The organism is Algoriphagus sp. AK58 (assembly GCF_014324365.1).
GTDB lineage: Bacteria > Bacteroidota > Bacteroidia > Cytophagales > Cyclobacteriaceae > Algoriphagus.
Genome location: NZ_QEIG01000028.1, coordinates 1 through 94242, shown reverse-complemented (window position 1 = coordinate 94242; position 94242 = coordinate 1). Strand labels below are relative to the sequence as shown.

Sequence of the window (94242 nt, the reverse complement as noted above, 5' to 3'; positions counted from 1 at the left end):
TCGAGTCCCGTCCATTCCGCATTAAAGTCCCGAAGAAATTTGGGACTTTTTTGTTTTTAGGCTGCAAAGGATTATTGCCACGAAGGCAGAAAGACACTAAGTTTAAAAATTTCCGTATTCGACTGATTCAAGGTTTTCGTATTCCTTTCTCCGAAAAAAATAATCATTACCGTTAAAGATATCTTTGATCAAAAAACCATTTGTGCATTTGCGTCTCCGTCGGCATAATTCAAAGTAGTTTTTTGTAGCCAAAGAATCTCTGCCTTTTTGCGTCGCCTTCAAAAAAACTTTTGCTCCTTAGCGTCTTAGTGGCAAAAATCAAACCGCCCTTTCATCCACCAACACATCCACATTGGGATGAAGCCAAAGCAAGGAAGCGGGAAACTGCGTACTTACCTCTGGCTTTAGCATGCGTTCAAAAGCCTCTTTTTTACCTGAACCTGCGATAAAAATCAAGATCTTTTTGGATTGAAGAATATTCCCCACGCCCATCGTCATTCCAAAAGTCGGAGGCTGTTTTAAAGTTTTGATCATGCCATTGTTTAGCGTAGACTCGGCCAATTGACAAACATGAAATCCCGGTCTTAGCACCTCTCCGGGTTCATTTAGCGCAATATGACCATTCACCCCAATACCCAAAATGCAGATATCCAAAGGACCTTCTCTCTGAATCACCTCTTCCATTTTGCTGCAATCCCCTTCCGGATCTGCCGTAAAAGGATCAATCGTCCAATAGCGTTCAGAAGAAATCCCCATAGGCTGAACAAACTTGGTCTGCACATCGAGCTCTGAAGTAAAAGTTGACCCTTCCTCTAACCCACCCCATTCATCCAATTTGATCACACGTAGCTGATTGCAAAAGCTTGAATTTTTAGCCTTTTCAGCCACCATTTGCGCATAAAGACCCGATGGCGATCCCCCACTCGCGACACAAAACAACAAATTTGGCTTTCGGTCAATTTCGGGTTTCACCAATTCAAAGCCCTTTCGGCTCATGGTTTCAAAATCAGGTAGGTAATGGAAATTCATGTTGAGGCCAGTTGGAAATAGATAATCGATTTGACCATTAAATATCAGGTAAATTTTTGAGACCGTTTTTTTTAAACCACAGTAGACACATAGAAAACATTTCGCTGTCCTTTTCTTCTTTCTATTAACAGAATCATTTTTTTTGCGCCTTAGTGTCTTCGTGGCAAATGAACCGCTAGAAGCAAAATCTTGGTAGAAAAATTTGTCAATGGTATCACAAGCGCTGGACTCGAATAGCCGCTCAGTAATCGAAAGCCTTTTCCAGCGCAAGGAATAAAAAGACTACCCAAAAGCAGTTTCAAAACCACAGTAGACACATAGAAAACACATAGGTGTATCCTTGATTTTCAAAGAATCCAAATCTTTTGTGACTTAGCGTCTTCGTGGCAATTGCTCCGTTAGGAGCATAATCTTGGTAGAAGAAAAAGTCAAAGCTACCCCTAGCGCTGGACACCAAAAGCTGGTTTGGAAACGAAAGCTTGTGCCAGCGAAATGGAAAAAGACATTTTAAAACCACAATAGACACATAGAAAACACATAGTGGTCTCTTTGATTCTCATAGAATCCAAATCTTTTGTGACTTAGCGTCTTCGTGGCAATTCCCCATTTTTCCAGACCTATACGGTTGAACCTTAGAGCCCTCTGAATTATCCTTGGTGACCTTGGCGGTTAAGCTTTGTGAACTCTTATTTCCCCTTTGAGTCCTTTGCGGCTAATCTCTTTGTGTACTCTTATTTCACCTTCGAGCCCTTTGCGGCTAAAAAATCACTTCTTCCTTCTTAACTTATACCCATCTTAGTTTACCAAACACCAACCAACACCTTATGAGAAAAATTTACCTCAGTGCTTTGGGCTTGATGCTAGTTGCAAGTCCCCTATTGGCACAGAAAAAAGCCGCCCCCAAACCCGATCCACTCAAGCAATCCGTACAGCAAGCCATTGATTCCCGATTTGCCGACATGACGGAGCTAAGCGACAAGATCTGGGCTTTCGAAGAAATCGCCTTTCAGGAAACCCAATCCTCGGCGGCTCTATCTGCTTATGCGGAAAAACTCGGATTCAAAGTCACACGAGGGGTGGGCGAAATCCCCACTGCTTTCGTAGCGGAATATGGATCCGGCACTCCCATCATCGGAATTATGGGTGAGTTTGACGGCTTACCTGGCTTGTCTCAAAACAAAGTTCCTTTCAAAAGTCCACTCCATGCCGGAGCACCGGGACATGGTTGCGGTCACAATCTTTTTGGCGTTGCATCCCTTGGCGCGGCATCAGCGATCAAAGACTTGATTGCTGAAGGCAAACTGAAAGGCACGATACGCTTTTATGGTACTCCAGCCGAGGAAAAATACTTCGGCAAGCTGTGGATGATCCGTGCCGGACTGATGGACGATGTGGATATCATGATGGACTGGCACCCTGCCGACGAAACCAAAACCGAAGTCCAAAAAGGACTGGCCTTGGTAGATTTTATCGTCGAGTTTAAAGGACAGGCGGCCCATGCCTCCGGTGATCCTTGGAACGGCCGCTCTGCCTCGGATGCCCTCGAACTCTACACCACTGGCATCAACTACTACCGCGAGCACATCAAGCCTACCGTACGTATTCATTACCATATCCAAGACGGTGGACAAGTTGTCAACGTAGTACCTGACTACAGCCGACTTTGGGTCAGAGTCCGTGATACCAGCCGTGAGGGACTTGTGCCTGTCTGGAAGCAGGTAGAAAAAATGGCCGAAGGCGCCGCCATCATGGCCAATGTCTCCCACGAAGTGAAGCTCGTTTCCGGCGTGCATGAGATCCTGGTCAACCGAACCGGTTCGGTGGTGATGCAAAAGAACATTGAAAGCCTAGGAGCGATCACCTATACTGCAGAAGAACAGGAATTCGCCAAAAAGATACAGGAAGCCAATGGCAAACCGCAGGTGGGTGTGATCTCTGAGATCAAGCCAATGGAAGAAACCCTAGAACACAGTATGGGCGGCAGTACTGACGTAGGTGATGTAAGCTGGGTGGTACCCACCATCCGAATGGGAGCCACTGTGGCACCGACTGGTACTCCTTGGCATTCCTGGGCGGTAGTCGCCTCCGTAGGAATGTCCATCGGACACAAGGGAATGGGCTATGCAGCCAAGGCCTTGGCCATGACCATGGTGGATCTGTACCAAAATGAAGCCCTGAGAAACGAGATCAAAGCTGAATTCAAGCAGAAAAAAGGAGACTATGTCTACAAGGGCATTATCCCTGACGGCCCTCCGCCTTTGAAGGCTGGGTATTGATTTGAGGCAAGTAATTCAGAAATACCCGAAACCAGTTTCGTAAGGCATCCAAATAGGCATGCTTTACGAAACTGGTTTCGTAAATACAGACGTTACCACCCATTATAAAACGACACAGTAATAAAAACAGATAATGAAAAAAACGACATTAACACTTTTAGCAACCTGCCTGACATTTTTGACATTCGGACAGGTAGCAGAAAATCAAAAATTGATTGAGCTTGGCAAGACCTACAAAGACTTTATGTTCCGTAATGAGCCGACAAAAGAAGCTTTGAAAGAAGTAAAGACTGATGTTCCGGCTAACTTAAAGACAGCAACAGACTTTATCGTTCAGACAATATCTACAAATAATCAGCTTCTGACTAAAACATATTTATCACGACCAGACGATAAAGTGTTAAGACAGATTTACATAATAAGAGCTATCAATCTAAATCTTAGAGAAGAAAACCAAATTGACAATAATAAGCTCATAGATAGTTTATCAAATAAGGACATTCCGACTTATGAATTGGTTGACAATTACTATGGAATGGTATTTACAGCAGTTGGAAATAAAAACCAACCGTTTGACCTTTCAAAGACCGACTTTAAAATGAAAGAATATAACTTTAAAGACGACACAGAAAAAGGCATTATGTTTTTACGTTGTATGGACTATTGCGGAAAGACAATTTGGGGCTTTATGAACGTAGTGAAACCACCAAACACAAGCAAAGCAATTGACAACATTAAGAAGTTTCCTAAATTCAATGGACAAGCATATTACCAATACACCGACTTTTATTTTACGGACTTTGAAATGAATATCGTTAAGGACAAAGGAATTCAAAGCTACAAAAGCTACTACCTTGACAAATTCTACGAGACACTTTTATCACATTTAATTTGCTTAAACAATGAAGGTGGTTCAGAAAAGGAGAAAAACGACTTATTATTGGGTTCAATTTTAAAGGAGCGAAACCTTTACAAATACACCAAATACAAAGAGACATTAGAAGACATTTTCAAAGAACAGAAAAGAGAATAACGGGTGGTAACAGCCGTTTGCCGCAATGGGGGCTGACGTGGTTAAATCAAGTGCAGTGCTTCTATCAACATTTGTGCTTGGTTGACAGTGAAGTGCTCCGAAATCCCCCACTGCGGCAAGCGGCAAAACGTTAGTTCTCAACAAAAAATAAGTTCCAAATCAAAGGAAAGAGAACTACCATTAATGTGGTAAAAAAAATCCCAGTCCATGAGCCAAGGAACAATCCTTCTACCATGAGAACAAAATACGCCATTTGCCTCCTCTTCCTTATCCTCGGCCTCGGGACCTCCCAAAAAGATCCCCGAACCGAGTTTTTTCCAAAGCTGGAAGAGAAGCCGGAGGTAATTCCTGCCAAAGAAAACCTGTGGGTCTTTATTCTGGCAGGTCAATCCAACATGGCAGGACGGGGAAAAGTCGAACCTATGGACACGATCCCCGACCCACGGATTTTGACCATCAACAAAACCGGAGAGGTAATTCTTGCCAAAGAACCGCTTCACTTCTACGAACCCACCCTGACCGGATTGGATTGCGGACTTTCCTTTGGCAAAGAATTGCTGAAGTACATTCCCGACAGCGTTTCGATTTTGCTCATTCCCACAGCAGTTGGGGGAAGTGGCATCAATCAATGGATCAGCGATGAAACGTATCGGAATGTGCCTCTATTCACCAATTTCAAAGAAAAAACAGCAATTGGGAAACATTACGGAACCGTAAAGGCCATCCTTTGGCATCAGGGAGAGAGTGATGCAGCCTCAGTGGAGACTATCAAAATCTATGACAAGCAATTGGCTGTCTTATTCGGGAAGTTTAGGGCTGAAGTCGGCTATCCCAACCTGCCCATTTTCATGGGTCGATTAGGGTCCTATTCCAAGACGGATGAATCCTGGCAGGCTATTAATTCCAAAATGGAGGACTACCAAAAAACGGATCCTTATGCCCATCTGATCCAAACCAAGGATCTGAACCATAAAGGGGATTTTGTTCATTTTGACTCGGAAGGACAGCGGGAAATGGGAAAAAGATATGCCAACGAATTTATCCAAAGGCGCACCGTTGTCATCGAGTAGTTGGCTAGGCGGCAAAACATGTAGTTTCGCTTTTGACCAAGTATAGGATGTCCAGAGCTTTCCTGAAGGCATAAAACGAGTAGCCTTCTATTTTTTAAATCTTGGCAAGCAACCCATACTAAGCTTTATCCATCTTCATCCACATGATGAAGATTTTAAGATTTACCATTTTCCTGTTTTTTGTTTCTCTTACACACCTGAGTTTTGCACAGGAAGACACGCCCCATTTTTGGTTGGCAAAGGCGAGAACCACCATCTTAGCCGGCGATACCCTTCAAGGGATTACCGATCTCCATCAGGCCATTCACTTGGGTTTGTTTGATCCACTGGCGATTACGAACAGCAAAACACTTTCCTTTCTGGCCCAAGAGATCAGAGGCAAGGACTTGATGGAAGGAATCTCGCAAAACAGGTTGCGACTATCAGATCCTTCCCAGCTAAGGATCGAAACGGGGGATATTGATCGGTTTTGGGAGAATTTTGATGCGCTTCATGAGCCAAATGCAGAAAGCATTTTCTTGAAAAACTACATCCAAGAAGGAAGCCAGGGCCTAAAGACCTTCTACAGTGTACGGATGAACCGGGACTTGGAAAAGTATCTGGATAGAGTTCGCTCTCTGGAATCTTATTACCAAAGTATTCGGCCTACCACACTGAAGTTTGAAAGTCTAAAACCGGACTTTATCCGTGCCGCACAAAAATTAAAAGAGCTCTATCCTGAAGCCATTTTCCCTCCCATCTACTTTTTGATGGGAAGTCTATCCAATGTCGGCACTCCCGATGGCTGGGCTGGCATGTTGATCGGTGCCGAGCACTTGAGCAAGGACTCGAATAGTAATTTGGATTCGCTTTCTGAATGGGAGCAGAAGATCATTTTCGATTTTGATCAGACGGTACCCATTATCGTGCATGAGTATGTGCACTTACAGCAAAAAAACACACCGGAATCTACCTTATTGGATTTGGCTATCATGGAAGGGGCAGCGGATTTCATCACCTATCTGATCCTTGGGCAACCTACCGACCCACGAGTTTTCGATTTTGGAGTTGCCCATGAAGAAAAACTTTGGGCACAATTCAAAACCCAGATGAGAGGGGAAAATACCGATGATTGGCTTTTCAATACCGACAATCCGGAAACCGGTTACCCCGGAAATCTTGGATATTTTATCGGTTACCGAATATGCGAAAGCTATTATCATCAAGCGGTTGATAAAAAATCCGCTATCAAAGAAATGCTGGAAATCAGGGATTTTGAGAAGTTTTTGAAGGATAGTGCTTACGAGTTCAAGCATTAAAAAAAACTGATTAGCCGCTTTCTTATGGGAATGGGAATTATTTGGTCTTTTCTGGATAGCGATTTTATTGAAATTCAACCCATTTTAAAATTAGGAATATAAGATTTTACTCAATCCTAATTGCCCTTTCTCCTCCTCTCTCCTATCTTTCCATTCTATGGAAAAACTGAAAATCGCCAGTGCCCAGTTTGAAAACCGAAGCGGAGATAAAGAATACAACCTCTCTGTCATCGACCGGCTTTCCGCCAAGGCAGCGGCTCAAGGCGCGCAGGTCATTGCCTTCCACGAATGTTCCGTCACGGGATACACCTTTGCCAGAAAGCTGTCCAAGGAACAGATGCTCGAAGTGGCCGAGCGTATTCCCGAGGGGCCAAGCATCCAAAAACTCATCGAAATCGCCCGCAAGAATCAAATCGTCATCTTGGCCGGCCTCTTTGAAAAAGACGAGCAAGACCAACTTTTCAAAGCTTATGTCTGTGTAGATCAAAACGGACTCCTGGCTAAATACCGCAAACTCCACCCCTTTATCAATCCAAATATTTTACCCGGAAATGAGTACGTGGTCTTTGACTTACTAGGCTGGAAATGCGGGATTCTAATCTGCTACGATAACAACATCATTGAAAACGTCCGAGCGACAAAACTCCTTGGGGCGGATGTTATTTTCATGCCGCATGTGACCATGTGTACCCCTTCTACCCGTCCGGGAGCCGGATTTGTGGATCCCAAGCTTTGGGAAAACCGGGAAACTGATCCCACTTCCCTTCGCATCGAATTTGACAGCCTGAAGGGTCGTGCTTGGTTGATGAAATGGCTGCCTGCACGAGCCTATGACAATGGGGTCTATGTGGTTTTTTCCAACCCGATCGGCATAGACGATGACCAGTTGAAAAACGGTTGCTCGATGATTCTCGATCCGTTTGGGGATATTTTGGCCGAGTGTCGGGACTTTGAAGACAGCTTTGTAATCGCTACTATCACTCCCGAAAAACTAACCCAAGCAGGCGGTTCACGCTACCTCCAGGCGAGACGCCCCGATCTCTACCGGGACATTATCGGTCAAGCCCACAAACCTGAGCAAAAAGTCGTTTGGCTTCAACCCAAGTCAAGTTGATTACTAATGCTTCAGGGCTGATTTAGCTCCCTTCAAGAGGGATTTGGCATTTTTCCAATACCTTATTTGTAAGGATGTTTAGCAGGAAAAGAATGCATAATTGCTACCTACCTCTTTGAGGATAGGAAGGTTCATGTTATTGATTTATATTCACTTCAAGTGAAAATAAGGAGATATGGAACTGATCAACAACATCCTAAGTATCGATCCAAACTATATTCTGATTGGCTTATTGAGCCTTTTTTTCTTTTTGGAACAGGTGACTGTCAATCCCTATCCCTTCAAAAACCGTGGGAAGCACCTTTTCCAAAATATCCTATTCCAGATTTCGCTGACCCTTTTGAATCTTGTTTTTCTGGGTATTCAACTGCAATGGATCGAATGGCTTTCTATGCACCAAATCGGGCTTTTACATTGGACCGAATGGCCTTATTGGGTCAAACTTGCCTTAGGAGTGGCCTTGTATGATCTGACCACCTATTGGATTCATCGTGCTTCACACAAAGTTCCCCTGCTTTGGAGATTACATCGGGTTCACCACAGTGATACCCACATGGACTCCTCCACCACCTTGCGCTTTCATCCTTTGGAAATCATATTTATTTATCAGACAGGAAATGTCATCACCGCTGCTCTCTTCGGCACAGATATGACTGCTTTGGCTCTGTATTATTTCATTGTATATATCTTTTTTTTCCTCGAACATTCCAATTTGAATTACCCCAAATGGTTGAATCACACGCTTGGACTGGTGCTGGTCATGCCGGACCATCACCGGGTGCACCACCACAAAGATCAGCAGTACACCGACTCCAATTTTGCAGACATCTTTATCCTTTGGGATAGGATTTTCAAAACCTTTAAATGGATCCCTGTAAAAAAGACAGACTTTGGCTTGGAAGAATTTGACTCCGAAGACAAGCAAACCTTTCTTTACCTGATGAAAAGCCCTTTTCTATCCATCAAAAATGAATCACGAAAAAAATCGAATGGCTCTTAGTCAGAGTATCTAACTAAACCTCTTTTTCCATCCTTTTCCTAAATAATTCACCCTCATGAAAACCATTTTATTCTTACTCGCTTTCCTTTTTTCCTCAACCGCCTTTTCACAAACCTCCGATCAGCTTCAGGTAGAACAATTGATTCAGAATTCTTTTGATGAGATTTTCTCCAACTATCAAGCTGAAAAGCTCACAGACTTTTACACTGAGGATTTTTTACTTCTGGAGCAAGGAGAAGTATGGGACATGGCGATCATTCGCGACTACCTCGCCAAAGCCAAAAGCAACCCAAACCCTCCTACCCGAATCAACCGCTTCGAGTTTATCAAGACCGTAGTCGAAGGAGACCGGGCCTGGGTAGCCTATCACAATTATGCCACGATCTCCCGGGACGGACAAGTCCTACGTGAACTCTATTGGTTGGAAAGTGCTACTGCCATTCGAACTGAAAGAGGCTGGAGACTGGATATGCTTCATTCAACTCGGGTAGAGAAATAAAAGCACTCCAATAATCGAGCCGGCCGATTTTTTCCGAAATCTCATTCCTTCTATTTTGGGGAATCCTGTAGAGGATTTCCACAATCCGAGAAATTGCTTTTTCGATTCCTTGGTCTAGGTGTCGACTCTTCATTTACCTGATCAGTCCTTTGGTTTCCGAGAGAGTTCCCGGCTAATGTATTTTGCTTTAATTGCTTGTTGAATTCACTTCTGGATTTAGGAATCCTTCAGCTATTGGCAATCGAATTGTCTTTTAGGATTAGATCAAAAGTTGAAAAAATGAATCCCGACAAAAATATTGAACTCATGACCTCCTCCACCAACCGCCTTTTGAAAAACATGGAGGCTTTGACTTCTTCGGGGACCTGGGAACTGAATTTCCAGACAAATACCTTGACTTGGTCCGAGGGCGTATTTTTAATGCTTGGGTACGAACCCAATGAGTTTCAGGTAAATTTTGAGACCGGGGTTTCTGTCATTCATCCCGAGGATAGAGAAAGGGCCCTAGCCCATATGAATGAGGTCCTGGTAAATAACATCGACTATTATATCAAAAAACGGCTGATCAAAAAAGATGGACGCATCATCCATGTGGTGTCCAAGGCCAATCTGGAGCGGGATGAGTATGGAAAACCCATTTACATGATTGGAGTTTTTCAGGACATCACGGAGTTCATCAAGACTAAAAAGAAGCTAAAAAAATCAAAAAAAGTCACTGAAATCCTGATCGAAAACATCGACGGAATATTCTGGGAGGCTGATGCGGAGACCTTTCAGTTTACCTATGTCAGCCCACAGGTAAAGAAAATCACAGGATATTCACAGAAGGAATGGATGAGTTCCCCTTCTTTTTGGATGGATCACATTCACCCTGAGGATCGGGATTTTTCGGTGAACTATTTCCACTCGGAAACCAAAGGATTGAAGGATCACAAATTCGATTACCGATTTAAAAAGAAGGACGGAACCTACATCTGGCTCAATAACCGGGTAAATGTCATGCACCAAGAGGGTGTACCCCTTAAGCTGGCAGGCCTGATGGTGGATATTTCCAATGAAAAAGAACTTTCTGCCACTCTGAATGATGAACTTAGACTGAAGCAAAACTTCCTTAAAACTCTTCCAAGTGTTTTTTATCTCTTTGATGAATCCGGTAAATTTTTGATCTGGAATAATCAGCTGGAGACTGTATCCGAATATTCTGGGGAGGAAATAGGGCAAATGCATCCACTCGATTTTTTTCTGGGAAAAGAAAAAGAGACGGTACATCATCATATCCAAAAGGTATTAGAACATGGCCACTCGGAACTAGAAACCAAACTGGCCTCCAAATCGGGAAAAGTGACTCCCTTTATTTTTACTGCTTCGAAGATTAATTACCAGGGAAAAACCTGTGTCTTTGGTACAGGCGTGGATATTTCAGAAATCACAGCGAGTAAAAATCTTCTTTCTGAGAGCTACGAGCGCTTTGAATTCCTGGCCAAAGCAACCAATGATGCCATCTGGGATTTTGACGTGGTCAACAACTCATTATTCTGGGCTGACGGATTCCATTCTCTTTTTGGGTACGATCTCTCTCAGACCCAACCCAGTCTGGACCTTTTGATTTCCCTGATTCATCCCGAAGACAGGGAGCGAATTGTGTCTATGATCACAGCTTATTTCAATCCCAAATGCGAACAAAACAAATGGTTGGAGGAATATCGGTTTAAAAAAGCCGATGGCACTTATGCTTATGTCATGGACAAAGCACTATTTATCAGAGATATAAATGGACAGGTGACACGAGTGGTGGGGTCAATGCAGGACATCAGTCCCAGGAAAGAGTATGAAAAATCCCTCCAAAAACTCAATGAGGAATTGGAAGCCAAAGTGAAAGCCCTTGCGATTTCCAATTTGGAATTGGAACAATTTGCATTTGTTGCCTCTCATGATTTGCAGGAACCGCTTCGGATGATCTCCAGTTTTATGGGATTGCTGAAAAGAAAATACGGGGATAAGCTTGACGAAAAAGCTGACCAATACATTCAGTTTGCCATCGGCGGAGCCAAACGAATGCAGCGGATCATTCTAGAACTTTTGGAGCTTTCCCGTATTGGAAGAAACGAAACGGATCTTGAAGTAGTCCAAACCGAAGCCTTTGTCAACGAAATCATTGAGGGGCTCGCCCTGAAAAACCGAAAGGGGAAATTCATTTTGGATGCGCTCCCGGAGATAAAAACCAACAAGGCCTTACTTCAGCACATCTTTCTCAATCTGATTTCCAATGCAGTGAAATACGCCAAAAAAGACCTGCCGCTGGAGGTGAAAATTTCTGCGGAAGAACTCAAAGACCATTGGAAATTTTCAGTTAAAGACAATGGAATCGGTATCGACAAGGAGTACTTTGAAAAAATATTTGTGATTTTTCAACGGATACACAAAGACTCAGAATATGATGGAACAGGAATTGGGCTGAGTATTGTCAAAAAAGCCGTAGAAAAGCTCGAAGGAGAAATATGGGTGGAATCAGAGATTGACCAAGGGAGTACTTTTTTCTTTACAATTAAAAAAATAGCCTAATCAACTCTAAGTACTAAAAGACAAAAGTCCTAGCCTGAAATCAGGCCAGGACTTTTTTGTTAGGCTTATTGGAATAACTTCTCCAGAATCTTATAAGTAATCAGGTAAGTCGGCCTTACACCTTCCATACCCAAGGCTCCGGAAGCAAGCGTACTGCCTGTTTCCAAGGGATTATCAGAGGCATAGTAGGCATATAACACCTTCACATTTGATCGGATGCTTCCACGGATTTTGGAGGCGGATTGGATGGCTTTTTGATAATGCGCCCCTTCCATTTCCAGACCTACAGCCTTCCAAGAAGACTCCATGAAATAAGTAAGGATATCCCGGTTTTGAAGAGAAGTACCGAGTACGGTGATCATGGAACCCTGATAAACTCCCAGTCCATAACCTTCAAAATCAGATTTTTTCAACTCATTTCGGAACGGATAATTATCCGCAGTGCCTTCAAACACATGGGAAGTAGGCACCATCAGGTCACCCTTGCCTCCATGGAGGATTCCCGCTTTTCCCATAATGGAGGTAGAGACTACGTTTAGCGGATATTTTTTGCCGTTTTTGGAATAAGGCTTCAACAATTCGTCAAAACATTCATACGCTTGCTCTCCAAAGGCATAATCCATCACCACCAAGACCGGACGCTTTTCTTTGTCTTCAGGAAGAAGGGTTCCCGGAATCAAAGAGAGTTTTTCCAGATAAGCTGTGTCGATGATTTGCGCTCCGATATTGGTACCGGATTCGTCAGGCAAATCCATGAAGCCGTGCTTTTCAGCATATTCCTGAATCTTCTTTCCTTGATTGTTTTTCGCTTTTACGGAGATATCCGTGGCTATTTGCTCAATTTCCTCAAAACTAGTTGCACCTAATGCCTGATGGGCATAGACGGTATTCAATACACTGTGTAGGTTGGCTGAGATGATGTGAATCGGGCGGTGGATAAGATCCTTTTCCAGAAGCTTTTCCTTGATTCGATCTGCCCATAATTCCCCATACACGTGATGCCCAATGCGCTCTCTGAGCGTGGCTGAGAAGCTGATTTCCCGGTCCAATCCTTGGGTGGCTTCTTCCATGGCCAATTTACCGAGGTGGTACACGATAGAAAAAAGACTATTTGAGTTGGAGCTTTTGGAAAATTTCTTTACTGCTCCAATCGTTTCTTCGAAGGTTCTTCCAATAATATGGCTCAGATAGGCAGAGGCACATTCGATATCTAATTCTTCTCCGGCTTGTTCTTTTCGTACAAACTCTTCCAGCATTTCCCAGTTAGGCGAAATCTTCCCCTTCGGATCAGTACTGTTACGAAGGATTTTTTTGGATTCGATGTAGAGAAAAGTCAAATGCGTGAGGATATCATAGATATCAGACCTGCCTCGGGTCATCTCCACATACATGATTTGCTCATCCAATCGGTAGCAATTACGCTTACGACGCGGAGGCACTAAAGGAATCAAATGAGACGTTTCATAACCTTCTCTACTGATCAGACGGACGTATCGGCACTCTTCAATTCCTTTTGGCAGGCGCTCCATTACGTACAGTAATCCGTCCAATTCGATTTTCTCGGGATCCGAGAGCGTACCGTAAATCTCAGGGCTAAGGGTCATCAAAGCCTGAATTAATCCTTCCCCAGACACGCCCATGGGTTTGTAACTTCCCCGATTAAAAAGGTGACGCATCGTGATGTACAAGCGCTCGATGGCTGCTCTCGACTCTTGAGCTCTGGTTCTCTTCATTTGCATAACAAACAGTTTAATTCGGCGAAATTAGGCTTTTTAGGTCGATTTCCGGTTAGTCATCGAAAAAATGGACAAGGAAAGCCAACTATTTCACTTTCGACTTCACTAGTATTCACCAATAGGAAAAATCACTTTTTAAGTTTTTCCGCAAAATATTTCCTCAGCTTTTCCACTTTTGGACGTACCACAAACTGGCAATAGGGCTGCATGCCGTTTTGATTGTAATAATCCTGATGGTAATTCTCGGCAGGATAAAAATTGGTGAAGGCGGTAATTTCTGTGACAATCGGTGAATCAAAAATCCCCGATTGATTCAATTCAGCTTTCATCTTTTCGGCCACCTCTTTTTGACTTTCCTTCCAATAGAAAATGGCAGACCGATATTGAGGCCCTACATCGGCACCTTGTCTGTTGAGCGTAGTGGGATCATGGGTTGCCCAAAAGATCTCAAGAAGAGTTTCAAGGTTGATTTTTCCCGGATCAAAAAAAACCTGAATCACTTCTGCATGACCTGTGGTACCGGTGCAAATCTGCCGATAGGTAGGATTTTCTACCATTCCTCCAGCATACCCGGAAACCACCTGACGGACACCTTCCAATCTTTGAAAAACAGCCTCCGTACACCAAAAACAGCCGCCTCCGAGGAGGATTACCTCTTGGCCTTCTGGGATTTCGAGCTTAGTCATCGGGAGCTGTGGAATTTGATTCATGGTATTTAAATTTCAAGAGAGAACCGCAAAATGCTTATTGAAGTTTTTGAAGAGCCGAAATTCTTACTGGTCCAGAGGGAATTTGTTTGGGATCAACCGGCACGCCTTTTTGAGTAACCTGAATTATCCCCTCCCGATACATCTCCATCATGACCTCTTGGATGTCCGGCATGAACATCCTCCAATCTTCCGGGTACATCTGCCTGAGCACTTCAGAGGGACAAAAGGAATTCTCTTTTCTTCTCCTGCAAAAATCCAGAATAGCCACCCTAAGCACTTCCATCCCAGTCGCTTATTGACAGATCATAACAAAGGCGGGAGGAAGGTTTTTGAGGGTAAACTTGGCCTCTACCTTGGAGAAATACTTCAGAAAAAGCTTTTTTAACAGGTAAGAATAGCAGATCTGGATAAACTTACCTCGGGGAGTCAGGGCATTTTTCGAATGCCTCAAAATCTGATCGGTTGCTTCTTTGGAAATCAGACTGAAAGGCAAAGAAGAAAGGACATAATCCGCTTTTCTTCCATGAAGATAGGCATCCAGATTTTCTGCCGAATCACAGATAATCTTTACATTTTTCTGGGGAAACTGCTTTTTCATGGCCTCACAAAATGAAGGGTTGATTTCGAAAACCAACAATTCTGCATCCAACGCTAAGCGGTCAATGATTCCCTGTGTAATGCTACCGTCTCCTCCTCCCAATTCTACTACCAACTGGGCCTGACTCAAATCTGTGTAAGAAAGCATTTTATTAACCAAGGCCTTTGAACTAAATGTCAAGGCTCCAGTAGTGTTTATATTGGAGTACAACTCCACCAACAAATCGGATTTACCCATACAGTTAAAATGACCGTTGAAGATACCTGATTTTGCCTTATCTTTTCAGATTGACAGCTAAAACTTAACCTACAATATGGCCCAAAAGGCTGAAATCCGATCCTCTTTCCTAGACCAACTTCACTTAGTTTTAAAGAACTTCTGGGGCATGGCTCTGATTTTCTTGATCTTAATGTTTCTGGCAAGAGTGGCAGAATTCATTCTAGTTTTCAATACTCACATTCTTGATTTCTCGATCACGGAGGTTTGGAGCTTTGCATTACTTCAGGATTTGGAATGGACCCTGTATTTCCTTGGACTTCTCTTCATTGTTTTTCTATTTCTAAGCCTGCTCTCCAAGTCCTTTTCCAAGATTTTTCTTCAGGTAATACTGACCATTTCGCTGCTAATACACCTCGCATTGATCTTTTACTTCCTTAAGACACTTCTTCCGCTTGGAAAAGATCTTTTTGCGTACAATTGGAACGATCTTGTACTCACGGTCTCCTCTTCCGGGCAACTGAATTTCCTGAATTTATTCCTGGGCATCTTGGTATTGATCGTTTTCTTCATGGCGTTCCAGCTCGGAATAAAACATTTTCCATTTAAGCTTAAAACCTCCCTCTTCTTCACGGGTATTCTATATGGTTTATTGCTCATTTTCACAATTCTTCCGGATTTGATCAGCGCAGGAGCAAGCGAAACCAAAAGAAATGTAGAACTCAATAAGTCCCGTTTTCTCACCGAACAGGCCTTTGATTATTGGCTGTATGGTGGAGAGTATTACTTTGATTTTTACCTGCGTGGAAGCAGCGATGACCTTTTGGTCAAAAAAGAATTTACCAACGATGAATACCCCTTTGTTCACAAAAATGGATACCCCGATGTACTGAGTCCGTTTTTCGACAGCCTCAGCCAAAAGCCTGATCTGGTATTCATTTTTATAGAAAGTTTGGGAAAAGCCTATTCCGGAAAGGATGCGTATCTGGGATCTTTTACTCCTTTCCTTGATTCACTTGAACAGCATTCTTTGGTATGGACCAACGCGCTTTCTTCCACAGGCCGAACTTTTGGACTGCTGCCGGGAGTCTTTGGGGGACTTCCCTTTGGTGAAAAAGGCTTCCTCGAACTCTTCGATGAGTTTCCGTATCATCACTCCCTGTTGAGTGTGCTGAGAGAAAACAGCTACGAAATCAGGTATTTTATAGGTGCTGATCGCAAATTTGACCATGTTTCTGATTTTTTGGAGTACCAACAAGTCACTCAATTGGAGGATGAATCCACTTTTTTGCCCGGTTATCAAAAATCCCCTTCTCAAAATGGATTTTCATGGGGTTATGCGGATAAAGAGCTTTTCCTAAACGGACTTAGAAAACTCCCTTCCGAAACCACAGCTCCCCAACTGAGGATCTTTCAAACGCAAACCTCTCACGATCCTTACTTGGTACCAGAACGGGAATTTTACCAACAAAAACTTCAAAGCCACCTCAGGAACTATCTGGGTTTGAGTGAATCCAAAATCACCGAATATATGGCCTATCAGGACATTTACATGACAGTTCTATATGCGGATGATGCAGTCAAACTATTCATAGAGGAATACAAAAAACGCCCGGAATTTGAAAACACCATCTTCATAATCACCGGTGACCATCGCCTACCGGAAATACCCATGGCTTCCAGACTGGATCGGTTTCATGTCCCCATGATGATCTATTCCCCACTACTCAAGCGTGGAGCGTATTTCAAAGGAATCAGCAGCCACTATGAGATCACTCCTACCCTATTGTCGTTTTTAGAGAAAAATGCAGGGATACAGCTCCCCGAAGAAGTCATTTGGCAGGGACAAGTATTGGATACCGCGAGGACTTTCCGGTCCATGATCGCCATGCCCTTGATGAGAAATAAGAATCAATTGGTTGACTACATCCACGGGGAGTTTTTCCTTTCTGACGGTCAGGTTTTTCTGGTCAGTGACGGACTGAATATCGATCCTATCGAAGACGGAGATGTCCTGACTAGGCTCACAGGAGAATTTGAGGAATTCAAAAACAAAAACAGCTACATGGTCCAGACACGTAGGCTGCTTCCTACTCCCAATAATAAATCTGATTAATTGGTCGATTTTCGAGCCTCCTCCAAAATCTGCTCCAGTAAAGGCTGATAATAATTCCAAAAAAAGCTTCTTCGGTCTGTAAAGTCACCAGTCACATAAAGTGAGCGCCACAAAAAAGGAAGCCCTGAAAACCGGGGAGAGCCCAAATCCCCTTTGACTTCCGAAAAATCCCCTGCAAAATAATATTGTCGGCCTTTTCCCAATTGCCTATAGACTACCGCAGGAAAGAAACGGGGCAGCCCCATGCTTCTCAGCCTTTGCACTCCCTCGGGTGTAGGATTGATGTCGTAATAGGATATCACCTGGTAATCCCGCTCGATCAATACCACATCAAACCAGTCTGGATAAGGAACTACCTGAGGAAGCTTAAATCCATGTTTATTTACTTTTTGGGTACGAATCAGAGGTGTTTTATTTTGGAAATCCTTGTTAAAAAGAAAGGCCTCCATCTCGCCGCTTTCCTTTATAAAAATCAAACCGGGCCCTGAAAGATCCCAAGCTCCATGCTGTTTCCGGTAGATAATCCTCATCCATCCGGGAATATCACCGTTTTGAATGGTATCCAATTCGTCAAAATACCTTCCAATCCATCCGGTCCATTTGATTCCCATCAGATTTTCAAATTCGGTTCGAATGGGTTTTGGAGTTGGAGAGGCCATGGCATTATACTCAGCCACTACGGTTTTCCCTTGTTGCTTAGCACTGTTGATGAGATGGATTTCTGAAATATCCATCCCTCCATAGATCTTTTTACTTGGATTTTCGAGTGGAGGTCTGCTAAAATCATTTTCGAAAACCCCGTAGGTGTCTGCTATGAATACCAAGTCTTTCTGGGACACGAGCGAATCAATAGATGCCCTTGTCCGACCTGCCAGATCCTTTTTAGTCCCATAAGCCGGAGAATCATCAGGAAAAAATCCCAAATAGTCAGCTGATTTATCATAAAACTCCTTTTGTGAGTTTTGATATTTACTGTGATCCAAAACCCAAAATACCCCCTGATGCTCCTGATAACTCTTATCTCTCACGGTCTTATCCAGCACCAAGATGTCCAAAGTCTTTACTGGAGTAAAAAACCAAATCAGGTAGCTGATCAAAGGAATACCGAACAGAATCAGTACAATAGGCAACAAGCGGGACAAAAAAAGCTTAAATTCTTCTTTCATAAATAGGAATGGGCTTAAAACCTATATTCGAAACCTAAGGACAAATTCAGGTTGTTTCGGAAATTATCCGCAGAAAGCTCATCTCGAGAGTATCCGGTAAACCCATATATCATAAACTTGGGTGAAAGCAACTGCTGGTAACCCAGTCTGGCTCTATAAGAATTGAGGAGCTGGGTTTGATCTCTTGTTTCCTCATCCGGAGAAACACCTGTTCCCAATTGAAGACTGAAAAAGTCCTCTGCGGTCTTGAAATAATACCTTGCTGTAAATTGACCTGAGGTACCGGTTGAATTTTCATCCGGAATCACATTTGCCCGGAAGTTTAGCCACCAGTTTCCTACGTATTTACCTACTGAACCAGTAAGGATGTGGGTAGCTTCTGTAAATCCCAAATATCTGTAGCCTCCTTCTAGCTCCCAAGCTTTGGGAAGATTATGGTAGTAAGAAGCTCCAAATCTAAACTTTGGGAAAAAACTTGCTCCGGAACCACCTAGATTCAAATAAGCATATCCGTTTTTACCAATGGATGGATAGGCATCCAATTCATAGAGGGTTCCAAAATCATCAAATCGAACCGACTGCGTGACCCTTGCTATCAACGCCCCGGTTAATTTAGTTCGGGTTCTCCCATAGACAGACCAGGTTTGCCATGGCGAAATATCTCCGTAAAAAGTGTCGTAGTCATAAGTAGCACCTACAGCGTTGGTTATTCTAAGCCTTTGCAGGTTTTGCATGTATCCCAATAGTCCCTCTTGAGTAAATCCTTTATCGAACAAGGGCTTGGACAACTCAAAGGCTTTTTCGTAATCCCCGTTGTAGTAAAAAAGTCTGGACTCTCTGTATAGGATCTCGTCTGGCAAAGGCGCCGAAAGATTAGACTTGGCTTTTGATAGGACTTCAGAGGCCTTCTGCAGATCGTCTGACCAAAACAAATTATCCAAATACCCTACATAGCCATCTGAATAAGTCGGGGAAGCGATGATCGCCCGCTCAAAGTAGATGTTTGCCGAATCGTTTTTACCCTCCCAGGCATAGCTTCTTCCAACCAAAATCAGAATATCTGCATAATCAGGATACTTAGCCAAGGCACGAAACGCAATTTTCCTGCCCTCCAAATACTTACCATCCAGAATAAGGGACCGGGATTGGCTTAGTAATTCATCCGGATCAAAGGTTTCCTGAGCCTGGGCATAATTCCCAAGAGCGAAGAGCAAAAAAAGCAGAAAGGAAAACTTCTTCATTAGTTAACGGCTTGAGTTTGAATAGTTTTTTTTTCTTCGGCCTTCTTGAAGCCCGTACGGATCATACCTCCCCAACCTCCTTTACCCTTGATAAAGTCTATATGGCCTTTTAGTCCCCACCATACTATTTTCGGATGTACTGTAAACGGCTCAAGGACAATCATCCAAATCAATTTTCGAAGGTCTTTTTTGTCTTTGTAATTATTGAACGCCACTTGCTCATAAAGCACACTGAATGCAGATACGAGAAGAGACAGAAAATACATCAGAGCCAAAAGGGCAAAGAAGTAAACCGCACTGAAGTCTCCTGTCACCAATAAAATAAGGGTATACAGCAAGCCTGTTATTTCTAAAATTGGCGCGGACTTTTCATAAATGGACCAAAACGGATAGGAAATCATGCCTAGAATTCCATATTTGGGATTCAGTCGCAAAGCTTGATGAAGCTGTAAAGTTTCGATCGTGCCTCTCATCCATCGGTTACGCTGTCTGGATAATATCTCCTCGTTTTCAGGTACTTCTGTCCAACACAACGGATCGGGAACAAAGCCTAGTTTGTAAGGAATTTTATGTTCCTCCATGTATCGTCTCATCCTTACGACCAGCTCCATGTCTTCTCCCACCGTTTTGGGAAAATACCCTCCAACTTTTCTGACCAAATCCGTTTTGAAAAAACCAAAGGCCCCCGAAATTAGCATCAATCCGTTGATTCGGGACCAAGCCATTCTTCCCATCAGAAAGGCTCTGAAGTATTCAATCACCTGAAATTTCCCTAAGGTTGTTTCGGGCACCCGATAGTGAGTCACCGTGCCGTCCAAAACATCGCAGTTGTTGGCAATCCCAATGACACCTCCCACTGCGATCACCTTGCGATTGGTTTCCTCCATAAATGGCCTTACCATCCGGGTAATTGAATCACTGGAAAGGATACAATCTACATCAATGCAGGCCAGAAGTTCCATATTGGCGATATTTATCCCGGTATTCAAAGCATCCGCCTTGCCCCCGTTTTCTTTGTCAATCACAATCAGCCTTCTGTAAGAAATATTTTTGGAGCGATAAATTCCTCTGACCGGTTTTGTTTCGATTTCGGGGTAATAGGCAAAGCTGGTTTTTTCCAACTCAAAAGACTCTATAAGTTTTTCAAGTGTATCGTCTTTGGAACCGTCATTGATAATGATTACCTCAAACTTACCGTAATGAAGGGAAAGCAAGCTCTGAGCATTTTGAACAATGGTCTTGCCTTCGTTAAAAGCAGGAGCAAGGATGGAAACCCCAGGGGCGATAGGCGAAGTGATGATGTCTCCATAGTCTGCAAATCTGTTTTTCCTCAGGTAGTCCCTCATTTCCAAGGCACTCAGAATCATGAGAATGATGTAAATAGAAATCACAGAAAAGCTCATGATCAAAAACAACCATCCAAAAACTTCCAGAAGAAAGTAGAAGAGGAAACTATACATGGCGGAGCATTGGGTCTAGAATATGAGCACGAATCTGTTTGGTAATAGGATCAGAAGTACCCAGGGTAGCCTGGTCAAACCGTGAATGATCCAGCGCGCTTAAAGTTTTTAAGAATTGCTTTCTAAGTCTGAATGAAAGATGTTCCGATTCCAGTCTATTGTAAATTAGGGTAACCGATCGGGTATCTCCCAAGGAATGCGCGGCCTTTGCTGCAGCAAAAGCCAAATCTTCATACTCAGACTTCAGGCAATTGTTGATAAAATCGATCTCCATATGGGCTCCCAAAGTCTCATAGGTTTCCAAGATCTCGATCTGCTCCTCTTTTCCAACTTCCTGACTGATCATAGCCAGCTTTTCTATAAGATCTATTCGGCCCAACATTCTGACCAGCTTGATCCCAAAAATCCGAATAGACTGATTTTTTGAATCAAAGAGAACTTCCAGTTTCAATGGCTTCACATTGCTGACAAACTTGATGATTCTCAGGTAGTTCATCTGTTGCCAATCAGACAAAGGAAAAGTTTGGTCCTTTAAAAAATTCAGATCTACTTTCTCGGATAAGTTCAGCAAGGTCGCTACTGCTTGTGATCTGACATGAAAATTATCCGAATTGGTATGTTTTTTTACTTCGGGTAGCGCGTCTACCAAGTCCATCTCGTTGATTTCCACCAGTCCTTCGGCGACTTTATGCCACTTTTTACTTTTCAGTGACTGTATGGACATTTTGTCCAATTCCAATCGCTGATAAATGAGTTTAAGTTTACCCTTAAACTCTCCTTTCATCTTTTTATTCAGACCGATGATCTTTTCGATCAAGACTTCCTTAAACAATAATTTCTTAAGAAGATCAGAAGGAAAATAGGAATAGAAATCATCCGGTTTCATTGCATTTATTTCCTCCAAATCCTTTTCAAAAAGCAAATTGGTCAATGGCTCGATAACTAGTTGTTCATACTCTTTTATAAGGTTTTCTTTATTGCTTTTTCTAACTTTTAGAATGATCATAAATATGATCATGATGGTAGAAATAGTAAAAAAGAAAATGATTACAGCAGTAACTATAAATAGTTTAAAATCAGAAACAAACAGCAGTTTAAACTTTAAAAAAGGTGAATAAGGAGTCTTTTTCGCCAATACAACTAAATCTTCTGAAGTATCTCTTTCTTCAAAAACCGGCATATAGTCCCCATTCCTCACAAGATTTGCCAGGTATTCTCTGGCCCCCTCCCATTTGAATTCATCAGCAAAAACAAACAAGCGCAGGGTATAATCCAAGCTATCAGCGGCAAGTTTGGACTCCATTTCCTTCAATTTCCCAAAATCTTCAATGGGTCTCGAAAAATATCCTGAATCAGTTTTGGCAAAAAGAAAAAGAGTGTCCGAAAGAATAACTTCAGGCAAGAGTTTATCCCGGATCTGCCACCGATAATTTAAACCGGGTACCTCTTCCTGCAAAATCAAAAATTCCCCAAATCCAACGCTGTCTTGGGGAATAATACCTTCTTGGGCCTCAAGGCGAGTCCAACCAAAAGAAAGTGAAATAATGAGGAAAATGCGTAAATCTAACCTCATAGGCACTACTGCAAAGCCCGTTTTACCCTGATTGCCAATTCATTAGGATTGAAAGGCTTTGGTATAAAATCCGAAACTCCCAAGTTGAAAGCTTCCAATACTACTTGCTCTTCCTCTCCCAAGGAACTCAGTACAATAATCGGTGTGTTGGGCTGGGATTTTTTGGCATGATGAATGATCTCAATCCCGCTGCGAAATGGCATCATGACATCGGTGATAATCAAATCGGGATTTATGGTATCGATTGCTTTGACACCTTCATTGCCATCTTGTACCAAATGAGTGTCATAGCCATCCTTTTTCAGCCTAAACTGAACCAGGCTCGAAATCAACAAATCATCCTCAATAATCAGGATCTTTTTCATAACAAAGGGATAAACTCACTTTAAAGATAACATCAATATCCTATTTCAAAGCAATTCCTACCGTCCAAGTAAGGCTTTATCTAAAGCTATGTAAATAAAATGCACTTTATCGCAGTTTAGTCCCTGATCCCTGCCATTGGTCAAAAAAAAAGTTTGAAAAAATAATTCTATCTGAATAGTCCGAGGGCATTTATTAGCTTGCTGATTGAAGAATAACCATCAATCGAATGAAAAAACAATTTCTGAAAGCAGGTCTGCTTGGGTTGCTGGTAGCTGGTTTTTTAACGCAAACCACTTGGGCTCAAAGTGATCCCACAGGCAAGCGCCGAGTAACCAGTACCTATGCCATTACCAATGCAACTGTATTCACATCGCCCGGACAAGCAGGCACCAAAGCCACTGTCGTTTTTAAAGATGGGGTGATTTCGGGTATCGGGTCTGGTGTCCAAATACCTAAAGAAGCCAAAATAATCACCGGAGATTCCTTGTTTGTTTATCCCGGGTTTATCGATGGAGCAGGAAACATGGGAGTCACTAAACCCAAAGATCCAGAGCGTCCAAAAGACTTTGTCTCTTCCAATCCTCCTGATGAAATCGCAGGCATCACTCCTTGGAGATCTGCCACAGAGCAATTCTCCGTTTCAGGCAGTCAAGTGGATGATTGGAGAAAAACTGGATTTACTATCAGTCAAATCATACCTGATGGGGGAATGATTCCAGGAAAGGCCGCTATTATGGTGTTGGGTGACGGTAATTCTACCAATCTTATTCAGACCAATTCTGCCCTGGCTGCAAATTTCAGAGGTTCAAGAGGGATGTATCCTGCCACCGCTGCTGGAGTCATGGCAAAATTCAGAGATGTCTATCTCAATAGCTCTTTGGCTCTGGAGCATGAAAAATTGTTTGCCTCCACTTCTGGGGTAAAAAGACCTCAGATCACCCCTACCCAGTCTGGGATGGCTGCAGTAGTTCAAAAGCAAATACCTGTCCTATTTACCGCATCTTCAGACTTGGAAATCCGAAGAGCGATTGCTCTTCAAAAAGAGCTGGGATTTAAGCTGGTTTTGAGCGGATTGGAAAATTATGAAACCGTGATTGATCTTCTCAAGGCTTCAGGAACACCTGTTTTAATCAAACTTCAGGTTACTGACGACAAAGCCATCAAAGCTCAAAAGGCTGAAGGCGTAACAGAGGACACCAAGGCTCAATATGCAAGAGTAAAAGAAGCCTACGAAACGGCACTCAAGCAGGCGGCCATGCTGGAGAAAGCAGGAATTCCTTTTGCATTTTCCACAGTGGATGCCAAACCAGGTGATGCGTTAAAAACCGTTCAAACCCTGATTAAGAACGGTTTAAGCGAAAAAGCAGCTCTGGCTGCACTGACCACCAATCCTGCATCCATTATGGGAATCAGCAGGGTAGCAGGTACTATCGAAAAAGGCAAAATGGCTAATCTGGTCATCAGTACAGACACTATATTTAAAGAAGATGCTCAAATCAAACATGTGGTCGCTGACGGATATGTGTTTGATTACGAAGTGAAGAAGAAAGCTGCCAATGGAAACGGTAAAACGGAAGGTAATCTCAATGGCTCGGTAGAAGGGGTCTGGGAATATACCTCTGAGACTCCGGCAGGAAGCTCCGGTGGGCAAATAGTACTGAAAAGAGATAATGGGGTTTTGAGTGGCACGATCAGCTATGACGACCCTGCCGGTTCTGGAAAAGTAACCTCTCCTATCAAAAATGCCTCTGTAAATGGAAAAACGCTCAGCTTTGACTTTGACGTTGCTGCGGGAGGTATGAACCTCACCGTGACTATCACCGGGGAAATCAACGGAACCTCTATGGAAGGTTCACTTTCTGTTCCTCAAATGGGATCTTTCCCAGTCAAAGCCACTCTTTCTTCACCTAGCCTAAGCAACTAACGACATGAAAAAGCTCCATTTTATTCTTGCTGCTTTCTTGGGCCTGGGATTAAATACTGTCCAGGCACAAGCCCCAAAAGGCAGTGTCTTAATTAAAAATGCTACCGTTTTGACAGTGACCAAAGGAAATCTGGAAAACTCAGATGTATTGGTACAAGACGGTGTTATCAAGCAGATCGGGAAAAATATCACAGCTCCTTCGGGAGTACAAACCATCGATGCTACAGGTAAGTATCTGATGCCCGGCATTATCGACGCACACTCGCACGTCGCATTGGATGTGGTCAACGAAGCCTCCTCCCCTATCACTTCAGAGGTGAGAATGAAGGACGTGGTCAATCCTTTCGAGATTGGAATCTACCGTGCCTTAGCAGGCGGGGTGACTGTATCCCATGCCATGCATGGATCGGCCAACGTAGTGGGCGGACAAAACGCCACGTTGAAACACCGATGGGGTGCCAAAGATCCGGCTGATATCATCATGCATGACGCGCCTCGAACCATCAAGTTTGCTTTGGGTGAAAACCCTACACGAGTTCATGGTCGTGGAAACGGCATACAGCCTCGCACCAGAATGGGCGTGGAAGCGGTTTTGAGAAACGGTTTCAGTGAGGCAATGCAGTACAAGAAAGCTTGGGAAACCTACAATGCCGCCAAAGCGCAGAAGGGAAATACGATAACGCCTCCTTCTTACAATGAGCGCCTGCAGACATTGGCTGATATATTGGATGGTAAAATCATCATCCACTGCCACTCTTACCGTGCGGATGAAATCTATATGCTCATCAACGTAGCCAAGGATTTCAACATCAAAAAACTGGTATTCCAGCACACCAACGAAGGATTCAAAGTGGCGCCAGAAATTGCCGAATACACCATGGGTGCTTCTGTCTTCGCGGATTGGTGGGCTTACAAAATGGAGGTTTATTACTCCACAGCCTACAATGCCGCCATTCTTCAAAGAAACGGTGCCATCACTTCCATCAATTCGGACTCTGCCGAATTGATCCGTCACTTATACCATGAAGCTGCCAAAACTCAGCGATATGGTGGATTGACCGATGATGAGGCCTTGGCCATGATCACCATCAATCCTGCCAAGCAATTGGGAATTGATGACAAGGTGGGATCCATCGAAGTGGGCAAACAAGCTGATTTAGTCATTTTCGATACCCATCCGCTTTCTTCCTATGCAGTACCTCAGATGACATTCGTGGACGGTGTCAAGTATTTTGACATCAAGACAGACAAGGACGATCAGCGGTTGATGGTCTCTGCTACCGAAATGGTCGAGCCGATCTTCCTAAGAGCCAATGAGGAGGCCCATCGCTGCATGCAGGACGTGGACGCTTACTTTGAAGCATTCCAGGGAGCATTTCTAGAAGAAAAACACTAATCACCCCGAAAATTCAAGAATCACATGAAACGAATTTTAAAAACCTTTTGTGCCTCTTTACTTGCCCTGCTTCCGGTGGTGGCAATGGCCCAGATCGACGGGGAATTTGTAAAACCTCGATCAGGAAAATTCCTCCTTAAAAATGCTACCGTGGTTACTGTGACCAAAGGAACCCTTACCAACGCTTCGGTCCTGTTGGAAAACGGAAAAATATCCCAAGTAGGCCCGAATATCACCGCAGCAGACGCAGAAGTGATTGACTGTACCGGCATGTTTATCTACCCGGGAATGATCGACGGCGGAACACGCCTGGGCTTGGTGGAAGTAAGCTCTGTGCCCGAAACAGTCGATTATGCGGAAATCGGAAATGTAACTCCCAATATGCAGGCATTGACCACCGTCAATCCAAATTCTGAAGCGATCGGGGTAACCCGAGTTTCAGGGGTGACTACGGTGTTGACAGTTCCATCAGGAGGTCTATTCCCTGGTACAGCAGCTTTGATCAACCTCAATGGCTATACACCCGATCAGATGTACGGGGGATTCAAAGCAGTAGCGATGACCTTCCCGAGTTCTGGACGACGCGGTAGATTTGATCGACGATCTGAGGAAGACATCAAGAAGGATGCAGAGAAAGCCCTGAAAGAGGCTAATGACATTTGGGAAAACGCAAAAAGCTATCTCGAACTTAAAAAGTCCGGTGCTGAACTGTCCTACTATCCCGAAATGGAGCAGCTTTCCAAAGTAATCGCTGGAGAGCTTCCTCTTTTGATCGAGGTTAATGCCGCCTCTGACATTCAAAATGCGATCAAATGGGTTCAGGGAAAGAATATTAAAGTCATCTTTACGGGAGTTGCCGAGGGCTGGAGAGTGGCAGATGAAATTGCCAAATCCGGAATCCCTGTAGTCACCGGGCCTGTACAGGAGCTTCCTACCCGTCAGTCAGACCGGTACGACGCAGCCTATTCCAATGCAGGAAAAATGGCCAAAGCAGGTGTAAAAATTGCCTTAAGAACAGATGAAGAGGAAAATGTCAGAAATCTCCCCTTCCATGCCGCTTTTGCAGCAGCCTATGGCCTTGGAAAAGAGGAAGCCCTGAAGGCAGTAACTATCAACCCGGCTGAAATTTTCGGAATTGCGGATCAATATGGATCTGTTGAAGCAGGAAAAAGAGCCAACCTGATCGTTTCGACAGGAGATCCGTTTGAGACCAGAAGTCAAATCCTTCACGTCTTCATCGATGGATATCGAATTCCGATGTCCAACAGACATATCCGATTGTATCAGGAGTTTTTGGAAAGATCTCCAGGCTTGAAATCCAATTAAACATCGAAAAAAGCCATGGGATTTGTTCTCGTGGCTTTTTTACTATTTATTATGGAAGATTTGGAAGAATTAAACATTGAAAAATTGATTTTCACAGTTGATTCAAATTCCTACTTTTCAGTACTCCTATCCGCCACGGCGGACAAGTAATTAAAATAGTTCAATCCACACAATGAAACACCAATTACTTACTCTTACCGCAGCGTCTCTCTTTTCCTTCCAAGCTTTTGCCCAGCAGGACGGCTTTCTTCCTTCCCAGTTTGCCGAGCAGAAAAAGTTTGAATTGGACTTTTTAAATGCGGTCAATTATGACCGGTTCAAAGTTCATCTTACCGAACTCACTAAAAACCCTCATATCGCCGGTACTCCAGAAAACGAGCTGGTCAAAGATTACATGGTCAAAACCATGTCAGATGCAGGGATGGAGGTCAAGGTTTGGCCTTATGATGTCTACCTTCCCAATCATCCGGGGAAATCTGAATTGCAGATCATTTCCCCAGTCCAAATGACACTTTCCCAGAAGGAAGGAGCTTTGCCTGAAGATCCTTTTTCTGCAGATCCCAGACTTCATTTGGGGTTCAATGCTTTTTCAGGTTCCGGGGACGTCACTGGGGAGGTGGTCTATGTGAATTACGGCACAAGGGAAGACTTCATGAAGCTTGCCGAAATGGGAGTTCCCTTGGCAGGAAAAATTGCCGTAGCCCGCTATGGGGGCAATTTCCGGGGGTACAAGGCAAAATATGCCGAACAATATGGAATGATTGGCTTGGTGGTGTATACCGACCCAAAAGACTCAGGGTTTACCCGGGGAGAGGTTTATCCTAAAGGTCCTTTTTTCAACGAAACCACCATTCAGAGAGGATCGATGTTGACTTTAGACTTCACTGGAGATCCTTTGACACCCAACCGACCGGCTCTTCCTTTAGATGGACCAAAGAAAATCAAGCGTGACGATCCTGCGGAGGTAGACTTTCATACCATCCCCGTCACACCCATTGGATATGGTGCTGCCAAAGAAATCCTGAGTAGAATGACCGGTTCGGAAGCTCCTGAAGCTTGGCAGGGAGGATTGCCCTTTAAATATAGAATCACAGGAGGCGAGGACCTGAAAGTACGTGTGATGGTGGATCAAAAGCCAGATTTTATCAGAGCAAACAACGTGATCGGAACCTTTGTCGGAAAAGATCATCCGGATGAATGGATCATCATGGGAAGCCACTACGATGCCTGGTCTTTTGGCGCCACTGACCCCAACTCAGGTACTGCCATGCTGCTGACCTTTGCCGAGGCATTGGGAGATTTATACAAAAAAGGTCAAAAGCCTTCCCGATCCATTCTGATCGGCCACTGGGATGCCGAAGAGCAGGGAGTGATCGGCTCCACCGAATGGGTCGAGCACCTGAAAAAAGAACTGGGTGCGAAGACGGTTTCCTACATGAACTTTGACGGAGGCGTATCGGGCAGGAACTTTGGAGCCTCTGCCGCTCCTACTTTGAAAAAACTGATCATCGATGCATCCAAAGAGGTAACGTATCCTGATTCAGCTAAAACGGTTTTTGAAGTTTGGGCGGGTAAGAACTCTGAGCCGGGAATAGGTAATCTTGGGGGAGGATCGGATCACATCGCGTTCTACATGCATGTGGGCATTCCTTCCTTAAGTGGAGGATCGGGAGGTCCGACTGCCTACCACTCTAATTATGACAATTTGTACTATTACTCCAAGTTCTCTGATCCAAGCTTCAAAATGGGTGGAGCTGTTGCTCAACTTTTTGGATTGGTAGCCATCCGCCAGGCAAACGCGGCAATAATTCCTTATGATGTGCCCCGCTACGCCAAGGATCTGAAAGGACACTTTGAGCAAGCTGTGAAAAATGTCAAAACCATCGATCCCAACTTTACCGGTTTTGATCAAGTGGAAGCCGCTTTGAAGAAACTGGAAGCGAGTTCGGTAGCCTATCAAAAAAATCTTCATCAATCCATATCGGAGGAAACCGTTCATTCCAGCCATTTGAAGAAAATCAATACCGGATTGATCGGACTGGAAAAAAGCTGGATTGACCCCAAGGGCATGTATTATGGAGAGTGGTACAAGTCACTCTACGTATGCAACGATCCTTTCTCCGGCTATGCATCGTGGATTCTTCCTGGAATTCAGTATGAGGTGGCCATCAAAAACACCGCCCGACTGGAAGAGTGGGATACCCGATATGCCAAGGCCATTTTGGATCTGAGCAAAAAGATCGACAAGCTGACCAAGCTGTTGGAACCGAAGAGGGTCCGATAAAACCGAAACCGCTAAGTGTGAACTTGGCGGTTTTTTTTCTGATCTGTGAAATGGAAACATCAAGTATTTAACTCAAATAGGAATTGAAATCCATTGAACTAATCACTTGATAAAAAATCTTTACGGAATTCCAGATCCAAATATAGATCCTGAAAGGGTCAAACTTCTCAATAGCCGCTGGTGAAACCCGTGGATAAGAGCAGATTGGAAATCCCCCTCGACCCCAGGGGGTGTCGAACAAGTAATTTTTTTTGAAAACAGGTTCAGCCCTTTCAGGGTTGGTTTTCTTTCTTCAATCCCTTTTTCCCTAGGTTGCACCTAGGGCTATTCAAAGGTTTGACCACTTCGTGGTCTCCCTCCTATGTTTTATATGAAAAGGATAACTTAATATTAATATTAAATGAACCTTATGATTCACGATGAATCCATCCACTCAACATGAAGTATTGGCTTCCAAATTGGGATTAAAAGATGCGCAATTGGAGGAAATACGAAGCTTTATCCATAAAAATCCAGCCATTCAGGAAGTGATTGTCTATGGTTCCCGAGCCAAAGGTAACTACAGACTTGGCATTGATGTAGATTTGGTTTTAGTTGGAAAAGACCTCAAACTAGCGGATCAACCCGCCTTTTGGAACGATTTGGATGATAGCTATCAGCCTTACTTTTTTGATGTCGCGATTCTGCAACACATTCAGAATGAATCCCTACTTGATCATATCTCACGGGTAGGAAAAAAAATCTATCAGAAGGAAGTCTAAAATTCCACCTTGAGTTTTTTTGAAAAGGCCTCCCCATCCTGTGTCCTGCCTTCCACTCGGATATGGATCGATTTCACACCATAAGGCACTTTCACTTTGGTTTTAAATTGCCCAGCTGATGTTTCAGCGGCAGGCTCCCAATAAACAGTGGGTTTTCTCTTTAGGTATTGGTCAGATGGGGGATTTTTAGGGAATTGCGCAAAATCTGTAAAACCTGGAATAGGAAAAATTTGGAAACCATCCGAATTGAATTTACGATCGGATTCAGGTCCTGTTCTAAACCCTTTTTTGGTCTCAATCATAATCACACCTGCATAGCCGGCCATTCCGAAAATAGATTTACCAATATTGTCTGAATAGACTTTGATCGATTCGAGCTGGGAAGGCTCAAAACCAAGCAAGGTTGTCCTAAACTCAATCGGGTCCATGTAGGGCATGGAAGATCCATCTATTATTAGCAAGGGTGTACCTGTCCTTTCTCCATAGGTGTAATTTCTGAATTTCAAAGTATTCAAATTAAATCCGAAACGGCCCAAGATTTCTCCCATAGTTTCCTTTTCGAGAATATCTCCACTTACCTCCTGAGTAGGTTCACCATATCCATAATTCCGCTCAGCCATGGTTTCCCGCTCCCTGACCTCTTCTTTCACAAACTCCTCCAGCAAAATGTAATCTCCGGAAACATCCAACCCATTGTTTTCTTTAAGAATGGGTTCCTTGGTGTAAGAAAGCCTCGGATGATTGATGGGGACTTTCGGACGATTCAGAGGCATAAGTTGAACTGAACCATAGGGCCTCCTCTTCTCATCCATAGCCGCAACAGCAATCTGGGCCGTATCCTTAAAGTACAACCCTGTTGCCCAAAAATTACCCATTGAATCCGTCATCACCTGACCATAATCCTCCAAATCTCCCCTCACTACTGTGATCGGATTGATTGGCGGTCGCCGTTTGTTGTCTGCTGTAAACTTCCCCCGAACCGAAATCCCATACTCGATCGGATAGGAAAGCGGTGAGTCGAAGTAATCCGGGAGCTGCCTATCCAGCCAGTTCAACTGCTCCTCCAGTGAATTGGCTTGCTCAAGGTCCACCACCGATTCCCCATCGGTCATAGAAAGAATAAACTCTCCATCAATCGGATTTTGAAACTCATCCAAAATCTCCAGTTTCAAATCCATCACCCTGTAATTCAGTGAGTCGCTAAGCAAAAACTCGGGCTTGACCGTGATCTCTCCCTGAAAAGATTCCGATTCGACAGCTTCTGCTTTCGGCTGAAACCCGGTTTCCATTACAACAAAAGGAGCCAAAAACTGATCAGTCTCTCCGAAATTCTGACTCCAATGGGTGTAGCCTCGCAGCACATAATCTCCCGGAACTAAACCCGCTGACAAGTCCAATCCACCTGAAATTTTCCCCTGCTCAATCTGAAACGTGGCCGATTGAATGACTTCCGAATTGGAATTGATCAAGTCCACGTATACCACCCGACTGAGGGAATCGGCCAAGGCCTGATCCTGATACAACATCCGACCTCCAATCCAAGCCGTTTCGCCGGGATAGAAATAGGATTTGTTAGTCTTCAGCCAGACTTTTTCCCGCAGTCGATTGAAGCGGATCGCCGAACTAGTGATCACCTCCTCCTGAGCTTTCTCCGTGACAAACTTCCTGTTTGGCTCAAAATCGAGCGGAAGAATCCGGGCCATTCGCTGCCGGCCTAAATAGCCAGAAAGGACGAGTTGGGTGGGGTTGAGCAGGACCCCTTTTCGATCCACATCGTAATAGCCATCCGGCGCTTGAATCCAACTGATCGCATGGTAAACGTTGGTGTAATAGTCGTTTCGCCAAGGCTTGTCCAAGTGGTGAACTTCCATCCTGCCCGGTAAAAAAATCCGGAAATTTCCGTCACCAATAGGCCTTCTCAAAATCGAGTCTTTGGAAACCAATACGATAGATTCATTCAATTCCTGGGTAAAATCATTGGTTCGCCTTCGATCCATCTTTTCCGGCAAGGTATGGTAAAGCTTAAAAAAAAGAGAGTCGGAAGAGCTAAGAAGAATAGACTCATTAAGATGGCGGAGGGAACTGTGAAAATTGATTTCCCTAGCACTTTCCCACTGAGCGACCTCTTCGGGATCTTGAGAACTCAAAGGCTCATAAAAAACCTGTCCGTAAAACCTTGACCCGTTACGCAGTACCCTAAAATCCTGAAGGTAATAGTCGATCTCATATCCCAATGCCTTGTTAATAATTTTTAGGGGCTCCTGCGCTGAGGCGCTTAAGTAATTTTGCCCCTGATTTGTTTTCGCTTTCTCAAAATCCACCACCCAAGGATTCACTATTTCAATCTGGGATTTGTAGGGGTCGTCCGGTAAAGCCAAAAAGACTTCCTCAAACCTTCGAAACGCCCGTTCCCAACTTTTGTCCCGCTTGGCCTTGAGCTCAATCTCGGAAAGGTTGGATTCATTGAAGACCAACTCAAAATCAATGTGGATTACCGATTGACCTCGGGTAGAAACTTTTTTTACCTCAGTAATGTAGCCTACAAAAGACGCCACTACCTCGATTTCCTGAGGCAAATTTCCAGAAATCTGAAATTTCCCATCCGTATCAGTTGCTTTCCCGAAGGTGGTGTTGCTGACAAACACATTGGCAAAAGGAAGAGGCAAACCTGTCCCCTTTTCCCGAACCGTACCGGTAATGGTCTGGGAAAAAACCAACCTAGTGACACACAATAATCCGATAAGGAGGAGATAGCGCAAGAAAAAACAGTTTATCTATTTCTACTAAATTGCTTTAAATAACCTATAAAATCCTTTATTTCCAATTCCTAAGTCTTGACAGGTAGAAATTGAGTCAAGGCTTTACTTGAAGTTTTCAAGTACAGGTTGATGACTTATTAATCCACTTGAAAAAATCACCATCCTCAGCTCCTAATCAAGAAATTGCCCGCGGACACCTGTACGATTTCAAAACACTTCTATTTGCGTAAATACCTAAAACACCTTACCAGTGGATATTTTGAACTTGGAATAAATTTTGGGAAAGAGATTCTAAACCAACTTATCCATGCTCACCTTCTTGCTTTGGCTATTCCTATTCATCATTTGCTGGCCATTGGCCATCGCAGCACTTATCCTCTACCCTTTCATCTGGCTTTTGCTACTTCCATTCAGGATTTTGGGATTTGCCATCGATTTGAGCTTTGACCTGGTTCGAAACTTGTTCATGCTTCCCTTCAGACTTGTAGGGGTCAAGTAATCAGGCGAAAGCCCTGAATTACTCCCTTTTTCAGTTTCCTCCTCTGCTTCACCATTTTAAGAAGTGAACAGGAGTGGTGGGAAAAACTCTTTATTCTCCTAATTTTTGATAGGTTGCGTGCCTTTTTTTCAAAAATCCGAAAGCCATTTTTTCCAAACTCCGCTGATAAAAGTCATGATTTCTGGAAGTGCATTTGGATAGCTTGCAGGAGAGATTTGTTTTTATTTCATCCTTAGAAGCTACGTTTAGTATGAGCAAGAGCACCACAGATTTTAAACCCCTGAGTCCGGAAGAGTGGGAAAATTCCTGGCAGCAGCATTGGGCAAAGTCCCAGATGAATTACGAATTGCCACCCAACCTCAGTAAAAAACTGAAGGACGAGCGGGAATTTCTTTCTCAGGTACGCAGTCCTGAAAAAGACAAAAAAAGACTGGAGCGGGTCACCAAGGAGTTTGAAATGGCGCTTAAAAAAATGAATAAAATCGGTCCGGCAGTGACCATTTTTGGTTCAGCAAGATTTCGGCCCGGAGATGAATACTATGAATTGTCAAGAAAAACCGGAGAAGTCTTCGCCCAAGCGGGTTTTTCTGTTCTGACAGGAGGTGGACCGGGGGCAATGGAAGCGGCAAACAAAGGTGCTTTTGAAGTCGGGGGGAAAACCTACGGTCTCAATATTATCCTCCCTCACGAGCAAGCACCCAATCCCTATGTGGATGGCACAATTGAGTTCAATCACTTTTTTGTCCGCAAGACCATGTTGGTCAAGTACTCCTGCGCCTATATTGTGATGCCGGGAGGATTGGGCACCTTGGATGAACTTTTCGAAGCTGCCACCTTGATCCAATGCCATAAAATCGGACCTTTTACTTTGATATTGGTTGGAAAGGAGTTCTGGAAAGGACTGAGGGATTTCGTAGCATACATGGCCGGTCAAGGGGTTTTCTCTCCCGAGGAAATCGGTTTTTCAAAAATCGTGGATAGCCCGGAGGAAGCGGTGGAATTGGTATTGAAAAGCATTCCTAAGGAACTCCAGAAAATTTTGGATAAAGAAAAAGCCAAGCTGAAACCCAGGAAACCCAAAAGCCTGGAAAGCAAAGCAAAACCATTGAATAAGTGAAAAAATGAAAATCAAACTTTTGGGTGCCGCAGGAGGAGAAGTGACCGGTTCCTGTTATTTGGTTCGAACTGAAAAATCGGCGATTCTGATCGATTGTGGGATGTTTCAGGGCGGAAGAGATTCCGAGGCCAAAAACCTCCTTCCAGAAGGTGCAAAGCCAGATCAGGTACAAGCCGTACTTCTGACTCATGGACATTTGGATCATACCGGAAGAGTTCCTCTACTGATCAAGCATGGATTCCGTGGGCAAATATTCAGTACAATCCAGACCCTGCAGTTGGCCCAAATCATCCTTCAGGATTCCGCACGATTGCAGGAGGCAGATGCTGAACGACAGAATCGCAAGCATTGGGAGCCAGGCCAACCTTTAATGGAACCACTTTACAGCCCTGAGCATGTGGAGTTTATGAAAGAACTCAATCAGGAGGTCCCATTTGGGGAGCCTATCCGGATAACCGAAGACATCACCGCCCGATGGATCGAAGCGGGTCACATGCTGGGATCGGGAAGCATTGAACTGACCGTATTGGAAGACGGAAGGAAAAAAGTGATTGCCTTTTCGGGAGATTTAGGCCCGCTGACTATGCCTTTGCTGAGGCCCTTTGAGCATTTTCACCACGCGGATCTGGTGTTTATGGAATCTACCTACGGAGACCGAATTCATAAATCCTACGATGAAACCGTCGAAGAATTTGAGCGGATCGTGAAGGAAGTCAGCGAAACAGGAGGGAAAGTCCTGATCCCGACTTTTGCCATCGGCAGAGCCCAACAGTTGATCTATCACATGGCGGAGTTTTACAATACCGGGAGAGTTAAGCCTTTTCCTGTTTATTTGGACAGCCCCATGGCGATTCGGGCTACGGATGTTTACCGAAATCACCAAGACTTATTAGACGAAGAATTTCACATGCTGAAGCAAAAAGGCGCCTTTCCGGTTGATGAAAACTATTTCATCACCAGTGAAAGCGGTGAGTCTTCCAAAGCACTCAATGAGGTCAAAGGTCCCTGCATGATATTAGCCGGTGCCGGCATGTGCAACGGGGGCAGGATTCTCCACCACCTCCGCCACAACCTCAAAGATCCAAATACCCATGTGGTCATCGTGGGATTTCAGTCACAGGGTTCTTTGGGAAGAAAGCTGGTAGAAAAGGCCGAGACCGTTCGGATATTCGGGGAAGAGATTCCGGTCAAGGCCAAAGTCCATACACTCAATGGCTTCAGTGCTCATGCCGGGCAAAATGATCTACTGGAGTGGTTTTCTCATTTGGCGCCGAGCAAACCAAAAGTTGCACTGGTACATGGGGAAGACGGTCCAAGGGTCATTCTTTCCGAATTGATCGAAAAAAAATTTGGAATAAAGCCCCTTCTGCCTGAAATCGGTGACCTCATAGAAATCTAAAACAAGGTATTTTTTCCTATACCCAGTCTTTAAAATATGTCCACCATGAAGGTTCTACAATTCGGGAATGTCCTCCTACTCACCTTCCTTTTTTTGATGAAAAGCCATTTGAGCTTTTCGCAAAATGAATGGACCAAGAACATCTTTGCCGAAAACGGTGCCCGTATAATCGATGATCAGAACAAAATCGCCAAGCTGAAAATGCTTCTGGAAACAGAAATTCCACTTTGGAGGATCGTTTCGATTATTGACACAGTCAATGCCACATCGAAATGGATCAAATCTCTTCCAGTGAGGTAAAACAAAAGCCAGAAGTAATCGACGACTTCGGGCTTCTTTTTTGATCTGATTTAGGCCGTTACTTTTCACTGAAAACTGATCACTGTGACTGCCTACTGATAAAACTACCTAGGTTCCCTACTTCCCTCAAATAACTCGTATTTCAACAGGCGGCAGTCAATTGTTCCGTTCCAAAACTCAATCCTTCTGCTGGCTTTCAGTCCGACCTTTTTGGCTAGTTCAAGATTACCGGTAAAAATGTAGCCTCTGTACCCAGCACATTTTTGCTTCATAAAGTCCCCCATTCGCTTGTAGGTGAGTTCCAACTCCTCATTTTCGCCCAATCGCTCTCCATACTCTGGATTGAACATAATCACACCACGGGGTCGTTCCGGAATTTCTGTTTCAGCAAAATCACACACTTGAAAATCAATCATGTGCTCAACACCTGCGTAAGCCGCATTTTCCCTTGCAAAAGAAATTGCCTGAAGGGAAATATCAGATGCCACGATGGCTACCCCGGGGTCATGGATCACCTTGTTTTCCAGCTTTTTCTTCTTGGCTAAAAAAGCCTGTGGATCATAGCCGAGGATATGCTGAAAGGCATACTCATTACGATACAATCCCGGGTAGCGCTTAGAAGCCATCAAAGCCGCCTCAATTGCTAAAGTTCCCGAACCACACATGGGATTGATAAAAGGCACGCGGGTATTCCACTCCGTAGCGTAAATGGTGGCGGCTGCCAAAGCCTCCATCATAGGAGCCTTTCCGGGAATCTTTCGATAGCCATGTTTGGCCAGCGTTTCTCCAGAAGTGTTGATGTACACGGAAGCTTGGGTTTCTTTCCAAAAAACCTGAAAAACCAAGCCTATAAAATCTGAGCCTGAATCCGGTCTCCTACCTTTTAATTCACGAAATCGGTCTACTATCGCATCTTTCACCTTCACATTCACAATCAAAGGAGTGGTGACCGATTCATTTTCGACCACCGAATTCACCGAAAAATACCCATCTACGTCCAGGTATTCTTCCCAGGGAATGGCTTTAAAGCGGCGGTAAATATCTTCTGCATTTCTCAGGTAGAAAGACTTGATCTCGTACAGCACATGCGAGGCCGTGCGAAGATGCAGGTTGAGATCCATGCAGTCCTCTAGAGAGGCTACAATCTCCAAGCCGGTACGGGTAATTGACTTCGGTACAAACCCCAGTTCTCGAACTTCCTGCTCCAAATACGTGACCGAACGGTCCTTGCAGGTGATAAATACTTTTCCTTTTTGGTTGAAATCAAGCATGCGCAAAAGTACTAAACAGATCGCTCAAACCTTAGAACTCTATAAAATACCTGACCGTCCATCCGGTTTTCACTCGAAAAACTCGCAATCGTTTTCGTAAATTGAATCCGTTGTTTATTGTCCTGACCCACCTATTTCCTGAATTTTAGCTAATTCAAACACATACACCCATGAAATTTAAAATAGCCTATCTATCCGTTTTGACCCTGTTGACCTTGACTGTTCAGGCTCAAAACGGAAATTGGAAAAACCTTTTCAACGGTAAAGATCTCAGCGGCTGGAAAGCTGTAGCAGGTAAGGCCACCTTTGAAGTAAAAGACGGAGTCATAGAAGGCACTGCCGTGCACGGTACAGGAAACACATTTCTGATTACCGAAGAAATGTACACCGACTTCATCTTGGAAGTAGACCTTAAAATCAACCATATCTCCTCCAACAGCGGCGTTATGGCAAGAGGCCAATTTGATCCTGCTGCACGTAATGGACAAGGCTTGGTCTACGGCTATCAGATTGAGGCTGACCCTACTCCCCGAGCTTGGTCTGGAGGAATCTATGATGAAGCCCGAAGAGGTTGGTTTTATCCACTTGACTTGAATCCGGCAGCCAAATCAGCCTTCAAAATGGGCGAGTGGAATACCTATCGTATCGAGGCAATCGGCAATACCATCAAAACTTGGGTAAATGGACAGGAAGTGGCCTACTTTGTAGACGATATGGATGCCAAAGGATTCATAGGACTTCAGGTGCACAGCATTCAAAACAAGGAGGATGAAGGAAGAAAGACTTATTTCAGAAATGTCAGAATTCAAACCGAAAACCTCAAGCCCATTCCTTTCAAAGGAGATGTATTTGTAGTCAGCACACTGAAAAACGAACTAACCGATCTGGAAAAGAAAAATGGTTGGAAGCTCTTGTTTGATGGGAAAACCAGCAAAGGTTGGGTAGGCGCCTACAAAGACAAATTCCCTGAAAAAGGCTGGAACATTCAGGACGGAACCTTGACCATCCAGAAATCCGATGGAAGCGAGTCCAATTCTTTTGGAGACATTGTGACGACTGAAATGTACAGCGCTTTCGATTTGGCCTTTGATTTCAAAATCACCGAAGGCGCCAACAGTGGTGTGAAGTATTTTGTGACCCTTTCTGAAGGAAACAAAGGCTCGGCTATTGGTCTCGAATACCAAATTCTGGATGACGTCAACCATCCTGATGCGAAGCAAGGCATCGATGGAAATAGAACCTTAGCCTCCCTTTATGATTTGATCAAAGCGAACAAGCAGCCACGATTTGTAAGAAAGCCCGGTGAATGGAACCAAGGAAGAATCATAGTCTATCCCGACAATAAAGTCGAGCATTACATCAACGGTGTAAAGGTGGTAGAATACCAAAGAGGATCTAAAGAATACCGAGACTTGGTAGCTATCAGTAAGTATAAGGTTTGGCAAAACTTCGGGGAAGCAAAAGAAGGACGTATCCTACTTCAGGATCACGGAGATGAAGTTAGTTACAAAAACATCAAAATCAAGCCTTTAAAGTAACCGAAGGTAAAACACATTGAATCATGAGTAAATCCAACAGAAGAGAATTTATCAAGAAAAGTGCAGCGGCAACCCTGGGGATTTCTGCCTTGGGAGCAGTTGGCTTTTCATCTAGATCCTACGCCCGCATCCTGGGTGCCAATGACCGTCTGAATGTTGCTATCGCAGGTTTGGGCAGAAGATTAGGGGCATTCTATGAGCCTATCGGATTGAAGACTAGCAACGTCAACCTACTGTATCTCTGCGATGCCATGCAATCTCAGATGCCCAAGGCTGCCAAAAACTTTGAAAAATGGATTGATTACCAACCCAAACTGGAGCAAAATATCCTCAAGGTACTCGATGACAAAGAAGTCGATGTGCTGATCAATGCGACTCCGGACCATTGGCATGCCCCGGGTACCTGGTTGGCCTTGGAGCGAGGAAAACATGTGTATGTAGAAAAACCATGCTCCCATAATCCAAGGGAAGGTGAATTACTGATTGCTCTTCAAAAGAAGTACAACAAAGTAGTCCAGATGGGTAACCAGCAACGCTCTGCCCCGGAAAGCCGAGAGATCATCTCCGCCATTCACAACGGAGCGATTGGAAAAGTATACATGGCCAAAGCCTTCTACAGCAATAACCGTGGACCAGTACCCACTCCTATCCAACAAGCTCCACCCGCCGGCTTGGACTGGGATCTTTTTCAAGGACCCGCTCCAAGAAAACCCTACATGCATGATACCTGGGACTACAACTGGCACTGGTACGGCTGGGATTATGGAACAGCCGAAACAGGAAATAATGCTACCCACGAACTGGATGTCGCCCGATGGGCATTGCAGGTGGACTATCCCTCCCAGGTAATGGTCGTTTCCGGCAAAATGCACTATCCCGAAGACGGTTGGACCATGTATGACACCATGGATGCGACCTTCAAATTTGCCAATGGGTCCATCATCCAATGGGAAGGAAAAAGCAGAAATAACTACAAAACCTACGGATCAGACAGAGGCACCATCATCTACGGAACCGAAGGTTCGGTCTATGTAGACCGTGGAGGATACAAGCAATTCGACAGAACCGGCAAAGAAGTCAAATCCAACCTTGCCAAAAACAATGAAGGCGGAACAGTCCTGGGAGGCGGAGGAGACATGAGTACCATGCACGTCGTAAATTTCTTCAATGCGGTAAGAGGTAAGGAAAAGCAAAATTCCAACATCGAAGACGGCGCAGTATCTACCCTACTCTGCCACTTGGCCAACATCAGTAGCCGTACGGGTGAAACCTTAAATTGCGACCCTAAAAATGGACATATTACCAACTCTCCAAAGGCTATGGCCCTTTGGACAAGGGAGTATGAAAAGGGCTGGGAGCCGCCAAAAATCTAGACGATAGGCAAAAAAATAAACCTATTAAATCGTTTTTTCTCATTTCACATTCACCTGGCTTTGGTTGAAAGCCAGGTGTTTTTTTATCTATCCCCTTCTATTCAGAAGTATATTTTATGTTAAAGATTCATTGTTTTTATACAATGTACACACCTATAATCTTTTAATCATTATTAAGAAACACTCATTAATTTTTTATTAAAACAAAATAAGATTTTTTAAAAATTTATTAAGACCACTTTTTTCTGAATCATTTGAGACTTAGACCCGCAATCGATTCCGTAATTACAAGTTTTAAAGAATTGATCCCGCTTTTCCTTTTATCTACCTTTTACTACCGAAAAACAACTCATTTCCCCCATCTATCAACAAACCAGTATCATCAAAAACAACCTAATCTATCTATTAACAATAACCCCTTAAACTATGCGTACAAAGTTTTACACTTACCTATCGGTGGTGTTGATGTTGTTGCTTAGCGCTGGAATTGCGCAGGCACAAAACGTGCAGGTGAGTGGGATCGTTTTTGATGAGTCGGGAATGCCCTTACCGGGTGTCTCGATTCTTCTTAAAGGGACCACCACAGGAACCACCACAGATCTGGATGGAAAATATTCCATCTCAGGGCCCAGTACAGGCGTATTGGTTTTCTCCTTTATCGGATACAACACCCTGGAGGAGACCATCGGTTCTCGAAGCAAAATCGACGTTAATCTAATTCCTGACCTTTCCGAACTCGAAGAAGTAGTGGTAGTGGGTTACGGTACGGTGAAAAAGAGCCAATTGACTGGAGCGATTTCCTCTGTGGGCAACAAGGAAATCCAAGAACTTCCCATCACCGATGCTCGTCAAGCCCTTCAAGGTAGAGCTGCCGGTGTGGATGTGGTCCAGCCTGGTTCTAAACCTGGATCTGCCCCCCAAGTCCGTATTCGAGGTCGTCGTTCATTCAATGCTTCCAACGAACCCCTTTATGTGGTGGATGGAATTCCTACAGTGGGTGGGCTGGAAGACATCAACCCACAGGATATTACCTCCATGGAAGTATTGAAAGATGCATCTGCTACAGCCATTTATGGTTCCAGAGGTTCAAACGGGGTGGTATTGATCACTACCAAACGTGGTGGCGCCGGAAAAACTGTGGTATCTCTTGATTCCTATTATGGTATAAGTGAAGAGTTGGGAAGAATTGAGGTTTTTGACGGACCAGCATTTGCCGAATATAAAAGAGAATCCAGAAGAGCTACTGGTGCCTATCCAGAAGGTCCAGCTACCGAAGAAGCTGACAAAAGAATCTTTGAACCGGTAGAATTGGAAAGTATCGCATTAGGAAGAAGTACTGATTATGTAGCAGGTTTGATGAGGCAAGGAAACATCCAAAGCCACCAAATCGGGGTATCAGGAGGTAATGACAAGACCACCTTCTTTGTGTCAGGAAACTATTTCAAAGATGTGGGCGTAGTGATCAACCAAGATTTTACCCGATATACTTTCCGCATCAACTTGGATCACCAGATCAACAAGAAAGTGAAAATCGGAACCTCCACCTTGTTTACCTACAGTGAAAGAAATGGGGAAAACTTCAATCCAATAGGTGGTGCGCTTCAGGAAAATCCATTGGGTAAACCCTATGATGATGAAGGAAATCTAATCTTCCTGCCCACTTCGGATGGTTTAAGAACCAACCCATTTGCTGAAGTGGTCCCAGGAGCACAGGTGGACGAAACCTTTAGAACACGAATCTTCAACAGTATCTACCTGAATTGGGAAATCACCAAAGGCCTGACCTATCGTTTTGTATTTGGTCCAGACTACACGGTAAGAAGAAATGGAAGATTTACAGGTTCACAGACCAACGCCCGTCGAGGCGCAGATCCTACGGGAAGTGTTGATGATCGTTTCCAATTCAACTATACCATTGAAAACATCCTAACTTATACCAAAAACTTTAACCAAACACATAACCTAAAAGTGGACTTGCTGCAGTCCTTCCAGCAAGACAAGTTTGAGCAAAGTACAATCAGTGTCTTGGGTATTCCGGCACCTTCCCAACTTTATCATAGACTGGGAGATGCTTCCCAAATCACCGGTGCAAATACCAACTTGGTGGAATGGGCATTGCTTTCTTACATGGCTAGAGCCAATTATGATTACAAAGGTAAGTATTTGGTCACTGGTACAATCCGTGCAGACGGTAGCTCTCGTTTTGGTGAAAACAACAAATTCGGCTTCTTCCCATCTGTTGCTTTGGGATGGAACTTACATCAGGAAGAATTCATCAAAAACACAACTTGGATCGATCAACTGAAATACCGAGTAAGTTATGGATCCATCGGTAACCAAGCGATTACACCTTACCAAACTCAGGCTCTTTTGAGTAGAACATCCTATGCTTGGGACAATACGGCAGCCTTCGGTTATTGGCCAAATACGATTGGCAATCCTGATTTGAGATGGGAAACATCCACCACTTTCAATACAGGTATTGACTTCTCCATATTCAAAAACAGAGTATTCGGTTCATTTGAATATTATGTCACCAATACTTCTGACCTGCTTGCACCTCAGCCTCTTCCCAACTCAACCGGATTTGGAGGATTCATTACCAACATCGGTGAAACTCAAAACAAAGGGATAGAACTCTCACTTTCTACCTTGAACATTGAGAAAGGAAACTTCACTTGGTCTACTGATATCATCTTCACCAGAAACAGGGAACAGATCGTTTCCCTTCCAAATGGAGATGACATTGCTGCGGGTCGATTTATCGGACAGCCTTTGACTGTGTTCTTCGATCTGAAAAAAGTAGGCATCTGGCAAACTTCCGAAAAGGACCTTGCTGCTAGCTTTGGCGATAAGCCAGGGGAAATTAAGATCCAGGACACCAACAATGACGGAAGAATCAACTCCCTGGATCGGGTAATCCTAGGTTCAGCTGTACCTGATTTCTCTTTGGGTATGACCAACCGTTTTTCATTCAAAGGGTTTGATCTATCCTTCTTCGTTTTCGGAAGATGGGGTTCAATGATTCGAAGCCAATTCCACCAAAGCTTCAACTCTCTATTTGGACGATACAATAACCTGGCTGTGGATTACTGGACACCAAACAATCCGACCAACTTGTATCCAAGACCAAATCAAAACCAAGAGTTTCCTAAGTACAATTCTTCCATGTCATTGTTTGACGGAACATTCATCAAGGTTAGAAACATCAATTTCGGATATAATTTCTCTTCGGATTTGGCAAAGAAGATTGGCTTGAGCAGCTTGAGAGTTTTCTCAAGTATTCAAAATCCATTTATCTTCTCTGAATTCAGAACTGTTCACAAAGGAATTGACCCTGAAACCTTCATTGACAGTGAACAAGGCGTAGAAGGTGGTGTCATCAATGCTAACATTTCTCCTCCGGTAGTTCAATACACCTTTGGTATCAATGCTAAATTTTAATCTTAAGCATGAAAACGATGAAAAATCTGAACATAAAAAATCAAGTGAAAACCCTGACTCGAACAGGAGCATTGGTTCTAAGCTTGTTCTTTGCACAAGCCTGCCAAGATGCCCTTCAGGAAGATGTAATTTCTCAAATCGGCTCTGAATACCTCAACACTGCAAAAGGGTTGGATGACGCTGTCAGTGCTGCCTACAGCTCCATGAGATCTTGGTATGGTACCGAACGAGGAAACAACTTTACTGAATTTGGTACAGACATCTATACCAACGGTGCGGATGGTTCATGGAAATTTATGAACACCTACACCAACCAGTTTGACTCGCAAACCGGACAAGTAAGAGAACTTTGGGATGATTTGTATAGAGGTATCAATACCTGTAACGCAGTGATCGAACGAGCTCCTGGAATATCAGGTGTAAATGAAGCCACAAAGACGCAAAGAATCGCTGAAGCTAAGTTTATCCGTGCTCACCATTATTTCTTGCTAATGCAATTGTTTGGCCCGGTTGAATTGAGACTGGAGGAAACAAAAGTTCCAACCAAAATAGTGAAGAGAAATCCGGAGTCGGAGATTTATGCGGCAATCATCAAGGATCTTACTGAGGCGATTCCGGGATTGGAAGCCAGAAAGGCATCTACTCAATATGGAAGAGCGACCAGAGCAGCCGCCGAACATTTGTTGGGAAGGGTGTACGTAACAAAAGGTACTTCTTCTTCCAAAGCAGCAGATGATTTTGCCAAAGCTGAACCATTGTTTAAAAATGTTATTTCAAACTATGGTTTGAGACTTTTGCCGGACTTTGGCCAAGTACATGCTTTTGGCAACGAAATCAACGATGAAGTAATCTGGTCCGTGCAGTATACCAGAAGCCAGTTGACCAATGGTGGTGGTAACAATGCACACGTCTTCTTCCTGATGGAATACGACACCCAGCCAGGGATGAGACGTGATACCCAAAACGGAAGACCCTTTAAGCGTTACAGACCAACGGTCTATGCTTTGGAAAAAGTATTCCAAAACAGGGAAAATGACAGCCGTTACAAAAAGTCCTTTATTGACGTCTATCTTTCAAACCGTCCGGGAACCTTCAATACTACATTTGATAGAAGTAAACCTACAGTAACCTTTGCTCAGGGTGATACCTCCATGTTCATTCCGGGATTTGAGATGCCTGCTACGGAACGTGCCAAGAGAAAATACCAGGTATTGACTCCAAGTATGTATGACGAAAAATTATTCCCGGGATTGGTTAAACATCTGGATCCAGGAAGAGCAGATTTGACTCAGTTTGAAGGTGGTCGCGATTACATCGCTATGAGATTAGCAGACACTTACCTTCTACTTGCCGAAGCTCAGTTCCGTCAAGGCAAGCTGGCTGAGGCTACAGCCACCATCAATATAGTGAGAAGACGTGCTGCTTGGCCTGGAAAAGAAGCTGCCATGGAAATCACTCCTGCTCAGATGACATTTGAGTTTCTGATGGAAGAGCGCGCAAGAGAACTTACCGGAGAGCAAACTCGCTGGTTGGATTTGAAGCGTTGGGGCAATCTGATCGAGAGAGTTAAACTTCATAATCCACAAGCTGCTCCAAACATCAAGGATTTTCATGTATTGAGACCAATACCTCAAAACCAAATTGACAGAGCTGAGGGTGGACCTTCCGGATTCCCTCAGAATCCTGGCTACTAAATTTAGCTTTACACCATAAAAAGAGGCCCTGAAATTCAGGGCCTTTTTCGTAATAAAAGAAAACCAAAAACAAATTATACTGCGATCGTTGACGATCTGATTGTGATTTTTGATGGAATGGTGATGATCTGGTTTGGCAAGTCCGGTTGTCTGGGCTTGGTCAATTTTTTCATCAACAGTTTGGCGCATTCCTCCCCGATAGAAAATGCAGGTTGAGTAATCGTTGTCAAAGACGGATGCAGCAAACTGGCAATACTCAGGTTTGAAAAGAAGCTGATAATCTTCAAATCATCCGGAATTTTTAAGTCTGTACGCTTAATCGCGTGATAGGTTGCAAGTGCCAACTTTTCTACCGAAGATAATATACCATCCGGCCGATCTGGTGACATCAACATCTGACGGATAGCTTCCACATTTTGTTCTTCTTCCTGGCAGCAAGTGATATTGAGTTGGGGCTCGGGAGATAGACCCGCCTGCTTCAACGCGTCGAGATATCCGCGGTATCGATCTTTGGTAATAGAGAGTTCTTTAGAAAGCATCAAAAAGGCAATTTTTCGGCATCCCTGCTGAATCAGATGCTTGGTTCCTTCAAAACCGCTTTCATAATCGTTTGTTATAAATTTGGTAGTCGGGATATCTGTACATATCCGATCAAAAAACACCAAAGGAAATCCCCTTTCATGAAGTCTAGTCAGATGGGAAATATCACTGGTCTGACTGGATACGGACATGATGATCGCATCAGCACGTCCATTCATCAAAAGATTGACGATCTTTTTTTCCCTATCCACATCTTCGTGTGTACTGTAGACCAGCAGATGATACCCGTGTTGCTGGGTTATTTCTTCTATTCCGTCTACAACTTTTGAGAAAAAGCTACTCATCCGCTCCGGAATCACCACCGCGATGGTCTTGCTTTTATTCTCTCTCAAACTTCTCGCAAAAGGATTTGGCTGATAGTTCAATTTCTCCGCCATGCTGATCACCTTTTTTTTGGTGGCCTCACTGATCTCATAGCTGTCGTTTAGGGCACGAGATACAGTAGATGGAGATAACTTCAGCTCTGCAGCGAGTTCTTTTAGATTCACTCCGGTACTCATAGGTTGTTTGGGTTAATTGTCCTAAAAAGATCCTTAAAAATCTTAGGCATTTCAAAATAGTGAATTATTTCCATTTAAATAATGTGTGCAAACGTTTCCGTATTTTAATCTACTTCCCCCGTGTTTAAAGAATAAATTTAAACTCCATAAATAGACCCAAAAGCACCCACATAGTTAACTCATGATCACTGCTCAGACCCAAAAAAGCTTTCTCTCTGAAGACTTTTTGCTGCGAAATGAATTCGCCAAAATTCTTTACCACGACTATGCCAAGCACCTTCCGATCATAGATTATCACAATCACCTCCCCCCAGCTGAAATTGCCCAAAACCGGAAATTTGAAAATATCAGTAAAATTTGGCTTGCCGGAGACCATTACAAGTGGAGGGCAATGCGGACTTTGGGGGTGAATGAAAAATATATCACAGGCAATGGCTCTGATACTGAAAAGTTTGAAAAGTGGGCCTATACCCTGCCTTTTACCATGCGAAATCCACTGTACCATTGGAGTCACATGGAGTTGATAAGGTATTTTGGGGTGGACGAACTGCTCACTACCGAAAATGCTTCGGAGGTTTATTTCAAAACCTCCGAAATGCTTCAAGAAGAAAGTTTCCGGGCCCAAGGCCTCCTGGAAGGCATGAATGTGGAAGTCGTTTGCTCTACTGACGATCCAATAGACAGCCTCGAGCACCATGAATCTTATTTTCACTCCAAAAAGAAAGTCGGACTATACCCCGCTTTCAGACCGGATAAATCCTTTGCCATCGAAAATCCAGAAGGATATAAATCCTATTTGGAAAAACTTGGACAGGTGTCCGGAATAGAAATCAACTCCTTTGACAAGTTGATCGAGGCATTATCCAATAGAATTGAGTTCTTCCATTCCCGAGGATGCCGACTTTCAGACCACGGATTGGAAAATATGTATTATTCCAATGATTCCAGGCTTTCGGCGGATGGCATCTTACAAAAAGTCCTTCGCGGAAATCACCCAAACACAGAGGAAATCGAATACTTCAAATTCAAAGTCCTGAAAAAACTCTGCAAACTCTACCATAGCCATGGATGGGTACAGCAGTTTCACCTTGGCGCCTTGAGAAACACAAACGCAAGAATGCTGACTGTCCTCGGACCGGATACAGGATTTGATTCCATCGGGGATTTTGATCAAGCGCGTGCCATGGCAAAATTCCTGAATGAACTGGACTCCACCGATCAACTCGCCCAAACGGTCATCTACAACCTCAATCCAAGAGATAATGAGGTCTTTGCCACGATGATCGGTAACTTCAACGATGGCTCGATCAAAGGAAAAGTGCAGTTTGGCTCAGGATGGTGGTATCTGGATCAAAAAGACGGGATGGAAAAGCAAATGAACACCCTTTCCAATATGGGTTTGATCAGCTGTTTCATCGGAATGCTCACCGACTCAAGAAGCTTCCTTTCTTTCCCTCGACATGAATATTTCCGAAGAATCCTCTGCAATCTATTTGGTCAGGATGTAGAAAACGGGGAATTGCCTTGGGATGAAAAATGGCTTGGAAAGCTTGTATCGGATATTTGCTATCACAATGCCAAAAACTACTTCAATTTCTCCCCTTCCAACTACCAGATTTAAGAATGAATTCATCCCAAATTTTCTCTCTCGAGGGTAAAAAAATTGCGTTCTCCGGTGCAACCGGTGTGTTAGGTCATGCCATGGCAATGCATTTGGCACAGGAAGGTGCGGAATTGCTGATCATCGGCCGAACACCTGACAAAGTCAATCAGCTGGTCCAAGAGATCAATTCCAAGGGAGGAAAAGCCTGGGGTTATTTTGCCGATGTGACTGATGAAGAGTCTTTGATCAAGATGGCTGAAATTATTGAAGCTCAACATGGCAGGATAGATACCCTGATCAATTCCGCCGGAGGAAATATGCCCGGTGCAGTCATCCGGCCTGACCAAAATTTCCTGGATCTGGATACCCATTCGCTTAGAAAGGTTATGGATCTCAATTATTTGGGAACCGTACTTCCTATCAAGGCTTTACTACCCCTGATGCTTAAAAACGGCCAGGGAAACATCCTCAATATCAGCTCTATGGCAGCAACCAGGCCTATGACTCGCGTGATGGGCTATGCTTCCGCCAAGGCAGCTATTGACAATCTGACCAAATGGCTTTCAGTAGAGCTGGCACACAAACACGGTCCAAATTTCAGAGTAAATGCGATTGCTCCAGGATTTTTTCTCACAGAACAAAATCGTACCCTTCTCACCGAAGCAGACGGAAGCCTAACCCAGCGGGGAAATCAGATTATTACACATACACCTATGAACCGATTTGGTAAGCCGGAAGATCTTCTCGGAGCCTTGCATTGGCTTTGCAGCGATGCTTCTGCTTTTGTCACCGGCACCATCGTAGCCGTGGACGGAGGATTCAGCGCTTATTCAGGAGTCTAGAAATTGTTGGTCGTTAAGCGTTAATAGTTAATCGAGAAAAAGATCAGAAAACTTTTAACGTTTAACCTTTAACTTCCGGCTAGCCAGAAACAAATAACTCAATAACTAATACACATATAACCAAAAATTCTCTTTCCATGAGCTACAGAATGGAACAAACCATGCGCTGGTATGGTCCCAAAGATCCGGTAAGCATTCGTGATATCCGTCAGTCAGGAGCCACAGGAATTGTTACAGCTTTACACCATATTCCCAATGGAGAAGTATGGTCCAGAGAAGAAATCAAAACCAGGAAAAATATCATCGAAGAGGCTGGGCTTACCTGGTCAGTGGTGGAATCTGTCCCGGTACATGAGCGGATCAAAACACGCACAGGTGACTACCTCCAATTAATCGAGAATTACAAACAAACACTTCGAAATCTTGCCGCTGAAGGCATTTTCACGGTGTGCTACAATTTTATGCCTATCCTCGATTGGACTCGAACCAATCTGGAATATGAACTCCCCAATGGCGCCAAAGCCCTACTTTATGAAAGAAAGGCTGTCGTTGCTTTTGACTTGTTCATCTTACAAAGACCTGAGGCATTGGAGGAATATTCACCGGAGGAAATCGAAGCGACACGAGCGTATTACAATGCTCTTTCCCCTGATGCCAAGCAGCTGATCATTGATAATATTCTCAAAGGTTTGCCGGGTTCGGAAATCGGATACACCATGGATGAGTTTCGTGCCATGCTGAAAACCTATGAAGGCATCGATGCCAAAAAACTGGCGGAACACCTGAGACTTTTCCTCGACGCTGTCACTCCGGTCGCAGAGGAAGTCGGGGTATATCTGTGCATTCATCCAGATGATCCTCCTTACTCTTTGTATGGTTTACCCAGGGTGGTAAGTACCGCAGCTGATGCCAGGAGAATTCTTACAGAAACCCCAAGCCAACACAATGGTCTAACCTTCTGTACAGGAAGCTATGGTGTTCGTCCTGACAATGATCTTCCAGCCATGGTCCGTGAGTTTGGAGAACGAATCCACTTCATCCACCTCCGAAGTACCAAGCGGGATGCGGAAGGAAATTTCTATGAGGACAATCACCTGGAAGGCAATGTGCCCATGGTAGAAGTCATTGATGAAATCCTAAAGTGGCAGGAAAAGCGAAAGAAAAGCCTACCGATGCGACCTGACCATGGCCATCAGATGCTGGATGATTTGCACAAAAAAGTCTCCAATCCAGGTTATACTGCCATCGGCCGCCTTAAAGGTCTGGCCGAGATCAGAGGTGTAGAAGAGGCCTTGCTGTGGGTGAAAAAGTCGGGAAGTTAGGAGGTCTGGAAGTTGGGATGTGTAAGGAAAAGCGGATTGAAGAAGAATAAGGATGGATTGAAATAGACTTTGATCCATGACCAAATAGAATCGTAGGACTTGGCCGGTTTTGAAAACCTGCCAAGTCTTTTTTGTTACCAAGCTATAACTTTTCCAAAGTTTGAAACTTTGGAAAAGTTATAAGGAATAAAAAGTTTGAATTAACTTCCATTTCGTTTGAATTGATCCACTAATCGAGCACGCCATGCCATCCTTTTACTCCAAAAGAGACCTGCACTTTCAGCTTTTCGAAAATCAAAACTGCGTGGAGCTTACCCAACTACCCTATTTTTCAGACCATACTAAGGAGACTTTCAACCTTGTTTTAGATGCTGCTGAGCAAATCGCCGAAAAGTCTCTCTATCCCCTATTCAGGGAAATGGACCGTCAGGAACCTCAGCTGGTAGATGGCAAAATCCGGATTCACCCAGGCATGAAACCCATCATCCGGAAGTTTGGGGAAGACGGATGGATCAATGCCATTTTTCCATATGAAGAAGGTGGACAGCAACTACCCTGGATCCTCCACATGGCCGCAGGATTTATCTTTCAGGCCTCCAATTATTCAGGGAGTGTCTTTCCGTTTTTGACCACTGGCGCTGCCAATCTGATCCGGACATTTGGATCAAAGGAGTTGAAGGAAAAATTCACCCCAAACATGTATTCAGGAAAATGGCAAGGTACCATGGCCCTTACCGAACCGGATGCGGGAAGTTCGCTTTCAGACCTGAGCACCTCGGCGACTCCAACCTCTGCAAGCAATGTTTTCAAGATCAAAGGCCAAAAAATCTACATTTCGGCAGGTGACCACGATGCTTGTGAAAATATCATCCACCTCATGCTCGCCCGTATTGAAGGTGCACCCTCTGGTACCAAAGGCATTTCGCTATTTGTAGTTCCTAAAATTCGACTCGATGGAACACCAAACGATGTGCTGACCCAAGGTATTTATCATAAAATGGGCTACAAAGGCGCTCCGATTGCTCATTTGATGATGGGAAGTAATGAGGACTGCGAAGGATATCTGGTCGGAGAAGCTCATCAGGGACTGAAGTACATGTTTCAGATGATGAATGAGGCCAGACTTGGAGTGGGAATGAACGCCGTAGCGATTGCAACAGCTGCATTTCAGGCTTCTTTGGCCTATGCCAAAGAACGGCCCCAAGGAAGAAAAATATCTGAAAAAGACCTCAATAAACCCCAAATTCCTATCATAGAGCATGCCGATGTGAAACGAATGCTCCTGTTTCAGAAAAGTGTGACAGAAGGGTCTTTGGCCTTGCTGATTTACTGCGGAATCCTTTCCGATAAAATTTCTCAGGAAACCATAGCTGAGAATAAACTAAAAATGGAGGCCCTGCTGGATTTATTAACCCCAATTGCGAAAAGCTATCCTTCGGAAATGGGCGTTCTGAGCACTTCCATGGCGGTGCAGATACTGGGTGGAGCGGGATATACGACGGATTTTCCGGTGGAACAATATTTCCGTGAATCGAGAATCCATCCCATTCATGAGGGAACGACAGGAATCCATGGATTAGATCTCTTGGGTAGGAAAGTGTGGATGCAGGAAGGATTGGGTTGGAAAGCCTTACTCAAAGAAATCCAGAAGACACTTGACCAGGTAAAGTCAATTCAAGAATTGACCGATTTGGCTCATTCTTTTGAGGAGATATACCTCAAGTTCAACCATTCGGCGGGAGAGTTGCTGTTTAAGAGAAATCAAGGACCAGATAAATTCCTTGCGGATGCCACCCTTTTCTTAGAGGCAAGCGGTATACTCTGCATAGGTTGGATGTGGCTAAAGCAAGCCCTTTCGGCTCAAAAGGCAATCTCACAAGGAGCTCTAGAGCAAGGCTTTTACTTCGGAAAAATCGAAACAGCCAGGTATTTCATGGAATACGAATTGGTGAAGATTTTGGGATTGATTCCAAGATTTCATTCCGAAGCTTATCCCACCCTTTCCATGGAAAAGGATTGGTTTTGATTAGGTAAATGCTGAAGATTAACCTGTGTCAGATGATGAAAGAAATGGCTTAGAATAAACTTTTAATTCGAGTTTAAGAAAGGATCATCCGCCTGAACTGAGAGAATCAAAGTCACGGTCATCTTTTAACCATGCTAAACGCAGATCCTGAATTGAGTCAGAAGATGGCACAAACATCAGTCATCAGACACCTGACATCAGACCTTTGTAAAAAAAAACATGAATTACCACAAAGGAACTCCTTCAAGGATAGTAATTCCCTATGAATTCCCTCACATTTCACTATTTTTGGCGATCTTGTTTTATCCGAGCAATCTCTCATGAAAAGAATTTTAGTAAGCGGTGGCGGCGGCTTTTTGGGCAGCCATCTCTGTGACAGACTCCTGAAAGAAGGAAATGAAGTACTTTGTGTAGACAACTTTTTTACGGGAAACCGAAGAAATATCCACCACCTGTTGGATAACAAAAACTTCGAACTCCTTAGACATGACATCACTCATCCCCTGTATGTAGAAGTGGATGAAATCTATAACCTAGCCTGTCCGGCATCTCCGATCCATTATCAGTTTGATCCCGTTCAAACAACCAAGACCTCGGTAATAGGTGCGATGAACATGCTGGGTTTGGCCAAAAGACTGAAAATCAAGATTCTCCAGGCATCTACTTCGGAAGTCTATGGTGATCCAGAAATCCATCCTCAACCGGAGTCCTACAGAGGAAACGTGAATCCTCTCGGACCCCGGGCATGTTATGACGAAGGCAAACGATGTGCTGAAACTCTGTTTTTTGATTATCATCGACAGCATGGAGTTGCCATCAAAGTGATGCGGATCTTCAATACTTATGGTCCGAGAATGCACCCCAACGACGGACGGGTAGTATCCAACTTTATCGTTCAGGCGCTTAAAGGTCAGGACATCACGATCTATGGGGATGGCAAGCAAACGCGCTCCTTCTGCTATGTGGATGACAATATCGAAGGAATGTACCGCTTGATGAATTCCAGAGACGGATTTACGGGACCTGTCAACATCGGAAATCCTGGTGAATTTACCATGCTCGAATTGGCACAGCTCGTCATCGAACTCACCAACAGCAAGAGCAAGCTGGTATTTATGCCTCTTCCCCAAGATGACCCCATGCAGCGTAAACCAGTCATTGATTTGGCTAAGGAAGAACTCGGATGGGAACCCAAAATCCCGCTTCGGGAGGGCTTGGTCAAAACAATCGCTTATTTCGACATGATATTAAGTGAATAATACCCGAAAAGACCGCCCTCAAGCGGTCTTTTTGATTTCCCAAAATTCAACCATTTACCACAAAAAACTTTCACGACCGCCTCGAGTTCGCTTCATTGCTTTATGAAGAAATCCACCCTTCTGTTTATTTCCACCTTCTGTGTTTTATTCAGTGTTTACTTGGTGGCTGTAGTCTCCCTGCAGCCGGATCTGAAGTATATACTTTTGGATATTTATTCAGATTTTTTTCGAAAGGAAGTGAAGAGCGAAGTTATACCGCCGCAAACCAATCAAGCTGAAATAGAAAATTCGTTTGATCCGACTGAATTGGTTTCGTATTCGGGAAGGTTAAAAAAAGACACGTACGAAGAACACCTCAGTGCAGCGGAACTCAAAGGCCTCAAGCTGATACAAAATGAGTACGAACTTTTTCAACGGGTTTTTGAACGGACCTTGGTAGAAGCAAGTTCCGGAAAAGGATACCGAGTAGATTCACTTACGCATAGTTTCCCTTACATCACACCAGAATCCAAAAAAGTCTTAGAAGAACTCGGATTAGCCTATGAAGCTTTGGCTGGAGCAGGAAATTTCTTCACCGTATCCTCTGCCACCCGGACTGAAGAACAGCAAAAAGCACTGAAACGAAGAAACCGGAATGCCACCGATGGCAACAGTTCCCATTCTTATGGAGTCTCGTTTGATATCTCCTACATTCGATTTAATGGAATAAGAGAATGGGATGCAAAGGCCCAAAAAAACCTGGAAACGGTTCTAAACCACTTCCAGCAAACCGGCAAAATCTACGTCATCAAGGAGCGAAGGCAAAGCTGCTATCATGTGACGGTGAGGTAAACTTCACTTCGACAAACACACCCCAACAAAAAGACCGCCTCTCAGCGGTCTTTTTTATTTTTATTTGGATGACAGGTAGTACAGATTTGGTCTCTTCGGTCTTCCGTCTCCTATCTTCCCACTTCTCAGTATCCCAACGTCTTCAACATACTCTCCTCGGTCTGATCTTTGGCAAATAGCCAATGCTTGATCTCGCCATTTTCGTCGCGATCGATCAGGACATGTTTTGGTGCAGGGATAAGGCAATGCTGAATTCCTCCGTAGCCTCCAAGGGATTCCTGGTAAGCTCCGGTATGGAAGAAACCGATGTATTGCTTTTTGCCTTGCTCGATCTTAGGAAGGTAGATATTGAACTGATGTGCCTCGGAGTTGTAGTAATCCATGCTGTCGCAGGTCAAGCCTCCCAGGGAAATGCCTTGATAGGTTTCATCCCAGTTATTGACCGCGAGCATGATGTATTTCTGATTGAGCCCCCAGCTGTCCGGAAGTTGGGTGATAAATGACCCATCGATCATATACCAGAGTTCCTTGTCGTTTTGGAGCTTTTCTTCCAGGATCGAATACAGTACTGCCCCACTCTCTCCTACCGTGTAGCTGCCAAATTCCGTGAAAATATTCGGTTCGGTGGTATTGTTTTTGGCACACATCCACTTGATATTCTTCACAATCTGATCTGCCATGTATTGGTAATCATAATCAAAGAAGACGTTGGTCTTGATCGGCCAACCTCCTCCGATATCCATGGAATCCAAACTTGGGGCAACACGCTTGAGCTCCACGTATTTTTGAATAAAACGGGTCAATTCAGACCAGTAGTAGGCGGTATCCTTGATCCCTGAATTGATGAAAAAGTGAAGCATTTTCAGGCTGACCTGAGGATTGTTTTTGATTTTTTCTTCAAAAAGAGGAATGATGTCATTGTATCTCACTCCCAATCTGGAAGTATAGAAGCCGAATTTGGGCTCTTCGTCGGCCGCGATTCGAATCCCCACTTGAAAAGGTACCTTGACATGCTCCAAGTAGTAATCGATCTCGGTGAGATTGTCCAAAATCGGAATACAATTTTTAAAACCATCATTCAAGAGCTCTGAGATATACTGCTTGTATTTCTCCCGCTTGAATCCATTACAGACGATATAGGTGTCTTTGGTGATTTTACCTTTCTCATAGAGGCTTCTTACCAAAGGGATGTCAAAGGTGGAAGACGTCTCAATATGAATGTCGTTTTTCAGTGCCTCATCCAATACAAAGCTGAAATGCGAAGACTTGGTGCAGTAGCAATAGGTATATTTCCCCTGGTAATTGTGGGTAGCCATGGCATTGGCAAAATACCTTTTTGCGTTTTGGATATTTTCCGAAATTTTAGGCAAATAGGTCAGTTTGAGCGGCGTGCCGTAGGTTTCGATGATTTCCATCAGATTGACTCCGTTGAAAAAGAGCTCATTATTTTCTACATGAAACTCTTTGGTCGGAAAGTCAAAGGTCTGCTGGATCAAGTCAATGTATCTGTTCATTTACCAAGGGGGTTAACTACGGAGAATAAGGCTGCAAAAATTGCGCTTTTATCGGGGGATATCAAATGCATCGGAGAAAACTTCACCCACAGGAGAAGATTTGTCAGGGGTTTACAAGCCGTGATGGAAACTTTATTCCAAAAAAGAAAAAGGACAAATCCTTTTTAGACTTGTCCCTTTTCCAAAAACCTTTTGGAATGTTAATCCCAATTCACGCTATGAAGGGATGACTGAAGTAAGGCCTGTTCGGCTAGGTGTCTCCGGTTGTTTTCGATCACCTTTTCCAAAATCTGCTTGAATCGAACCTCTTTCTTTAGCATATCGATCACCTTGCTGAAAAAATTTTCAACCTCGTTGATTTCAGCCTGAGAAAAAGTGAAAAATACCTGAGCACGATTGAAGTCATAAATCAAACTTAAGGAGGCAGGTTTTCCCAATCCAATCAATCCTCGGAAAAGAGGCAACAGCCTCTCGAATCCTTTTTCAAATCGACACATTCCTTGCATTTTGTTGGCAATAGGCTGAGAAAAGATTTTCAGGATCTCCTGTTGACCCAAACTGAACCTGACCAACTCGGGAGAAGTCGATACGGTCCAAGAAGTGGTGTTTTTCTGAGGATGGCTCATTTGTACTGCTACGCTCATATGGAAGGTGTTTAATTGAAAGTGCTTCAAAAGTATGGAATAGAAATTTAAAAACCTATATTCCCTATAATTTTTATAGGGATTTTAAAAAATTTTCAAATTCCACGAAAGATGGAAAATTGGGCCATTTGAGTAGTTTTGCCATCAACTTTTAAAAAGCTAAAACCCAAATTTTAACCTGAGATGAGAAAGATTAAATTAGTAGAAGTCCGTTCGGAGATCGCTGCCGGTACACGCGGAGCAAGTTTGGGAGTGGATGCACTGAAAATCGCCAGCTTAGACAAAAAGTCCAATTTTTTCACTCAGTTCGACCCGATCAACGTTCCCGATGCCAACAACTTCCTTTGGAAAGGCAACAAACATCCACATGCCAAATACATTGACGGTGTCTATCAGGTTTTGAAAAACGTCTATTCTACCATCGAATCACTTCGATTGGAAAAAAAATTTCCTATTGTTTTGGCAGGAGACCATAGTACCGCAGCAGGCACCATCATGGGGATCAAAGCGGCCCATCCAGAAAAAAGATTGGGAGTAATTTGGATCGATGCCCATGCAGATCTGCACACACCCTACACCACTCCTTCCGGAAACATGCACGGCATGCCTTTGGCTATGGTAGCTCAATTGGATAATCTGGAGTGCAAAGTGAATCAACCTATTTCAGAAACAATTTCCTTTTGGGAAAAAATAAAAAAAATCGGGGGTGATTTTCCCAAAATAGACCCCAAGGACATTGTATTTATCTCCGTACGTGATACCGAGACACCGGAAGATTTTTTGATAAAAAAATTCGGAATCAAAAACTTCAGCACGGCAGAAGTTCGTGATTTGGGCGTTTCCAAAGTGGCACAGGAAGCACTGCAAATTTTAAAAGATTGCGATCAAATCTACATTTCCTTTGATGTGGACAGCTTGGATAGTTCCATTTCCGTCGGCACAGGCACACCCGTACCGAATGGACTGACAGTAGAGGAAGCGATCCAACTCAATGCGGAGTTGATCAAAGACAAACGCGTCTGCTGCTGGGAAATCGTGGAAGTGAATCCCACGCTCGACACCGAAAACACCATGGCTGAAATCGCATTCGATGTCTTGGAAATCACAACCAAATCGCTGGTGGAAAACTTCTAATAAAAATTTCACCTCCAAGTTCACAAAGGTTAAATTAGAGGACACAAAGTTTTTTAATTATGACCTATTGCCATTGTTCAGAGGACGAATTGGCCACCAAGGTGATCGGATGTGCAATTGAAGTCCATAAAGTTTTGGGGCCAGGACTTTTAGAAAACGCTTACAAAAAAGTGTTGGCTAAAAAGTTAATGAAAGAAGGTTTCCAAATCGAGGTTGAAAAAATCCTTCCTTTGGAAATGGAGGATATTAGGATTGAGGTAGCCTACAAAATCGATATTCTGGTAGAGAACAAACTAGTTCTGGAGCTCAAATCCGTAGAGTATCTCAATGATCTTCATTTAGCCCAAGTCATCAATTATTTAAATTTGGGGAACTACAAGCTAGGTCTCCTTATAAATTTCAATGTGACTCTTTTGAAATTCGGCCTTCAACGAGTGATCAATGACCGATTCAGAAAACCTAACTATTAATATGGATTCCAAATTGGAAATTAAAATCAATCCTACCTCCTTTTAATGCACTTCTTTTCTCCTTGTGCCCTTTTCGATTAAATCTTTGTGTACTTTCTTTTCTACTTTGTGAGCTTTGCGGCTAAATCTTTGGGAACTCTTGGAGGTTATTCCTTTTTCTAATCACCTCAGTAATCTTACCTTTGCAAACTCTTGTTTCACCTTTGAGACCTTTGCGGTTACATTTAAAATCTTTGAGAACTCTCATTTCAACTTAGAGACCTTTGCGGTTTAAAATATGAACTTTCAAGAATCCATCATCCAAGGCATACAGCTCGCATTTCAGAATATATTCAACCATGATCTTCCTTTGGAGCAGATCAGCCTCTCTCCTACCAAAAAGGAATTTGAAGGAAGCTACACTTTTGTGGTCTTCCCTTTTTTGAAAGTGTCCCAAACTTCTCCTGAGAATACAGGCAAACTCATCGGTGACTATCTGAAAGCAAATGTACCGGCCGTGAGTGACTTCAATGTGGTCAAAGGATTCTTGAACCTTGTTCTGAATGAACGTGTTTGGCTGGATCTTTTCCAAAAAATCTACAGCAATCCAACCTTAGGCCAGCTTCCATCCAATGGCCAAAAGGTCATGGTGGAATACTCCTCTCCAAATACGAACAAACCGCTTCACCTCGGACACCTCAGAAATAACTTCCTTGGCTATTCGGTCGCTGAAATCCTCAAAGCCAATGGCTATGAAGTCATCAAGGCCAACTTGGTCAACGATCGGGGTATACACATCTGCAAATCCATGGTAGCCTATCAGCACTTTGGAAATGGAGAAACTCCGGAAAGTTCTGGTCTTAAAGGAGATCACTTGGCAGGAAAATATTATGTCAAGTTTGATGTCGAATACAAAAAACAAATCAAGGAACTCATCGATCAGGGACAATCCGAAGAGGAAGCCAAGAAAAATGCCCCAATACTCCTAGAAGCCCAAGAAATGCTCCGAAAGTGGGAAGCAGGAGACGAGGCGGTTGTTTCTCTTTGGAAGCAGATGAATGTGTGGGTCTATGCAGGGTTTGATGCGACTTATCGCAAAATGGGCGTCAACTTCGACAAGTTTTACTATGAGTCGGACACCTATCTTCTCGGAAAAGATATCGTAGAGGAAGGCCTCGCTAAGGGAGTCTTTTTCAAAAAAGAAAACGGATCGGTGTGGGTAGACCTTACTACTGAAGGTTTGGACGAAAAGCTGGTACTGAGAGGTGATGGAACTTCGGTATACATTACCCAAGACATGGGTACTGCTGATCTGAAATACAGAGATTTTCAGATCGATAAATCAGTATATGTGGTTGGAAATGAGCAGGATTACCACTTTGATGTCTTGTTTAAGATCATGCGTAAGCTGGGCCGTTCCTATGGACCCGGTCTTTACCACCTGTCTTATGGCATGGTGGATCTGCCTACCGGCAAAATGAAATCCCGCGAAGGTACTGTAGTTGATGCAGATGATTTGATTCAGGAAATGATCGAAACTGCAGAGCATCACACCAAGGAACTTGGAAAAATCGAAGGCTTTACCGAAGAGCAAGCCAAGGAACTTTATGAAATCCTCGGATTAGGCGCTTTGAAATATTTCTTGCTCAAGGTAGACCCTAAAAAGCGAATGCTTTTCAATCCTCAGGAATCTATCGAGTTCCAGGGATATACGGGTCCATTTGTACAATATTCACACGCCAGAATCGCAGCGATTTTGAGAAAAGCGGATCAAATCGGTGTGAATTACAGGTCAGCGGATTTTTCACAAGTAAGTGAATTGGCGGAATCAGAAACAGGATTGATCCAGATCTTAAATGATTTTGAGCGGAAAATCAAAATGGCTGGAGACGAATACTCACCTTCTATAGTCGCTCAATATCTTTTTGATTTAGCCAAGGAATACAACCGCTTCTATGCAGAACTTCCGATATTCCATGAAAAAGATCTTGCAATTCAGGCCTTCCGTGTGGCACTTTCGGCACACACTGCCAAAACAATTAAAAAAGGGATGAGTTTGCTTGGTATACAAGTCCCAGAACGAATGTAATTATGAAAACTATTTTAGCGATCCTCTCCATCATCCTGTTAGCCTGTGGCAAAACACTAGAGCGTCCCACCGACAAAGCAAGTTTTCACCCATCCTATGATCAAACTATGGAAAGTTCATTCTATGATTTCAAAATGAAAGACATCAACGGAAAAGAAGTTGATTTCGCCTCTTTCAAAGGTAAAAAGCTGCTTATTGTCAACGTGGCCTCCAAATGTGGTTATACTAAGCAGTACGCACAGCTTCAGGAGCTTTATGCCAACCATAGCGACAAGATTATGGTATTGGGATTCCCTGCAAACAACTTCGGTGGTCAGGAACCGGGTTCCAATGAAGAAATCAAAGAGTTTTGTTCCACAGAATATGGGGTGACTTTTCCTATGTTTGAAAAGATTTCTGTGAAGGGTTTTGATAAGCATCCACTTTACAGATGGCTTTCTGATGCCAAGCAAAACGGCTGGAACAATGAAGAACCGAGCTGGAACTTCTGTAAGTATTTCATCAACGAAAAAGGAGAACTGGTTAAATTCTTCCCATCTTCTGTGACTCCTCTCGATGAGCAGATTTTGAAACTGATTGAAGCCTGATTTCACTGAAATTCATTGAAAAAAGAAATTACAACCAAAAAAGAGGCCTGGCTGCACGCAGTCAGGCTTCGTACTTTACCATTAGCCTTAGCGAGTATCCTGGCAGGCTCTTTCCTTGCCAAATGGCAAGATGAATTCCGTTGGGAAATTTTGCTTTTGGCATCACTCACTACCATTTTCCTACAAATACTGTCCAATCTGTCCAATGACTATGGAGATACAGTTCATGGGGCGGATTCAGCTGAGCGCCAAGGTCCTGTAAGGGCCGTCCAATCGGGAATTATTTCCTTGGCTGAGATGAAGCGGGCGATGTATTTATTCGGCTTTCTATCCTTACTCTCTGGCTTGCTTTTGATCTATTTGGCTTTGGATGACTGGAAATTGTTTCTGTTGTTTTTGGGTATAGGGATCACCGCCATTTGGGCAGCGATTACTTACACCTCAGGCAGCAAACCTTACGGTTATGCCGGATTAGGGGATATTTCGGTTTTTGTGTTCTTCGGATTGACTGGAGTTTTGGGCACCTATTTTCTGCATACGTTAAGCTTTGAGCCCCTTGCAGTATGGATTGCCATTTCATTGGGATGTTTCAGTACAGCTGTACTCAACATCAACAATATCCGAGACATTGAATCCGATGAAAAGGCCGGAAAAAAATCCATTCCAGTCCGCATAGGAAGGAAAAAAGCAGTCCAATACAACTGGGCACTCCTGACCATCGGCTACTTAGCATTGGTGACTTTTGCCATACTCAGTACACAGCACCTTTCCTTGATAGCTACCCTCGCATGGCCGCTTATGATGAGAGTTGGATACGGTGTCCAAAACGCTCAAAATTCTGCCCAAACTGACCCATTTTTGAAGAAAATGGCCTTGAGCACCTTGCTTTGGACCATTCTGTTTGGATTGGGAGTAATTTTCTGATCAAAAATTCGGATTTTACTTTTCTTGAAGTTGATTTTACCTAATTTGGAGAAGTAAAAAATCAACCACCTATGATCAGTGTCTTTGTACCTTACGACTTTTCCCAAACAGCTACTTACGCATTAAATTTCGCCACCAGCCTGGCAAATAATTATTCGAAAATTCAAATCACCGTATTCCATGTAGTAGAAGTCCCTGTTGCAACAGGTATGAGTACTATGGGAGGTGGTCTAGATCCAATTCCAGACTTCGAAAATCAAATATTTTTCATGGAATTGATCGAAACCAGGAAGAAACAGCTAAAGGAATTACAGGAAAAATATAAAGGATCTGCTTTTGATTTTTCCACCAAATTGATCCTAGGCAACGTGTTTAAAGGAATTTCTGATGCCATCATTGAAGCTAAGCCGGATTTGGTAGTGATGGGTTCAAAAGGTGCCTCTGGACTTGAAGAAGTAATAGTAGGCAGTAATACCGAAAAAATCGTCAGAACTGCCCCATGTCCCGTGATTACGATCAAAGATGAAACAGATGTCAAAGACATGAAAAAAGTAGTCTTTGCTTCTGATTTTAGGGATTCTGATGATGAAGTTGCATCCAGAATCAAACGAATCCAAAGCGTATTTGACGCCCAATTTTACTTCGTAATCGTCAATACTCCCGGAAGCTTTGAAACCACCAGAGATTCCATGGCAAGAATTAGAACTTTTGTTCAAAAACACAACTTCGAAAACATCAAAGCAGAGATCTACAACTCCCTATCTGAAGAGTCCGGGATTATCGAATTTGCAGATGATATCGACGCTGATCTAATTGCAATGACTACCCATGGCCGTAAAGGACTTCTACACCTGATCACCGGAAGCATTGCTGAGGATGTGGTCAATCACTCCAAGAGACCTGTTTGGACTCTTAAAACCAAATAATCTAAAAGTCTTACCTTTGAGGCCTGTCTTGATTGAGACAGGCTTTTTTTTTGAAACGCACGATGAGCAAGAAAAACAACGATTGGAAAAAACGTGACGGGGTAGTCTACTCGACTTCGGACAATTTCGAATACAGTTTTGGAGAAAACGATGAAGTGGTAACACTTCCTCCCTCCCAACAAAAACTCAAAGTATTGCTAGACAAAAAGGCTCGTGCCGGAAAGCAAGTCACTTTGGTGGAAGGATTTATCGGAACCGAAGAAGCGCTCAAAGAACTGGGCAAACTTCTCAAAAACAAATGCGGAGTAGGCGGAACGGCAAAAGACGGAGAAATCCTGATTCAAGGAGATCATCGTGACAAGGTGTTGCAAGTTCTCCTTCAAGCAGGATATGGGGCTAAAAAAGCAGGTGGCTAAAAAGGATGTATTGGCTATTTAAGCTCAAGCTTATTCCCAATTTGCCCTTTTTGATTTCCGAAGCAGCAAAAATCCGAGAAAATGGAGTAAAACTTTCTCCGGTTTCAGAATATGCACGATTTGGGATCGGTAAAGAAAAAATACTCATCTTGGGAGAATCTACCGCTGCAGGAGTTGGGGCAAGTTCTATTGAAGACTCTTTGGCTGGCTATTTTTCACGCCTTTTTGGAAATCAGTATACCGTCGAAAACTTCGGTAAAAATGGACTTACAGCAAAGGATGCCTATTCTCTTTTGGAATTTTCCTATCCTTATCGGCCTGATAAAATTAAAGGTTTGATGCTCTTTTTGGGAGCAAATGATTGTTTCAAACTCACCAGTCCTTCAGACTTCCAAAATCACCTGAAAGAATTGATTACCCGTATAAGTTCCGAAAATCAGCCTGAGTGGATCTATTTGGCAGACATTCCACCGGTTCACCTTTTCCCTGCCTTTTCTGCTAAAATGAAAGCATTCCTTAGGATCCAAAGGGATTTCCTTCAAAAAGAAATGATTAAGGTTTCAAGGGAAAATTCAAAAATTGTATTTGAACCCATTTCTCTTGATTTAAGTCCGGATTTTTTTTCAGAAGACCAGGTCCATCCTTCCGACTTGGGATATCATAAAATAGCCAAATTTGCCTTTGAGGAACTCATAAGAAGGAAAACCTTGTGAGGACATTTTTATTCCAACAACTCACCTTTTACCATTCCTTTAATTTTTTTTGATTCATTTCCTGTAGGATTAAGGTAAACCTTAACCCTCGATCTCAGCCAGTAACTCCTCATACCAAGCTTCTCCGTACTTCCGGATCAGGGCCTCTTTTAAAAAACGATAAAGTGGCACTTGGAGGCTTTTTCCCAATTGGCAAGCAGGATCACATATATGCCACCTGTCGTAATTGACCGCGTCAAATTGATCATACTTTGTAATTCGGATTGGATAAAGGTGACAGGAAATGGGCTTTTTCCAAGAAATCTTCCCATCCAAATAAGCCTGCTCAATTCCGCATTTTAATATCCCACGGTCATCATATAGCGCATAGGCACATTCTCGGTTATTGCCTATTGTAGGCGTCACCTTATCCCCATCTTTATCTACCACCCAAGTTCCCTGAGTCTCAATGGCCTGACGACCCTCCTCGGTAATGTAATCTTTGACTATGGGATAGATTTCCTCTAAAATTTGGGTTTCCTCATCCTCAAGGGGAGCTCCGGCATCGCCTTCTACACAACAGGCCCCTTTGCAAGCCTCCAGATCACAGACAAAAAAGTTTTCTTTTATATCATCAGACAAGACGGCATTACCCACAAGAATCATAAATCTATTTTTTGCCAAAGATAATCAATTACCGAAAGGGATCAGATCGGCAAAAAAAAGAACCGCTCCTATCGGAGCGGCTCAACCCAGCACTATGAAGAAAAGCTATTTAAGCCTTTTGAATATAGAACAGGGTTTTATCAAGAAAGTTTTACCGAAGTGAAAAAAAAAATGATTTTTTTTTCAAAAGCATATTTTCACACGGGTTAGGCTTTAGTTTTTTAACCCTTTAACCGAAATTCCCGTACTTTGCACCGTGCAAGTCGTCTTGTCGCTCTCCCGATAACAATCGGGTGGGAGGAAAGTCCGGGCAACACAGAGCGCCATACTTCCTAACGGGAAGGACTTTGACTGGTGACGGTTAAAGGACAGATAGTGCCACAGAAAACAAACCACCCCGAGCTTGGCGAAGGGAAAGGGTGAAAAGGTGGAGTAAGAGCCCACCGCTCCGACAGTGATGAAGGAGGCACGGCAAACCTTATGGGTTGAAAGATCAAATAGGCCTCGGGCAAAGAGCTGCTCGTTCGATTTCTTCTCTTCGGAGGAGAATTCCGGGGTGGGTAGATCGATAGAGTCCTGGTGTGAATCAGGATCGAGATAAATGACAGGAGCTCCGAGCAATCGGAGAACAGAACCCGGCTTATAGACTTGCACTTTTTTACTTAATTTACATCATGCCAAAAATTCTGATCATTGACGACGAGCGATTTATTCGCGCCTCTTTAAGAGAGATCCTTGAATACGAAAAATTTGAAGTTACCGAAGCCCAAGATGGAGAAGAAGGTCTTCAAAAAATCAAAGACGAGGAATTTGATTTAGTCCTTTGCGATGTGAAAATGCCTAAAATGGATGGAATTGAAGTTCTAGACCAGGCAAAGGCCTTGGATAAATCCCCGCAGTTTATCATGATCTCTGCACATGGAAGTATAGAAACTGCCGTGGAAGCTACCAAAAAGGGAGCCTTTGATTTTATTCCTAAACCTCCTGATCTCAACAGGCTCTTATTGACAGTTCGAAATGCATTGGACAAAAAGCAGCTCGTCACAGAAACGAAGGTTCTCAAAAAAAAGCTATCCAAAAAATTCGATATGGTGGGTGAATCCCCAGCCATAGCCCGAGTAAAAAACACAATAGAAAAGGTAGCTCCAACTGATGCAAGGGTTCTGATTACAGGTCCAAACGGTACTGGTAAGGAACTCGTAGCCCATTGGATTCATCAGAAAAGTAACCGTCAGGAAGAGCCTTTTGTAGCTGTTAACTGCGCTGCGATTCCTTCCGAACTTATTGAATCAGAGTTGTTTGGACATGAAAAAGGCGCCTTTACTTCTGCTCATAAGCAAAGAGCGGGCAAATTTGAACAGGCACAGGGGGGTACACTCTTTTTGGATGAAATCGGAGATATGTCATTATCTGCCCAATCAAAAGTTCTCCGTGCCCTACAGGAAAATCTGATCAACAGAGTGGGAAGCGATAAAGACATCAAAGTGGATGTTCGGGTATTAGCCGCTACCAACAAAGACTTGAAAAAGGAAATCGAGGCAGGAAGGTTCAGAGAGGACTTGTATCACCGCCTCAGTGTGATATTAATTCAGGTGCCTGCACTAAAGGACAGGAAAGAAGACATTCCTCTGCTGATTGATAAATTTTTGGATGATATCGCCCAAGAGAATGGAGATGCCAAAAAAAGAATTACTCCAGATGCAGTCTCCAAACTTCAGGAATTTCCTTGGACTGGAAATATCAGGGAATTGAGAAATGTGGTAGAAAGATTGGTGATATTAGGAGAACCCACCATCAGCCTGGAGGATGTAAAAAAATATGCTGACTATTGAGGTCAGCATATTTTTTTAACTGTTGGCTTTTTCTTGTAGCGGGGCCTTTGCGTAAGCAGGACAAGGTTTGCTAGAAGCACAAGCTCCGAGAGCTAAAATACCGATTAATAGTGCGATTGAGGCCAATCTTTTCATGAGTATATAGTTTATTTTTTAATCTTAATCAGATCCAGGAAGGTATACCAGATAGTGCTATGTACGACATGCCCGGCCTTCAAATAGATTTAATTGTTTAAATATGTTTAATAATTTTTAAGATAGCAATTACTGCACCAACAAGTTACATCCCCGGAGTTCTGAGTTGTCAAACCTCCCCAAAACTTCCAAATATCCGCTTTCATCAAATTTTCCCAAATCCTGTGTTTCGATAAAGGCACAGGAATGAAAATTACCCAGGTCAATAATGTTAATTCCCCCCTGGGACCTTCTTGTCCAGGCAAAAGGATCATTGATATCCCTAAGGTAAACGCGCATAGTAGAAGGAAGTGTATATTTTCCATCACCTTTTGAATAAGCTTGGGACATCAACTCTGTCATCCCGTATTCTGAATGAATGGCATCCACCTCAAAATATGCCTTTACTATTTCATGAACTTCCTCTCTGATCATTTCTCTCCTTCTTCCCTTCATCCCTCCAGTCTCCATGACAATCAGATTATTCATCTTACTAAAGCTTCGTTTGGAATCCGCAAGGTCCAATAGGGCAAAGGTAACTCCCAACAGGAGTACTTTTCGATCACTGTCTTTGAGATAATTGAGGTTTTCCAACAGTTCTTCCTGGTTATACAAGTAAAATCCGGAGTGTTCCGATCGACTTTCCTCGATAAAATATTTAGCCATCGAAACCAAGCTACTGCCTGGCCTTTCCAAATAGGCAGGAAGAAGGGCGAGTACATGAAAATCCGTCAATGTTCCATATTCCTTTTCAAAAATCCTCTTGGCATGGCCGAGATACCAAGATTCGGACCAGATAAAATGCTTGCTGGTAATCATTCCTGTAGTCCCACTACTGGAGTAAAAGGAATGAAAATCCGCTGGATTTCCACAAACAACCGAAGCATCTTTAAAAAAACGGATGGGAAGAAATGGGATGTCGGTCAGCTTTTTCACTGAGGAGATTTCAATTCTCCTTGCAGCTATATAGGCTTTATAAACAGCGTTGTGATAAGCCTGAAATTGAAAGAGCTCCAAGGCAAAGTCTTCAAATTGGTCAGGAGCCAAATTATCCAACCTTTCTGAAAAACTTTTGAATTCTAGCATCGTTTTATAATTTGAGTTTTCCAGTGGAAAAAACTTACCTTATTTTAGGAAGTAAATTTACCTTCATCGCATGCGATTCAAAAACTATTCGGGATTATTGTTTGGATTGGCGCTTTTAGGAAGCTCCTGCATCAGCCCTCCCGAAAATTTCCCAAGCGTTCCCGAAATAGAATTTTCAAATTTGGAATATGTCCCAACATCAGGGCCTGACTCTTTGATACTCACATTAAAATTCAAGGATGCAGAGGGTGATTTAGGCTTATCAGCCACTGACATAAACCCTCCTTTCAATCCATACACCTATATTAGAGACCAAGCGGGTAACCTAATAGTTTATTCTAGAAGGCCTGCCCAAGCTCCTACTTTCAATCCAATTGACTGGGTAATAAATCCTATCGTCAATAATCAGGTGGTTAGAGATACAGTTTGGGTTGATCCAAATGAAAATCAGTACAATATTTTTGTAAGGTTTTTCATAAAAAGAAACGGTAGATACACTGAATTTGTCTGGGAGAATCCTCCTTTTTTTACCACGTTCAACGGTCGATTTCCAAGAGTTTTGACTACTGAAGAAGGTCAACCGGTAGAAGGATTTATCACTTATAGAATGTTATCTTCCGGTTGGGAATCTATTTTTAGAAATGATTCTTTAAAAATTGATGTCAGAATCCAAGATAGGGCACTCAATAAATCAAATGAGGTATCCAGCCCAGATGTGACACTTAGACAAATCACGAGGAATTAAAAAAAGAAGAGGCAGTCAAAATTGACTGCCTCTTCTTTTTTATACCCAACGCTTATATGGATGGATATTTTCTGGGGTTGGTTTCATGCATCAGCTGATAAACCTTTTCTACTACATCGTCAGAACTTGGCTTGGAGAAATAATCTCCATCCGAAGAATATGCCGGACGGTGAGCCTTGGCGGGTAAAGTTTGTGGTTCGGAATCCAAAAACTTAAACACATCCTGATGATCCAAGACCTGCTGAAGCATGAAGGCTGTTGCCCCACCCGGCACATCCTCATCTGCGAAAATCACTCGATTGGTCTTTTGGATGGATTTACCTATTACTCCATGGATATCAAATGGAAGCAAAGTCTGAACATCAATCACTTCTACTGAAATTCCAATTTCTGCAAGTTCAGAGGCAGCCTCCATCACGATTCGGCACATACTTCCGTACGTGACTACCGTCACGTCATGACCTTCCCGGAGAATCTCCGGCTTTCCAAGAGGAACGGTGTATTCACCAATGTTATGTGGCAATTGCTCTTTGAGTCGGTAACCATTCAGACACTCGATCACAATTGCAGGATCATCTGATTTGAGAAGGGTATTGTACATCCCTGCCGCTTGGGTCATATCACGAGGCACACATACCATCATTCCTCTCAGTGTAGACAAGATCATACCCATCGGAGAGCCAGCATGCCAAACTCCCTCAAGACGATGTCCGCGGGTTCTGACTATCAAAGGAGCTTTTTGACCACCTTTGGTTCTGTAGTGGAGAGAAGCCAAATCATCAGAAAGCATCTGCAACCCATAAAGTAAATAATCCAGATACTGGATTTCAGCCATGGGTCTAAGACCTCTTAGGGCAGCCCCGATCCCCTGTCCTACAATGGTACATTCACGAATGCCTGTATCAGTCACTCTCCACTCACCATGCTTTGCCTGTAAGCCAGCAAATGCCTGATTTACATCCCCTATTTTTCCCACATCTTCACCAAAGGCAAAGAATCTTGGATCATGTTCTAAAGTATAGTCGAAGAATGCCTGAAGCACTTCCCTTCCGTCTACCATGGGTGACTTTTCATCAATTCGGGCAGGAACCTCCTTTACTTTCAAAGCCGAGAATTCGGTTTCAGTATATAAGTGACTGCTGTATCGATCATGATTCTTTAAAGCTTGACTTTCATACCATGATTTCAAGTCTCCTTTTACCGATTCATTTTCAGCTCGAAGTAGCAAAAGGGCTTTTCTAACGGTACTAATGACATCCTTTCGGATTGGATTTATCGTCTTCTTGAGATCTTCTGCCATTTGAAGCAGAACCACTTTTCTATTTGATTTTTCAGCCGCCCCCCGAATCAAGAGAATGGCCGCTTCCATTTCATCTTTGATTTCCTTGGAAAAATCATTCCATGCAGCGTCTTTTTGTCGCTTAACTTCCGCCTTTGCTTCTGATTCAATTTCATCTAATCGGTCAGCGGTAGTTATCCCATTAGAAATAATGTACTCGCGAAACTTGGCAATACAGTCCCATTCTTTTTCCCACTGAAGTCTTTCGGCAGACTTATATCTCTCATGGGATCCTGAAGTAGAATGTCCCTGCGGCTGAGTCATTTCATCCACATGGATAAGGACAGGTACATGACCCGTTCTTGCCAAATTTCCGGCATAAGAAAATGCCTGCACCAAAGCTTCATAGTCCCAACCTTTAACTCTTAAGATTTCAAAGCCTTTTTCTGTTTCAGTACGCTGGAAGCCCAACAATACCTCGGAGATGCTTCCTTTGGTCGTATGAAATTCTTGAGGTACTGAAATCCCATACCCATCATCCCAGATAGAAATTACCATAGGGACTTGGAGTACTCCTGCTGCATTGATTGATTCGAAAAACATCCCCTCAGAGGTAGATGCATTCCCAATAGTTCCCCAAGCCACCTCATTACCATTTACTGAAAACTGGGTTAAGCCTTTCAAACCTTTATTTTCTCTAAACAATTTGGAAGCATAGGCCAAGCCGAGCAACTTAGGCATTTGTGCAGCAGTCGGAGAAATATCAGCCGCTGAGTTATACATCTTGGTCAGATCTTTCCAGGTACCATCTTCATGAATCGACCGGGTGGCAAAGTGCCCATTCATCAATCGACCGGCACTGGCAGGATCTGCCTCCACGTTGGTATGAGCATAGAGTTGGGCAAAATATTGCTGAACACTAAGCTCGCCCAGGGCCATCATAAAGGTCTGATCACGGTAATATCCCGATCTGAAATCACCTTTCTTGAAAGCCTTCGCCATAGCGATTTGAGCCAATTCTTTACCATCTCCAAAAATTCCAAACTTGGCTTTCCCCATAAACACTTCTTTCCTTCCCATCAGGGAAGCATGCCTACTCAGGACTGCTACTCTGAAATCCTCCAATATTTCCTTTTCCTGAAGTGTGGGCGATTCTAAAGCCCTAGCTTGTGATTTTACTGCCATACTTTTGTTTTTACTAAAGCTATTTTGGGTTTGGGTTACTTAGATGTTTTCAAAAATAGCCAAAAACCTCGGTTGTGCAAATTTCTCATTTAGTATTTTACCATTTATTATTTGGATAAGTTTATTTATAAAGGAATAACAAGAAATATAATTTTGATTTTTTTCAATATACAGTTGATTTACTTGAAAAAAATGAAAATGGAGAAAAGGGGCATTTGAAATAATTTTCAGAAAAAAATTTTCAAAATTTTCGTTTTTTAAAATTTAAATTTTGGAATAATATGATCTTTTCAAAATAAAAATAAAATAAACTTCCGAAAAACAAATAATGACAAAATGGTATCCAAATACTATTTTCCAAATGGCTTTTATGAAGTGCATTGCTTCTTATCTTTGCGACAATTATTGTAAATCCAAATAGACTTAGCCATGATTATAGGTGTTCCAAAGGAAATCAAGAACAATGAAAATCGCGTTGCACTTACCCCAGCCGGTGCAAAAGAATTGATTAAAAGAGGTCATACCGTTTACGTGCAACACACAGCTGGTGTAGGCAGCGGATTTTCAGATGCTGAATATGAGGCAGCTGGAGCAACAATTTTACCAACCATTGAAGCGACTTATGAAATCGCCGAAATGATCATGAAAGTGAAAGAGCCTATTGAATCTGAATACAAACTCATCAAGGCTAACCAACTTTTATTCACCTATTTTCACTTTGCCTCCTATGAGCCCCTGACCAAGGCTATGGTGGAAAGCAAAGCTGTATGTCTGGCGTATGAAACGGTCGAAAAAGCAGATAGAAGCCTTCCGCTCTTGGTGCCTATGTCAGAAGTGGCCGGAAGAATGGCGATCCAAAAAGGTGCTAACTATTTGGAAAAACCTCTTGGAGGCCGCGGAATTCTCCTTGGTGGTGTACCAGGAGTCCTTCCTGCCAAGGTATTGATCCTCGGCGGAGGCATTGTAGGAACGCAGGCAGCTTGGATGGCCGCCGGAATGGGTGCCGATGTGACCATCATGGACGTTTCTCTTCCAAGAATGAGATACCTGGACGACGTGATGCCAAAGAATGTAAAAACCATGATGTCCAACGAATACAATATCCGCGAAATGATCAAGCATGCTGATCTCATCATCGGTGCGGTATTGATCCCTGGAGCAAAAGCTCCTCACTTGATCACCCGAGATATGTTAAAGGACATGAAAAAAGGAACCGTTGTGGTGGATGTAGCTGTAGATCAAGGCGGTTGTATTGAAACCTGTAAGCCAACCACTCATGAGAATCCGACCTATATCATTGACGATGTGGTTCACTATTGTGTAGCCAATATGCCAGGTGCGGTTCCTTACACTTCCACTTTGGCTTTGACCAATGCTACCCTTCCTTATGCGATCCAACTTGCTGATAAAGGCTGGAAAAAAGCAGCAAATGAAAATGCTGATTTGGTTCCAGGATTGAATGTGATCAACGGAGAAATCGTGTATAAGGCCGTAGCAGATGCATTTAACATGCCTTACACTCCTGTAGAAAACTTCTTGGCTTAATCGAGAACCTCTATAGATCAAAAATCCCACTGGAGAGATACAGTGGGATTTTTTATTGCCTAGACTTGCCAGGTTTTGAAAACCTGGCAGGTTTTTCCTATGCTTTTCGCACAAACTCCGACTTGAGAGCCATCGATCCAAAACCGTCAATTTTGCAGTCGATATTGTGATCTCCTTCCACCAATCGGATGTTTTTCACTTTAGTGCCAGCTTTGATCGGTTTTGGCGCACCCTTTACAGGAAGATCTTTGATGGTGACTACTGCATCTCCATCCGCCAGAATATTCCCATTGAAATCTTTCACGACCAATCCGGTCTCGATTTCTTCTTCACTTTCAGAGGGGTTCCACTCAAATCCACAGTCAGGACAGACCATCAGGCCGTCCATTTCATAGGTGTACTCAGATTTACATTTGGGACAAGGCGATAAATTTTCCATAGGTCAAAGATAAAAATAATTTATACCTAAGCCTTGTCCTCATTTACTATTCCCTCAATTTACTAAGGATTGAGTGATCTGAATAAGTTATTCATATAGTGAGGTCAACAACTGATGGAGTACAAGATCCATCATATCAAGATCAAACTGACGACCACCTCCATAGACCACTCCCGAACTGATGCCCATCCAAGCGATTTCATTTGATTTGGTGTCCTGAATCAAAAAAATTGCCTTACCGATCATTCCTGAATTAATGATTGAATTTCTTCCACCACCGCTGGGATTCCTATTACCTGAATTGGTAGCACTGTAAAAAGGGCCCGGAATAGAATAATAGGATATTCCTGCACTTTCTATGAAATCTCGGGAAACAATCAATCCCTGAATCAAAAAATCAGGATTTTCTGAAACTTCCTCAAATCCAAATTCAACCAGTTTGTCTCTGAAAGTAAGTTTGAGCCGTTCATTTCTTTTGTCAGAATAATCCTCTTCTACCATTTTAAAAGTCTGATATTCTTTCAGCAATTCTGAATTGGCCAGGGTGTCTATAGAGACAGTTTCGGAAACCTTGCATGAACCCAAAACAAAAACCAAAGCGAGTAAAGGGAGGAAGTTCTTCATATTTCAAGGTTTATATACCAATTGACTAAAAGTACGAATTAATCAATAATTAGTTCGGAATCAACCAACTATTTAGAAATTCATTCTAAAATTGACTCCTGAGAGACCCAAACTGACATTTTGTATCAAACCCGGAATCTCTTTTCCATGAGCCTGATGAAAGCCATACATGACCGCATCGAAAGCCATGAGAAAAGCCCCTTGCAAAATCACCGATTTCCCAAATCCCACCAATCGGGAGTTTTCTGTTCTCAGTCCTCTTTCTTTCATGTAAAGTCCACCTGCCATATACGAAACGTCGAGAGCTGCATTAACCAAAAGAATTTTCTCAATGCTTTGCTGTGCCTCCATGGTTGCCCAAAAATCCGTTCCCGGAACTTCTTTCGTCGCTTGATAGTAACCAAATCCGGCAATGGCAAGATTCACCGCATTCCAATACAGATTCATCTGATGAAAAGCCTTGACCTCTCCTGTAGTTTTACTGGCTCCTATCCCACCCCAAACCATATTGCCGATTGCCCAACTCCCTAAAATCAACATCCCGCTTCTGTTGTAGTCAAGGCGAGTCCTATTGAATTCCTCTAGAGCAGGTATTTCCTGTGCGATCAATGGAAATGAAACCAGAAAGAAAAATAAGATCAAGACTGATCTAAATGGAAGGTTAGAGGATGTTTGCATGATGATACAACCTACAAACTTTTTGATTGGTTTTAAATCGTTCTTTGTTCGACGTTCAGCGTTGGACATTCGCTATTTTTATTGAATCATCCATTTTTGGTTTGTCGAAAAGTTCTGGGTATTTACTTTTTCTGCATATCCGCTTTCTTACCAGAAAGTTAAGCGAGCTTAAAAAATTTCTAGAAAAGGTTGAAATCTGGAATGCTTCGGTCATCGGTCTTCCGACCCATTAATCGAAGAATATTTGGCTGGTGGTGCTATTGCGGATAATCATATTACTTTTCCAAAATTCTCTACTTTAAAAAAGTTTTTGGTCCCTTCTTCGGTCTTCAATCTTCCGTCTTCTGTCTTCCTTCTCCGGTCTTCCCTCTTTTTCACATCCCCACCGTATCCCAAATCATCTTCAGCCCAAAATAACAAATCAAGATTCCCACTCCTTTATTCAAAAATCCTCTCAATCTTGGCGTCAATAGGTGCGCAAGCTTGCCCGCTAAATAGGCTTTTCCTAAATCAATCCCAAAAACCGTCAAGAGGAGTCCGAAGTAGTAAAAAAATCGATCTGCAGATCCCCAATCGCTTTTGGAAGACACCAAGCTCGCAATCGAAATCCAAAAGAGCATCACAAAAGGATTGACTCCATTGACTCCAAATCCTTTGGCAAAGGCGGTTCTCTTTTTGGCTTTTGCCAAAATCAGTCCTCCCGAATTGGGACGATCAATGACTTTTTTTCTCCAAAAACTAATCCCAAAATCGATCAAAATACAGCCTCCCACGTAACCCAAGCCCTTTTCAATCAATGGGTATTGGGTCAGGAAACTCACGCCAAAGTAGGTAATCAACACATAAATCAAGTCACTGACCAATATCCCTAAGGCCAACACCACTGCGACTCGAAACCCTTGCTCCATAGTGGTCGTGATCAGCATAAAGAATACAGGCCCTACCATCAATGACAGTAAAAAGCCCATTCCAATTCCTTCCAAAATCGCAGCTTGCATCTCCAAAAGTAGCCTGTACTGACCTATATTTGTTTGTCCACCCAACGCAAAGTTTACCACATGAGCATACAAGCCAACCTAGAGTCTGTCAAAAAGTCCTTCGTCAATCCCGACTGCAGGCTTATCGCAGTCAGCAAAACCAAGCCTCTGGAAGACCTCCGGGAAGCTTACGAAGCGGGAATTCGGGATTTTGGTGAAAATAAAGTCCAGGAAATCCAAGCCAAGCAACCCGAGATGCCTGCCGATACCCGTTGGCACATGATTGGCCACCTGCAAAGCAACAAGATCAAATACATCGCCCCGTTTGTCCATTTGATTCATGGCGTGGACTCTTTCAAACTCTTGAAAGAAATCGACAAGCAGGGGAAAAAGATCGACCGGGTCATTCCTGTTTTGCTTCAGATCCATATTGCCGAAGAGGAGAGTAAATTCGGTTTTGATGAAGTTGAATTGGAAGAAATGTTAGCTTCTGAAGAATTTAAGACCCTTTCCCATGTAAAAATCCGGGGATTGATGGGGATGGCAACTTTTACTGAAAATCAGGAGCAAATCCGAAAAGAGTTTCGAGAACTCAAACTCCTGTTTGAAAAATTGAAGAAAAGACCTCTTCCCGATTTCGTCCAAATGGAAGAATTATCGATGGGCATGAGCGGAGATTATCAGATCGCACAGGAAGAGGGGAGCACGATGGTCCGGATCGGTTCGGCCATATTTGGAGCAAGAAATTATTCACAAGGATGAAGGGAAAAAACATACTAGTTATTGCCGGGATTTCCGGTGCCTTGGCCGTAGGTCTTGGAGCTTTTGGAGCCCATGGTTTGGAGCCGCTTTTGATCCAAAACGGAAGATTGGACACCTTCGAAACTGCCGTCAGCTATCATTTTTACCATACTTTAGGTTTGGCGGGATTGGGAATTTTAGCTTTGATCAAGCCGGACTGGAAAGGCTTGAATTTGGCAGCTTGGGCAATGTTTTTGGGTATTTTAATCTTTTCAGGATCCCTGTATATCCTCTGTCTGACCGGAATTACCTGGCTTGGGGCGATTACCCCGATCGGTGGAGTTGGATTTATTTTGGGTTGGCTGGCTTTGGCCTATGCCGTTTTGAAAAATGCCTGATATGATCAAAAGAGGCATATTCTTTTTTCTCCTTCTGTCCTTCCATTTCCAGCTTTTTGCCCAGATCAAAAAGGAAAACTATCTGGCCTTGGAAAAAGCCCTCGGGCCAGAGAGCTTTTTCAACGGGCATTTGACCGGTTTTATGCTGTATGACCTAGACTCCCAACATGTGGAGTTTGAGAAAAACAGTCAAATCCGAATCTTGCCAGCTTCGACTACCAAGCTGTTTACCTTGTTTGCTTCTTTGGTGGTTCTTCAGGACAGCACACAAACGCTGCGATATGTCTCCGCCGGAGACACCTTGAAAATATGGGGAGCGGGCGATCCAACTTGGAAGTACAAAGAATTTGCGCAACCCGACTTTCAAAAGATTATTGGCAACCACACCATCATCCAATTTTCCGATGCCAATAAAGTTTCTCCGGCCTTCGGCTACGGCTGGCAATGGGACGATTATTACTATGATTATTCGGCAGAACGGAGTTCACTGCCGATTTATGGCAACTTGGTTCAGGTTCAAAAAAATGGAAATCAACCGGTAATCAGCCCTTCCTTTTTCCAAAATCAGGTGTTCACCACTACCAAGACTGTCAAAGAACTGGAGCGGGACTTTCACAGCAACCGATTTTTTTACAATCCTTCGACTTTTCTGGGAAGAGAACGGTTTATTCCTTTTTTGAACACACCAGAAGTTTTTGTCCAACTAGCGGAAGCAGAAACGGGCAAGAAATGGATCTACAAACCTGAGCCTTTGCCGGTCGATCATAGGCATTGGAGAGGTTCACTCCTTACACCGATTCTTAAGGAGATGATGCTGGAAAGTGACAATTTCCTGGCTGAGCAGTTGCTTTTTATGGTTTCTGACCGACTCTTTCAGACCTTGGATACCGAGCGGGCCATCGAGTACATGCTCAAAACCTACCTCTACGACCTCCCCGATCAGCCCAAATGGGTAGACGGAAGCGGGCTGAGTCGGCACAATCTCTTTACTCCGAGATCGATGGTGACCTTATTCGAAAAGTTGTACCGACTGCTTCCCGAAGCCGAACTGAATGAATACTTAGCCATTGGCGGAAAAACAGGAACCCTGAAAAACAGCTTTCAGGCCGCACAGCCCTACATTTTTGCAAAAACCGGAAGCATGAGCAACAACTACAGCCTCGTGGGTCTGATCAAAACCAAAAGCGGGAAAAATTATGCCTTCGCCTTCATGAACACCAACTTTCCCTACCCTGCATCCACCGTAAGAAAAGAAGTGGAAAAGGTGATGGTGATGGTGAGGGATAGGTTTTAAGTCAGATTTAGGTTAGGTTTTCAGGTTGTCGGGTTTTCTAGTTATCAGGTTGTCTCGTTGTCGAGTTATCTGGCCAACTTGCATTAAGCCATTTTTGATTTTTGGGAATTGGGTTGTCACAAAAGAAATTCTATGCCTAATAGGTTGAAAAATTAAAAATGAGACAACTCGAGAACAGGACAACTGGACAACAATCAACTACTTTTCACTTCGCCAAGCTGGTAAAATATTTTTAAAAATTCTCCTGAGACTGTGTAAGGTTCCACCTAGCCTTTAGTCTAAAGAAGAAAACAAGCAAAAACCATGAACAAGCTAATTCTTCTTTACCTCTTCATTTTTGGAAGTCTTACCCAAGCACATGCGCAAGAACTTAAAGTCACAGTTTCTGGCCGAGGGCCTAAAATCATCCTGATCCCCGGACTGGCATCTTCGGGCGAAGTTTGGGATGAAACAGTGGCCCAACTTTCCCAGAATTACGAATGTCATGTATTGACCCTTCCCGGGTTTGGTACCAATCCAGCAGTAGAGATGCCCTTGGGATTTTTAACAACCATGGAAAAACTAATCACCGACTATATAGCGGCACAAAAAGAAAAAGTCACGCTTATCGGACACAGCCTGGGCGGATTTCTCTCGCTCAGGCTCTCCCGGAGTCTCCCCGATCGCATCCAAAAAGTCGTCATCGTCGACTCCTTTCCCTTTTACTCCGCTGCCTTTAATCCGGCAGCCACCGAAGAAAACATGGTAGGAATGGCCTCCCAGATGAAGCAACTGATGCTTTCCCAAAGTCCCGAGCAATACCGCGCTCAGCAGCAGGCAAGCATGCCCATGATGACCATTAATGCTGAAAAACTCCCAATCGCTGTTGAATGGTCCATGCAGAGTGACCGAAGCACCACAGCGGAAGCTTTCTACGAGTTGATGACCACGGACTTCAGAGATGAATTGGCGGAGGTAAAGACACCCATTTTGGTGTTGGGAGCTTGGGCCTCGGGCAAAAACTATGGATTGACTGAGGAGAGCGTAAAAAAATCGTTCTCCGACCAATACCGATTGGCGGAAAACGTCCAAATTGAACTGGCTCCCACGGCCCACCACTTCATCATGTGGGACAACCCAGAATGGTTTATGGAAAAGTTAACCTCCTTTCTCCAATGAAAACCCAAAAAGAACAGGATTTTGAAGCCTTGTACCAAAGTCACAAGGACAAAATCTACCGTCTCTGCCTGGGTTTTGTCAGGGAAAAAGATCTGGCCAATGACCTTTTCCAGGAAATCCTGATCAAAATCTGGAGGAACCTCGAAAGTTTCAAAGGCGAAAGCGAGATCAGCACCTGGATCTATCGAATTGCTTACAATGCGGCTTTGACTTTCACTGCCAAGGAAAAGAAAAAGTCTGAGCAGCAAACCGAGTTTCCTGAAAATCTGGACCTTGCCGAACCGGAAAACTACTCCCAAGAACAGGAAATCAGACTACAAATCCTCTATCAAGCTATTTCTGAACTGCCAGAACTTGACCGAATCATTGCCACCCTTCTCTTGGAAGGCACTGCATATAAAGCAATCGCAGAGATCAGCGGAATCAGCGAAAACTATGTGGCCGTCAAAGTCAATCGCATCAAAACTTCCCTCACCCAAAAGCTCAACCCTCAAACACATGGAAACTAATTTCAACGATATACAGCAACTCTGGCAAAGTCAAAAAGCCAGCAATTTTGACATCCAAGGTTTGATCTCGGGCCTCAAAAAGACCGAAGAAAAACAGCGGAAAGAACGAATAGCCATCGCAATCATCACACCTTCCACCTTGGTTTTTTTATTTGCAGTAATGCCTTGGGGCGAAAGCAAAGCAATCCTTTTTAGCCTGTTGGTCATTGCCGCAGCGATGCTTTGGGTGGGATGGCTAAGCTTCAGTTCGGCACTGAAGCCAAGCGATGATTCGGAAAGTTTCTCCAACAAAGCCTACATCGAAACCCAACTCACCAAATTGAAACAACGCTACAAAATCGCCGGGACTTACATGTATTTCTATGCGTTTTTGCTGGCCGCAGCGATCAATGTGGCTTATTTTGTCCTGCTAGAACCTTTATCAGCTACCATTCGGATCAGTGTTCATTTGGGTCTTACGGTAATGATGTTTGTGGTCATGCATATCAGCGTCCGCAGAAGAATCAAAAAATACGACCAAACCCTCAAACCCATCATGGAACAGTTGGAAAAGATGCTGCTGGAATTGAAGGGCTAATTTTCCACAATTTGAATTTAAGGAATGATGCCAAGTGGCGAAAATTCACTTGGTTTTAGGTAAGAAGACCGATGACCGAAGACCGAAGAAGCCCAAAATTTGTCATTAACTTGGTCTTCTAGCATCTTAAATATAAGTTGCTTGCCAAGTTGCGCATAAAACATTGAATTAATCTCTGCGAGTATCTGCGTTTTTTTCTGCGAGTATCTGCGGGAAATAACAGGCATGAGCCCTGCTTTTTGGCAGGGTTTTTCTTATAGTTTGAAAAGAAAGTAATTTCAATTCCAATTTGAATCCTATGAACAAACGCGCCTTTCTCAAATCTTTCGGCCTAGCCACTGCTTCGGCATCCTTTCTCAGTTTTGATTTCAAAAACAATGCGCCAGCAGCCGCTCTTTTTCCAAAGTCCATTCAAAAAGGAGACACCGTAGGGATCATTTCCCCATCTGCAGCCACTGCTGATCGTATGGAATTTACCTATGCCCAAGAAGCCATGGAAGCGCTCGGCTTCAAGGTAAAATTGGGAAAGAACCTTACCAACCGATTCGGTCACCTGGCCGGAACGGATGAGGAGCGAGCCGAAGACTTTAATGCCATGTTTGCAGACCCTGAGGTCAAAGCAGTCATTTGCATCCGAGGTGGATCGGGAGCTTCCCGGATTCTTCCCTTGATCAACTACGAACAGATTAAAAGGAACCCTAAGCCTCTTTTGGGCTATTCGGATATCACCGCGCTCCATTGCGCAATCCAAAGTCAAACTGGTCTGATCAGTTTTCATGGACCCAACGGCTCGGGTTCTTGGAACAGCTTTAATGTGAAACAGTTTGAACAGATTTTCATCAAAAAAGAATTGGTGACCTTCAAAAATGAAGGCAGTAAAGGAGATGAGTTGGTACTCAAGGCCAATCGGATCCAAACACTTAAAGGAGGAACAGCCGAAGGTAAAATTCTGGGAGGAAATCTGACTGTATTGACTGCTTTATCCGGAACACCTTATTACCCTGATTTTCAAGATGCTATTTTATTCATCGAAGACATTGGAGAGGATCCTTATCGCATCGATCGGATGATGAGTACCCTTCAGCTTAACGGAACGCTGGCCAAGATCAAAGGCTTTATTTTCGGTCAATGTTCCGACTGTAAACCAGGCGCTGGCTTCGGAACTCTCACCGTAGATCAGATCATGGATCAATATGTTCTTCCCTTGGGAGTTCCGGCTTATACAGGTGCGATGATTGGGCATATTCCACGTCAGTTTATTGTGCCGGTTGGGGCGAGAGTAAAGATGGATGCCGATGCAGGTACCTTTAATTTGGTGGAAAATATATTTCAAAATTGATCCTTTATGCTAAAAACTATCCTATCCAGCCTTTCAGTTTTAATTTTCTTCATGAGCATTTCAAAAGAATCTTTAGCCCAAAAAAGAACCCTTAGCTACCTAGCCTTGGGCGATAGCTACACCATTGGCGAAGGAGTCCCTGAAAAAGACCGATACCCGGTTCAGTTGGTGGAGGCCTTGAATAAATCAGGAAAATATGAATTCAGCACTCCACAAATCATTGCAAAGACCGGCTGGACTGTGGACGAACTCGATGCGGGAATCAATTCCAGCCAAACCGACGAACAGGGATACGATCTGGTTACCCTCCTGATCGGAGTAAACAACCAATACCGGGGAAGACCAGTGGCGGATTATGAAAAAGACTTTGAAGCTATGCTGAAGCGGGCCCTTGATTTTGCCAGAATGCAAAAAGATCATGTAGTGGTCATTTCCATTCCCGATTGGGGAGTAACACCGTTTGCAATCAATCGAAATACTGATCAGGCCAAAGTTGCGCGTGAAATAGATGCATATAATGCCGCGAAAAAGACCATTTGTGATCGATATGGCGTCGCATTTGTGGAAATCACGAAAGATTACAGAAAAATCGGAGCACAGCCTGACATGGTGGTCGAAGACCAACTTCATCCTTCCGGACTGGTATATGCAAGATGGACGGAAAAAGTCCTGGAAAAAGTCAAAAAAATGAAATTCTAGTAGTTCTCAAATGATCCAATTTTGCAAAATCCGAGAAAGAAAATCTCGGATTTTGCATTTTGTGGGAAGTCAAATTTGTCTGGATTGAATAAGTTTATCATAAGTGAACAGACAAAGGAATGAGAAACGCATACCCCCGATATTTTTCATTTTTAGGCTTTTTTCTTCTCTTGGCTTGTTCAGAAGAAGAAAAGCCAAAAGGAGAGTCTGAGGTTTTTTGGGTGTACAGTTATACTTTTCCTTGCGATCCAAATTCAACCGCTGCTGCACCTTGTTTGGGTATTACTTATTCAGAAGAATTGGATTTCGATGTGACGACTTTTGAATGGATCCCTTCAAAAATCGAGGGATACACTTTCAAACCCAACTATATCCAAAAGCTTCAAGTCTTGAAGTTTGAAGATTCAAAAACAAGGGAAATCAAAAGAAAACTGGTTCGGGTGATCGAAGAGGAAAGAGACTATTATGACCTTTTGGAGGGAAGCTGGAAAGTAAAGAGGTACAAGGGCGAAGACTTACCAAACCCAAGCTTTCCCAATGGCCAAAGCGTAGGAATTATACCGGGTATCCGATTCGCCCTATCCACAGATGGCTGTAATCAAATTGAAGTTCAACTAAAAAAGATAGAGCAAAACAAAATATTGTCCACAGGATATTTGAGAACAACTGCAATGGATTGTGGAGGAAGAAAACTGGTCATTCCTTTTCCATGGACTAGAAATTTTAAAAGAGAAGGAAATCTTCTAATTTTTTATGATGATTCAGTAGGAGAATACGCCATTTGGGAAAAAATGAATTGATATGAAAAGATTTTTCTATACCCTAGTAGTTGCACTCCTTTTCACTTCGTGTGAGGTTTTTGAAGGACCTTCAAAATTGATTTGGATATATCCTTACAAGCTAAACGGACCTATCTACAGTTATGTGGAGGAAGGCGTTTTCTTTCTTATTTCTGATTCACTTGAGTTAAACTATCTACCAAAATCCTGGAGAAGGATGGAGCAAGATTTTGAGATAAAAGGGTTTGATTTTGAAGAAGGATACTTTTACCAATTGGAGGTTCGGGATAAAAACAAAAATCAGGGAAGGGGCTTTGTATTGAAATCCATCATCCAAAAACAAAAAGATTACACTTACAGACTTCATGGAAAATGGATGAGTATTCCAACTCAAGTTCTTGGATCTTTTGAATTGAATATTTCCAAGTATTCCAGAATTTCAAGCATGCCCAGCTGTTTTATGATCGAAAGTTCACTCGGAGAAGTTGGTGAAAAGAAAATCCAACTGTTTACTAACCCGATTTCAGGATTATTTCCTTGCGGAAAGCCTGCCCCTTGGGACCCTAAACCAACTGGCCCAAGTCCTTTATCACTATTGTCTCAAGCGACAGAATATAAAGTAAGGCCTGATGGATTTTTGGAATTATTTGATGCCCAGGGGAATCTCCTTGTCCGCTTCCAGAAATCCGAGTAAAAATCTCTTTTATGCGACCTTTTTGACCGCTTTTTGTAAAGGATATCCTTATTTTCACGACTGGAAATCGAATCCGATTTTACAGCCCAGAAAAGCGCCAAAAACCTATGAAGATCATCTGCATCGGCCGCAACTACGCCGCTCATATCGAAGAACTCAAAAACGAAAAACCCGGAAAACCAGTCGTATTTCTTAAACCGGATACCGCTTTGTTGAAAGGTGGGGCACCTTTTTTTCATCCGGATTTCTCCGATAATATCCATCACGAAGTCGAACTAGTTCTCAAAGTTTCCAAGGAAGGAAAATACATTCAGCCTCAATTTGCGCATCGCTATTTTGAAGAAATCGGCCTAGGTATCGACTTTACGGCCCGCGATCTCCAAGATCAATGCAAGGCAAAAGGTCTTCCTTGGGAAATTGCCAAAGCATTCAATGGTTCGGCACCGATTGGTGACTTCAAGCCAGTTTCTGATTTTACAGATCTGAAAGACATCGACTTTCATCTGGAAATCAACGGGGAGCTCAAGCAAAAAGGAAATACCAGCCTCATGCTGTTTGACTTTGCCACCATCATCGCCTACGTTTCCCAATTTTTCACCCTGAAAAAAGGAGATTTGATCTATACCGGAACTCCGGCAGGGGTAGGTCCCGTAAAAATCGGAGATCACCTTACAGGTTTTATCGGAAATGAAAAAATGTTGGATTTTGAAGTCAAGTAAGCTTTCCACTCTACTCTTTCTTTTTGGTCTTTTCTTTTTCTCGGAGATTTATGCCCAAGAAATCCAAAAAGGCTATTTCCGCTCTCCCGTCAAGCCGGGCGGCAGAAATTACCTTTCCGGAAACTTCTCCGAACTCCGTCCCAATCACTTCCATACGGGACTGGATTACAAGTTTGGAGGAGTAGAAGGGGAACCGATTTATGCTGTGGCAGACGGATGGGTTCATCGGATCAAGATTTCCTCTTTTGGCTATGGCAATGTGATCTACCTCAAACATCCGAGCGGTCACATTACGCTTTATGGTCATTTGAGAAACTTCAATCCCAAGCTTCACGCCTGGATGAAGAAAAAAATGTACGAGAACAAGCAAAACGAACTCGAACTCTATCCTGAACCGGGAGAATTGCCCGTAAAAAAAGGTGAACTGATCGCCAACGGAGGGAATACGGGTAGCTCTGGTGGACCCCACCTTCATTTTGAGATACGTGACAGTTTGGATCGGGCCATGGATCCGTTGTTGGCTGGCTTCTCTGAAATCCTGGACAACATCCCTCCCACTCCACAAAAAATCGCCATCGTCCCATTAGAAATCGACAGCCGAGTGAATGGCAAATTTCAACGTATTGAACTTACACCTGTACTTAGTGGGGCTAGTTACCGCATCCCAGAGACGATTCGAGTGACGGGAAAAGTGGGACTTGAAATTCAGAGCTATGACAAACTCGACGGCGCAGAAAACCAAAATGGCTTCCCGAGGTTTGAGGTTTCCGACGAAAACGGCCTCCTTTACACCTTGTTGATCAATAAGGTGGACTTCAATTACACCCGGCATTTTTTATTGCACACCCATCAAAACCGATTCACTCGGCTTTATCATCAGCCAGATTTAAAGTTTGACTTCTTTACTCCAAACACTCCGGGAACCGGTGCCTTTCAGGTAGAAGCAGGTCAGAAAAAGAATGTGCAGATTCGTCTCTTGGATGCTTACAATAATTCCAGACTGGTCAATCTAACCCTGACTGGTGCTGACTTGGATTCTACCCTTGCCGACGGGCCTGCACCAGCTTCCCCTCAGGTGACCTATTTCAAAAACATCATGAAAATTAAGGTCAAGCAAAGTGACAAAGGAGGATTAGCGCAGTACTTCATTGGAAATCAGATCTATGAGATTTTGCCTGCCTATCAGGATGCCCAGAGTCGAACCTACCTTTGGGACCTGAGATTTGGAATCCCGAAGAAAATTGACCTGTGTTCAGAAGTGTACATTCCCGAAATCATTGGCCATTTTCCGGTGGGAAAAGAGCACTTGCATGCTACAGATAAGCTTAGGATCAAAACCGAAGAAAACAGCCTTTTGGAAGATTTGTATCTAAGGGTATCGCACTCAGGTCCGTCAAACGCTCCCGTGCTACGACTACAGGAAACTACCGAGTACCTATGGAACCCACTTGAAGTCACTTGGGATGTGAATGGCTACACTGGGGACAAATCCAAAACCCATGTGTATCAGCGAGCTGCCAATGGAGCGAGAAGTTTCGTAGGCGGAGAGTGGATGGAAGGTCAAATCCGATTCAAAACCAGAAATTTTGGTAGTTTTGTTTTGGCTGAGGACAATGTAAAGCCGACCATCACTCCCATTCGGGTCAACGCTCAGGGCATGAGATTTACCATCAAAGACAATCTTTCTGGAATTAAAAGTTTTGAAGCGTTGGTCAACGGAGAATGGGTCTTGATGAGATACGAGCATAAGCAGGCGGTAATTTGGTCCGAAACTTTGAATGAACAACCGCTCAAAGGTTCAGTTTTACTCAAGGTAACCGACATGGCGGGAAATGTGGCCGAGTGGCGGGGTACCATCACTTAATTCTTGTTCCATTCTTAAATCAACAACACAATGTCACTAGAAGTAGGCCAATTGGCACCTGAATTCGAAGCAAAAATTGAAACCGGAGCTACTATCAAGCTTTCCGACTACAGAGGTAAAAAAGTAATCCTTTACTTTTATCCCAAAGACGCCACTCCGGGTTGCACCGCTCAAGCTTGTAACCTGAGGGACAACTACGATGCATTATTAAAAGCCGGCTACGTAGTTTTGGGAATCAGCTCGGATGATGAAAAATCGCACAAGAAATTTATAGAAAAGCAAAACCTCCCCTTTCCTTTGATCGCGGATACAGATCTCAAGGTTCATGAGGCTTTTGGCACTTGGGTTGAAAAATCCATGTATGGCCGTAAGTATATGGGAACTGCCAGAACCACCTTTGTGATCGATGAGCAGGGGAAAATTGCCGAAATTATCGAGAAAGTCGATACCAAAAACCATACTGCTCAAATCCTAAAGTAAACCTAGCTAATGAAAAAACAATCAATTGAAGAACTCCAAAAAATCTGCACACAGCTGCGAAGAGATGTGCTGAGAATGGTACATGCCGTTCAGTCAGGGCACCCGGGTGCTCCCCTGGGTTGTGCTGAATTTTTCGTCGCACTGTACTTTGATCAGCTTCATCACAATCCGGATTTTCAGATGGATGGAAAAGGTGAAGACCTTTTCTTCCTTTCCAATGGTCACTTATCTGCCGGATGGTATTCGGTCTTGGCAAGAAGTGGCTATTTCCCGGTTGAAGAACTGAAAACCTTCCGTAAACTGAACTCCAGACTTCAGGGTCACCCTGCCACCCACGAGCACCTTCCGGGTATTCGAGTAGCTTCCGGTTCCCTGGGTCAAGGTCTTTCGGTAGCAATAGGTACCGCTCAAGCCAAAAAACTCAATGGAGATGACAAGCTTGTGTACCTCTTGATGGGAGACGGTGAGTTACAGGAAGGTCAAGTATGGGAAGCAGCCATGTATGCAGCACATTATGGAGTGGACAATTTGATTGCTACGGTAGATTACAATGGTCAGCAGATCGATGGTCCGACTACCAAAGTCATGGACCTGAAAAATCTGAAAGCCAAATGGGAAGCTTTTGGCTGGGAAGTCATCGAGACGAAAAACGGGAATGACCTTAAGTCTGTCATCGAAGGTTTGGAATTGGCGAAGTCGTTGACCGGAAAAGGAAAGCCGGTGATGAACTTGCTCTACACCGAAATGGGCTACGGTGTGGACTTCATGGTAGGTACACACAAGTGGCACGGTTCACCTCCCAACGACGAGCAATTGGCCAAGGCCTTGGGTCAATTGGAAGAAACCCTCGGTGATTATTGATTTCCCATCCCAAAAGACACGAAGATGAGCTTAGACTTAAAATTTACCTATACAGAAAAAAAAGATACCCGTTCCGGTTTCGGTGACGGCTTCCTCGAAGCAGGAAGAAGAAATCCCAATGTAGTGGGCCTTTGCGCTGACTTAATTGGATCCCTAAAAATGGGCGACTTCCAAAAAGAATTTCCTGATCGTTTTTTCCAAACTGGAATTGCAGAAGCGAATATGATCGGCTTGGCAGCTGGTATGGCCATCGGAGGTAAAATCCCATTTGCAGGCACTTTTGCCAATTTTGCCACCGGCCGAGTCTATGACCAAATCCGTCAATCCGTGGCCTATTCCGATAAAAACGTAAAAATCTGTGCATCACACGCAGGTTTGACGCTTGGAGAAGACGGTGCTACCCACCAGATTCTGGAGGACTTAGGGATGATGAAAATGCTGCCTCACATGACAGTGATCAACCCTTGTGATTACAATCAGACCAAGGCAGCGACCTTGGCGATTGCAGAGCACGAAGGGCCTGTTTACTTAAGATTTGGACGCCCAAGCTGGCCAATCTTCACTCCCGCAGATCAGAAGTTTGAGATCGGAAAAGCATGGAAAATGATCGATGGCAAAGATGTGACCATCTTTGCTACCGGACACCTTGTATGGGAAGCCGTAGTGGCAGAAGCCATGCTACGCCAGGAAGGTATCCATGCCGAGGTAATCAATATCCATACGATCAAACCTTTGGATGAAGAAGCGATCTTGGAATCAGTGAAAAAGACCGGCTGTGCGGTATCCGCCGAAGAGCATCAGATCAATGGTGGTTTGGGTGACAGCATTGCTCAAACTTTGATTCGTCACAATCCTGCGCCATTAGAGTATGTGGGTGTAAACGACAGCTTCGGTGAGTCAGGAACCCCAACCCAATTGCTGGAGAAATACGGCTTAAATGCTGAAAATATTGTGAAGGCTGCGAAAAGAGCTTTGGCACGTAAATAACCTTTGAGGTTTTCCAAACCTCGAAGGTTTGAATCTTTACTGACCTTTGAGTGCGCCTTAGTGTACTCGAAGGTTTTTTCTTTTTTACCACGAAGAACACCAAGAGACACATAGGCTTATCAATGAAGTGACTGTCATCCTGCTTCTGGAGAAGCAGGATTTTTTTTTACAAGTCCTGTTTTCGGAAAAGCAGGAAAACGACGGAGATAACTTTTGAGTGCTCCGTGCCGTAATCGAAGTTTTTTTCTGAATCAAAGATCTTCGGGGTTTTGAAAACCCCAAAGGTCATTCCTCTGGCTAAAAAATTGTAACTTCATCTACTGCACCAAATTCAATTTAGCCATGGAAAACTTCGAACCTACACTCGTCGAAACTTTGGAAAAACTCCGAAAAGAGGGGTATACAGAAGACTTCAATATTCGCTTTGACAGTTTGATTTGCGGAGATGTTTGCCTCCTTCCCCACCAGTTTGAAGTAGACAAAACCTTCCGTTTTGAAGGCAATACGAATCCCTCAGACGAAGCCATTTTGTATGCGATCTCATCCTTGGATGGCGAATTAAAGGGCGTCCTTGTCAATTCCTATGGTGTGTATGCCGATGAAATCACCGAGGAAATGGTGGACAAGCTGCGGTAGTTTTCCCTGTTTTGTTTGAATGAAAAAACAACCCTAAGATATCCTGCTTCTCCAGAAGCAGGATTCTCTATTTACAATCAGTCCTGCTTTCAGAAAAGCAGGACAACAGAAGGCCAGCATTCAAGAATTCCCCATCTCTTCTCTATTTTTAGGCCATGAAAACCATTCTTGACTCTTCCATGAATTTGGTCTTAAACCCGATTCATCCTCAGGACCAACCTACACTTTACAGGCTAATGGATGAAGTCTACCGGGCGAGTTACCGATATATCTGGTATGACGAGGGAGATTGGTATGTGGATTTGATTTATCGTCCAGAAACGGTTTTGAAAGAACTTTCCCGAAGTAGAAGTCACTATTTCTTTGTGGAATTGCAAGGCGAAAAAATCGGTATTTTAAAATATGACTTTCCCTTCTCTCCGCGAGAAATCGAAATCCCCAATGCCATGAAACTTCACCGGCTTTACCTGCATCCCAAAGCTCACGGAAAAGGCCTAGCTCCTCTTCTGATGCAGCATTGCGAACAAGTGGCCAAAGAAAATAAGCTGGATTCTATTTGGCTCGAGGCCATGGAATGTCAGCCTCAGGCCAAGCGCTTTTATGAAAAAAACGGGTTTGAGCACGTGCTGACTTATACCTTGGATTTTGAGCAGATGATCCCGGAATATCGGAATATTCAGATATTGAGAAAAAATCTGATCTGATTTCTGATGATAGATTGACTTCTCCTCGTTTTTATCCCAAACCTTACCTTGGTAAATACTCTAAATTTTAAAAAGAATGAAAAGCTTTTTGTTGATTAGTCTGTTGGTGGTTTTGACCTGCGTTCAGAGCTCTTGTACACGAACTGAGTCTAAACCTCAAAATCTACAGCACGCTGGACCACTTTCTTTTTCTATCGATCAAGATTTCAATAACTCGGAAGAACAGGTGGGCGTTTATTTTATGCCTTCCTGGAATACTTCCCCTGATCCAAATGTGGACCGGGATAGCTTTTGGTCTTGCCTTCAAAATCCTGCGGATTGTGCCAACCTTCAAAATACAGGAACCTGGGGGCCAAAGGGAAGAATTTATAATTCCCGATATCCTTACGAAGGTCCTTATCTGAATAGGAAACCGATTGCTGAACTTAAGGGTTTTTACTCCCGAACTGACCCCGAGGTGGCTCGCAAGCAACTTCAATACATGAAAAGCTACGGGATAGATTTTTTTGCATACGATTGGTTTTTTGGAAGACATTACTATTATCACCTGTATTTTGGCCCTCAGTCAAAAATCTATTATCCTCAAGGTTGGACAATCGACCCCAATCGGGACGGCCGGGTAGCTGTCCCCGGACTGGTGGAATGGGGTGATCAGTTGGAGGTGCTTTTGGCAGAAAATGCCAAGCTACCCAAAGAGGAGCAGTTAAAATTTGCCATCAACTGGTGCGACGATAGCCACGAACGCTGGATGCTGTGGCTGAAAGTGGGTTCGCCTGAGGAATTGGCCCGAAATGCGAATTATCCCGGGGAAAAGCCTGACAAGGCGCTCTACCTGAAGGTTCACGAAAAAATCACCCAACTCTGGATTGATCAATATTTCAGCAGGGAGGATTATCTGAAAGAAGCCGATGGCAGACCCGTGGTGTACTTTTATTTTCCCCAAGATACAGAATCAAGAGCTGCCTCCTATGGCCTGAAGATGAACGATTTACTGGAGCTTTCTCAGGCCACAGCCAAAAAAGCCGGATTGCCCGGAATCAAATTTATCGCAGTGATGGCAGGTCCCATGCTGGAGCGTGAACGCATGTATGGACTTCCCACTCTTTGGAGAGCCAAAAATCCCAATCGTCCTTGGGAGGGCGGTACTTACCAAAAACGTCAGCTTTTGCAGGAATATGTCCCCAGACTCAAAGGAATGGGATTCGAAGGAATGACTGCTTATGTGTACCACAACTATATGGAAAAAGACAACCGTTCCTATGCCGACATGCGGGAAACCTACCGAAGACATTGGAATCGATGGTCGGAGCAGTTTAAAAATGATCCCGATTTTGAATATCAAGTTCCTGTGGCCATGGGTTGGGATATGAGACCTGCGGGTGGAACTTGGCCTCAAACAAGCGGATTTCCTTCAGAGCCCTACAAAGACCTGGTCCATAGCGACAAGACTTCGTTTACTGCCAAGCTCAAAGAAGCTCAAGCCATCTCCCAAAAATACCGCGCCACCAACGGCAATACTGTGATGATTTGCTGTTGGAATGAATACTTGGAAGGCAACTATATCGAGCCTACCGAAGGACATGGATTCAGCTACCTGGAAGCGATCAAGGAGGTTTTTGGGAATTGATTTACAGGTTTATTCACCGCTAAGTCGCCGTGAACTCAGAGGACTTAAACCACAGGAAACACCGGGAACTTGTTTTTGGAAATCCATTCTTTGAATGTATTCCTGAGGTAATTGGGGTGAGAAATCTCTTTTGAGAACACAGAAAGATAAAGTTTAACTTTTTGGAGTCCATTCCATTTGTGGCTTCCTTTCTTTATCGCTAAAAACCGTTTTATCTGTTAGCATGTGACTTACAAAGCTTAGATGAATTGAGGGGTTCACCCACAGCCATGAAATTGTAAAAACACCTGTCAGGTTTTGAAAACCTGACAGGTCTAATCCAATCTTCTGTTTTTTTTGAGACTTTCAGAAAAAAAATCCCGCCTCATGACGAAGCGGGATTTTTGATTTATCATACAACCTCAGTGATTACCTTTTGATCAGTCGCTTGGTCATCACCATGTCACCTACTTTCACCTGAACGGTATAGAAGCCTGCGGCAAGGCCGTCCAAGTTAAAGGTTTGGGTGAAGCTGCCCTCTCGGTATGCCTCATTTTCCACCACCATTCGGCCCACTGCATCATAGATTCTGATCGCTACGGTAGCTTCTCTGTCCAGGTCTACCATCACGTTGGTCTCACGCTGTGCAGGGTTTGGATACAGGAAGAATTCTCCCGGCTTCAATTCTCTGCTCAGGCTGATTTCTCTACTGATCGTCTGACCTGCTCGGTCTGTGCTGAATACCGTCACTCTCAACTGTGCAGGAACTGTGGTTCCTTTCCAGATCAGCTTGTCACCATCCATGGTGAGATCAGGATGATCCCCGATTCCATAGGTATGGATATTATCCACCGGATCGATCGTTCTCAGGGTTCCAAGCACATCGCCGGCTTTGAGATCCGTAGTCAGTTTGCTGTTATCTACAAGGATATCCAAAGCTTTTGGCTTATCCTGAACCAGCACTTGAATAGAGATCGGCTCATCCAGAGCAAAGAACTCATTGTCCATCAGATCCGCTTTCAACTCATAGAATCCAGGAGTCAACGGATCGTAGTTGCTGGCATCCAAGGTCATTGGCAGCTTTCTGCTTTCAAACCAAGTGAGGCTCATCTGATCCACCTGCTTCTTGATGGTTTCCACCGGAGTGTTCCATGCCACAGTAATCAGTTCGGTGCTTACTCGTTTGTTGCCTTTAGTGGCAGGCTTATGGATTACAATTGATCCACCGCCCAACAGAGTTGTTGCTTCAGCATTTTCGGCCAAACTGTACTCATTGTCATAGATGACATCACTTGAGGAGCCATTAGCCCAAACTCTGATTCTAAACTTGTCTAGCTCTCCTCTTAGGTCGCCGTCAATTGCGGTTACCATGAATTTATGAGAACCTAATCCATTGACTGTACCCACACCTCTGTAGGTAGCTTTTGCTCCTGAGATGACAAGAGACATGCTTTCGTGAGATGTACTCTTGAAGTGGAAATCTCCTTCCTTAAACTGGAAGTTGGTATTTCCTTCCACTTGATCCACCAGATTTTTACCGGTTTTGTATTTGGCTACAAATCCAAAGTTTGCTCTACCCTCAGCAATTGGATTTGTTCTCAAATCCCCTGGCTTGGAGTAAATCCAACCGCCACCGGTCACAAACCCACCGTTTGGATCATAGACAGTCACAAATTCAAATTGCTGGCTGGCCTTCAAACCACAGTGATCCTCAACCTCCAGTATGATGGTATAAACCCCGGCAGGAAGACTAGTAAATGAGTAAGCAGTTGATGCGCCTGTGGCATCTATTCTTTCACTCTTTGTTACAGTATTACCGTCAAATGCAGTCCATGTAGCATATCTGATATTCTCATCCACAAAGGTTGCGCTGACATCGACAACAGTACCAATTGCTTGAGGAATTATTGGAGCTGTGATCACCAGATTCGAAGGAGCGTTATTGGTCACCGTCACATCAAAGCTTGAGGTTTGCACATTTCCATGAATATCCTCTGCAGTGTAAGTCACAGTGGTCGTTCCAATTGGGAACAGACTTCCCGGTGCATGACTGGTTGTAAAGGTTTTGACCTCACAGTTGTCTTTTGCTGTTGGTGCAGTCCAAGTTACAATAGCTCCGCACTTATCTGCATCACTGCTTACGCTGATATTTGCAGGCATTCCCTCAATCATCGGATCCTCCGTGTCATTCACCGTTACAGTGAAGCTTGCTGAATATGTGTTGCCGGAAGCATCGGTCGCAGTATAAGTCACCGTAGTCTCTCCAACTGGGAAGACCGAGCCGCTTGCAGGACCTGCTGTTTGTTCAATAGTACTTCCGGAACAGTTATCACTTGAAGTTGGAGCTGTCCAGCTTACCAAAGCTCCACAGACGCCCTTGTCATTGGATACTACAATGTTTGATGGAAGGCCAATAACAGATGGTTTCTCAATATCCTTGACAATCACATCCTGAGTCGCC

At 43.5% G+C, this 94242-nt stretch carries 80 protein-coding genes and 1 other RNA gene; 58 read left to right on the top strand and 23 right to left on the bottom strand.

What is annotated here, in order from left to right; all coding sequences use genetic code 11:
- Positions 1–318: 318 nt before the first annotated feature.
- A complete protein-coding gene (locus DDT91_RS19955) occupies positions 319–1029 on the bottom strand; it encodes a 6-phosphogluconolactonase (protein ID WP_187177968.1) in 711 nt (236 codons plus the stop codon).
- Between the two features lie 824 nt (positions 1030–1853).
- Here DDT91_RS19955 and DDT91_RS19950 point away from each other — a divergent pair.
- The 8 genes from DDT91_RS19950 (at position 1854) to DDT91_RS19915 (ending at position 11881) form a co-directional block, all read left to right on the top strand.
- Complete coding sequence (locus DDT91_RS19950) at positions 1854–3305, top strand: amidohydrolase (RefSeq protein ID WP_187177967.1); 1452 nt, start codon at positions 1854–1856, stop codon at positions 3303–3305.
- A 133-nt stretch (positions 3306–3438) separates the two neighbouring features.
- Positions 3439–4338 carry a hypothetical protein gene (locus tag DDT91_RS19945; RefSeq protein ID WP_187177966.1) on the top strand — a complete coding sequence of 300 codons (900 nt, stop codon included), beginning with the start codon at positions 3439–3441 and terminating at the stop codon, positions 4336–4338.
- Positions 4339–4571: 233 nt separating this feature from the next.
- Entirely contained in the window at positions 4572–5408 is an 837-nt protein-coding gene (locus tag DDT91_RS19940) for a sialate O-acetylesterase (protein ID WP_187177965.1), read from the top strand.
- A 143-nt stretch (positions 5409–5551) separates the two neighbouring features.
- The gene (locus DDT91_RS19935) at positions 5552–6706 is read left to right on the top strand and encodes a DUF2268 domain-containing putative Zn-dependent protease (RefSeq protein ID WP_187177964.1); all 1155 of its coding nucleotides are present in this window, start codon (positions 5552–5554) and stop codon (positions 6704–6706) included.
- A gap of 157 nt (positions 6707–6863) precedes the next feature.
- Complete coding sequence (locus tag DDT91_RS19930) at positions 6864–7820, top strand: nitrilase family protein (protein WP_187177963.1); 957 nt, start codon at positions 6864–6866, stop codon at positions 7818–7820.
- Between the two features lie 175 nt (positions 7821–7995).
- Complete coding sequence (locus tag DDT91_RS19925; RefSeq protein WP_187177962.1) at positions 7996–8820, top strand: sterol desaturase family protein; 825 nt, start codon at positions 7996–7998, stop codon at positions 8818–8820.
- Positions 8821–8875: 55 nt separating this feature from the next.
- Positions 8876–9319 (top strand): DUF4440 domain-containing protein, encoded by a 444-nt coding sequence (locus DDT91_RS19920; RefSeq protein ID WP_187177961.1) that lies wholly within the window; start codon positions 8876–8878, stop codon positions 9317–9319.
- A 279-nt stretch (positions 9320–9598) separates the two neighbouring features.
- Positions 9599–11881, top strand: a complete 2283-nt coding sequence (locus DDT91_RS19915; RefSeq protein ID WP_187177960.1) for a PAS domain-containing protein — start codon at positions 9599–9601, stop codon at positions 11879–11881.
- 65 nt (positions 11882–11946) lie between these two features.
- Here the strand turns inward: DDT91_RS19915 and DDT91_RS19910 are convergent, their stop codons facing one another.
- The 4 genes from DDT91_RS19910 to DDT91_RS19895 form a co-directional block, all read right to left on the bottom strand.
- Positions 11947–13614 carry a hypothetical protein gene (locus tag DDT91_RS19910; protein WP_187177959.1) on the bottom strand — a complete coding sequence of 556 codons (1668 nt, stop codon included), beginning with the start codon at positions 13612–13614 and terminating at the stop codon, positions 11947–11949.
- A 131-nt stretch (positions 13615–13745) separates the two neighbouring features.
- On the bottom strand, positions 13746–14327 hold the full coding sequence (gene msrA, locus DDT91_RS19905) for a peptide-methionine (S)-S-oxide reductase MsrA (RefSeq protein WP_187177958.1): 582 nt from the start codon (positions 14325–14327) through the stop codon (positions 13746–13748).
- Positions 14328–14361: 34 nt separating this feature from the next.
- Entirely contained in the window at positions 14362–14610 is a 249-nt protein-coding gene (locus DDT91_RS19900) for a DUF3253 domain-containing protein (RefSeq protein ID WP_187177957.1), read from the bottom strand.
- 9 nt (positions 14611–14619) lie between these two features.
- Entirely contained in the window at positions 14620–15162 is a 543-nt protein-coding gene (locus tag DDT91_RS19895; protein ID WP_187177956.1) for a class I SAM-dependent methyltransferase, read from the bottom strand.
- A gap of 148 nt (positions 15163–15310) precedes the next feature.
- Between DDT91_RS19895 and DDT91_RS19890 the strand changes: the two genes are divergently transcribed.
- Positions 15311–17257 carry an LTA synthase family protein gene (locus tag DDT91_RS19890; RefSeq protein ID WP_187177955.1) on the top strand — a complete coding sequence of 649 codons (1947 nt, stop codon included), beginning with the start codon at positions 15311–15313 and terminating at the stop codon, positions 17255–17257.
- Here the strand turns inward: DDT91_RS19890 and DDT91_RS19885 are convergent.
- Genes DDT91_RS19885 through DDT91_RS19865 form a run of 5 tightly spaced genes read right to left on the bottom strand, consistent with a single transcriptional unit; the run spans position 17254 to position 23062 of the window.
- On the bottom strand, positions 17254–18423 hold the full coding sequence (locus DDT91_RS19885; RefSeq protein ID WP_187177954.1) for a hypothetical protein: 1170 nt from the start codon (positions 18421–18423) through the stop codon (positions 17254–17256). The two genes, DDT91_RS19890 and DDT91_RS19885, sit on opposite strands and share 4 nt — an antisense overlap.
- A 14-nt stretch (positions 18424–18437) precedes the next feature.
- Positions 18438–19664, bottom strand: coding sequence for a YaiO family outer membrane beta-barrel protein (locus DDT91_RS19880; protein ID WP_187177953.1), 1227 nt, complete (start codon positions 19662–19664; stop codon positions 18438–18440).
- A complete protein-coding gene (locus DDT91_RS19875; RefSeq protein ID WP_187177952.1) occupies positions 19664–21124 on the bottom strand; it encodes a glycosyltransferase in 1461 nt (486 codons plus the stop codon). Before DDT91_RS19875 ends, DDT91_RS19880 begins: the two co-directional genes overlap by 1 nt.
- Positions 21117–22697, bottom strand: coding sequence for a hypothetical protein (locus DDT91_RS19870; RefSeq protein WP_187177951.1), 1581 nt, complete (start codon positions 22695–22697; stop codon positions 21117–21119). Before DDT91_RS19870 ends, DDT91_RS19875 begins: the two co-directional genes overlap by 8 nt.
- Before the next feature lie 5 nt (positions 22698–22702).
- Positions 22703–23062 (bottom strand): response regulator transcription factor, encoded by a 360-nt coding sequence (locus DDT91_RS19865; protein WP_187177950.1) that lies wholly within the window; start codon positions 23060–23062, stop codon positions 22703–22705.
- A gap of 227 nt (positions 23063–23289) precedes the next feature.
- Between DDT91_RS19865 and DDT91_RS19860 the strand changes: the two genes are divergently transcribed.
- From DDT91_RS19860 to DDT91_RS19840, 5 genes are all read left to right on the top strand, one after another.
- A complete protein-coding gene (locus tag DDT91_RS19860) occupies positions 23290–24987 on the top strand; it encodes an amidohydrolase family protein (RefSeq protein ID WP_187177949.1) in 1698 nt (565 codons plus the stop codon).
- 4 nt (positions 24988–24991) lie between these two features.
- Positions 24992–26383 (top strand): amidohydrolase, encoded by a 1392-nt coding sequence (locus tag DDT91_RS19855; RefSeq protein WP_187177948.1) that lies wholly within the window; start codon positions 24992–24994, stop codon positions 26381–26383.
- Between the two features lie 24 nt (positions 26384–26407).
- Positions 26408–27709, top strand: coding sequence for an amidohydrolase family protein (locus DDT91_RS19850; RefSeq protein ID WP_187177947.1), 1302 nt, complete (start codon positions 26408–26410; stop codon positions 27707–27709).
- 172 nt (positions 27710–27881) lie between these two features.
- On the top strand, positions 27882–29993 hold the full coding sequence (locus DDT91_RS19845) for a M28 family peptidase (RefSeq protein ID WP_187177946.1): 2112 nt from the start codon (positions 27882–27884) through the stop codon (positions 29991–29993).
- A gap of 419 nt (positions 29994–30412) precedes the next feature.
- A complete protein-coding gene (locus DDT91_RS19840; protein WP_187177945.1) occupies positions 30413–30754 on the top strand; it encodes a nucleotidyltransferase domain-containing protein in 342 nt (113 codons plus the stop codon).
- On the opposite strand, the gene DDT91_RS19835 is transcribed toward DDT91_RS19840, so the two are convergent.
- A complete protein-coding gene (locus DDT91_RS19835) occupies positions 30751–33513 on the bottom strand; it encodes a carboxypeptidase-like regulatory domain-containing protein (RefSeq protein ID WP_187177944.1) in 2763 nt (920 codons plus the stop codon). The genes DDT91_RS19840 and DDT91_RS19835 overlap by 4 nt on opposite strands.
- Before the next feature lie 307 nt (positions 33514–33820).
- Here DDT91_RS19835 and DDT91_RS19830 point away from each other — a divergent pair, with 307 nt between their 5' ends.
- The 4 genes from DDT91_RS19830 to DDT91_RS19815 all read left to right on the top strand — a co-directional run bounded on the left by DDT91_RS19830 (position 33821) and on the right by DDT91_RS19815 (position 36828).
- Complete coding sequence (locus tag DDT91_RS19830) at positions 33821–34012, top strand: hypothetical protein (RefSeq protein ID WP_187177943.1); 192 nt, start codon at positions 33821–33823, stop codon at positions 34010–34012.
- 250 nt (positions 34013–34262) lie between these two features.
- Positions 34263–35129, top strand: coding sequence for a TIGR00730 family Rossman fold protein (locus tag DDT91_RS19825; protein WP_187177942.1), 867 nt, complete (start codon positions 34263–34265; stop codon positions 35127–35129).
- A 4-nt stretch (positions 35130–35133) separates the two neighbouring features.
- Positions 35134–36528 carry an MBL fold metallo-hydrolase gene (locus DDT91_RS19820; protein WP_187177941.1) on the top strand — a complete coding sequence of 465 codons (1395 nt, stop codon included), beginning with the start codon at positions 35134–35136 and terminating at the stop codon, positions 36526–36528.
- 45 nt (positions 36529–36573) lie between these two features.
- Positions 36574–36828, top strand: coding sequence for a hypothetical protein (locus tag DDT91_RS19815; protein WP_187177940.1), 255 nt, complete (start codon positions 36574–36576; stop codon positions 36826–36828).
- A gap of 104 nt (positions 36829–36932) precedes the next feature.
- Here DDT91_RS19815 and DDT91_RS19810 read toward each other — a convergent pair whose 3' ends face one another.
- On the bottom strand, positions 36933–38099 hold the full coding sequence (locus tag DDT91_RS19810; RefSeq protein ID WP_187177939.1) for a class I SAM-dependent RNA methyltransferase: 1167 nt from the start codon (positions 38097–38099) through the stop codon (positions 36933–36935).
- 170 nt (positions 38100–38269) lie between these two features.
- Between DDT91_RS19810 and DDT91_RS19805 the strand changes: the two genes are divergently transcribed.
- From DDT91_RS19805 to DDT91_RS19790, 4 genes are all read left to right on the top strand, one after another.
- The gene (locus DDT91_RS19805) at positions 38270–39637 is read left to right on the top strand and encodes a DUF1080 domain-containing protein (RefSeq protein WP_187177938.1); all 1368 of its coding nucleotides are present in this window, start codon (positions 38270–38272) and stop codon (positions 39635–39637) included.
- A 23-nt stretch (positions 39638–39660) separates the two neighbouring features.
- Positions 39661–41010: a Gfo/Idh/MocA family protein gene (locus tag DDT91_RS19800; RefSeq protein ID WP_187177937.1), complete on the top strand. Its 1350-nt coding sequence runs from the start codon at positions 39661–39663 to the stop codon at positions 41008–41010.
- A gap of 426 nt (positions 41011–41436) precedes the next feature.
- Positions 41437–44454 (top strand): TonB-dependent receptor, encoded by a 3018-nt coding sequence (locus DDT91_RS19795; protein WP_187177936.1) that lies wholly within the window; start codon positions 41437–41439, stop codon positions 44452–44454.
- A gap of 17 nt (positions 44455–44471) precedes the next feature.
- Positions 44472–46148 carry a RagB/SusD family nutrient uptake outer membrane protein gene (locus DDT91_RS19790; RefSeq protein ID WP_370539346.1) on the top strand — a complete coding sequence of 559 codons (1677 nt, stop codon included), beginning with the start codon at positions 44472–44474 and terminating at the stop codon, positions 46146–46148.
- A gap of 74 nt (positions 46149–46222) precedes the next feature.
- Here DDT91_RS19790 and DDT91_RS19785 read toward each other — a convergent pair whose 3' ends face one another.
- The gene (locus tag DDT91_RS19785; RefSeq protein WP_187177934.1) at positions 46223–47248 is read right to left on the bottom strand and encodes a LacI family DNA-binding transcriptional regulator; all 1026 of its coding nucleotides are present in this window, start codon (positions 47246–47248) and stop codon (positions 46223–46225) included.
- A gap of 181 nt (positions 47249–47429) precedes the next feature.
- On the opposite strand from DDT91_RS19785, the gene uxaC reads away from it, so the two are divergent.
- From uxaC to DDT91_RS19755, 6 genes are all read left to right on the top strand, one after another.
- Entirely contained in the window at positions 47430–48869 is a 1440-nt protein-coding gene (gene uxaC / locus DDT91_RS19780; RefSeq protein WP_187177933.1) for a glucuronate isomerase, read from the top strand.
- Positions 48870–48871: 2 nt separating this feature from the next.
- Positions 48872–49693 carry an SDR family oxidoreductase gene (locus DDT91_RS19775; RefSeq protein WP_187177932.1) on the top strand — a complete coding sequence of 274 codons (822 nt, stop codon included), beginning with the start codon at positions 48872–48874 and terminating at the stop codon, positions 49691–49693.
- Positions 49694–49830: 137 nt separating this feature from the next.
- Positions 49831–51015, top strand: a complete 1185-nt coding sequence (uxuA, locus tag DDT91_RS19770) for a mannonate dehydratase (RefSeq protein WP_187177931.1) — start codon at positions 49831–49833, stop codon at positions 51013–51015.
- A gap of 244 nt (positions 51016–51259) precedes the next feature.
- Positions 51260–53041: an acyl-CoA dehydrogenase gene (locus DDT91_RS19765; protein ID WP_187177930.1), complete on the top strand. Its 1782-nt coding sequence runs from the start codon at positions 51260–51262 to the stop codon at positions 53039–53041.
- 320 nt (positions 53042–53361) lie between these two features.
- Positions 53362–54300 (top strand): UDP-glucuronic acid decarboxylase family protein, encoded by a 939-nt coding sequence (locus DDT91_RS19760; RefSeq protein WP_187177929.1) that lies wholly within the window; start codon positions 53362–53364, stop codon positions 54298–54300.
- Positions 54301–54402: 102 nt separating this feature from the next.
- Entirely contained in the window at positions 54403–55131 is a 729-nt protein-coding gene (locus DDT91_RS19755; protein ID WP_187177928.1) for a DUF5715 family protein, read from the top strand.
- Positions 55132–55256: 125 nt separating this feature from the next.
- Here DDT91_RS19755 and DDT91_RS19750 read toward each other — a convergent pair whose 3' ends face one another.
- Both DDT91_RS19750 and DDT91_RS19745 read right to left on the bottom strand, forming a co-directional pair.
- Positions 55257–56645, bottom strand: coding sequence for an arginine decarboxylase (locus tag DDT91_RS19750; protein WP_187177927.1), 1389 nt, complete (start codon positions 56643–56645; stop codon positions 55257–55259).
- A gap of 200 nt (positions 56646–56845) precedes the next feature.
- Positions 56846–57289 carry a hypothetical protein gene (locus tag DDT91_RS19745; RefSeq protein WP_187177926.1) on the bottom strand — a complete coding sequence of 148 codons (444 nt, stop codon included), beginning with the start codon at positions 57287–57289 and terminating at the stop codon, positions 56846–56848.
- A 183-nt stretch (positions 57290–57472) separates the two neighbouring features.
- Between DDT91_RS19745 and rocF the strand changes: the two genes are divergently transcribed.
- From rocF to DDT91_RS19705, 8 genes are all read left to right on the top strand, one after another.
- On the top strand, positions 57473–58423 hold the full coding sequence (gene rocF, locus DDT91_RS19740; protein WP_187177925.1) for an arginase: 951 nt from the start codon (positions 57473–57475) through the stop codon (positions 58421–58423).
- A 59-nt stretch (positions 58424–58482) separates the two neighbouring features.
- Positions 58483–58893: a GxxExxY protein gene (locus tag DDT91_RS19735; protein WP_187177924.1), complete on the top strand. Its 411-nt coding sequence runs from the start codon at positions 58483–58485 to the stop codon at positions 58891–58893.
- Positions 58894–59170: 277 nt separating this feature from the next.
- Complete coding sequence (argS, locus tag DDT91_RS19730) at positions 59171–60961, top strand: arginine--tRNA ligase (RefSeq protein ID WP_187177923.1); 1791 nt, start codon at positions 59171–59173, stop codon at positions 60959–60961.
- Between the two features lie 2 nt (positions 60962–60963).
- On the top strand, positions 60964–61548 hold the full coding sequence (locus tag DDT91_RS19725) for a glutathione peroxidase (RefSeq protein WP_187177922.1): 585 nt from the start codon (positions 60964–60966) through the stop codon (positions 61546–61548).
- Between the two features lie 15 nt (positions 61549–61563).
- On the top strand, positions 61564–62472 hold the full coding sequence (locus tag DDT91_RS19720) for a 1,4-dihydroxy-2-naphthoate polyprenyltransferase (protein WP_187177921.1): 909 nt from the start codon (positions 61564–61566) through the stop codon (positions 62470–62472).
- A gap of 71 nt (positions 62473–62543) precedes the next feature.
- On the top strand, positions 62544–63398 hold the full coding sequence (locus DDT91_RS19715) for a universal stress protein (protein ID WP_187177920.1): 855 nt from the start codon (positions 62544–62546) through the stop codon (positions 63396–63398).
- A gap of 62 nt (positions 63399–63460) precedes the next feature.
- The gene (locus tag DDT91_RS19710; RefSeq protein ID WP_187177919.1) at positions 63461–63814 is read left to right on the top strand and encodes a translation initiation factor; all 354 of its coding nucleotides are present in this window, start codon (positions 63461–63463) and stop codon (positions 63812–63814) included.
- 5 nt (positions 63815–63819) lie between these two features.
- Positions 63820–64527 carry an SGNH/GDSL hydrolase family protein gene (locus DDT91_RS19705; RefSeq protein ID WP_187177918.1) on the top strand — a complete coding sequence of 236 codons (708 nt, stop codon included), beginning with the start codon at positions 63820–63822 and terminating at the stop codon, positions 64525–64527.
- A gap of 81 nt (positions 64528–64608) precedes the next feature.
- Here DDT91_RS19705 and DDT91_RS19700 read toward each other — a convergent pair whose 3' ends face one another.
- The gene (locus tag DDT91_RS19700) at positions 64609–65172 is read right to left on the bottom strand and encodes a DUF3109 family protein (protein WP_187177917.1); all 564 of its coding nucleotides are present in this window, start codon (positions 65170–65172) and stop codon (positions 64609–64611) included.
- A gap of 255 nt (positions 65173–65427) precedes the next feature.
- Between DDT91_RS19700 and rnpB the strand changes: the two genes are divergently transcribed.
- Both rnpB and DDT91_RS19690 read left to right on the top strand, forming a co-directional pair.
- An RNA gene (gene rnpB / locus DDT91_RS19695) (RNase P RNA component class A) lies at positions 65428–65831 on the top strand.
- Between the two features lie 15 nt (positions 65832–65846).
- A complete protein-coding gene (locus tag DDT91_RS19690; protein WP_187177916.1) occupies positions 65847–67004 on the top strand; it encodes a sigma-54 dependent transcriptional regulator in 1158 nt (385 codons plus the stop codon).
- Positions 67005–67268: 264 nt separating this feature from the next.
- On the opposite strand, the gene DDT91_RS19685 is transcribed toward DDT91_RS19690, so the two are convergent.
- Complete coding sequence (locus tag DDT91_RS19685) at positions 67269–68264, bottom strand: acyl transferase (RefSeq protein WP_187177915.1); 996 nt, start codon at positions 68262–68264, stop codon at positions 67269–67271.
- A gap of 214 nt (positions 68265–68478) precedes the next feature.
- Here DDT91_RS19685 and DDT91_RS19680 point away from each other — a divergent pair, with 214 nt between their 5' ends.
- Positions 68479–69009, top strand: a complete 531-nt coding sequence (locus DDT91_RS19680) for a hypothetical protein (protein WP_370539345.1) — start codon at positions 68479–68481, stop codon at positions 69007–69009.
- 52 nt (positions 69010–69061) lie between these two features.
- Here the strand turns inward: DDT91_RS19680 and DDT91_RS19675 are convergent, their stop codons facing one another.
- Positions 69062–71473, bottom strand: coding sequence for a thiamine pyrophosphate-dependent enzyme (locus tag DDT91_RS19675; RefSeq protein WP_187177913.1), 2412 nt, complete (start codon positions 71471–71473; stop codon positions 69062–69064).
- Between the two features lie 429 nt (positions 71474–71902).
- Here DDT91_RS19675 and ald point away from each other — a divergent pair, with 429 nt between their 5' ends.
- A complete protein-coding gene (gene ald, locus DDT91_RS19670; protein WP_187177912.1) occupies positions 71903–73018 on the top strand; it encodes an alanine dehydrogenase in 1116 nt (371 codons plus the stop codon).
- A gap of 97 nt (positions 73019–73115) precedes the next feature.
- Here ald and DDT91_RS19665 read toward each other — a convergent pair whose 3' ends face one another.
- The 4 genes from DDT91_RS19665 to DDT91_RS19650 all read right to left on the bottom strand — a co-directional run bounded on the left by DDT91_RS19665 (position 73116) and on the right by DDT91_RS19650 (position 75757).
- Entirely contained in the window at positions 73116–73457 is a 342-nt protein-coding gene (locus tag DDT91_RS19665) for a zinc ribbon domain-containing protein YjdM (protein WP_187177911.1), read from the bottom strand.
- Positions 73458–73544: 87 nt separating this feature from the next.
- Complete coding sequence (locus DDT91_RS19660; RefSeq protein ID WP_187177910.1) at positions 73545–74081, bottom strand: DUF4136 domain-containing protein; 537 nt, start codon at positions 74079–74081, stop codon at positions 73545–73547.
- Positions 74082–74153: 72 nt separating this feature from the next.
- The gene (locus tag DDT91_RS19655) at positions 74154–74759 is read right to left on the bottom strand and encodes a hypothetical protein (RefSeq protein WP_187177909.1); all 606 of its coding nucleotides are present in this window, start codon (positions 74757–74759) and stop codon (positions 74154–74156) included.
- A 374-nt stretch (positions 74760–75133) separates the two neighbouring features.
- On the bottom strand, positions 75134–75757 hold the full coding sequence (locus DDT91_RS19650) for a LysE family translocator (protein WP_187177908.1): 624 nt from the start codon (positions 75755–75757) through the stop codon (positions 75134–75136).
- A gap of 60 nt (positions 75758–75817) precedes the next feature.
- On the opposite strand from DDT91_RS19650, the gene DDT91_RS19645 reads away from it, so the two are divergent.
- From DDT91_RS19645 to DDT91_RS19560, 18 genes are all read left to right on the top strand, one after another.
- A complete protein-coding gene (locus DDT91_RS19645) occupies positions 75818–76498 on the top strand; it encodes a YggS family pyridoxal phosphate-dependent enzyme (protein ID WP_187177907.1) in 681 nt (226 codons plus the stop codon).
- Entirely contained in the window at positions 76495–76875 is a 381-nt protein-coding gene (locus DDT91_RS19640) for a DUF423 domain-containing protein (RefSeq protein ID WP_187177906.1), read from the top strand. The genes DDT91_RS19645 and DDT91_RS19640 overlap by 4 nt, the downstream gene beginning before the upstream one ends.
- 1 nt (position 76876) lies before the next feature.
- Positions 76877–78169, top strand: a complete 1293-nt coding sequence (locus DDT91_RS19635) for a D-alanyl-D-alanine carboxypeptidase (protein ID WP_187177905.1) — start codon at positions 76877–76879, stop codon at positions 78167–78169.
- 303 nt (positions 78170–78472) lie between these two features.
- Positions 78473–79327, top strand: a complete 855-nt coding sequence (locus DDT91_RS19630; RefSeq protein WP_187177904.1) for an alpha/beta fold hydrolase — start codon at positions 78473–78475, stop codon at positions 79325–79327.
- Entirely contained in the window at positions 79324–79836 is a 513-nt protein-coding gene (locus tag DDT91_RS19625) for an RNA polymerase sigma factor (protein WP_187177903.1), read from the top strand. The genes DDT91_RS19630 and DDT91_RS19625 overlap by 4 nt, the downstream gene beginning before the upstream one ends.
- Positions 79826–80413, top strand: a complete 588-nt coding sequence (locus DDT91_RS19620; RefSeq protein ID WP_187177902.1) for a hypothetical protein — start codon at positions 79826–79828, stop codon at positions 80411–80413. Before DDT91_RS19625 ends, DDT91_RS19620 begins: the two co-directional genes overlap by 11 nt.
- Positions 80414–80711: 298 nt before the next feature.
- Positions 80712–81752, top strand: a complete 1041-nt coding sequence (locus DDT91_RS19615; protein ID WP_187177901.1) for an LD-carboxypeptidase — start codon at positions 80712–80714, stop codon at positions 81750–81752.
- 6 nt (positions 81753–81758) lie between these two features.
- Positions 81759–82451 (top strand): SGNH/GDSL hydrolase family protein, encoded by a 693-nt coding sequence (locus DDT91_RS19610; protein ID WP_187177900.1) that lies wholly within the window; start codon positions 81759–81761, stop codon positions 82449–82451.
- A 119-nt stretch (positions 82452–82570) separates the two neighbouring features.
- Positions 82571–83251, top strand: coding sequence for a hypothetical protein (locus DDT91_RS19605; RefSeq protein WP_187177899.1), 681 nt, complete (start codon positions 82571–82573; stop codon positions 83249–83251).
- Between the two features lies 1 nt (position 83252).
- A complete protein-coding gene (locus DDT91_RS19600; RefSeq protein WP_187177898.1) occupies positions 83253–83924 on the top strand; it encodes a hypothetical protein in 672 nt (223 codons plus the stop codon).
- A gap of 107 nt (positions 83925–84031) precedes the next feature.
- Complete coding sequence (locus tag DDT91_RS19595) at positions 84032–84643, top strand: fumarylacetoacetate hydrolase family protein (protein ID WP_187177897.1); 612 nt, start codon at positions 84032–84034, stop codon at positions 84641–84643.
- Positions 84630–86507 (top strand): M23 family metallopeptidase, encoded by a 1878-nt coding sequence (locus DDT91_RS19590; RefSeq protein ID WP_255502202.1) that lies wholly within the window; start codon positions 84630–84632, stop codon positions 86505–86507. The genes DDT91_RS19595 and DDT91_RS19590 overlap by 14 nt, the downstream gene beginning before the upstream one ends.
- A 30-nt stretch (positions 86508–86537) precedes the next feature.
- Positions 86538–86987: a thioredoxin-dependent thiol peroxidase gene (gene bcp, locus DDT91_RS19585; protein WP_187177895.1), complete on the top strand. Its 450-nt coding sequence runs from the start codon at positions 86538–86540 to the stop codon at positions 86985–86987.
- A gap of 9 nt (positions 86988–86996) precedes the next feature.
- Positions 86997–87848, top strand: a complete 852-nt coding sequence (locus DDT91_RS19580; RefSeq protein ID WP_187177894.1) for a transketolase — start codon at positions 86997–86999, stop codon at positions 87846–87848.
- 24 nt (positions 87849–87872) lie between these two features.
- The gene (locus tag DDT91_RS19575) at positions 87873–88835 is read left to right on the top strand and encodes a transketolase family protein (protein WP_187177893.1); all 963 of its coding nucleotides are present in this window, start codon (positions 87873–87875) and stop codon (positions 88833–88835) included.
- 342 nt (positions 88836–89177) lie between these two features.
- A complete protein-coding gene (locus DDT91_RS19570) occupies positions 89178–89471 on the top strand; it encodes a phosphoribosylpyrophosphate synthetase (RefSeq protein ID WP_187177892.1) in 294 nt (97 codons plus the stop codon).
- 155 nt (positions 89472–89626) lie between these two features.
- A complete protein-coding gene (locus DDT91_RS19565; RefSeq protein WP_187177891.1) occupies positions 89627–90175 on the top strand; it encodes a GNAT family N-acetyltransferase in 549 nt (182 codons plus the stop codon).
- 76 nt (positions 90176–90251) lie between these two features.
- Positions 90252–91802, top strand: a complete 1551-nt coding sequence (locus tag DDT91_RS19560) for a glycoside hydrolase family 99-like domain-containing protein (RefSeq protein ID WP_187177890.1) — start codon at positions 90252–90254, stop codon at positions 91800–91802.
- Between the two features lie 408 nt (positions 91803–92210).
- Here the strand turns inward: DDT91_RS19560 and DDT91_RS19555 are convergent.
- On the bottom strand, positions 92211–94242 hold a 2032-nt coding region (locus DDT91_RS19555), incomplete at its 5' end, for an HYR domain-containing protein (RefSeq protein ID WP_187177889.1).

Excerpts from the sequence above, each read along its gene's own strand:
- DDT91_RS19700 (WP_187177917.1), bottom strand. The coding sequence starts at position 65,172 with ATGATTCTTGTGGGTAATGCCGTCTTGTCTGATGATATAAAAGAAAAC.
- DDT91_RS19660 (WP_187177910.1), bottom strand. The coding sequence starts at position 74,081 with ATGAAGAACTTCCTCCCTTTACTCGCTTTGGTTTTTGTTTTGGGTTCA.
- DDT91_RS19760 (WP_187177929.1), top strand. The coding sequence starts at position 53,362 with ATGAAAAGAATTTTAGTAAGCGGTGGCGGCGGCTTTTTGGGCAGCCAT.
- uxuA (WP_187177931.1), top strand. The coding sequence starts at position 49,831 with ATGAGCTACAGAATGGAACAAACCATGCGCTGGTATGGTCCCAAAGAT.
- DDT91_RS19865 (WP_187177950.1), bottom strand. The coding sequence starts at position 23,062 with ATGAAAAAGATCCTGATTATTGAGGATGATTTGTTGATTTCGAGCCTG.
- DDT91_RS19790 (WP_370539346.1), top strand. The coding sequence starts at position 44,472 with ATGAAAAATCTGAACATAAAAAATCAAGTGAAAACCCTGACTCGAACA.
- DDT91_RS19930 (WP_187177963.1), top strand. The coding sequence starts at position 6,864 with ATGGAAAAACTGAAAATCGCCAGTGCCCAGTTTGAAAACCGAAGCGGA.
- DDT91_RS19885 (WP_187177954.1), bottom strand. The coding sequence starts at position 18,423 with ATGAAAGAAGAATTTAAGCTTTTTTTGTCCCGCTTGTTGCCTATTGTA.
- DDT91_RS19915 (WP_187177960.1), top strand. The coding sequence starts at position 9,599 with ATGAATCCCGACAAAAATATTGAACTCATGACCTCCTCCACCAACCGC.
- DDT91_RS19600 (WP_187177898.1), top strand. The coding sequence starts at position 83,253 with ATGAAAAGATTTTTCTATACCCTAGTAGTTGCACTCCTTTTCACTTCG.
- DDT91_RS19640 (WP_187177906.1), top strand. The coding sequence starts at position 76,495 with ATGAAGGGAAAAAACATACTAGTTATTGCCGGGATTTCCGGTGCCTTG.
- DDT91_RS19625 (WP_187177903.1), top strand. The coding sequence starts at position 79,324 with ATGAAAACCCAAAAAGAACAGGATTTTGAAGCCTTGTACCAAAGTCAC.
- DDT91_RS19570 (WP_187177892.1), top strand. The coding sequence starts at position 89,178 with ATGGAAAACTTCGAACCTACACTCGTCGAAACTTTGGAAAAACTCCGA.
- DDT91_RS19785 (WP_187177934.1), bottom strand. The coding sequence starts at position 47,248 with ATGAGTACCGGAGTGAATCTAAAAGAACTCGCTGCAGAGCTGAAGTTA.
- DDT91_RS19875 (WP_187177952.1), bottom strand. The coding sequence starts at position 21,124 with ATGTATAGTTTCCTCTTCTACTTTCTTCTGGAAGTTTTTGGATGGTTG.
- bcp (WP_187177895.1), top strand. The coding sequence starts at position 86,538 with ATGTCACTAGAAGTAGGCCAATTGGCACCTGAATTCGAAGCAAAAATT.
- msrA (WP_187177958.1), bottom strand. The coding sequence starts at position 14,327 with ATGAATCAAATTCCACAGCTCCCGATGACTAAGCTCGAAATCCCAGAA.
- DDT91_RS19605 (WP_187177899.1), top strand. The coding sequence starts at position 82,571 with ATGAGAAACGCATACCCCCGATATTTTTCATTTTTAGGCTTTTTTCTT.
- uxaC (WP_187177933.1), top strand. The coding sequence starts at position 47,430 with ATGATCACTGCTCAGACCCAAAAAAGCTTTCTCTCTGAAGACTTTTTG.
- DDT91_RS19615 (WP_187177901.1), top strand. The coding sequence starts at position 80,712 with ATGAACAAACGCGCCTTTCTCAAATCTTTCGGCCTAGCCACTGCTTCG.
- DDT91_RS19715 (WP_187177920.1), top strand. The coding sequence starts at position 62,544 with ATGATCAGTGTCTTTGTACCTTACGACTTTTCCCAAACAGCTACTTAC.
- DDT91_RS19935 (WP_187177964.1), top strand. The coding sequence starts at position 5,552 with ATGATGAAGATTTTAAGATTTACCATTTTCCTGTTTTTTGTTTCTCTT.
- DDT91_RS19610 (WP_187177900.1), top strand. The coding sequence starts at position 81,759 with ATGCTAAAAACTATCCTATCCAGCCTTTCAGTTTTAATTTTCTTCATG.
- DDT91_RS19745 (WP_187177926.1), bottom strand. The coding sequence starts at position 57,289 with ATGAGCGTAGCAGTACAAATGAGCCATCCTCAGAAAAACACCACTTCT.
- rocF (WP_187177925.1), top strand. The coding sequence starts at position 57,473 with ATGAGAAAGATTAAATTAGTAGAAGTCCGTTCGGAGATCGCTGCCGGT.
- DDT91_RS19820 (WP_187177941.1), top strand. The coding sequence starts at position 35,134 with ATGAAAATCAAACTTTTGGGTGCCGCAGGAGGAGAAGTGACCGGTTCC.
- DDT91_RS19690 (WP_187177916.1), top strand. The coding sequence starts at position 65,847 with ATGCCAAAAATTCTGATCATTGACGACGAGCGATTTATTCGCGCCTCT.
- DDT91_RS19890 (WP_187177955.1), top strand. The coding sequence starts at position 15,311 with ATGGCTCTGATTTTCTTGATCTTAATGTTTCTGGCAAGAGTGGCAGAA.
- DDT91_RS19910 (WP_187177959.1), bottom strand. The coding sequence starts at position 13,614 with ATGAAGAGAACCAGAGCTCAAGAGTCGAGAGCAGCCATCGAGCGCTTG.
- DDT91_RS19765 (WP_187177930.1), top strand. The coding sequence starts at position 51,260 with ATGCCATCCTTTTACTCCAAAAGAGACCTGCACTTTCAGCTTTTCGAA.
- DDT91_RS19575 (WP_187177893.1), top strand. The coding sequence starts at position 87,873 with ATGAGCTTAGACTTAAAATTTACCTATACAGAAAAAAAAGATACCCGT.
- DDT91_RS19580 (WP_187177894.1), top strand. The coding sequence starts at position 86,997 with ATGAAAAAACAATCAATTGAAGAACTCCAAAAAATCTGCACACAGCTG.
- DDT91_RS19630 (WP_187177904.1), top strand. The coding sequence starts at position 78,473 with ATGAACAAGCTAATTCTTCTTTACCTCTTCATTTTTGGAAGTCTTACC.
- DDT91_RS19800 (WP_187177937.1), top strand. The coding sequence starts at position 39,661 with ATGAGTAAATCCAACAGAAGAGAATTTATCAAGAAAAGTGCAGCGGCA.
- DDT91_RS19845 (WP_187177946.1), top strand. The coding sequence starts at position 27,882 with ATGAAACACCAATTACTTACTCTTACCGCAGCGTCTCTCTTTTCCTTC.
- DDT91_RS19735 (WP_187177924.1), top strand. The coding sequence starts at position 58,483 with ATGACCTATTGCCATTGTTCAGAGGACGAATTGGCCACCAAGGTGATC.
- DDT91_RS19645 (WP_187177907.1), top strand. The coding sequence starts at position 75,818 with ATGAGCATACAAGCCAACCTAGAGTCTGTCAAAAAGTCCTTCGTCAAT.
- DDT91_RS19825 (WP_187177942.1), top strand. The coding sequence starts at position 34,263 with ATGAGCAAGAGCACCACAGATTTTAAACCCCTGAGTCCGGAAGAGTGG.
- DDT91_RS19650 (WP_187177908.1), bottom strand. The coding sequence starts at position 75,757 with ATGCAAGCTGCGATTTTGGAAGGAATTGGAATGGGCTTTTTACTGTCA.
- DDT91_RS19880 (WP_187177953.1), bottom strand. The coding sequence starts at position 19,664 with ATGAAGAAGTTTTCCTTTCTGCTTTTTTTGCTCTTCGCTCTTGGGAAT.
- DDT91_RS19840 (WP_187177945.1), top strand. The coding sequence starts at position 30,413 with ATGAATCCATCCACTCAACATGAAGTATTGGCTTCCAAATTGGGATTA.
- DDT91_RS19710 (WP_187177919.1), top strand. The coding sequence starts at position 63,461 with ATGAGCAAGAAAAACAACGATTGGAAAAAACGTGACGGGGTAGTCTAC.
- DDT91_RS19565 (WP_187177891.1), top strand. The coding sequence starts at position 89,627 with ATGAAAACCATTCTTGACTCTTCCATGAATTTGGTCTTAAACCCGATT.
- DDT91_RS19830 (WP_187177943.1), top strand. The coding sequence starts at position 33,821 with ATGCTCACCTTCTTGCTTTGGCTATTCCTATTCATCATTTGCTGGCCA.
- DDT91_RS19850 (WP_187177947.1), top strand. The coding sequence starts at position 26,408 with ATGAAACGAATTTTAAAAACCTTTTGTGCCTCTTTACTTGCCCTGCTT.
- DDT91_RS19705 (WP_187177918.1), top strand. The coding sequence starts at position 63,820 with ATGTATTGGCTATTTAAGCTCAAGCTTATTCCCAATTTGCCCTTTTTG.
- DDT91_RS19655 (WP_187177909.1), bottom strand. The coding sequence starts at position 74,759 with ATGCAAACATCCTCTAACCTTCCATTTAGATCAGTCTTGATCTTATTT.
- DDT91_RS19675 (WP_187177913.1), bottom strand. The coding sequence starts at position 71,473 with ATGGCAGTAAAATCACAAGCTAGGGCTTTAGAATCGCCCACACTTCAG.
- DDT91_RS19755 (WP_187177928.1), top strand. The coding sequence starts at position 54,403 with ATGAAGAAATCCACCCTTCTGTTTATTTCCACCTTCTGTGTTTTATTC.
- DDT91_RS19805 (WP_187177938.1), top strand. The coding sequence starts at position 38,270 with ATGAAATTTAAAATAGCCTATCTATCCGTTTTGACCCTGTTGACCTTG.
- DDT91_RS19815 (WP_187177940.1), top strand. The coding sequence starts at position 36,574 with ATGAAGGTTCTACAATTCGGGAATGTCCTCCTACTCACCTTCCTTTTT.
- DDT91_RS19635 (WP_187177905.1), top strand. The coding sequence starts at position 76,877 with ATGATCAAAAGAGGCATATTCTTTTTTCTCCTTCTGTCCTTCCATTTC.
- DDT91_RS19620 (WP_187177902.1), top strand. The coding sequence starts at position 79,826 with ATGGAAACTAATTTCAACGATATACAGCAACTCTGGCAAAGTCAAAAA.
- DDT91_RS19860 (WP_187177949.1), top strand. The coding sequence starts at position 23,290 with ATGAAAAAACAATTTCTGAAAGCAGGTCTGCTTGGGTTGCTGGTAGCT.
- DDT91_RS19920 (WP_187177961.1), top strand. The coding sequence starts at position 8,876 with ATGAAAACCATTTTATTCTTACTCGCTTTCCTTTTTTCCTCAACCGCC.
- DDT91_RS19595 (WP_187177897.1), top strand. The coding sequence starts at position 84,032 with ATGAAGATCATCTGCATCGGCCGCAACTACGCCGCTCATATCGAAGAA.
- DDT91_RS19945 (WP_187177966.1), top strand. The coding sequence starts at position 3,439 with ATGAAAAAAACGACATTAACACTTTTAGCAACCTGCCTGACATTTTTG.
- DDT91_RS19750 (WP_187177927.1), bottom strand. The coding sequence starts at position 56,645 with ATGAACAGATACATTGACTTGATCCAGCAGACCTTTGACTTTCCGACC.
- argS (WP_187177923.1), top strand. The coding sequence starts at position 59,171 with ATGAACTTTCAAGAATCCATCATCCAAGGCATACAGCTCGCATTTCAG.
- DDT91_RS19775 (WP_187177932.1), top strand. The coding sequence starts at position 48,872 with ATGAATTCATCCCAAATTTTCTCTCTCGAGGGTAAAAAAATTGCGTTC.
- DDT91_RS19725 (WP_187177922.1), top strand. The coding sequence starts at position 60,964 with ATGAAAACTATTTTAGCGATCCTCTCCATCATCCTGTTAGCCTGTGGC.
- DDT91_RS19955 (WP_187177968.1), bottom strand. The coding sequence starts at position 1,029 with ATGAATTTCCATTACCTACCTGATTTTGAAACCATGAGCCGAAAGGGC.
- DDT91_RS19925 (WP_187177962.1), top strand. The coding sequence starts at position 7,996 with ATGGAACTGATCAACAACATCCTAAGTATCGATCCAAACTATATTCTG.
- DDT91_RS19810 (WP_187177939.1), bottom strand. The coding sequence starts at position 38,099 with ATGCTTGATTTCAACCAAAAAGGAAAAGTATTTATCACCTGCAAGGAC.
- DDT91_RS19795 (WP_187177936.1), top strand. The coding sequence starts at position 41,437 with ATGCGTACAAAGTTTTACACTTACCTATCGGTGGTGTTGATGTTGTTG.
- DDT91_RS19855 (WP_187177948.1), top strand. The coding sequence starts at position 24,992 with ATGAAAAAGCTCCATTTTATTCTTGCTGCTTTCTTGGGCCTGGGATTA.
- DDT91_RS19870 (WP_187177951.1), bottom strand. The coding sequence starts at position 22,697 with ATGAGGTTAGATTTACGCATTTTCCTCATTATTTCACTTTCTTTTGGT.
- DDT91_RS19895 (WP_187177956.1), bottom strand. The coding sequence starts at position 15,162 with ATGGGTAAATCCGATTTGTTGGTGGAGTTGTACTCCAATATAAACACT.
- DDT91_RS19940 (WP_187177965.1), top strand. The coding sequence starts at position 4,572 with ATGAGAACAAAATACGCCATTTGCCTCCTCTTCCTTATCCTCGGCCTC.
- DDT91_RS19560 (WP_187177890.1), top strand. The coding sequence starts at position 90,252 with ATGAAAAGCTTTTTGTTGATTAGTCTGTTGGTGGTTTTGACCTGCGTT.
- DDT91_RS19950 (WP_187177967.1), top strand. The coding sequence starts at position 1,854 with ATGAGAAAAATTTACCTCAGTGCTTTGGGCTTGATGCTAGTTGCAAGT.
- DDT91_RS19665 (WP_187177911.1), bottom strand. The coding sequence starts at position 73,457 with ATGGAAAATTTATCGCCTTGTCCCAAATGTAAATCTGAGTACACCTAT.
- DDT91_RS19685 (WP_187177915.1), bottom strand. The coding sequence starts at position 68,264 with ATGCTAGAATTCAAAAGTTTTTCAGAAAGGTTGGATAATTTGGCTCCT.
- DDT91_RS19900 (WP_187177957.1), bottom strand. The coding sequence starts at position 14,610 with ATGGAAGTGCTTAGGGTGGCTATTCTGGATTTTTGCAGGAGAAGAAAA.
- ald (WP_187177912.1), top strand. The coding sequence starts at position 71,903 with ATGATTATAGGTGTTCCAAAGGAAATCAAGAACAATGAAAATCGCGTT.